Annotated in this window: 101 protein-coding genes, 1 tRNA gene and 3 pseudogenes (1 of these 105 cut by a window edge); 41 read left to right on the forward strand and 64 right to left on the reverse strand. The window is 65.2% G+C overall.

Translation table 11 applies throughout. From position 1 onward, the window contains the following. Positions 1-40: 40 nt before the first annotated feature. A complete protein-coding gene (locus ABD022_RS00780) occupies positions 41-1,099 on the reverse strand; it encodes a TRAP transporter substrate-binding protein (RefSeq protein ID WP_325125549.1) in 1,059 nt (352 codons plus the stop codon). 202 nt (positions 1,100-1,301) lie between these two features. Next, complete coding sequence (locus tag ABD022_RS00785) at positions 1,302-2,207, reverse strand: LysR family transcriptional regulator (protein WP_343819733.1); 906 nt, start codon at positions 2,205-2,207, stop codon at positions 1,302-1,304. A gap of 121 nt (positions 2,208-2,328) precedes the next feature. On the opposite strand from ABD022_RS00785, the gene ychF reads away from it, so the two are divergent. The 3 genes from ychF (at position 2,329) to ABD022_RS00800 (ending at position 5,517) form a co-directional block, all read left to right on the forward strand. Further along, positions 2,329-3,420 (forward strand): redox-regulated ATPase YchF, encoded by a 1,092-nt coding sequence (ychF, locus tag ABD022_RS00790; RefSeq protein ID WP_325125547.1) that lies wholly within the window; start codon positions 2,329-2,331, stop codon positions 3,418-3,420. A gap of 221 nt (positions 3,421-3,641) precedes the next feature. Beyond that, a complete protein-coding gene (locus ABD022_RS00795; RefSeq protein ID WP_343819556.1) occupies positions 3,642-4,838 on the forward strand; it encodes a tyrosine-type recombinase/integrase in 1,197 nt (398 codons plus the stop codon). A 4-nt stretch (positions 4,839-4,842) separates the two neighbouring features. Then, a complete protein-coding gene (locus ABD022_RS00800; RefSeq protein ID WP_343819557.1) occupies positions 4,843-5,517 on the forward strand; it encodes a hypothetical protein in 675 nt (224 codons plus the stop codon). Between the two features lie 63 nt (positions 5,518-5,580). On the opposite strand, the gene ABD022_RS00805 is transcribed toward ABD022_RS00800, so the two are convergent. From ABD022_RS00805 to amaB, 22 genes are all read right to left on the reverse strand, one after another. Then, positions 5,581-7,527, reverse strand: a complete 1,947-nt coding sequence (locus ABD022_RS00805) for a DUF3732 domain-containing protein (protein ID WP_343819559.1) — start codon at positions 7,525-7,527, stop codon at positions 5,581-5,583. Continuing rightward, complete coding sequence (locus tag ABD022_RS00810) at positions 7,524-8,039, reverse strand: three component ABC system middle component (protein WP_343819561.1); 516 nt, start codon at positions 8,037-8,039, stop codon at positions 7,524-7,526. Before ABD022_RS00810 ends, ABD022_RS00805 begins: the two co-directional genes overlap by 4 nt. After that, the gene (locus ABD022_RS00815) at positions 8,036-9,250 is read right to left on the reverse strand and encodes an ABC-three component system protein (RefSeq protein ID WP_343819563.1); all 1,215 of its coding nucleotides are present in this window, start codon (positions 9,248-9,250) and stop codon (positions 8,036-8,038) included. The genes ABD022_RS00810 and ABD022_RS00815 overlap by 4 nt, the downstream gene beginning before the upstream one ends. Further along, positions 9,247-10,812 (reverse strand): Fic family protein, encoded by a 1,566-nt coding sequence (locus ABD022_RS00820; protein ID WP_343819565.1) that lies wholly within the window; start codon positions 10,810-10,812, stop codon positions 9,247-9,249. The genes ABD022_RS00815 and ABD022_RS00820 overlap by 4 nt, the downstream gene beginning before the upstream one ends. Further along, on the reverse strand, positions 10,809-12,686 hold the full coding sequence (locus ABD022_RS00825) for an ATP-dependent nuclease (RefSeq protein WP_343819566.1): 1,878 nt from the start codon (positions 12,684-12,686) through the stop codon (positions 10,809-10,811). Before ABD022_RS00825 ends, ABD022_RS00820 begins: the two co-directional genes overlap by 4 nt. A gap of 10 nt (positions 12,687-12,696) precedes the next feature. Next, positions 12,697-14,334: a restriction endonuclease subunit S gene (locus ABD022_RS00830; RefSeq protein WP_343819568.1), complete on the reverse strand. Its 1,638-nt coding sequence runs from the start codon at positions 14,332-14,334 to the stop codon at positions 12,697-12,699. Next, a complete protein-coding gene (locus ABD022_RS00835; RefSeq protein ID WP_343819570.1) occupies positions 14,331-15,803 on the reverse strand; it encodes a type I restriction-modification system subunit M in 1,473 nt (490 codons plus the stop codon). The genes ABD022_RS00830 and ABD022_RS00835 overlap by 4 nt, the downstream gene beginning before the upstream one ends. A gap of 20 nt (positions 15,804-15,823) precedes the next feature. Next, the gene (gene hsdR / locus ABD022_RS00840) at positions 15,824-18,220 is read right to left on the reverse strand and encodes an EcoAI/FtnUII family type I restriction enzme subunit R (protein ID WP_343819572.1); all 2,397 of its coding nucleotides are present in this window, start codon (positions 18,218-18,220) and stop codon (positions 15,824-15,826) included. Between the two features lies 1 nt (position 18,221). Then, complete coding sequence (locus tag ABD022_RS00845; protein ID WP_286586557.1) at positions 18,222-18,431, reverse strand: helix-turn-helix domain-containing protein; 210 nt, start codon at positions 18,429-18,431, stop codon at positions 18,222-18,224. Between the two features lie 267 nt (positions 18,432-18,698). Further along, entirely contained in the window at positions 18,699-19,352 is a 654-nt protein-coding gene (locus tag ABD022_RS00850) for a MiaE family protein (RefSeq protein WP_343819576.1), read from the reverse strand. Positions 19,353-19,383: 31 nt separating this feature from the next. After that, positions 19,384-20,628, reverse strand: coding sequence for an MFS transporter (locus ABD022_RS00855; protein ID WP_325125512.1), 1,245 nt, complete (start codon positions 20,626-20,628; stop codon positions 19,384-19,386). A 408-nt stretch (positions 20,629-21,036) separates the two neighbouring features. Beyond that, positions 21,037-22,098 carry a Fic family protein gene (locus ABD022_RS00860; RefSeq protein ID WP_325125508.1) on the reverse strand — a complete coding sequence of 354 codons (1,062 nt, stop codon included), beginning with the start codon at positions 22,096-22,098 and terminating at the stop codon, positions 21,037-21,039. 669 nt (positions 22,099-22,767) lie between these two features. Further along, positions 22,768-23,991, reverse strand: a complete 1,224-nt coding sequence (locus tag ABD022_RS00865) for a type II toxin-antitoxin system HipA family toxin (RefSeq protein WP_343819578.1) — start codon at positions 23,989-23,991, stop codon at positions 22,768-22,770. Next, entirely contained in the window at positions 23,988-24,299 is a 312-nt protein-coding gene (locus ABD022_RS00870; RefSeq protein WP_131863221.1) for a helix-turn-helix domain-containing protein, read from the reverse strand. The genes ABD022_RS00865 and ABD022_RS00870 overlap by 4 nt, the downstream gene beginning before the upstream one ends. Before the next feature lie 143 nt (positions 24,300-24,442). Next, the gene (locus tag ABD022_RS00875) at positions 24,443-24,682 is read right to left on the reverse strand and encodes a helix-turn-helix domain-containing protein (protein ID WP_343819580.1); all 240 of its coding nucleotides are present in this window, start codon (positions 24,680-24,682) and stop codon (positions 24,443-24,445) included. A gap of 73 nt (positions 24,683-24,755) precedes the next feature. Further along, positions 24,756-25,946, reverse strand: coding sequence for a coiled-coil domain-containing protein (locus ABD022_RS00880; protein WP_343819581.1), 1,191 nt, complete (start codon positions 25,944-25,946; stop codon positions 24,756-24,758). A 35-nt stretch (positions 25,947-25,981) separates the two neighbouring features. Next, on the reverse strand, positions 25,982-26,593 hold the full coding sequence (locus ABD022_RS00885) for a LysE family translocator (RefSeq protein ID WP_325125515.1): 612 nt from the start codon (positions 26,591-26,593) through the stop codon (positions 25,982-25,984). 82 nt (positions 26,594-26,675) lie between these two features. After that, entirely contained in the window at positions 26,676-27,317 is a 642-nt protein-coding gene (locus ABD022_RS00890; RefSeq protein ID WP_325125517.1) for a trimeric intracellular cation channel family protein, read from the reverse strand. A gap of 95 nt (positions 27,318-27,412) precedes the next feature. Next, entirely contained in the window at positions 27,413-28,447 is a 1,035-nt protein-coding gene (locus tag ABD022_RS00895) for an ABC transporter ATP-binding protein (protein WP_325125519.1), read from the reverse strand. 7 nt (positions 28,448-28,454) lie between these two features. After that, positions 28,455-29,951, reverse strand: coding sequence for an ABC transporter permease (locus tag ABD022_RS00900; protein ID WP_343819583.1), 1,497 nt, complete (start codon positions 29,949-29,951; stop codon positions 28,455-28,457). A 50-nt stretch (positions 29,952-30,001) separates the two neighbouring features. Continuing rightward, positions 30,002-31,033: an extracellular solute-binding protein gene (locus ABD022_RS00905; protein ID WP_343819585.1), complete on the reverse strand. Its 1,032-nt coding sequence runs from the start codon at positions 31,031-31,033 to the stop codon at positions 30,002-30,004. A 145-nt stretch (positions 31,034-31,178) separates the two neighbouring features. Then, on the reverse strand, positions 31,179-32,675 hold the full coding sequence (amaB, locus tag ABD022_RS00910; protein WP_343819587.1) for an L-piperidine-6-carboxylate dehydrogenase: 1,497 nt from the start codon (positions 32,673-32,675) through the stop codon (positions 31,179-31,181). A gap of 210 nt (positions 32,676-32,885) precedes the next feature. Here amaB and ABD022_RS00915 point away from each other — a divergent pair, with 210 nt between their 5' ends. The 4 genes from ABD022_RS00915 to ABD022_RS00930 all read left to right on the forward strand — a co-directional run bounded on the left by ABD022_RS00915 (position 32,886) and on the right by ABD022_RS00930 (position 37,406). After that, positions 32,886-34,067: an NAD(P)/FAD-dependent oxidoreductase gene (locus tag ABD022_RS00915; protein WP_343819588.1), complete on the forward strand. Its 1,182-nt coding sequence runs from the start codon at positions 32,886-32,888 to the stop codon at positions 34,065-34,067. A 45-nt stretch (positions 34,068-34,112) separates the two neighbouring features. Then, complete coding sequence (locus ABD022_RS00920; RefSeq protein WP_325125529.1) at positions 34,113-34,727, forward strand: helix-turn-helix domain-containing protein; 615 nt, start codon at positions 34,113-34,115, stop codon at positions 34,725-34,727. A gap of 17 nt (positions 34,728-34,744) precedes the next feature. Beyond that, complete coding sequence (locus tag ABD022_RS00925) at positions 34,745-35,644, forward strand: delta(1)-pyrroline-2-carboxylate reductase family protein (RefSeq protein WP_325125531.1); 900 nt, start codon at positions 34,745-34,747, stop codon at positions 35,642-35,644. Positions 35,645-35,723: 79 nt separating this feature from the next. Beyond that, a complete protein-coding gene (locus ABD022_RS00930) occupies positions 35,724-37,406 on the forward strand; it encodes a thiamine pyrophosphate-binding protein (RefSeq protein ID WP_325125543.1) in 1,683 nt (560 codons plus the stop codon). Positions 37,407-37,440: 34 nt separating this feature from the next. Here ABD022_RS00930 and ABD022_RS00935 read toward each other — a convergent pair whose 3' ends face one another. After that, complete coding sequence (locus ABD022_RS00935) at positions 37,441-38,385, reverse strand: LysR family transcriptional regulator ArgP (RefSeq protein WP_325125533.1); 945 nt, start codon at positions 38,383-38,385, stop codon at positions 37,441-37,443. Positions 38,386-38,526: 141 nt separating this feature from the next. Between ABD022_RS00935 and ABD022_RS00940 the strand changes: the two genes are divergently transcribed. After that, on the forward strand, positions 38,527-39,156 hold the full coding sequence (locus ABD022_RS00940; RefSeq protein WP_325125535.1) for a LysE/ArgO family amino acid transporter: 630 nt from the start codon (positions 38,527-38,529) through the stop codon (positions 39,154-39,156). Here the strand turns inward: ABD022_RS00940 and ABD022_RS00945 are convergent. Further along, positions 39,153-41,174 carry a methyl-accepting chemotaxis protein gene (locus ABD022_RS00945; protein WP_343819590.1) on the reverse strand — a complete coding sequence of 674 codons (2,022 nt, stop codon included), beginning with the start codon at positions 41,172-41,174 and terminating at the stop codon, positions 39,153-39,155. The genes ABD022_RS00940 and ABD022_RS00945 overlap by 4 nt on opposite strands. Positions 41,175-41,361: 187 nt before the next feature. Between ABD022_RS00945 and ABD022_RS00950 the strand changes: the two genes are divergently transcribed. From ABD022_RS00950 to ABD022_RS00970, 5 genes are all read left to right on the forward strand, one after another. Then, positions 41,362-42,537, forward strand: a complete 1,176-nt coding sequence (locus ABD022_RS00950) for a mechanosensitive ion channel family protein (protein WP_325125539.1) — start codon at positions 41,362-41,364, stop codon at positions 42,535-42,537. A 99-nt stretch (positions 42,538-42,636) separates the two neighbouring features. Beyond that, positions 42,637-44,538 (forward strand): molecular chaperone HtpG, encoded by a 1,902-nt coding sequence (gene htpG / locus ABD022_RS00955; protein ID WP_343819592.1) that lies wholly within the window; start codon positions 42,637-42,639, stop codon positions 44,536-44,538. Between the two features lie 142 nt (positions 44,539-44,680). After that, a complete protein-coding gene (locus tag ABD022_RS00960; RefSeq protein ID WP_343819594.1) occupies positions 44,681-45,799 on the forward strand; it encodes an S-(hydroxymethyl)glutathione dehydrogenase/class III alcohol dehydrogenase in 1,119 nt (372 codons plus the stop codon). Next, the gene (fghA, locus tag ABD022_RS00965) at positions 45,786-46,625 is read left to right on the forward strand and encodes an S-formylglutathione hydrolase (RefSeq protein WP_343819596.1); all 840 of its coding nucleotides are present in this window, start codon (positions 45,786-45,788) and stop codon (positions 46,623-46,625) included. The genes ABD022_RS00960 and fghA overlap by 14 nt, the downstream gene beginning before the upstream one ends. Before the next feature lie 41 nt (positions 46,626-46,666). Beyond that, complete coding sequence (locus ABD022_RS00970; protein ID WP_325126049.1) at positions 46,667-47,296, forward strand: Fic/DOC family protein; 630 nt, start codon at positions 46,667-46,669, stop codon at positions 47,294-47,296. On the opposite strand, the gene ABD022_RS00975 is transcribed toward ABD022_RS00970, so the two are convergent. The 6 genes from ABD022_RS00975 to ABD022_RS01000 all read right to left on the reverse strand — a co-directional run bounded on the left by ABD022_RS00975 (position 47,265) and on the right by ABD022_RS01000 (position 50,585). Next, entirely contained in the window at positions 47,265-47,477 is a 213-nt protein-coding gene (locus tag ABD022_RS00975; RefSeq protein ID WP_343819600.1) for a hypothetical protein, read from the reverse strand. The two genes, ABD022_RS00970 and ABD022_RS00975, sit on opposite strands and share 32 nt — an antisense overlap. 67 nt (positions 47,478-47,544) lie before the next feature. After that, entirely contained in the window at positions 47,545-48,375 is an 831-nt protein-coding gene (locus ABD022_RS00980; RefSeq protein ID WP_343819602.1) for an isocitrate lyase/PEP mutase family protein, read from the reverse strand. Positions 48,376-48,489: 114 nt separating this feature from the next. After that, complete coding sequence (locus ABD022_RS00985; RefSeq protein ID WP_325126046.1) at positions 48,490-48,909, reverse strand: VOC family protein; 420 nt, start codon at positions 48,907-48,909, stop codon at positions 48,490-48,492. Next, positions 48,869-49,489 carry a 1,6-anhydro-N-acetylmuramyl-L-alanine amidase AmpD gene (gene ampD / locus ABD022_RS00990; protein WP_343819604.1) on the reverse strand — a complete coding sequence of 207 codons (621 nt, stop codon included), beginning with the start codon at positions 49,487-49,489 and terminating at the stop codon, positions 48,869-48,871. The genes ABD022_RS00985 and ampD overlap by 41 nt, the downstream gene beginning before the upstream one ends. Further along, entirely contained in the window at positions 49,490-49,738 is a 249-nt protein-coding gene (locus ABD022_RS00995) for a PP0621 family protein (protein ID WP_325126042.1), read from the reverse strand. Continuing rightward, positions 49,731-50,585 (reverse strand): cytochrome C assembly family protein, encoded by an 855-nt coding sequence (locus ABD022_RS01000; RefSeq protein ID WP_325126040.1) that lies wholly within the window; start codon positions 50,583-50,585, stop codon positions 49,731-49,733. The genes ABD022_RS00995 and ABD022_RS01000 overlap by 8 nt, the downstream gene beginning before the upstream one ends. A gap of 95 nt (positions 50,586-50,680) precedes the next feature. On the opposite strand from ABD022_RS01000, the gene ffh reads away from it, so the two are divergent. Beyond that, positions 50,681-52,096: a signal recognition particle protein gene (gene ffh / locus ABD022_RS01005; RefSeq protein WP_325126038.1), complete on the forward strand. Its 1,416-nt coding sequence runs from the start codon at positions 50,681-50,683 to the stop codon at positions 52,094-52,096. 91 nt (positions 52,097-52,187) lie between these two features. Here ffh and thiS read toward each other — a convergent pair whose 3' ends face one another. The 3 genes from thiS to trmB are packed head-to-tail and all read right to left on the reverse strand — an operon-like array spanning position 52,188 to position 54,068. Further along, on the reverse strand, positions 52,188-52,388 hold the full coding sequence (gene thiS / locus ABD022_RS01010; protein WP_325126059.1) for a sulfur carrier protein ThiS: 201 nt from the start codon (positions 52,386-52,388) through the stop codon (positions 52,188-52,190). Between the two features lie 19 nt (positions 52,389-52,407). Then, positions 52,408-53,349, reverse strand: coding sequence for a prolyl aminopeptidase (gene pip, locus ABD022_RS01015; RefSeq protein ID WP_343819736.1), 942 nt, complete (start codon positions 53,347-53,349; stop codon positions 52,408-52,410). Further along, positions 53,346-54,068, reverse strand: a complete 723-nt coding sequence (gene trmB, locus ABD022_RS01020) for a tRNA (guanosine(46)-N7)-methyltransferase TrmB (protein WP_325126037.1) — start codon at positions 54,066-54,068, stop codon at positions 53,346-53,348. The genes pip and trmB overlap by 4 nt, the downstream gene beginning before the upstream one ends. A gap of 115 nt (positions 54,069-54,183) precedes the next feature. Between trmB and ABD022_RS01025 the strand changes: the two genes are divergently transcribed. Next, positions 54,184-54,257: transfer RNA gene (locus ABD022_RS01025), tRNA-Gly, on the forward strand. A 239-nt stretch (positions 54,258-54,496) separates the two neighbouring features. Beyond that, positions 54,497-54,937: pseudogene (locus tag ABD022_RS01030) on the forward strand (integrase arm-type DNA-binding domain-containing protein); the annotation flags it as partial. Here ABD022_RS01030 and ABD022_RS01035 read toward each other — a convergent pair. The 3 genes and pseudogenes from ABD022_RS01035 to ABD022_RS01045 all read right to left on the reverse strand — a co-directional run. Further along, positions 54,933-55,103 (reverse strand): annotated as a pseudogene (locus ABD022_RS01035) (TIGR03745 family integrating conjugative element membrane protein); the annotation flags it as partial. The pseudogenes ABD022_RS01030 and ABD022_RS01035 overlap by 5 nt on opposite strands. 83 nt (positions 55,104-55,186) lie before the next feature. Beyond that, a complete protein-coding gene (locus ABD022_RS01040) occupies positions 55,187-55,420 on the reverse strand; it encodes a TIGR03758 family integrating conjugative element protein (RefSeq protein WP_009463356.1) in 234 nt (77 codons plus the stop codon). Next, positions 55,417-55,704, reverse strand: coding sequence for an integrative conjugative element protein, RAQPRD family (locus ABD022_RS01045; protein ID WP_486303425.1), 288 nt, complete (start codon positions 55,702-55,704; stop codon positions 55,417-55,419). The genes ABD022_RS01040 and ABD022_RS01045 overlap by 4 nt, the downstream gene beginning before the upstream one ends. 370 nt (positions 55,705-56,074) lie before the next feature. Between ABD022_RS01045 and ABD022_RS01050 the strand changes: the two genes are divergently transcribed. The 7 genes from ABD022_RS01050 (at position 56,075) to ABD022_RS01080 (ending at position 70,891) form a co-directional block, all read left to right on the forward strand. Next, positions 56,075-56,272 carry a helix-turn-helix domain-containing protein gene (locus ABD022_RS01050; RefSeq protein WP_027350527.1) on the forward strand — a complete coding sequence of 66 codons (198 nt, stop codon included), beginning with the start codon at positions 56,075-56,077 and terminating at the stop codon, positions 56,270-56,272. A 15-nt stretch (positions 56,273-56,287) separates the two neighbouring features. Beyond that, on the forward strand, positions 56,288-57,898 hold the full coding sequence (locus ABD022_RS01055) for an ATP-binding protein (RefSeq protein ID WP_052365186.1): 1,611 nt from the start codon (positions 56,288-56,290) through the stop codon (positions 57,896-57,898). Next, the gene (locus tag ABD022_RS01060) at positions 57,895-59,946 is read left to right on the forward strand and encodes a Druantia anti-phage system protein DruA (protein ID WP_343819609.1); all 2,052 of its coding nucleotides are present in this window, start codon (positions 57,895-57,897) and stop codon (positions 59,944-59,946) included. Before ABD022_RS01055 ends, ABD022_RS01060 begins: the two co-directional genes overlap by 4 nt. A gap of 164 nt (positions 59,947-60,110) precedes the next feature. Continuing rightward, positions 60,111-62,999 carry a hypothetical protein gene (locus tag ABD022_RS01065; RefSeq protein WP_343819610.1) on the forward strand — a complete coding sequence of 963 codons (2,889 nt, stop codon included), beginning with the start codon at positions 60,111-60,113 and terminating at the stop codon, positions 62,997-62,999. After that, entirely contained in the window at positions 62,996-64,078 is a 1,083-nt protein-coding gene (locus ABD022_RS01070) for a hypothetical protein (protein WP_155834333.1), read from the forward strand. Before ABD022_RS01065 ends, ABD022_RS01070 begins: the two co-directional genes overlap by 4 nt. A gap of 15 nt (positions 64,079-64,093) precedes the next feature. Beyond that, positions 64,094-69,640: a DEAD/DEAH box helicase gene (locus ABD022_RS01075; protein WP_209210491.1), complete on the forward strand. Its 5,547-nt coding sequence runs from the start codon at positions 64,094-64,096 to the stop codon at positions 69,638-69,640. 9 nt (positions 69,641-69,649) lie between these two features. Continuing rightward, positions 69,650-70,891, forward strand: a complete 1,242-nt coding sequence (locus ABD022_RS01080; protein WP_209210493.1) for a PD-(D/E)XK nuclease family protein — start codon at positions 69,650-69,652, stop codon at positions 70,889-70,891. A gap of 385 nt (positions 70,892-71,276) precedes the next feature. Here ABD022_RS01080 and ABD022_RS01085 read toward each other — a convergent pair. The 9 genes and pseudogenes from ABD022_RS01085 to ABD022_RS01125 form a co-directional block, all read right to left on the reverse strand. Further along, positions 71,277-71,567 (reverse strand): annotated as a pseudogene (locus ABD022_RS01085) (MBL fold metallo-hydrolase); the annotation flags it as partial. Between the two features lie 7 nt (positions 71,568-71,574). Continuing rightward, positions 71,575-71,784 carry a YgaP family membrane protein gene (locus tag ABD022_RS01090; protein ID WP_343819621.1) on the reverse strand — a complete coding sequence of 70 codons (210 nt, stop codon included), beginning with the start codon at positions 71,782-71,784 and terminating at the stop codon, positions 71,575-71,577. 20 nt (positions 71,785-71,804) lie between these two features. Further along, positions 71,805-73,343: an efflux transporter outer membrane subunit gene (locus ABD022_RS01095; protein WP_343819622.1), complete on the reverse strand. Its 1,539-nt coding sequence runs from the start codon at positions 73,341-73,343 to the stop codon at positions 71,805-71,807. Next, complete coding sequence (locus ABD022_RS01100) at positions 73,340-74,458, reverse strand: ABC transporter permease (protein WP_017244799.1); 1,119 nt, start codon at positions 74,456-74,458, stop codon at positions 73,340-73,342. The genes ABD022_RS01095 and ABD022_RS01100 overlap by 4 nt, the downstream gene beginning before the upstream one ends. Before the next feature lie 4 nt (positions 74,459-74,462). Beyond that, a complete protein-coding gene (locus tag ABD022_RS01105) occupies positions 74,463-75,632 on the reverse strand; it encodes an ABC transporter permease (RefSeq protein WP_161613377.1) in 1,170 nt (389 codons plus the stop codon). Then, on the reverse strand, positions 75,629-77,401 hold the full coding sequence (locus tag ABD022_RS01110) for an ATP-binding cassette domain-containing protein (protein WP_343819624.1): 1,773 nt from the start codon (positions 77,399-77,401) through the stop codon (positions 75,629-75,631). The genes ABD022_RS01105 and ABD022_RS01110 overlap by 4 nt, the downstream gene beginning before the upstream one ends. Before the next feature lies 1 nt (position 77,402). After that, positions 77,403-78,443 carry a secretion protein HlyD gene (gene hlyD, locus ABD022_RS01115; RefSeq protein ID WP_343819625.1) on the reverse strand — a complete coding sequence of 347 codons (1,041 nt, stop codon included), beginning with the start codon at positions 78,441-78,443 and terminating at the stop codon, positions 77,403-77,405. 27 nt (positions 78,444-78,470) lie between these two features. Beyond that, positions 78,471-78,890 (reverse strand): hypothetical protein, encoded by a 420-nt coding sequence (locus ABD022_RS01120; RefSeq protein ID WP_343819626.1) that lies wholly within the window; start codon positions 78,888-78,890, stop codon positions 78,471-78,473. A gap of 67 nt (positions 78,891-78,957) precedes the next feature. Continuing rightward, the gene (locus tag ABD022_RS01125) at positions 78,958-79,566 is read right to left on the reverse strand and encodes a TetR/AcrR family transcriptional regulator (protein ID WP_017244794.1); all 609 of its coding nucleotides are present in this window, start codon (positions 79,564-79,566) and stop codon (positions 78,958-78,960) included. Between the two features lie 283 nt (positions 79,567-79,849). On the opposite strand from ABD022_RS01125, the gene ABD022_RS01130 reads away from it, so the two are divergent. The 6 genes from ABD022_RS01130 (at position 79,850) to ABD022_RS01155 (ending at position 84,428) form a co-directional block, all read left to right on the forward strand. Next, positions 79,850-80,746 (forward strand): LysR family transcriptional regulator, encoded by an 897-nt coding sequence (locus ABD022_RS01130; protein ID WP_065086167.1) that lies wholly within the window; start codon positions 79,850-79,852, stop codon positions 80,744-80,746. 315 nt (positions 80,747-81,061) lie between these two features. Then, positions 81,062-81,253 carry an Arm DNA-binding domain-containing protein gene (locus ABD022_RS01135; RefSeq protein WP_343819627.1) on the forward strand — a complete coding sequence of 64 codons (192 nt, stop codon included), beginning with the start codon at positions 81,062-81,064 and terminating at the stop codon, positions 81,251-81,253. A gap of 285 nt (positions 81,254-81,538) precedes the next feature. Next, positions 81,539-81,988, forward strand: coding sequence for an Rrf2 family transcriptional regulator (locus ABD022_RS01140; RefSeq protein ID WP_343819628.1), 450 nt, complete (start codon positions 81,539-81,541; stop codon positions 81,986-81,988). After that, positions 81,985-82,908, forward strand: coding sequence for an NAD(P)/FAD-dependent oxidoreductase (locus ABD022_RS01145; protein ID WP_343819630.1), 924 nt, complete (start codon positions 81,985-81,987; stop codon positions 82,906-82,908). The genes ABD022_RS01140 and ABD022_RS01145 overlap by 4 nt, the downstream gene beginning before the upstream one ends. Positions 82,909-82,941: 33 nt before the next feature. Continuing rightward, positions 82,942-83,223: a hypothetical protein gene (locus tag ABD022_RS01150; protein ID WP_325123939.1), complete on the forward strand. Its 282-nt coding sequence runs from the start codon at positions 82,942-82,944 to the stop codon at positions 83,221-83,223. Positions 83,224-83,348: 125 nt separating this feature from the next. Beyond that, the gene (locus ABD022_RS01155) at positions 83,349-84,428 is read left to right on the forward strand and encodes a DUF72 domain-containing protein (protein WP_343819639.1); all 1,080 of its coding nucleotides are present in this window, start codon (positions 83,349-83,351) and stop codon (positions 84,426-84,428) included. 37 nt (positions 84,429-84,465) lie between these two features. On the opposite strand, the gene ABD022_RS01160 is transcribed toward ABD022_RS01155, so the two are convergent. Continuing rightward, entirely contained in the window at positions 84,466-85,329 is an 864-nt protein-coding gene (locus ABD022_RS01160) for an AraC family transcriptional regulator (RefSeq protein ID WP_343819641.1), read from the reverse strand. A gap of 109 nt (positions 85,330-85,438) precedes the next feature. Here ABD022_RS01160 and ABD022_RS01165 point away from each other — a divergent pair, with 109 nt between their 5' ends. Beyond that, positions 85,439-85,972, forward strand: coding sequence for a carboxymuconolactone decarboxylase family protein (locus tag ABD022_RS01165; protein ID WP_325123942.1), 534 nt, complete (start codon positions 85,439-85,441; stop codon positions 85,970-85,972). Positions 85,973-86,024: 52 nt separating this feature from the next. Here ABD022_RS01165 and ABD022_RS01170 read toward each other — a convergent pair whose 3' ends face one another. Then, a complete protein-coding gene (locus tag ABD022_RS01170) occupies positions 86,025-87,095 on the reverse strand; it encodes a permease (RefSeq protein ID WP_343819643.1) in 1,071 nt (356 codons plus the stop codon). Between the two features lie 221 nt (positions 87,096-87,316). On the opposite strand from ABD022_RS01170, the gene ABD022_RS01175 reads away from it, so the two are divergent. The 3 genes from ABD022_RS01175 to ABD022_RS01185 all read left to right on the forward strand — a co-directional run bounded on the left by ABD022_RS01175 (position 87,317) and on the right by ABD022_RS01185 (position 91,618). Further along, entirely contained in the window at positions 87,317-87,742 is a 426-nt protein-coding gene (locus tag ABD022_RS01175; protein WP_325123944.1) for a VOC family protein, read from the forward strand. A gap of 91 nt (positions 87,743-87,833) precedes the next feature. Continuing rightward, the gene (locus ABD022_RS01180) at positions 87,834-88,961 is read left to right on the forward strand and encodes a metallophosphoesterase family protein (RefSeq protein ID WP_343819645.1); all 1,128 of its coding nucleotides are present in this window, start codon (positions 87,834-87,836) and stop codon (positions 88,959-88,961) included. Further along, entirely contained in the window at positions 88,958-91,618 is a 2,661-nt protein-coding gene (locus tag ABD022_RS01185) for an AAA family ATPase (protein WP_343819647.1), read from the forward strand. Before ABD022_RS01180 ends, ABD022_RS01185 begins: the two co-directional genes overlap by 4 nt. On the opposite strand, the gene ABD022_RS01190 is transcribed toward ABD022_RS01185, so the two are convergent. After that, positions 91,545-92,576, reverse strand: coding sequence for a LysR family transcriptional regulator (locus tag ABD022_RS01190; protein ID WP_343819649.1), 1,032 nt, complete (start codon positions 92,574-92,576; stop codon positions 91,545-91,547). The genes ABD022_RS01185 and ABD022_RS01190 overlap by 74 nt on opposite strands. Positions 92,577-92,691: 115 nt before the next feature. On the opposite strand from ABD022_RS01190, the gene ABD022_RS01195 reads away from it, so the two are divergent. Beyond that, positions 92,692-93,306: an FMN-dependent NADH-azoreductase gene (locus ABD022_RS01195; RefSeq protein ID WP_343819650.1), complete on the forward strand. Its 615-nt coding sequence runs from the start codon at positions 92,692-92,694 to the stop codon at positions 93,304-93,306. Between the two features lie 24 nt (positions 93,307-93,330). Here ABD022_RS01195 and ABD022_RS01200 read toward each other — a convergent pair whose 3' ends face one another. The 5 genes from ABD022_RS01200 to ABD022_RS01220 all read right to left on the reverse strand — a co-directional run bounded on the left by ABD022_RS01200 (position 93,331) and on the right by ABD022_RS01220 (position 96,183). Continuing rightward, entirely contained in the window at positions 93,331-94,128 is a 798-nt protein-coding gene (locus ABD022_RS01200; protein ID WP_343819652.1) for an RES family NAD+ phosphorylase, read from the reverse strand. Further along, positions 94,128-94,499, reverse strand: a complete 372-nt coding sequence (locus ABD022_RS01205; RefSeq protein ID WP_325123950.1) for an MbcA/ParS/Xre antitoxin family protein — start codon at positions 94,497-94,499, stop codon at positions 94,128-94,130. Before ABD022_RS01205 ends, ABD022_RS01200 begins: the two co-directional genes overlap by 1 nt. 108 nt (positions 94,500-94,607) lie before the next feature. Then, a complete protein-coding gene (locus ABD022_RS01210; protein ID WP_325123951.1) occupies positions 94,608-95,090 on the reverse strand; it encodes a YajQ family cyclic di-GMP-binding protein in 483 nt (160 codons plus the stop codon). A gap of 87 nt (positions 95,091-95,177) precedes the next feature. After that, positions 95,178-95,498, reverse strand: coding sequence for a branched-chain amino acid transporter permease (locus ABD022_RS01215; RefSeq protein WP_325127158.1), 321 nt, complete (start codon positions 95,496-95,498; stop codon positions 95,178-95,180). Then, positions 95,491-96,183 (reverse strand): AzlC family ABC transporter permease, encoded by a 693-nt coding sequence (locus ABD022_RS01220; protein ID WP_343819654.1) that lies wholly within the window; start codon positions 96,181-96,183, stop codon positions 95,491-95,493. The genes ABD022_RS01215 and ABD022_RS01220 overlap by 8 nt, the downstream gene beginning before the upstream one ends. 124 nt (positions 96,184-96,307) lie before the next feature. On the opposite strand from ABD022_RS01220, the gene ABD022_RS01225 reads away from it, so the two are divergent. Then, positions 96,308-97,252, forward strand: coding sequence for a Rossmann-like and DUF2520 domain-containing protein (locus ABD022_RS01225; RefSeq protein ID WP_325127162.1), 945 nt, complete (start codon positions 96,308-96,310; stop codon positions 97,250-97,252). Positions 97,253-97,298: 46 nt separating this feature from the next. Here ABD022_RS01225 and ABD022_RS01230 read toward each other — a convergent pair whose 3' ends face one another. Together ABD022_RS01230 and ABD022_RS01235 are read right to left on the reverse strand one after the other, a co-directional pair. Then, positions 97,299-98,147 (reverse strand): EamA family transporter, encoded by an 849-nt coding sequence (locus ABD022_RS01230; RefSeq protein WP_325127164.1) that lies wholly within the window; start codon positions 98,145-98,147, stop codon positions 97,299-97,301. A gap of 18 nt (positions 98,148-98,165) precedes the next feature. Beyond that, on the reverse strand, positions 98,166-98,645 hold the full coding sequence (locus ABD022_RS01235; protein WP_325127166.1) for a YbaK/EbsC family protein: 480 nt from the start codon (positions 98,643-98,645) through the stop codon (positions 98,166-98,168). A gap of 56 nt (positions 98,646-98,701) precedes the next feature. Here ABD022_RS01235 and ABD022_RS01240 point away from each other — a divergent pair, with 56 nt between their 5' ends. Both ABD022_RS01240 and ABD022_RS01245 read left to right on the forward strand, forming a co-directional pair. Continuing rightward, entirely contained in the window at positions 98,702-99,964 is a 1,263-nt protein-coding gene (locus ABD022_RS01240) for a GGDEF domain-containing protein (protein WP_325127168.1), read from the forward strand. A gap of 3 nt (positions 99,965-99,967) precedes the next feature. Continuing rightward, positions 99,968-101,191 carry a GGDEF domain-containing protein gene (locus ABD022_RS01245; RefSeq protein WP_325127170.1) on the forward strand — a complete coding sequence of 408 codons (1,224 nt, stop codon included), beginning with the start codon at positions 99,968-99,970 and terminating at the stop codon, positions 101,189-101,191. On the opposite strand, the gene ABD022_RS01250 is transcribed toward ABD022_RS01245, so the two are convergent. Together ABD022_RS01250 and ABD022_RS01255 are read right to left on the reverse strand one after the other, a co-directional pair. Continuing rightward, positions 101,132-101,914 (reverse strand): uracil-DNA glycosylase, encoded by a 783-nt coding sequence (locus ABD022_RS01250; protein ID WP_343819657.1) that lies wholly within the window; start codon positions 101,912-101,914, stop codon positions 101,132-101,134. The genes ABD022_RS01245 and ABD022_RS01250 overlap by 60 nt on opposite strands. 67 nt (positions 101,915-101,981) lie before the next feature. Then, positions 101,982-103,385, reverse strand: coding sequence for an aminotransferase-like domain-containing protein (locus tag ABD022_RS01255; RefSeq protein WP_325127174.1), 1,404 nt, complete (start codon positions 103,383-103,385; stop codon positions 101,982-101,984). A gap of 153 nt (positions 103,386-103,538) precedes the next feature. On the opposite strand from ABD022_RS01255, the gene ABD022_RS01260 reads away from it, so the two are divergent. Then, a complete protein-coding gene (locus ABD022_RS01260; protein ID WP_325127176.1) occupies positions 103,539-104,432 on the forward strand; it encodes a DMT family transporter in 894 nt (297 codons plus the stop codon). A gap of 32 nt (positions 104,433-104,464) precedes the next feature. On the opposite strand, the gene ABD022_RS01265 is transcribed toward ABD022_RS01260, so the two are convergent. From ABD022_RS01265 to ABD022_RS01275, 3 genes are read right to left on the reverse strand one after another with little or no spacing between them, the layout of a single operon-like run. Beyond that, positions 104,465-105,220, reverse strand: a complete 756-nt coding sequence (locus ABD022_RS01265) for an amino acid ABC transporter ATP-binding protein (RefSeq protein ID WP_325127178.1) — start codon at positions 105,218-105,220, stop codon at positions 104,465-104,467. Next, positions 105,217-105,897 (reverse strand): amino acid ABC transporter permease, encoded by a 681-nt coding sequence (locus ABD022_RS01270; protein ID WP_325127179.1) that lies wholly within the window; start codon positions 105,895-105,897, stop codon positions 105,217-105,219. The genes ABD022_RS01265 and ABD022_RS01270 overlap by 4 nt, the downstream gene beginning before the upstream one ends. A 45-nt stretch (positions 105,898-105,942) precedes the next feature. Then, the gene (locus ABD022_RS01275; protein ID WP_325127181.1) at positions 105,943-106,743 is read right to left on the reverse strand and encodes an amino acid ABC transporter substrate-binding protein; all 801 of its coding nucleotides are present in this window, start codon (positions 106,741-106,743) and stop codon (positions 105,943-105,945) included. Positions 106,744-106,971: 228 nt separating this feature from the next. Between ABD022_RS01275 and ABD022_RS01280 the strand changes: the two genes are divergently transcribed. Further along, a complete protein-coding gene (locus ABD022_RS01280; protein ID WP_325127183.1) occupies positions 106,972-107,391 on the forward strand; it encodes a DUF2946 domain-containing protein in 420 nt (139 codons plus the stop codon). Between the two features lie 180 nt (positions 107,392-107,571). Beyond that, the gene (locus ABD022_RS01285; RefSeq protein ID WP_343819660.1) at positions 107,572-109,599 is read left to right on the forward strand and encodes a TonB-dependent copper receptor; all 2,028 of its coding nucleotides are present in this window, start codon (positions 107,572-107,574) and stop codon (positions 109,597-109,599) included. A 47-nt stretch (positions 109,600-109,646) separates the two neighbouring features. Here the strand turns inward: ABD022_RS01285 and ABD022_RS01290 are convergent, their stop codons facing one another. Beyond that, positions 109,647-111,095 carry an NCS1 family nucleobase:cation symporter-1 gene (locus ABD022_RS01290; protein WP_325127187.1) on the reverse strand — a complete coding sequence of 483 codons (1,449 nt, stop codon included), beginning with the start codon at positions 111,093-111,095 and terminating at the stop codon, positions 109,647-109,649. A 159-nt stretch (positions 111,096-111,254) separates the two neighbouring features. On the opposite strand from ABD022_RS01290, the gene ABD022_RS01295 reads away from it, so the two are divergent. Next, positions 111,255-111,929 carry a GntR family transcriptional regulator gene (locus tag ABD022_RS01295; RefSeq protein WP_343819661.1) on the forward strand — a complete coding sequence of 225 codons (675 nt, stop codon included), beginning with the start codon at positions 111,255-111,257 and terminating at the stop codon, positions 111,927-111,929. 96 nt (positions 111,930-112,025) lie between these two features. Here the strand turns inward: ABD022_RS01295 and ovoA are convergent, their stop codons facing one another. Beyond that, positions 112,026-113,897, reverse strand: partial view of a 5-histidylcysteine sulfoxide synthase gene (ovoA, locus tag ABD022_RS01300; RefSeq protein ID WP_325127192.1) — the 3' portion only. The gene runs 297 nt beyond the window's last position; the window shows 1,872 of its 2,169 coding nt (coding positions 298-2,169); its start codon lies beyond the right edge, outside the window; its stop codon occupies positions 112,026-112,028.

The following is a 113,897-nucleotide window of genomic DNA, read 5'->3' on the forward strand; positions in this document are numbered from 1 at the left end:
CCGGCCGCGGGGCTGGGGACGCGGCACGGGCCGCGGCCGCCTACTTGGACGCGGTGATGCCCACGATCTTGCCGATCGTGTCGTTGAAGTCCTGCACGCACTGCGCGGAGCAGCGCGCGGCCCATTTGGGCACGATGGTTTCGGACAGGACCTTCTTGAGCAGCGCCTGGTCGGCTTCGGAAGGCTGGACCAGCGTCATCTTGCCCTTGACCGGCTGCTTGCAGCTGTCGGCGCCGGTGTTGCAGTCGTAGCCCTGCTGCGTTTCGGCGGCGGCGTCGGCCCAGATCTTCTCGAACATCACATCCAGGTTCTTCTGCAGGAAATCCCGGACCTTGGGATCGAGCTTGTTCCAGTACGCCTTGTTGGCGGCGTGGATCTGCTGGTTCCAGTTGATCGGCAGGGCGTACAGGTGCGTGCTGACTTCGTACCACTTGGCCGAGTAGCCCGACATCGAGCCGGTGATGGCGCAGTCGACCACGCCGTTCTGCAGGGCAGGCACGACTTCGCCGAAGGGCAGGGTCACGCTGCTGCCGCCGAAGGCCTCGACGAACTCGGCCTGGGTGCGGCTGCTGGTGCGCACCTTCTTGCCCTTGAGATCGGCCAGGCCGTTCATGGCGCCGTTGCAGAACAGCACCTGCGCCGGGTAGGACGAGAAGCCGAGCACCTTGATGTTCTGCTTGTCGTAGAAAGCCTCGTAGGCGGGCTTGTAGGCGTCGGTCACCTGCTTGGCGATCGCGGCGGTGGGCGCCAGGCCGGCCAGGTCGATGGCCTCGTTGATGGGATTGTCGCTGGCGAAGTAGGCCAGGGTCGATGTGCCGACCGGGATCACGCCCTGGGACATCAGGCGCAGCATTTCGGGGCCCTTCAGGCCCATTTCATTGAAGCCCTTGATGGTGGCCGTGACCTGCCCGTTCGACAGCTCGGGCACGGTCTTGGTCCAGAAGGGCTGCTCGAAGTTCTGATAGAGCGTCAGGTTGCTGAGCGCGCCCGCGACCTGGATCTGGGTCTTGGGCAGGCCGTCCACCTTGTCCTGCGCGACGGCGGGGGAGGCGAGCAGGACGGCGCCTGCAGTCAGCGTGATGGTAGCCAGGTGCTTCATGGGGTCTCCTCGGGATGTCGAGTGCATTGAGTGGATGACACCCCCTGATTGCAGCGTGGCGGGCATGGTTGCGTCCAATTATCAATTGGCATGCCCGGTCATAATGAATTCTTATCGACCAGGAGAAAACCATTGTTTTATATGGGGTTGATGGCTTATTCCTAGATTCGATATGAATACCTTACAGGTAGCTGAATAAGGGTTATCCCTGATTATCGCGCGCTCCTGCCTTGCGTGCGATCTCCTGTGCCAGCCGTGCGACGGTCAGGGCCGTGTGGCTGTCGGGCGTGTCCAGCCAGCAGGCGTGGAAGTCGATGTCGGGCAGCGTGGTGTCGGTGCGCAGGATGCACAGCTTGCCCTGCGCCAGTTCCTCGGCGATCACGGCCGGCGCGATCACGCAGGGCCCCATGCCGTGGCGCGCCATGTGGACGATGGTGCTGAGCGATGCGCTGCCGTACAGGCGGGGTTCCTTGATTCCCGCGTCCTGCAGGATGCGCTTGACCGCGTGGTGCGGGACGCTGGCCGGCGGATAGGTGATGATGGGATAGGCCGCCAGTTCCCCCGCCTTGACGGTGCGGCCATGCAGGCGCAGGCTGGGGCTGGCGATCCAGGCCAGGGAATAGTCCCAGAGGTGCAGGCTGTGTTCGCGCGGATCCTGGGACGTACCCACCAGCATGGCCAGGTCGATCTGGTGCGAAAACAATTGCGAACGCAGGACGTGGCTGGTGTCCACCTGCAGCTCCACCACCAGCGCCGGGTGCCGCTGGTGAAGCCGCTCGAGCAGCTCGGGCAGCCAGGTGTGCACCAGGGTCTCGGCCACACCCAGGCGGAACAGGCCGCGGATCGGCGATGCCTGCCGGGCGGCCGTCAGCATCTCGGTGCGCATGTCGATGATGCGGCGGGCGTGGGACAGCAGCTCCTGGCCTTTTTCCGTCAGCTTGATGCCGCGCGCGCTGCGCTCGAACAGCCGCACGGACAGCGACGATTCCAGCGCCGCGATGCGCTGCGAGATCGCCGGCTGCGTGGTGTGGAGCTTTTCCGCGGCGATCCTGAAGCTCTCGACCTCGGCGACCCACACGAAGGCTTCGATATGCTTGAAATCCATGATTGGGCGAGGTGGGAAGCGTCTACCCGCAAGCGGGGGAGGATGTCAATGGGCGGGGTACAATCGCAGTTTCCCCAGGATGGGCCCCGGGCCCGCCTTCCGATACACAAGGATAATCGAATTCATGGCACTGCAATGCGGCATCGTTGGCTTGCCCAACGTCGGCAAATCCACTCTCTTCAACGCCCTGACCAAGGCCGGCATCGCGGCGGAAAACTATCCCTTCTGCACCATCGAGCCCAATGTCGGCGTGGTCGAGGTGCCGGATCCGCGTCTGGCGCAGCTGGCCACCATCGTCAAGCCTGAGCGCATCGTGCCCGCCGTGGTCGAATTCGTGGACATCGCCGGCCTGGTGGCGGGCGCGTCCAAGGGCGAAGGCCTGGGCAACCAGTTCCTGGCCAATATCCGCGAGACCGACGCCATCGTCCACGTCGTGCGCTGCTTCGAGGACGAGAACGTCGTCCACGTGGCCGGCCGCGTCGATCCCGTGTCCGACATCGAGGTCATCAACACCGAACTCGCCCTGGCCGACCTGGCCACTGCCGACAAGGCCCTGCAGAAGAACCGCAAGCTGGCCAATTCAGGCGACAAGGAAGCCATCCGACTGGTGGCCTTGCTGGAACGCATCGTGGCCGTGCTGGACCAGGGCAAGTCCGTGCGCAACCTGGGCCTGGACGAAGATGAGCAGGCCTTGATCAAGGGCTACTGCTTCATCACCGCCAAGCGCGCCATGTACGTTGCCAACGTCAAGGACGATGGCTTCACGGACAACCCGCACCTGAAGGCGGTGCAGGACTATGCGGCGGCGGAGCATGCCCCCGTGGTCGCCGTCTGCGCCGCCATCGAGGCCGAGATCGCCGACCTGGACGAAGAGGACAAGGCCGTCTTCCTGGAAGACATGGGCATGACCGAACCCGGCCTGGACCGCGTCATCCGCGCCGGCTACCAGCTGCTGGGCCTGCAGACCTACTTCACCGCGGGCGTGAAGGAAGTCCGCGCCTGGACGATTCCCGTCGGCGCCACCGCTCCCCAGGCAGCCGGCGTCATCCACACCGACTTCGAACGCGGCTTCATCCGCGCCCAGACCATCGGCTTCGAGGACTTCATCGCCTGCAAGGGCGAGCAGGGGGCGAAGGAAGCCGGAAAGATGCGGGCGGAAGGCAAGGAATACGTGGTGAAGGACGGGGACGTGATGAATTTCCTGTTCAACGTCTGAGCCAAGCAGACCATTTCTCAGGGTTTCACAAGATTGCTTTGAAGCTCTGAAACAACGCTAGAGCCCCGGTAAATCCGGGGCTTTTCGTTTCTATGGCTTGCATGCGATTACTCGACCTTGCCCGCGGAAAGTGACTACGTAGGTGTATACGAAAATTAGACCTAGCAAAATAAGGTGTATATGATCCATCCATCACCCCTTCTTGCCGACCCCGTGACACCATGCTTACAGATGCTCACTGCCGTGCTGCCAAACCGAAGGAGCAGCTCTACCGCCTGAATGACCTTCGTGGCCTTTACCTTGAAGTGAAGCCCAATGGGGTGAAGGCTTGGCGCTACCGCTTTAAGGTCAACGGCAAGGGCACTTGGTTTGCCCTCGGCGACTACCCCAGCGTCAGCCTCGCAGAAGCTAGGGATAAGTGCGAAGAGGCACGGAAGCTGGTCAAGCAGGGCATCAACCCCGTTCAGAACAGACAGGTCGAACGGATCAAGCGAGAACAGGACTCTGCCAACACGTTCGAGGCCGTGGCGAAAGAATGGCTGGCCTTAAAGGACTGGGAGGAAGTCACCAAACGCCGCAGGCTGGACATGCTGCAACGGGTGGTCTTTCCCTCTATCGGCAAGATGCCCGTGCGGCAAATCACGCCTGCACACGTCCTAGACATCCTCAGCAAGACGGCGAAGCGCGGTGCGCCGACCGTGGCCGCCGAGGCCAAGCGCACCATGTCCGGCATTTTCGAGCTGGCGGTTGCCACCTTGCGGGCAGATAACGACCCCGTCTGGCCCGTCCGCAAGGCGTTACCCGCCAACAAGACGCAACACAAGACAGCACTGACCACGGCGCAGATCGGGAAGTTGCTCACGGACTTCGACAACCACCGTTGCGGCTATCAGGTGAATTTCTGCATCCAATTGATGTGGTGGACGCTCGCTCGCCCAGGCGAGACTGCGGAGGCAGAATGGGCCGAGTTCGATCTCGATAAGGCGCTATGGTGCATCCCCGCTCGCCGCATGAAGGCTCGACGCGAACACGTGGTGCCGTTGCCACGACAAGCCGTAGAAATGCTGCGTCGATTGCACGCTATCAGCGGCGACCGGATGCATCTTTTCCCCGGCCGGGATGACCGCAACAAACCGATGTCTGCGCATTCAATCCGGCAGGCGCTCAAAGTGCTTGGCTGGAGCGGCACCTACAGCCCGCACGGCACGAGAACGACGGGCAGCACCCGCCTGAATGAAATGGGCTACCGTCCCGACGCCATTGAAGCCCAGCTTGCACACGCCGAGCCGAATTCTGTGCGCCGGACGTACAACCATGCCACCTATCTCGACGAGAGGCGCGAGATGATGCAGGCGTGGGCGGACAAACTCGAACTCTGGAAGCGGGAGAGCACAGGTGAAGTCAGTAGAACACAGTGAGTACATGCCCGACACGGAGGTAGGACGCTCCTTATTCAGGGAGCGCCTGATTGCAAAAATTCAGCAACATCGCGATTTCAAGGCGCTGCCACAAGAAATTCAGTCGAGCTTCTTTGAGGAGTTAGCTGAACTCACCCTCTTCGGCACCAACAACTGTTCGGTGGAGACACATAGCCCTAGGATACGCAAGCTCGAAAAACTGGCCGACAGTTATCGCCGGGTTGCCAATAGCATTGCACTGCTTTCGGAAATAGATGAGCTGCTGCTCGATGATGCCTTTCAACATAGCATGTCTTTGCAACAGCAAAAGAAACTGATGCGGCAACTGGTTGCTGAGGTTGATGGTCTGATAGGCGCTATGCGTCAGACGCCCTCTGGCACATCTGAGCGGTTTTCACTGCGACTGCAGGGCGCGGGCTTGCTGAAGCAATTGGGCAAGCTGGGGGTGACCTGCAAGATCAACAATGATTTTCAAAAAATCGATCAAGATGATGCAGTGCAGCGCGAGAAAAGCGAGGGCGCACAGCGCTTTCTGCCAGATCTTTCGCAGAGCATGACACTTGCCATGCTCTGCGCGATGCTGGTTCTCTTCAACAATGGTCAGGTCGTCGAATGGAGCTATTGCCGGAGGCTGCTGAAGGAAGGCAAAAAGCATCTTGATTCAGCGACAACTGAATGAACCACCTCTGTGCCAGCACCCCGTTTACGGCACTTTCCACGCGGGCAAGTCTGTTTAAATCACTCACACAGAACGCGGCCAATCCTCAGGTACGAGCTTCAGCCCATCGCGCCAGCGTTCGCGAAGCGCTGCCTGGAAACGCACATCGTCGCTGAAGTCTGGGTGATCGGTGATGAGCACTTGGAACTTGCCTCCTAGTTTCTCCACAACGTCGAAGATCAGGTTGAAGAGGCGCTTAACGGCTTGGCGATCTGCGTCGATCTTTTCCTGCGTTACGCCATTACCGGGCAACGTGTCCGGCGAGAAATGTGCCTGCGACAGCTGATCCAGTAGCAGGAATGAGGGCACCGGTCGTCCTCGGCTAGCGAACCAAGTATGCAACGCTAAGTGTGCGACGATGTGGTAGCCGACGTGATTCTCGCCGCTACCGATCTCGCGCATGGATACCCCCCGCTCAGGTGTGTCGGCCACGATGGTCAGATTGCGTGGATCGAGGCGCAGCGGTGAATCTGAGTATTCCAGGTCGATTTGCTTGGCATAGTCAGACAGGTGCCTGTTGACGTTGGACAGGCAGGACTCCAGCCTGGCTTGGATGGTCTCGGTGCTGACAACCTCATTGAGCTGAGCCTCTTGCTCCCGCAATTCGTCCAGTCGTACTTGCTGCCCACTCACGTCGGGCACCTGCGGGATATTTTCCATGTAGAGGCTAATGCGCCCCAAGACCATGGCACGCCGTGCCTCGGTGTCTGTAGCCAACTGCAGTCGCTGGTTCGAACGTTTAACAGCTGTGAGCAGGGTGCGGTTGTCGTCGAGGCGGCGCCGTACGTCGGCGAGCTTCTCTTCCACTTCCTGAATTGCTGTCGCGATGCGGGGTGTCGCTGAGTCCATTGCACCACTACGCTCGCCAATGTAGTCCTGTGCTGCGCGCAGATCGCTGACCGAAGGCACCTGCGACGCCTCAGGCAAGCCTTGCAAGCACAGCGGGCAGGCGTGTCCTGGCGCATCGTGCTCGAAAATCGTCACTGCTTGGAGTCGAGCAGCGTGCTCGCGGGCCTCAGCGGCGTAGCCTTTGGAATTGCCTTCGAAGCTACGAGCTCGCTCCAGAGTTGATTGGAGTGTGCGCTGCTCGCGCACAAGCTCACTGCGCACATCAGAGAGGCGACGGAACTCGACGTCTTCGTCAGCTTCTGAGGCTGCCGAAGGCACCGGGGTGTTCTGGATTGTGCGTAGAGCCTCGATTTTCTCCTGCCAGGGGGCACTGTCATCGAGCACAGTCAGGCCGACCGCTTTCGCTTCGGCCAGCAGCGTATCTGCGCGGCTAAGTCCTTCACCACGAATGGCGGTGGCCTCGGCAAGCCTGCGCTCGATCTGCCGAATATCTGCGCGCACGCGCTTGAGCTCCTGCTGTTTCGCCACGTAGTCTTCGGTGACAGCACCCAGGAAATACGGCAGGGTGTCCTTGATGGCTTGGGCCACGAAACGGTCGCTCGAACCGTGGAACAAGTGCTTTCGCTGCGCAATTTCGGTCTGCGACTGGAAGCAGAACGTGAGGGCGTGGCTGATCGAGGCGGCCAGCGGATCCCGGCTCTGACCTGGCGGTGGTTCGTACAGATAATCGGACATACCAACCCAGGACGCCAAAAGCGCACGCAGGCCGTCACGGTTGGTAGTCTGGCGCAGCACATTGGCTGCGGGGATCGCCACTGTGTTGTCGGTCTGAACGTAGATCGCCTCGTTGGATTTACCGTCACCATTCGGCAGTTGGCGCGCCACGAAAGCCTGGCCTCGCCCCGTTTCCAGAAGCAGACCAAACCAGGCAACGTTGCGACGCACCTTGCCTTCCGGTACATCAATCTCTTTCGCTCCTAAGCAGTAGTCGATGATGCCAAGGATGGCTGACTTGCCCGTGCGTGAGTCACCTGAGATTATGTTGACGCGCCCCGGCTCGAAGGACACCACGCGGTGCCGACCATCATGACTGTAGATGACGACTGCGCGAATCTGGATCATGTCTTTACTCCCAATAGCGCCAATACGGTCGGGGGTGCCCCCGCCTTGCACAGCCATCGGCCTACGAACGTAGCCTGGCGCATGCAATCCCTCACGTCCTCGCTCGATGCGCGGAGGTAGGCGTTCATTTTTTTCGCAGAGGTACTTCCAGCTTCGATCCGGTGGCCGTCTAGCGACAGCAGTCCCTGCTGTGCTCCGAACAGCAGTGCCTCACGCACCGTCTCACGCAGTACGACCACGCCTTTGGCAACAGCTGAACGCTCCAGAGGATGGTCGTTCACCCAGGTCGCGAGCGACGAGGTGATCGTGCGCGGCAGTTGGTCACGCGTCTGCCCGCGCAACACCAGGCTGGCGCCCACGAACGCCAGCGCAAGTGGCAAACCATCCTCGTTGCTGCCGAGTGCTGTTGCCTCAGTGCGATAGCCACGCGCAAGGTGCCACACGGCAATGGCGCAGAAAGCTGGATTGAGCAAGTTGCGCTGCTCAATGGTGCGCTCCTGCCAGGCGCTCATGTCGCGCCTCCTTCTCCGGCTTCGCCGAAGATGGCCTGTAGCCGGGCCCGGAAGTCGGGGTGCCAGCCCAAGCGCTGGTCTTCGGCCAGCATGTGCAACGAACCCCGGCAGACCCATGGAACGTTCACACCCGAACGGATCGGCACATGTGCGTCCTCGGCCCATTTCAGGATGGCGCGTCCCGCCCTGGCCATAACCTCCTCCGATGGGCTGGTGCCGAGCTCGTCGCAGGCCTGAGCGAACTGCAATTCCCACTCGGTATGCAGGCGCTGGTCGTATTTCTGCAGATCGGCGTCGAACAGCAGGTCGTCGCGGGTCCAGGCCGAGCGCTGCCGGAAGGCTTGCAGGTAGCTCGTGATCGCGTTGCGGATTCGCAGTTGGCTGCCACCAACCAGCTCCACCTGCTTATAGAAAGGTCGGTTGGCGAATTCCGGCAACTGGTCTAACGCCACCATCAACGCGTCGAGTTCGCTGTCGATTGGCAGCGAATCAGGCTTCAGCGACTCCTGGATTTCCGTGATCTGGGCATCAATCTCTGCGCGTGGGATGCCGATGCCAGGGTGGACCAGCTCGTGGAGCACGCGCCTGTACCACCAGCCTTCGAGCATCTGAACGGACTGAGCCTGATGGTGTAGTGAGACATGGTAGAGTTCGGACTGCAGCTGCGCCTCAATAGCGGCAGCATCGGGCTGGGATGGCACGACATAGACGCGCGCCAGTAGAGCCTCTCTCTCAACCTCATCCAGGCCTAGAAAAGCTTCAAAGGCGTCCTTAAGTTCGTTGTTGGTCGAACTCGTGGCGGCGTGTTTGAGCCGCTTAGCGGCTTCGGCCACATCGCGTCCCGCTTCCTCAACGCACAGCGCAGCGCAAGCACTGCCTGCGGGGGCATCCGCCGTCGAGATCAAGAAGCGCGCTGTCTCGGGTGGGATCTCTCCGCTGGCCAGACCGACGAGCCAGATCCGCAAGGTTTTCCACACCTCGGGGCTGAGGTCGGTCAGGTTGGCCGCCGCGTTGAGCGAGTGTTTGGTTTGCAGCACGGCATCTGGCTGACCACCGACTTCGAAGCTCACATCGTCTAGCGTTTCGATGCTGACAGTGAAGTCGCTGGTGCGGCTGCGGCGGATAGCCCAGAGCAAGCCCAGCCGAACTTGGTAGAGATAGCCCACCATCGAGCCTGCTGCGCCGAAGGTGGAAATACTGGGAGGATTCATGGGCATTTGCTTCCGGGATGCGCATCCAGCCAACGTTGCCCAAGGCGAGTCCGCCGGTAACGCTGCTTGCTGCTTCGGGGCGCATCAGGCAGGGTCATCTCAATCACCTTCGCGATCAGTGCTGGTTTCAAATACGCAGTGCGAAAGTGTTCTTCGCCCTTGAGGCCAAGAGCTGACTGGATTTGCTGCCGAGACATCTCGCCGTCCACGGCGCGCAACAGACGTTCAACTTCCCCTGTGACTTCCCCTGTGACTTCCCCTGTGACTTCCCCTGTGACTTCCCCCCCACCAACGGTAGGAACAAGCGACAAGGGATGGCGCGGCAGACGAATCACGAACGAGAGGCGGTCGTCGTCCGTCTCGAACAATGGCGCGGGCGAACCGTTGACTGCCATTTCCTTCAGAATTTTCGGGATGCCGGTGGAGCGCCCTTCGGTCATATCCAGTTCTTTCAGGAACTCCCCGATGCGCCGATTGCGATAGCGGCGGCTGACTGCCCGCCCAGACTGAAAGTCCTCCAGCCGGATCGACCGATCCGGGCCTGGGAAGCTCAAGATGACCAGCTCTTCGTTGCTGATGCGCACCTCGATGGGCTCGCGCTCCTCGTAAGAACGGTGATACACCGCGTTGACCAAGGCTTCCTCGATGGCTGCGTAGGGAAAGTTCCAGACCCGCGTGGCTTCGGCCCGGTCGGGATGCTTGATGACCGTCTCGCGCAAGAAGTTGCGCTGAATGTAGCTCAATGCCTCGCGCGTCATCCGCGCCAGCGGACCCTTGAAGATCTTTTCCTCGAAGCGATCCCCGCCCGCGCCTTCGGGAAACCAGACCACATCAATCTGCACGCCGGGGAAGAAGCGCTCTGGTGTTTCATTGAAAAACAGCAAGCCCACGTTCTTGGGCCACGGTGATTCGGTGGGGCCACCTGCTACGTTCATCTGCCGCGCCAAGGCTTCGACCGACAGGCCCAGCGCATCAACCGCCAGTTCGCTACCCACCTCCTGCAAGAAGGCCTGCATCAAAGGTTTGGACAAATCATCGATCCGTGCCGACTGGTTGTAGCGGTCGTCGAATGGCACCTTGGCTGCGAGGCTCAACAACTCCTGCTCGGTATCGCCCTTGGCCTCGACCGTACTGCTGTAGCGCCGGATGTAAAAGCGCCAGGTCTTCTTGTTGGCAGTGACGGCTTCCGGCGCTTTGTAGGGCCGGGTTTGCCCGCCCGGTGCCCATAGCACGATCAACTTGCGGTCTTCGACTTCCTCGATGCTCAACACCGGAAAGTACGGCGGCTGGATCAACTGGCAGTGGGCCAGCAGTTCCCGCTGGATTTTGTCGAGCTGGTTATCGGCCAGCCCCACGGGTGGAAACACTGGCTGGCCATTGGCATCGCAATCCTGCCCGATCACCACATAACCGCCGCCGAGGTTTTCGAAGTCGTTGGCAAAGGCGCACACGGTGCGGATGATTGGGTCAGGATTCCACCCGGCCTTGTACTCGATGCGCTCGCCCTCGACGGTGCGCTGGCGCAGCAGATCAGTGAGGTTGATGGGAAGCTTGGTGCTCATGCGGGGGCACCTCCAGCACACTTGGATTTGATGAATTCAAAAATCGGTCGAAAATACTCAAAGCTAGGAGCACTCAAGGTGGGAACCACCTCTTTTGCAAATTTAACTTTGTGCTTGTCGCCTTTGAATTTGATCGCGCCTGACTTGGGATCGGCACGAAACCAGTCGTCCAAGCCATGAACACCCCAAAAAATATGCTCAATACAATAGTGAGGGTTGGGCTTGATTTTCTCGATGGGATTGGCATCGTCCCACACTTGATCTCGAAGTTGGTTCTCCGGTACAGGCAGTAGGAAGGTGTATGCATTCTTTCCATCAAGTTTTCGTGTCAGCCCAAGCCCAATATCTGTAACCTGATGCACTCCGCCTAAATCACGCCAATCATCGTAAGCATCGTCAAAGTCAAAAAGTGCAAATAGCTGCTTGTCAGGGTATGCGGCAAAGACTTCGTTTCTAGCAAACAGAACCTTAATGAATCCTCGATCAAATGCATCTTGAACGAGAATTGCAATGTCTTCGTTCGGATATAGCTTTTTGTAGGCCGTATTCAATATGCTGACATCAGATGGGCCTTCGACAAAGAGAATGGGCCTAGAGGAAGATCGGATGACATTGTCAATTAGCAACCGGCTCTCATCTTCAGAGTATTGAATGAAGCTATCAGAGAGTTCGTGGATCACATCCTTTTTTGATCGCCTACAGCAGGAGACAACGGAATTTTCTATCCTAAATAGATTGATTTGCTGATCTTCAATAGGACACAAAGTCGCAGCGCTGTGGCTACTCATCAAAACGTGGCTAGTTTTTGCTGCTGCATCTGTGATGTCGAAAACTTGCCGCAGAAAATCAAACTGCCATTCTGGATGGAGGAATGCATCCGGCTCATCCAGTAAGATCAGGCAATTGCGGTCTTTGAAAAGCTCGACGATGGAGTAGATGTACACCGACTGAAACTGGCCATCGCTGAAGTGGGCAATGGTAGCGTTCAGTCCGTTGGTCAGCGTGAGCGGGATGGATATGTCCGCCAGCATGCCCAGGGTCTTCAAATTATCGAGCTGGCGGAAGATGTCGGACATCGACTGATCGGCAAAGCGCTGTTGAAGCAGTTCGATATTGACTGGAATTTTATAGCGGTCGCTATCCGCATCAAATACATTGCCGTGATTAAACTCGCCCTTGACGCAGGTGACCAACTTGTCCAGAAAATCACGCGTGATGCCGTCCGCGCCCCAATAGTGGGTGCGCGGGTCAAAGTTCTCGATGCTTTCAGCGTCAAGCGCCTTGAGGGCGCCGGTGGCAAATGATGGCCGCTGCAACACCAGTTGCAGATCAGCTCCAATATTATGTATTCCCAGTTTTTGGCACACGAACTGCCGCGCCTTGACGCGCTCTGGCTGTGTCAGCAAAACGGATAGCAGCAGTGCCTTGTATTCTGACCCAACGCCGATAAAGCGCCGACTTTCGTCGAGATTGGCGCCTTTGATGCGCTTGCGAAAGCTATCCTCATAACGCTGCACCAGATCGATCACGGTAGTGTTGTGGCCAGAATAGTAGATCAGCACATTGTCTGGCAGTGGCGTCTTACCCAACGTGGCGCGCGCCTTGCCGTCAATGGTGAGTGCACCAGCGTTCCAAGCTATTTCCGTTTTCGTCCCGTCGATTTCGTACTTGATGGTGTAGTCGAAGCCGGGGTTGCCTTTCTCTTTGTCGTACTCAAAAAGGTGACGGAAGATTTCCGTCAGAGCCTCGAATAGATTGGATTTACCGCTGCCGTTCTTGCCGACGAACACGTCGATAAAGCTGTTGCCGTCGAAGCTTAGAGAAAAGTCCCGCAGGTTTTTGTACTGGCTAATGGTGAGCGATATCAGGCGCATGATCGCTTCCTCAAACCTGCGCCATTACGGCGCGCAGTAGTTCGGTCTGCTTGTCGGTCGCGTCGCCAATCTTCTGATCCAGCGTGTCGCACAGGGCCATCAACTGGTCGATGCGGGCGACAATGCGGTGTTGTTCGGGAAGTGGGGGAAGCGGAATAGGAATGGGATATATTTTCCCGCCAGAAATCACTGGCTGTGCAGTTGATGCGGTGTCAGCTTGCAAATCGATTGTTTTCAGCAACCAAATCACCCACGCTTGGTCGAGTCTATCTTCGTCATAGATTGTGAAAAATGCGTTATCAGTAATCCAAGCTTTTGCTGGAGTCAGATGGATGCTTCCACAGTAATAGCCGACGCGCCCAATCACGATGACAGGCCGGTCTGTATTTGCGGCATTGTGATATCCGGTAATTCCATTTCCTCCAAAGACCGGTATCTCACCTGCCAGCATCTTGTCTTTTGGAAGATTTTTTCCGGAGGTGACTCGGAATAGGTCGCCCAGCCTCACCCACGCCCACCCCTCCGGCAGTTCGTAAGGGATTTCCTCTGACTTGATTGGCGGCAAAGACTTGGGCGCTTTGATCTTGCCCGCCTTCACCAGCCGCTGTTTTTCGGCGTCGATTTCCTTGAGCAGTTCGCTGGCGGGAAGGTCCTCGGGGTCTTGGGGGACGAGGCGGCCCATGACAGCGAGCTGGAGGATAGCTTTACGCAGTTCGGCGACGTTTTCCTTGACGGTGTAGAGCTCGCCGAAGTGCTGCTCAAGAAAGCCCCAAGCTGCACCGTCCTTTACTTCGAGCAGTTGCTGGATGGCGGCAGCGTGAACGGCCTGGCGCTTTTCCTTCCGCTCCTTGCGCAGCGTTTCCAACGCATCGCAGCGCGCCATCAACTGGCCGATGCGGGCGACAATGCGGTGTTGTTCGGGAAGTGGGGGAAGGGGCATCAAGTGATTGATGACTGTCGATGTATTCAACTCAATCTGATTGGTCGTCCCAGATGCTGAGCCTTCGATCTCATTTTGAACTGTAGGGCTTTGAATCCAGCGCCAGAGGAATGCCGAGCTGACATCAATTGGCCGGACAACCGTCACATGCGAGTCAGCTACTATTTCAGCGTCTTCAAGCTCTTTGGGAACGATGCAGGCCCGGCCAATGGTTCCGGTGCCAGTCGAGTTCCATAGTAAATCGCCAACTCTCAAGAAACGGATAGGCTCATACTTCTCCAAAGAGTCCGGATCAATATAACGTGCAGGCTCAAGGTCGAGTCCGTACCAACGGACACATTTCTGAGAGATCACTCGATGCGTGGACAGGTCAATGTATTTCGGTCCCTTGCCACGTTGAATATATGAGCAAATGTGCCCAAGCCTCACCCACTCCCATCCCATCGGCAATTGATACGGCACCTCGTCAGGCTTGATCGACGGCAAAGGCTTTGGCGCTTTGATCTTGCCTGCTTTCACCAGCCGCTGTTTTTCGGCGTCGATGTCTTTCAGCAGTTCCGAGGCCGGTTGATCGGTAGGGTCTTGTTCTACAAGCTTGCCTTGCATGGCTAGCGTCAAGATCAGTTCGCGCAATTTCTTGATGCCGTCGGGCGCGGCAAAGGCGGTGTCGAAATGCTGTTCGAGCAGATCGCGGGTCGCGTCAGTCATGCCTTGCCCCCGAGACACGCCATCAGCTCGGCTTTCAAGGCAGCCTGCGCCGTTTCGAGCTGGGCGACGATTCCCTGGTATTCGCGCATCAAGTCTTCTGGCTTGCCATGCTCGACTTCTACCAAGTGCGGGTTCTTGCCAACGGCATCCAGGTTGTAGTTTTTGTCGGCTATCTCTTTTGCAGAAACTTTCCATGCGTATTGCGTTGTCTTGCGACTTTTGCGGCTGGGGCCGCCCCACCAGGCCTTTTCGAGGTCGAATTCCTTGATCTCCAGTGGCTTGGAGCGTGAATAGCTCTTGTAGCCATCCGGGTACGGGTGTTCAAAGAACCAGACATCTTTCGTCGGCTCGCCCTTTTCGAAGAACAGCACATTGGTGGCGATGCTGGTGTAGGGCGCAAAAACACCCTTGGGCAGGCGCACGATGGTGTGCAGGTTGAACTCTTCGAGCAGTTCGCGTTTGAGCGTGGTCTTGGCGCCTTCACCAAACAGGAAGCCATCCGGCAGCACGACGGCGGCGCGGCCTGTGTCGTGCTTGAGCAGATGCATGATCAGCGCCATGAACAGATCGGCGGTTTCGCGGGTTTGATACTTGCGCGGAAAGTTGTTTTCGATGCCGTCTTCTTCCATGCCGCCAAAGGGCGGATTAGTGAGGATGATGTCCACACGGTCTTTCGGGCCGTAGTCTTTGAGCGGGCGGCTCAGGGTGTTGTCGTGCCGGATATTGCTGGGCACATCGATACCGTGCAGCATCAGGTTGGTCATGGCCAGCATATGGGGCAGTGGCTTTTTCTCCACGCCGTGGATACAGTCTTGCAGCGTGATGCGGTCCGCCGCTGTTTTGACCTGTGCCTTCAGGTGTTCGATGGTGCAGGTCAAGAAACCGCCCGTGCCGCAGGCCGGGTCCAACACGCTTTCGCCCAACTGCGGGTCAAGAATGTCCACCATGAACTGAGTGACGGCGCGTGGCGTGTAGTACTCGCCCGCGTTGCCCGCCGATTGCAGATCGGCCAGGATTTTTTCGTAGATGTCGTTGAACAGGTGCCGGTCGGTGGAGGAGTTGAAATCGACATCATCTTCAATGGTGTTGATGACCTGCCGCAGCAGGGTGCCGGACTTCATGTAGTTGTAGGCATCCTCGAACACCGAGCCCACCACCTTGCCGTGGGGCGTGACACCGGCAGAGGTGGCCAGCTTTTTCAGCGAGGGGAAGAGTTCGTTGTTGACGAAATCAATCAGCTCTTCGCCGGTGATGCCCTCGGCATCTTTGGCCCAATTGCTCCAGCGGAACCGGCTTTGCAGCGGTGACTTGTAGCCGGGGACGGTGAGCTGCCATTCCTGCTCCTTGTCGTCGAAGATTTTCAGGAACAAGAGCCAGACGATCTGGCTGATGCGCTGGGCGTCGCCATCCACGCCGACGTCCTTGCGCATGATGTCTTGAATGGTTTTGATCAGGGTGCCGATAGACATAAATGGATTCCGAGTGTTTGTCAGGCGCGCTGCTGCGGTGAGCCGTAGAGCGCTTGTTCGAGTTCATAAATGGCACTCTGGTAATGATCCAAGCCACCGAAAGCACGGATGATTTCCATGGGAGTGCCAATGCTGGTGAAGGGGGCGATGGTGAGGATTTGGGTTTCCTCAATCGGGCCTACGCCTTCATCTGCATATTTGTCCAGCAGGGCTTGCAGCACACGCTGCGCCTGTTCGCCATAGCGGGTGAAGTAGTCGCGCTTCTTTACCTGTTCAGCCCGCTCTTTGCGGGTGAGCGGTGGTTGATCCCAAGCAACATGGCAAACCAGATCAAAAGGATCGAATTCCTTGCCGGACTGACGGCCAATTTCTTCGGCCAGCGCTTCAAAGAACACGCCTTCGTTGGCCAATTCGTCGATGATGACCTGTTTTTTCTCAGCGTTATTCCAGCGCCGCAGAAAATCGTCGAGCGAGCTGAACTCCTTCGCCAGTGCCTTGCGGGTGTAGTCCTTGAGTGATTCGGTCATCAGTTTTCCGTTGGCATCGAAATACTGCACCCGCTCGGACGCGACTTTGACTTCTACATTGGCGACAACGTAGCGACGGATGCCGCTGCCTTCCTCGCCTGGTCGAGGTTCGGCCACACCTGTCCACGGCGATTCTTCTGCCGGTGGATAGGTGAAGCCATCCTGGGTGGATGAAGCCTCGCCCTCATCCGGCGGTACGGGCGAGTCATCGCCTTTGGGTTCATAGACCTGCACCGGGTCACCATCAAAATCAGGATCAGCGAACAGTTCGGTCGCTTTTTTGAAGTCGATGATGGTGAAGTAGTACTTGTCGTAGTCTTCGTTGATGCGCGTGCCACGGCCAATGATCTGCTTGAACTCGGTCATGGACTGGATGCGTTGATCGAGCACGATGAGCTTGCAGGTCTGCGCATCCACGCCCGTGGTCATCAGCTTTGAGGTGGTGGCAATGACCGGGTACTTGGACTCGGGGAAGATGAAGTTGTCGAGTTCTGCCTTGCCTTCTTCGTTATCGCCAGTGATGCGCATGACGTACTTGCTGCTCTGTGCCACGAGGTCGGCGTTCTCATTGACCAAGGCTTGGCGCATACGCTCGGCGTGGTCGATGTTGTCGCAAAAGACGATGGTTTTATCGAAGCGATTGGTCTGCTTCAGAAAGTCGCTGATTTTTTTGGCGACCAGCTCTGTGCGCTTTTCCAGGACAAGGTTTTTGTCGAAGTCGCGCTGGTTATAAATCCGGTCTTCGATCTCGTTGCCGTATTTATCGACCATGCCTTTATCAGGTCGCCAGCCGGTGAGGTCTTTATCCAGATCAATGCGCACGACCTTGTAGGGCGCGAGAAAGCCGTCATCGATACCTTGGCGCAGGGAGTAGGTGTAAATCGGCTCGCCGAAGTAGTCGATGTTGGAGACTTCTTTGGTTTCTTTCGGGGTGGCGGTCAAGCCAATCTGCGTGGCCGACGAGAAATACTCAAGAATCTCGCGCCAGGCCGAGTCGGCTGCCGCGCTGCCACGATGGCATTCGTCGATGACGATCAGATCGAAGAAATCACGGCTGAACTGCTTGTAGATGTTTCGTTCTTCTTCCGTGCCAGTGACGGCCTGATACAGCGACAGATAAACCTCATACGATTTGTTGGCCTGCCGCTTCTGGATCTTGGTCATAGCCGAACCGAAGGGCTTGAAGTCGTTGGTCATGGTCTGATCGACTAGGATGTTACGGTCGGCTAGGAACAAGATGCGTTTTTTAGCTCTGGACTTCCACAGGCGCCAGATAATCTGGAAGGCAGTGTAGGTTTTGCCGGTGCCGGTGGCCATGACCAGCAGCAGGCGGTTCTGGCCGCGAGCGATGGCTTCAATGGTTTTGTTGATGGCCAGCAGTTGGTAGTAGCGCGGGGTTTTGTTGCTGCCGTCGCTGTAATAGTCCTGCGAAACTAGCTCGCTTTGCGCTGTGTTCAGGCCAAGGTGTTCAGCCCACCATTGCCAAAGCAGATCCGGGCCGGGCAATTCGTGTAGCGCCAACTCACGCTCAATGACACCGTCTTTGGCAATCTTGTTGTGAAACAGGAAACCGTTGCCATTGCTGCTGAACACAAAGGGCACCTGCAGCATGTCGGCATAGCCCAGTCCTTGCTGCATACCATCGCCCAATGAGTGTTTGTTGTCCTTCGCCTCGATAACCGCGATCGGCATATTGGGTTTGTGGAACAAGACATAGTCGGCACGTTTGTTTTGAGCGCGAGTGTGCAGCTTGCCTCGGACGATGATGCGCCCCTTGGTGAGCGGAAACTCTTCTCGTACCTGAGTGGCAATGTCCCACCCCGCTTGCTCAAGCGCAGGGGTAATGAACTTGGTGCAGATGTCGCGCTCACTGAGCTGGCGCTTGTCCATATCAATCGGCCTCCTTGTTTTCGCGGCCTTGATCTTCGTCAGCCCCGCCTGCGCGCACCCACTCATCGACTTCGGAGAGCTGGAATTTCCACAGCCGTCCTACGCGGTGCGCGGGCAGACCCTTGCGCTCGCGCCAGCGGTACACGGTGTCCTTGGCCACGCCCAAGTGCTGGGCGACGTGCTCGGCGGTAACCCACGGTTCTGTACTCATGTCGTTGGCGCTCGGATTATGCGATGAAAAGTCGTCTTAAATCGTCTGAAGTCTACCATTTAGGTGCTGTGGAAGCATCCCGATTGCCTTTGACTGCGTTCGCTGTAAGTTGAATGTGGTAACAAAGGGCGCAGCACCACACTGTCACCACCATGGTGGCACACAGCCACCACAGAGCACCCACATTGCCACCATCATCCTTGCCACACTTTCAACACCTTGTTCCCATAAGGTTGACACCCTGCTGCCACCATCCAACCACACTGTTCACACAGTGGGCCCGCAGCCCGATCTGATCGCCATGCCGGCGGCCGGACAGCCGCTGTGAAAACGGAATTCCGGATCCGGCGATTCGATCAGATCCCGCTCGACCTGACGGATCCGGGCCACCGAGCGCTCCACGTCACGCGCCTCGCCGAAGCGCCGCGCAAAGCGCAGGTAGCCCTGGTAGTGGCGGCTTTCCGATTGCAGCAAGCCGGCGTAGAACACGGCCAGGTCTTCGTCCAGATGCGGCACCAGCGCGGCAAAGCGTTCGCAGGAACGCGCCTCGATGAAAGCACCCACGATCAGCGTATCGACGAGCTTTGCCGGCTCGTGGGTGCGCACCGAGGCCCGCAGGCCGGATGCATAGCGGCTGGCGGTCAGCGGCCGCAAGGCGATGCCGCGCCGCTTCAGGATGCGCAGCACCTGTTCGTGATGCACCAGTTCCTCGCGTGCCAGCTTGGACAGCGCCGCCGACAGCTCGGCATCCTGGCCATAGCGCGCGATCAGGCTCATCGCGGTCGCTGCCGCCTTCAGCTCGCAATTGCGGTGATCGAGCAGCAGCACGTCCTGCCGCTCCAGCGCGGCCCGCACCCAGGCATCGGGCGTGGGGCACGGCAGGAAATCGAGCAGTTCGGCGGGCAGATCGGGGGATTCCATCGCGTCTTTCAGGGCCTGCGGACGGGATCGATCAGGAACGAGGCGGCTCGCCCGTGCCGAGCGGTTGCGGCGGAGGGCCGGGCATGAAGCGCCAGGCGATCAGCCAGCCCAGGACCTGCACCACGAACAGCGTGGCCACGGTGCCGGGCCAGCCGCCCAGGGTGTAGGCGACGCCACACCCCCAGGCGCCCACGAAGCCGCCGCAATAATACGCCCCATAGTACAGGCCGCTGGCCAGGGAACGGCCGCTGGTGACCCTGTGGGCGATGAAGCTCATCGTCGCCGACTGCGTCACGAACACGCCGCAGGCCGTCACGGCCAGCCCGATCACGATGACCCAGACAGATGCCGCCAGCGACACCAGCACGCCGGCCGCCGATATGGCCACCGCCGCCAGCACCGTATTGCGCGAACCGACACGCGGGATCACCTGCCCCGCCAGCGGTGTGATCACCACCCCCAGCAGATAAACCGTGAAGATATTGGCCAGGTCGCCCGGGCTGAAATGGTAGGGAGCGGCCGCCAGGTGCAGGTTGACGAAAGTGAACAAGCCGACCAGTGCGAACAGCACCGTGAAGCCCAGCGCGCACGCCACCTGCAGCGAAGGATTGCGCAGCAGCCGGCCCAGCGACGCCAGGTTGTCGGCGATCCGGACATTGGCCACGAAATGGCGCGAGGGCGGCAGGCCTCGCCACACCAGCCAGGCCCCCACCAGATTGATCACCGTCATCGCGCCGAAGGCCGTGCGCCAGGCCATGAATTCGGTCAGGTGCCCCATCAGGAAGCGGCCCAGGAAGCCGCCCAGCACCGAGCCGGTGACGTATCCGGTGACCAGCCGCACCATCGCGGCGCCGCGGAATTCCTCGCCGATGTAGGCAATGGCCACCACCGACACGCCCGGCACGGCCAGCCCCTGCAGGAAACGCAGGATCAGCAGCCCATGCACCGACTGCACCTGCGTCATCAGCGCCGTGGGCACGGCCAGCGCGAACACCGACACCGTGATCAGCCACTTGCGCCCCAGGGCATCGGACAACATGCCGATGAAGGGCGAGATCAGCGCCACCGCCAGCACCGTCATCCCCACGGCATTGCCGATCTCGACCACGGTTGCGTTCAGGTCGCGCTGCAGTTCGGGCAGGATCGACTGCACCGAATACACCTGGATGAAGGCGAACACCCCCACCAGTGCCACGGTGAGCAACAGAGGAACGGTCAGGCGGTAATAGTCGTCCGAAGAAGCGGAAGATGGGGATGGCGATGGAGCAGCGGACATGATCAGGGGCCGGAAACGTGCGGGCCCAGCGGTCCGCAAGGCGTTAGCTTAACAGGTAGGCGGCGAAGCAAGCGGGTTGGAATTGAATGCGGCGCCATGACACTTTCAGTGCTCAGGGCCATGACCCGGGGCCGGCTCAAGAAACGGAAAGCCCCGGGAATTCCGGGGCTTTGCCGCTTAGCTGCAGAAATTCCCTTCTAGGAATCCGTGACCGTTGCCGGGGCACCGTCTGAAGGTTACTGCATCGACTTTCATATGCAGGAGAGAAGGCTGTGAAAATCCTACGACGCAAGGTCATCTGCGAAAAGCTCGGTGGCATCAATGACGCAACGTTCTGGCGGATCTCTCGCAACGCCCCCACATTCCCCGCATCCATCCAGATCAACAAGAGGGGAGTCGGCTGAGTACTCATTTCTCACCCGATTGATTGGTGCGAAGCCACTTCGCCCCTCGCCCCTTGCCGGTCGATTCGATCAACCCCTCTGATTTCATCGCCCGCAGTACCAGCCGCACCATGTCCCGGCTCACGCCCGGGCAGGCTTCTTCAATCTCGGAAATCGAAAACGGCCGGGTGCGCCCCAAAACTTCCGTCCTCACCCGGTCGCCTTTGCTACCACGCCCCCGCTCGATGGTGCCGACACGCTCCTCGAACTCGCGGTATGCCCGTAGCAAGGCTCCCCAGAAGTAGTCGAGCCAAGGTTTGACGTCATGCTGCCCCTGGTGCCAGCCCTGCGAGCTTGCTTCCAGCGTCTCGTAATAGCCTTCCTTGGTATCTTCGAAGATGCGCTCCAGGCTGATGTAGCGGCCCACGGCATAGTCGAAGTGGTAGAGCAGCAGCAAGGTCAGCAGGCGGGACATGCGGCCGTTGCCGTCGGGAAACGGATGGATGCACAGGAAGTCGAGCATCGCCAGTGGCACCAGCACCAGCGGGTCGGCCAAGTGCTGGTCCAGCGCGGTGGCGTAGTGCCCTGTCAGATCAGCCATGGCCATCGGCGTTAGATGCGAAGCCACCGGCTGGAAGCGCAGACGCGAAGTGCCGTCCGGGTGACGTTCGATGATGTCGTTATTGGTAGCCTTCCAGCGCCCGCCCGCCTGCGGCATATAGCGGTACAGCAGGGTGTGGAGTTGCAGCACTACGCCCTCGCTGAAGGACATGTGCGCGGCCGATTCGTGGATCAGCGCCAGGGCGTCACGGTAGCCGGCGATCTCCTGTTCGGAGCGGCTCTTTGGTGTTGCGTTGCGGATGACCAGAGACTTCAGCCGCGAAGGCGCTACGACAACACCTTCCAGCCGGTTGGACGACTCAGTGGACTCCACCACCGCGATCTGGCGCAGGCCCTTGAGGGCTTCGGGCGACTGCGCGGCGTAGAGTTGCTGCTTGCCCTGGTACTCGCCCAGTGTGCGCAACGTGGCGGCCTGGGTGCCATCGAAGCGAAGCGCGGCGAGGTACTCGGGTGTGAGCGAGTGCATGGAAATGTAAGCCCAGGCTGTGTAAATGGGGTAATCATAGCCTTTAAATGGGGTATTGTCTCTATAAATACCTCATTAAAGATGTTTGATTACCCCATTTCCTGAATGTAGGCCCGGTCGCGAGGGGCCGGCACGGCCGACCAGGAAGGACATGCATAAAAAGGGCAATAATTTCACAATTGCCCCATTTACTCCATTGTTTACCCCATTCCCAGGCCCAACTCAGGACAAAGGCAAACGGCAAGGGAACGGCACTCAAGGGACAACGGCCCTATCCTGAAAAGGAAAAGGTCGCCCGCACCTTGTTGCTTTCCACGTGGGCACCGTTGGACTCCCCAGCGGGGAGATGTACCCCCACGGTTGAACACGAGTACCCCCAACGCCACCCTCGAATTTTCCGGCCCTCGATGAACAATAGGAACGCTCAGCAGACCGTATTGTTTACGAAACCCATTGATTTCAAATGGGCCAATCCGTCCACCAAGCGCTGCTGAGTGCCACCGAGATCCAGCAAAAATCGTCAGACGTTGAACAGCGATTGTGACTGCAAGTCATTGAATGAACAGTTCACCATGCTGCTCCATTAAAAAATATACTCATGTTTGTACTCAAAAAACTCAGCATTGAGTACGTTCAACCCTGATCTGGCGCCGTTGCGCCGGCTCGGATTCAACTTTCCAGGCGCCTGCGACAGGCATCAATGGTGGATGTTATCTGCTGCGCCAACATCTGCCTAATCGGAGCACGCTCAAATCGCTCACCTAATGAGCTTGCCTGCAGCAACATCCGCTCGATGACCTCTTCCGCCCGTTTCCTTGGGACGCCACCTTCCTCCGCCAGACGCAATAAATGCCGGCGTTCGATGGCAGCACCTTCGCCGCAAACGTCCAGGTGATGCTGGCCCATCGGGCCTTCGCTGAAGGTCAGGTCGAATGCCGGAGCCAGACGCCAGCGCCGGTCAGGCCCGAGACGCCACGCGAAATTCTTGGGATGGTCGTCACGGTTGTGGAAAAGCACATTGAAGACGGCTCGTGCGTAGGCTTTCTCCACTTCGCGCTCGTCGCGCGTCAGGAAACGGGTAGCCCGCAGGAAGGCGGTATAGTCGGTGGCACCGGGCAGGCGAAAATCCACTTGCAACAATCCAGCCAGACTGTGCACCGGGACGCGTTGCCCTCCCTCCCGGTCGAAGCGCGCGACGCCGAAGGCGGCCAGTTCGGGGCCAAGGTCGAACCAACGACTTTCGGGCACATCCAGTCCGCAATCCCGAGCCAACTCGGCATAGAGCTGCTCGATGACGCAAACCTCTTTGTGTTCGTTCTGCGCCGGGAACTTGACCAGCCAGGGACAGCCAGGCGCATCCGGACGGGTGCTGACTTGTCCGGTCGCTGCGTCGTACTGCACCAAGGCCTTGGGGCGAGCCCCTTGCGGCGAGCCGCCGGTGAGCGCGAGCTCGCGCAGGGCTGCCCCCGCCTCGCCCGCGAGCGCGAGACGACTTTGTTCGGCCAGCGCCAGCAAGGACCAGTCGGGCTCCCGGGCGCCGGCGTCGCTTGCCGGAACGAAGCGTAACGCGCCCATGGCGCGCTCACCAATGAAGGCCAGCCGGTCGAGCGGCCCGGGATGGCGCAAGCCGTGCTGACGGAACAGGCGATCCATCAGCAGCAAACCCCAGCCGTCAGGCAGACTGTCGGCGATCAGGCCCGGAAGGCGATGCAAATGGGTCGGAAAACTTCCGTAGGCATCCGCACGCAGCTTGAGGTGCAAGGGCGACAGTTCCAAGCCCTGAGACAGGGCTTCGGGAGAATATTCGAAGAGCAGGGATTGACCGTCATCGGCCAGGCGTCCCAACGGCCAGTCTTCTCCCCAGCCGCAATAATGCACGGTAAGCAGCTTCATGATGTTCTCTTGCGCGGCGCACGCTGGCGGCGGCTGACAAGGTCTACTTGTTCCATCTGGGCGATGGATTGCCGTTTGAGCACAAAGAGATCGTCCAGCGCCTCCTGCAAGCCAAGCGCCTGCGCGACGCGGACCAGCGTTTCCAGCGAGCACTGGCCGTCGCTTTCGAGTTTGCGCAACGCCCCCAGGGACAGTCCGGCCATTTGTGCCAGTTCACGCTGCGTAAGCGACTGGGCAAGCCGCTGCTCGCGCAGACGAACACCCAGCGCGTGCAGGATTTCGGCGGAAGTCGAGAGATGAAAAGTCACTTATATGACCCTTAACGCCAAATAAATTGCATAAGTGCCATTATAGTGAACTTTATTTGCCATTGAAAGCACATGGCCGCGATAGCTGCCGCGAGCGACAGGCAGTGACCATCGTAACGCTACGATAACGTAACGCTACGATGTTACGGTGCAGGCTCCTGTCCGGCAGCCGGTGCCTCCAGCAGTACTGAAGCCTCCACCCCCAGCGCCTCGGCCAGCTTGAAGATGTTGAGTAAGGCGATGTTGCGTTGCCCACGCTCAACACCCCCCAGATAGCTGCGCGCCAAGCCACTTTCCAGTGCCAGGCGTTCTTGCGACCACCCTCTGGTCTTTCTGATTTCTATCAGCTTCAGGCCGAAGCGTAGTCGGGGATCAAGGGCCATATTTCTCTCTTCTTAAAGAGAAATGACTCTATGAGTACCCCCTCTATAGGGCTACGCCCGATAAGTACCCGCACTATAAGTGACAATTGAATGCAAGCGCCATAGAATGACCTCTATGAGTAACAACATGAAGGTGATGACGTATGGCAAGCGTCTGGAAGACTGCCGGGGTCGGGGCGGTCGCAGGATTGGCTGTTCCGGTGGCTGGGCTTTCAGGTCTCGCTGCCGCTGGTCTTACGCTGATTTTTGTTCTGGCGATGGTCGGCGTGGGGCCTGCGCGCCTGTCACAGACATCGCTTTGGGGGCTGTTGACCGGTGGCAGATGACCTGGCGCGAGGTCGAGAGCATGGAGATGAACGGCGGCAGCCGTCAGGTCAACGCCAGCGGCATGAGCGTGCCGACCTTCGAGCGCACGGTACGCGCCAAGGACTTCGCCGTCGAGCTGCAAACCGCCGATCCGCAACAACCACTGCTCAGCTTTCCCATGAGCCGTCGGGCGGCGGAAACCTGGTGTGCCAGGCTCAACGCCCTCTTCAACGGATACCGGCTTGGCCAGCACCTTGTTCAGCGCGTTGAGTTGTTCCGTAGATACGACGCCGGCCAGTTGCTGATAGAGGTTCTGCCCCTGGGTGCGCAACTCCTGAGCCAGCTGCGCGGATTCCCGTTCGATCCGGGCCAGCTCGCGCTCGATGGCCGCAGGCGTGCGGCTCTGGGCCTGGCCGATCCGTACCACCAGCGCATCCCGTTGTTCCTGCAGCTCGCGCCGGCGCGCTTCCAGCAGGGCGCGGTCGGGGATCAAGGCAAAACGCTGCTGCAAGGCGCGCAATTGTTCGCTTTGCTGGCGGAGCTGCTTTTGTTCCAGCTCGCATTGATTCTGCTCGCGTGCGGCCTGCATGTCCTGTTCGCGCAGGCGGGTTAGCTCGACTTCGCACTGTGCCAACTCATGCTGCAAAATTTGCTGGCAGGTCTCGTAATGCTGCTGCCACTGGCTCAGTGCCGCGTCGATCAAGGGGCGCCAGCACAGCAATTTGCCGCGCAACACCAGGCGGGCTTCCTGCTTTTGTTCCAGTTCGTTCAAGGTGGCTTGCAGCCGCACGGCGGCCAGGTACTGGCTGCGTTCGGCGTTGAGGTCGGCAAACGCCTTGTCCCATTCCGCCTTGAAGTCGATGCTGGCATCCGGCAGATCGCGCCGGAAAATCTGCAGCAGATAGTCCTTGACCTCGCTGGAGCGCAGTTTGTCCAGGCGCAGCGTGCGGGTCAGCACCCGCTGACCCTGCGCGGCCGGAGCCGATCCGGCGGCTACATGCCCGAGCTGCCGACCTTGGCCGCCAGGCCCAGCAGCACCACGCCGATGGCCCGGTCGAACCAGCGCAGGCGGGTGCGCAGCCATTGCAGCATGCGCGGGGCCGAGAACAGCGTGGCCACCAGTGCGAACCACAGCAGGGATTCCGCCACCAGCAGGGTCCAGACCACGGCCAGGTGCGCGCCGCCCAGGTCGGGGGTGACTGCCTGGGACAGGATGGAGCCGAAATACAGCATGGCCTTGGGATTGAGCAGGTTGGTGAAGAACCCGGTCACGTAGGCGCGGCGGCCGCCCAGGGCGTTGGAGCCCGCCTCGGGCATGTGGCCCTTGGACCGCAGGCACTGGATGCCCAGCCACATCAGGTAGAGCGCGCCGGCGATGGACAGGGCGCGCGACAGGCCGGGCAGGGCGGCCAGCACCAGGGTCAGGCCCAGCAGGCTGACCAGGGTGTAGACGCCGATGGCGCTGGCGACGCCAGCCGCGGCCCACAGGCCCGCGCGCCGGCCGGACACGATGGACAGGCGGGTGACGATGGCGAAGTCGGGGCCGGGCGACACCAGCGCCACGGCATGGATTGTCAGGACGAGCAGCAGGGTATGCAGGAACATGGCGACCCCGGGCACAGGAAGGAAGAGGTTTTCGATTATCGCGCAAACGCGGCGGCCGGCCTATCTGACGGCACCGGCCGTGTCAGTGCAGGTCTTTGGTGTAGACGAATTTCGGCATGCTCCAGCCGAAGCGCAGGGCAAGCAGCCGCAGCGCCAGGCCGATCGCCAGCGCGCCGCCCGTGACAGTTTCCTGGTGCAGTTCGAGCGCCAGGCCGCCGACGTACAGGGCGCCCGTGACGATGGATACCGTGGCGTAGAGTTCGGCGCGGAACAGCAGCGGGACTTCGTTGCACAGCACGTCGCGCAGCACGCCGCCCACGCAGCCCGTGATCATGCCCGAGACGATGGCGATGCTCCAGGGCAGGCCCAGGCCCAGCGCGATGTCGCAGCCGATCACGGTGAAGACCACCAGGCCGACGGCGTCCAGGAACAGGAACAGGTGCCGCAGCGGGTGGATGAAGCGGGCCAGCGCGATGGTGACCAGGGCAGCGCCGCCGGTGATCAGCAGATAGGACGGATGGGCGACCCAGGACAGGGGGTGGTGATCCAGCAGCAGGTCGCGCACCGAACCGCCGCCCAGCGCGGTGATGCAACCCAGCAGGCATACGCCCAGCCAGTCCATTTCGCGGCGTCCGGCCGCGAGCGCGGCGGTCATGGCTTCGGCGGCGATGGCCACGATGAACAGTGCGTGCAGGAGTTCGTTGGTGATCGGGCTGCTGGACAAGGGAAGACTCCAGGAGGATGGCCGCGCATGCGCGGCCGGCAGGGTGCAGCGTATCGGTTCGACGAGGCCGATGCAATGGGGTGGCGGATGCCGGGTCAGGCCGCCGGTTCCGGCCAGGCCATGCAGGCGCCCAGGATGCGGATGCTGCCGTGGGCGTCCAGCGGCGGTGCCGACAGCGAGGGCATGCGCAGATCCAGGCGCATGTCGCCCAAGGCCAGGCCGACCAGGGTATGGTCGCCCCGGAATGATCGATGGACGACCCGGGCGGGTACGCCGGGGCCGTCGGCCTGCCACTGCACCTGTTCCGGCCGCACCATGACGACGACCGCGCCGTCCGGGGGAGTGGCATTCTGGTGCAGGGGCAGCGCCCCCAGCGCACAGGATGCGGATCGCGCCCTGCACTGTCCGGGCAGGAAGATCGCCGCTCCGGTCAACCGGGCCACGGCCGGGCTGGCGGGCTGCCAGTAGACGGTTTCCGGGTGGGCACATTGCATGATGACGCCACCTTGCATGACGGCCAACTGGTCGGAGACGGCAAAGGCTTCGCCCGGGTCGTGGGTCACCAGGATCGCCGTGGTCCCCGTGCCGCGCAGCACGCCGATCACGTCTTCGCACATGCTGCGGCGCAGGTCCAGGTCCAGCGCGTTGAAGGGCTCGTCCAGCAGCACCAGGGCCGGGTCCGGCGCCAGTGCCCGGGCCAGGGCGACGCGCTGTTGCTGGCCGCCGGACAGTTCGTGCGGATAGCGCCGGCCCAGGCCGTCCAGGCCCGTCAGGGCCAGGACTTCGGCGATCCGGCGGCGCCGGTCGGCGTGGCGGGGCAGGCCGAAGCGGATGTTGCCCTCCACGGTCAGGTGGGGAAACAGGGTGCCTTCCTGGGGGACGTAGCCGATGCCCCGGCGCTCGGGCGGCACGAAGACCGTCGGCGAAGCCATGACGTGTTCGCCGAAGGCGATGCGGCCCTGCTCCAGCGGTTCGAAGCCGGCGATCAGGCGCAGCAGGGTCGTCTTGCCGCAGCCGGAAGGCCCCAGCAGGGCCAGCACGGATCCCTGGGGGATGCGCAGTTCGACGCCGCGCAGGACTTCGGTGGCGCCGTAGTGCTTGTGCAGGTCGGCGATGGTGATGTGGCTCATGGCGGATTCAGCTTCTGTGATGCAGCATGCGGCGGGTGAAGATCCAGACCGGCAGGATGGACACCAGCACCAGCAGGGCCGCGAACGGCGCGGCGGCCGCGTATTCGGCGTCGGCCGTGTAGGACCAGACCTCGGTGGCCAGCGTGACCGTGCCGGTGGGGGCGAGCATCAGCGTGGCGGTCAGTTCGCGGACGATCTCCAGCATCATCAGCGCCAGGGCTGCGCCGATGCCGGGAGCCATGGTGGGCAGCACGACCGAGACGAAGACCTGGAAGGGGCGCCGTCCCAGGCTGCGGGCGACTGCCTCGAATTGTGGCGGCACCAGTTCGGCCGAGGCGCGCAGCGACGATTGCGCCAGGGGCAGGAACAGGATCGCGTAGGCGGCCAGCAGGACGCCCAGCCCCTGGTATAGAGACGGGATCAGGCGGATGGACAGGAAGACCAGCGCCAGGGCCACGACGACGCCGGGCAGGCCGTGCACGATGTAGGGCAGTCGTTCGGCCAGCTGGGCCAGCCGGCCCCGGTGGCGCACGGACAGCAGCACCAGGGGGATGGCCAGCAGGCTGGTCAGGACCGCGCCTGAAAGAGCCAGGCCCAGGGTGCCCTGGATGGCAGGACCGATCTGCTCGTACCCGGCGCCGACGGACCGCCCCTGTGCCAGCCAGTAGGCCAGGGTGGCCAGGGGGACGCCCAGGGACAGCAGCCCCAGCAGGCCGAAAGCCGCCAGGATGGGCGTGGCGGCGCGGCCCAGCCGGACGGGCCGCGCGGCGCGTGCGCTGCCGCGGCCCGTCCGGGCGAGGCGCCGGCGTCCGCGCAGGCGCATTTCCGCCCAGGCGGCCGGAATGCATAGCAGCATCAGCACGATCGACTGCAGGGCGGCCGAGGCGCTGTCGAACTGCAGCTCGTAGGATTCGAAGATGGCGGTGGTGAAGGTCTGCACGCGCAGCAGCGCGAGCGCACCGAATTCGGCGAACATGTGCGTCAGCACCAGCAGCGATCCTCCGCCCAGGGCGGGCAGCAGCTGGGGCAGCAGGGCATGGACGAAAGTCCGCCAGGGGCCGTGGCCGAGCGACCGGGCCACGTCTTCGCAGCCCGGATCGGCGCCGCGCAGGGCCGCGGCCACGGGCAGGTAGACCAGCGGGTAGGTGGACAGGGCCAGGATGAAGATCGCGCCGCCCAGGTTCTGGAACGCAAGCCCGAGAGAGGACCAGGCATAGCTGGAGACGAAGGCGGGCACGGCCAGCGGCAATCCGGCGGCGACGCGCCACCAGTGCCGGCCGGGCAGGTCGCTGCGCTCCACGCACCAGGCCACCGCCAGTCCGATCAGGGCGGCCAGGACCATGACGCCGAACGCCAGGATCACTGTATTGGCGAGGAGTTCGGCCGTGCGGGCGCGGAACAGCTCGTCGCGAATGCCCGACAGGCCGGATTGCCAGGCCCGCACGGCCACGTACAGCAGGGGCAACGCCACCAGGGCGACGGGCGCCAATGCGGCGCCCGCCATCCAGCCGGCCCTCAGGGGCCCTCGCCGACCCGAGGTTCGGCCACGGATCGTCACGCCAGACCGGCTTCGCGGCGCAGGGCCAGGGCGTCGGCGGCGTCGCCCAGGTCGGCAGGACTGACGGGCGGCGGATTCAACGTATCGAAGGGCTTGAGGTCGAAGGGCGATTTCACGCCGGGGCGCAGCGGGTATTCGGCCACGGTGCCGGCGATGGCCTCCTGGCCCGCCTGGCTGACCATGAAGGCCAGCAGTTTCCGGGCCGCATCCCGGTTACGTGCGGTTTTCAGGATGCCTGCGGCCGAGACCGTGATCAGGCCGCCCGGGTCCCGGGGACCAGCGTAGTGCAGGCCGGATCTGATCTTGTCGGCGCCGACTTCGTTGGCCATGATGTACCAGTAGTAGTTGTTGACCAGGGCCGTCGCGATTTCGCCGCGTTCCACGGCGCGCATGGCGGCCATGTTGCCGTTGTAGATGCGGCCGTACTGCGTCAGGCCCTTGAGCCAGTTCAACGCGGCGTCGCGGCCCTTGAGCAGCTTGATGGCGATGAGCTGTTCCTGGAAAGCGCCGCTGGTGGGCACGAAGCCGACCCGGTCCTTCCAGGCGGCCGTGGCCATGTCCAGCACCGAGGCGGGCAATTCGGACTCCTGGACCATGTCCCGGTTGTAGACTGTGGCGCGGCAACGCGCGGTCACGCCGATCCAGGTGCCGTCGCCGGCCGTGTAGCCGGGGATGACCTGGCCCAGTGTGTCCTTGGACAGCGGCGCCAGCAGGCCTTTGTCGGCCAGGGCGGCGACCGGGGGGCTTTCCTCGGCATAGAACACGTCGGCGGGCGAACGGTCGCCTTCCTCGATGATCTGGTTGGCCAGCTGGGTGCTGCTGCCCTTGCGGATCTCGACCCGGATGCCGGTGGCCTGGGTGAATGCTTCCACCAGCTTTTGCGTGGTCTTGGCGTGCTGGCCGTTGTACAGGGTCAGGGTGGCGGCATCCGCCGCGTAGGCGCCGCGCAGGGCGGGAGCGCCGAGCAGCGTGCCGGCGCCCAGCAGGAACCCGTTGCGCAGGAAGCTGCGGCGAGAGGTGTTCTTCATGGAGTGTGCCTTGGAGGAATGAGCGAATCCCGTAATTTTAGGACAAACAAGAACGATTATCCTTACGGTTTGCTGAGCGGCATGGTTCTGGCGCAGTGGATGCAGGGCTTTTATTTCCGCCGCCGGGGCTGGCGACGATGCCGGTTCATCCGAAGCGGATGCCCTGCGCCAGCGGCAGTTCGCGGGAATAGTTGATGGTGTTGGTGGCGCGGCGCATGTAGGCCTTCCAGGCGTCGGACCCGGACTCGCGCCCGCCGCCGGTTTCTTTCTCGCCGCCGAAGGCCCCGCCGATCTCCGCACCTGAAGTGCCGATGTTGACGTTGGCGATGCCGCAGTCCGATCCCGTGGCGCCGAGGAAGATCTCGGCTTCGCGCAGGTCGGTGGTGAAGATCGCCGACGACAGACCCTGCGGGACGTCGTTGTGCAGCGCCAGGGCCTCGTCGAATTCGCGGTAGCGCAGGATGTACAGGATCGGGGCGAAGGTCTCGTGGCGCACGATGTCCGACTGCCCGGGCATTTCGGCCAGGGCGGGGCGGACATACCAGGCGCCGGGGTGGATGTCGGCCAGCAGGCGCTCGCCGCCCGTGATCGTGCCGCCCTGGGCGCGGGCCTGATCCAGGGCCGCCTGCATGGCCTCGTAGGCGGCCTGGTCGATCAGCGGCCCGACCAGTGTGCCGGGGTCCAGCGGATTGCCCACCGTGGCGCTTGCATAGGCGGCTCGCAGCCGCGCCAGCAGGGCGTCGGCCACCGATTCATGGACGATCAGGCGGCGCGTGGTGGTGCAGCGCTGTCCGGCCGTGCCGATGGCGCCGAACAGGATGCCGCGCGCGGCCATGTCCAGGTCGGCCGATGGCGCCACGATGATGGCGTTGTTGCCGCCCAGTTCCAGCAGGCAGCGGCCGAAGCGCCGGGCCACGCGCGGGCCGACCTCGCGGCCCATGCGCGTGGAGCCGGTGGCCGAGACCAGTGCCACCCGGGGGTCGTCGACCAGCGCCTCGCCCGGCTCGCGGGCCCCGATCAGCACGTGCAGCAGGCCATCGGGCGCATCGCCGAAGCGGTCCAGGGCACGCCGGAACAGGGCCTGGCAGGCAAGCGCCGTCAGCGGTGTCTTTTCCGAAGGCTTCCAGACGACCGGGTCGCCGCAGACCAGGGCCAGGGCCGCGTTCCAGGACCAGACCGCCACCGGGAAGTTGAAGGCCGAAATCACGCCCACCACGCCCAGGGGATGCCAGGTTTCCATCATGCGGTGGCCGGGGCGCTCGGATGCGATGGTCAGGCCGTGCAGCTGCCGCGACAGGCCGACGGCGAAGTCGCAGATGTCGATCATTTCCTGGACCTCGCCTTCGCCTTCGGCGGAGATCTTGCCGGCTTCCAGGGAGACCAGCCGGCCCAGCGACTGCTTGTGGGCGCGCAGTTCTTCGCCCAGCAGGCGCACCAGTTCGCCGCGGCGCGGCGCGGGCACCTGGCGCCAGGCCAGGAAAGCCTCGTGTGCCCTGGCGATCATGCGCCGCGCGTCGTCTGCGTCGTGCGGACGCAGGCTGGCCAGGAGGGCGCCGTCGATGGGTGAACGGACCTGAAGGCCGCCTGCCTGAAGCGTGCCGGCATCCAGTCCGAAAGAGCGCAGAAGATCCTGGGTGTCCATGATGGGGCTCCGGGCTGGGCGCGCCGACCGGGCGGCGCGCCGGGGTCAATGTCCGGGAACCGCCGGGCTGGCCGCATCCGGGGTTCCCCAGGCCAGGATATCACGCGTATTTCCGATGGGAAAATTTTTGCTTCTAGGGAAAATGCCTAGGGAAATGGGCCGGGATTGCTTCCAGAATAGTGCCGGGCAGGGGCGAGGGAGTGCCGCAGGATGTCGCAGACGCAGTTCGATGTCGTGATCGCCGGGGGCGCGGCCGTCGGCAGCGCCGTCGCCTATTTCCTGACGGCGGATCCGGATTTCAAGGGCTCGGTCGCCGTGGCCGAACCCGATCCCACCTATCAGCATTGCGCCACCGCCCTGTCGGCGGCATCGATCCGCCATCAGTTCTCGACGGAAGAAAACATCCGCATGTCGCTCTTCGGCACGGCGTTCCTGCGCGCTTTCGCCGATACCCTGGCCGTGGACGGCGTCCGGCCCGACCCGGCGTTCCACGAGGGCGGCTACCTGTTCCTGGCCACGCCCGCCGGCCTGCCCGTCTTGCGGGACAACCATGCCCTGCAGCGGCGCGAGGGCGCGGACATCGCCCTGCTGGATGCCGACGCCCTGCGGGCGCGGTTTCCCTGGCTGCGGGTGGACGACCTGGCGGCCGGGGCGCTGGGCCTCAGCGGCGAAGGCTGGCTGGATGCCTATGGCATGCTGCAGGGGCTGCGGCACAAGGCCATCGCGCAGGGCGCCGTATACCTGCCGCGGCGGGTGACGGGCATCGACCGCGCCGGCGCGCGCGTGACCGGGGTGCGGCTGGACGATGGGCAGGCGCTGGCATGCGGCGCGCTGGTCAATGCCGCCGGCGTCGGGGCGGCGGCCCTGGCGCGCCTGGCGGGCATCGACCTGCCGGTGCAGGCCCGCAAGCGCAGCGTCTTCTACGTGCAGTGCCCCGAGCAGCTGCCGGGGTGCCCGATGGTGATCGATCCCAGCGGGGCCTATTTCCGCCCCGAGGGGCAGGGGTTCATCACCGGCATCGCCCCGCCGCCGGACCAGGATCCCGAGTGCTTCGATTTCGACGTGCAGCATGCGTTGTTCGAGGACGTACTCTGGCCCCTGCTGGCGCAGCGCGTGCCGGCCTTCGAGGCCTTGCGCTGCGTGCACAGCTGGGCGGGGCATTACGACATGAACCTGATCGACCGGAACGTGATCCTGGGCCCGCACCCCGACCTGGACAACCTGTATTTCGCCAATGGCTTCAGCGGCCATGGCATGCAGCAGGCGCCGGCCGTCGGCCGGGCGCTGTCCGAATTGATCGTGCATGGCGGATACCGTACGCTGGATCTTGCCCGGCTGGGCTGGCGCCGCATCCTGGAAGGCAGGCCGATCATTGAAAAGAACGTGGTATAGGCCGGGCCCGGGCCCGGCCTCTCCCGCACCGAACAGGATGGAGAATTGATCATCGACGCAGTCAAGGAACGCCAGTCCGCCCTGGCCGAGCGCCTGAAATCGTTGCGCCTGCAGCGCGGCTGGACCCAGGGGCAGGCGGGGTGCGCCAGCGGCGTATCGGCATCGGCCTGGTCGAAGATCGAGAACGGCCTGATGTCTCCCACGTACGATGTGCTGCTGCGCCTGGCCCACGGCCTGGGCGTGGACGTGGCCGAGCTGTTCGTGCCTGCGCGCGAGCACATGGGCGCGGGGCGGCGCAGCATCGAGCGGGCCGGGCAGGGCGAGGTCCATGAAACGCCCATGTATCGCTTGCGGCTACTGTGCTCCCAGCTGTCGCACAAGCGCATGATGCCCTTCGATTCCCGCATCAAGGCCTGGGCGGTCGGGGCCGACGAAGGCTGGAGCCGCCACGAAGGGGAAGAATTCGTCTATGTCCTGGAAGGCGAGATCGAGCTGCACACCGAGTTCTACCAGCCCGAGATCCTGCGGCCCGGGGACAGCTTCTACATCGACAGCCGGATGGGCCACCGGATCATCAACAGGGGAGCATCCGAGGCGCGGGTGCTCTGGGTCAGCACCGCGCCCGGGGAATTGACCACGGTGGATCGGGAAGACCAATGACTGAAAAGGAAAAACGCATGAACGACGCGCGGTTTCGCGACGCCGCCGGGACGGCGGCACTGCTGCCGTTTCCCGAACTGATGCGGGAAATCGCCCGGGCGGCGGACGACATGGCGGCAGGCCGCCTGTGCGCGCCCGCCCGGCAGGCCGTGCCGTTTCCGCATGGCGCGGTCATGCTGTCCATGCCGGCCACGGCGGCCGACGTCGGCATCCATAAGCTGGTCAACGTCGCGCCGGACAACCGCGCGCTCGGGCTGCCGACGATCAACGGCGTGGTCTCCGTCTACGACGGCCTGACCGGCCGGCTGCGCATGCAGCTGGACGGGCCGACCGTCACGGCGCGGCGCACGGCGGCGGTATCCATGCTGGCCCTGAGCCGGCTGCTGCCCGGTGGGCCCCGCCATGCGGCCGTGTTCGGCACCGGCACCCAGGCGGCGGGGCACGTCCGCGCCTTGCTCGACCTGTACCCGGACACACGGGTGGACGTGATCGGCCACGCGCCGGGCCGGGCCGAGACATTCGCTCCGTCCTTCGGCAGCGACCGGGTCCGGCCGGCTGGCGCAGTGGATCCGGCGGCCGATGTGGTGATCACGGCCACGACCAGCGCCACGCCGGTCTACGACCAGCCCGCGGCCACCGGCCGGCTGGTGATCGGCGTGGGGGCCTACCGCCACGATCTGGCCGAGATCGGCGCACGCACCCTGGCGGGCAGCCAGCTGTTCGTCGACGATCCCGAAGGCGCCCGGCACGAGGCGGGCGACTACCTGCAGGCGGGCGTGGACTGGTCCCGCGTGCGGTCCCTGGCCGACCTCCTGGCCGCCGGGCCGCCCGAAGCCGCGGCCGTCTTCAAGTCCGTCGGCTGCGCGGCCTGGGATCTGGCCGCCGCGCGCTGCGCCCTGCATTTTGATCATTCTTGAGAAAGGAATCCGTTTCATGACCACGCGTCACAGCGCAAGCCCGGCCTTCCAGAGGCGGGCCGGACACGATCTCGTCGGCATGGCGCCGCGGGCATCCGCCCGTCCGGCGCCCCGGCTCGCCGGGCACGTCCTGGTGGATCAGCTGCGTCTCCAGGGGGTGGATCACGTCTTCTGCGTGCCCGGGGAAAGCTATCTGCCCGTGCTCGACGGCCTGGTCGATGCCGACATCCAGGTCACGGTCTGCCGCCAGGAAGGCGGGGCCGCGATCATGGCCGAAGCCTACGGCAAGCTGACCGGCCGGCCGGGAATCTGCCTGGTGACCCGGGCGCCGGGGGCCGCCAATGCCTACGCGGGGGTGCACGTGGCATCCCAGGATTCCACCCCCATGATCCTGCTGGTCGGGCAGATCGACCGGGCGATGCGAGACCGCGAGGCCTTCCAGGAAATGGATTACCGCGCCGTGTTCGGCTCGCAGGTCAAGTGGGCCGCCGAGATCGACCAGGCGGAGCGCATCCCCGAATACCTGTCGCGCGCCTTTCATGTGGCGCTGTCCGGGCGGCCCGGGCCGGTGGTGCTGGCCTTGCCGGAAGACATGCTGAGCGAAACCGTCACGGTCGCCGATGCGCGGCCCTGCCATGTGCCCGAGACCCTGCCCCCGGCCGCGCAGATCCAGGCCCTGGCCGACCGCCTGGCGGATGCGGCACGGCCCCTGGCGATCCTGGGCGGCAGCTGCTGGGACGCCCGGTCCGTGCAGGCCTTTGGCGCCTTCGCGGAACGCCACGCCCTGCCGGTGGCGGTGCAGTTCCGCCGCCAGATGCTGTGCCCGGTGGACCACCCCTGCTTCATCGGCGACCTGGGCCTGGGCGCCGATCCCCGGCTGCTGGATGCGATCCGCGAATCCGACCTGATCCTGGCCGTGGGCGGGCGCTTGTCCGAAATCCCCAGCCAAGGCTATACACTGCTGGATGTGCCGAACCCGTCCCAGACGCTGGTTCACGTGCATCCCGACGTCGGCGAGCTCAATCGTGTCTACCAGGCGGACATCGCTCTGGCATGCGCGCCCGGGACCTGGGTGCGCGCCATCGAACCCCTGGCGCCCACGGCCACGCCGGCGCGCCGCCGGCGCTGCGAGCAATTGCATGCGCAGCGCCAGGAATGGAGCGACCCGTCGCTCATCGAGCATCCGGGCGCCCTGCAGATGGGGCAAGTGATGGCGCATCTGAACGCCGTGCTGCCCGAAGACGCCATCCTGACCAACGGGGCCGGCAACTACGCCACCTGGCTGCACCGCTTCTACCGCTTCCGGGCCTACGGCACCCAGCTGGCGCCCACGTCGGGCTCGATGGGCTATGGCCTGCCCGCGGCGGTGGCCGCCCAGCGCATCTACCAGGACCGCAGGGTGGTGTGCCTGGCCGGCGACGGCTGCTTCATGATGCACGGCCAGGAATTCGCCACGGCGGTCCAGTACGGCCTGCCGATCCTGGTGATCCTGATCGACAACGGCATGTTCGGCACCATCCGGATGCACCAGGAACGGCGCTATCCCGGCCGGGTGTCGGCGACCGCGCTGCGCAATCCCGATTTCGCGGCCTATGCGCGCGCTTTCGGCGGCCATGGCGAACGCGTCGAGCAGACGGAAGACTTCGCCCCGGCCCTGCGCCGCGCCCTGGACAGCGGCCTGCCATCCATCCTGCACTGCCTGCTGGACCCGGAAGCCATCACCCCGACGACCACCCTGAGCCGCCTGCGCCAGGGCGCCTGACGGCCGCCGGATTCGGGGGCGGCCGGGGCGGGATTCAGCCCGCGGCCGGCCCGGTGGCTTCCGGCGCCGCGGGGGCCGCCGTGCGGGCCGGCCGCACCAGGGCGCGGGCGGCCTTCAGCACGGCCGATGTCAGCCGCTCCATGGTGTGCGATCCGGTGCGCCAGTGCTGCCAGTACAGCGGCACGTCCTGCCAGGCGCGTGCCCGCAGGGGCACCAGCCGGCCATCGTCCAGCGCCTCGCGGACCATGGGCAGCGGATTCATGGTCCAGCCCAGCCCGGCCAGGGTGGCCGAGACGAATGCGTGGGACGAGGGCACCCACCAGGTGGGCGGCTGCCAGGGCATGTCGCCCATCACCCCGCGCGCGAACTGCGCCTGCAGGTCGTCCTTGCGGTTGAAGACCAGGACCGGCGCGCGCGCCAGGGCTTCGGGCGTGACGCCGCGGGCGAAATGACGGGCGTGGAAAGCCGGCGTGCAGGTGGCCACGTAGCGCATGCGGCCCAGTGCATGCACCCGGCAGCCCTGCACCGGATCGCCCAGCGTGGTGACCGCCGCCAGCACGCTGCCGTTGCGCAGCAGGGCGGCGGTGTGGTCCTGGTCTTCCGAGATCAGGTCCAGCGTCGTGCGGGTCTGCTCCGCGTAGCGGGTGGCCGCCTCGATGAACCAGGTTTCCAGGCTGTCGTGGTTGACGGCGATGCGCAGGCTGGGCGCGGGGCGGTCTTCGCCCATGCCCAGGTGGTCCAGGGCCTCGTGTTCCAGCAGCGCGGCCTGTTCGGCCAGGCGCACCAGGATGCGGCCGTCGTCCGTGGGCTGCGCCGGGATGGTGCGCAGGACCAGCAGCCGGCCCATGCGCGACTCCAGCGTCTTGATGCGCTGGGATACGGCCGAGGGGGTGACGTGCAGGGCCGCGGCGGCCCGTTCGAAGCTGCCTTCGCGCACCACGGCGGCCAGGGCGCGCAGGTTGTCGTGATCCAGTTGCATGGCGGTGCGTCCGGTAGCCGGCATCCGGCGGGACACCGGATCGGTTGATTAAGTACAGCTAAATCAGATTTAAATAAATTAGCTGTATTTTATATCGACCTTTGCCGACAATGAGGCTCGTTCACCCTTCAGGAGCCCACGATGTTCGCCGCCGCCCTTCCTTCCGTTTCGCCTCTGGTCGCCGCCTGGACCAGCGGGACGCTGACGGGCCTGGGCATGTTCGCGGTGGTGGGCGCGCAAAGCACCTTCATCCTGCGCCAGGGCATCGCCCGGGCGCACCTGAGCGCGATCCTGCTGGTGTGCGCCCTGATCGACGCCTTCTTCATCTTTGGCAGCGTATCGGGGCTGCAGGCCCTGACGGCCTGGCTGCCCGGGCTGGCGGGCATCGTGCAGTGGTGCGGGGTCGTGTTCCTGACGTGGTACGGCCTGCAGTCGGCGCGCCGGGCCTGGAAACCGGCCGCCGGCCCTCGCGCCGATCAGGCCGCGGTGTCCTCGCGCCGCGCCGCCCTGCTGGGGGCGGTGGGCTTCACCCTGCTGAACCCGCATTTCTGGTTGGACATGATGGTGCTGGGCTCGATCGCCCACGGGTTCGCCGATGCCCGTTTCGGTTTTGCCGCCGGGGCGCTCACCGCCAGCGTGCTGTGGCTGACGGCGCTGGGCCTGGGATCGCGGCTGTGTGCCCCCTTGTTCCGTGATCCCCGGGCCTGGCGCTGGCTGGACGGCTCCATCGCCGCCGTGATGTTCCTGCTGGCCTGGCGCCTGCTGCCTTAGGCGGGCAGGCGCGGCACGGCCGCGTGGCCGAGCGCGGGGGGCTGGCCCGGGGCCGGGGCTTCCGTTTCGGTTTCACCGATCTGGAACACCGCCACGGTGCCGGCCAGCCGGTCGGCCTGCTCCCTCAGGGAATCGGCGGCGGCTGCCGCCTGCTCGACCAGCGCGGCATTCTGCTGCGTGACCTGATCCATCTGCGTGACCGCCTGGTTCACCTGGTCGATGCCGGTGGACTGCTCGTTGGAGGCCGAGGCAATTTCGCTCATGATGTGCGTCACCCGATCGACCGCCGCCAGCACTTCCTGCATGGTGGCGCCCGCGTCGCCCGCCTGGCGGGTGCCGGATTCGACTTCCTTGGACGAGGTTTCGATCAGCGCCTTGATCTCGCGCGCGGCCTCGGCGGATCGCTGGGCCAGGGCGCGCACCTCGCCGGCCACCACGGCGAAGCCGCGGCCTTCCTCGCCGGCGCGCGCGGCCTCGACGGCCGCGTTCAGGGCCAGGATGTTGGTCTGGAAGGCAATGCTGTCGATCACGCCGATGATGTCGGTGATGCGCGCCGAGCTTTCGGCGATGCGCTTCATCGTGTCCACCATGCCGTGGACGGCCTGTTCGCCCTGGTGGGCGGTCTGCGAGGCCCCCGCGGCCAGCGTGTCGGCCTGACGGGCATTGTCGGCGTTCTGGCGTACCGTCGAGGCCAGTTCTTCCATGCTGGCGGCCGTTTCCTGCAGCGAGGCGGCCTGCTCTTCGGTGCGGCTGGACAGGTCTGCGTTGCCCACGGCGATCTCGCGCGCGCCCGTGTGGATCTCGCCCACGCTGTGGCGCACTTCGCGGATCATGTTGCGCAGGGCCTGCCGGGTGCTGCGCAGGCTGTCCAGCAGCTGGTGCACTTCGTTGCGGCTGCCGGCCGGGCTGTCGGGGATTTCGTGGGTCAGGTCGCCGGCGCCCAGCCGCTGCATGCCCACCACCACATCGTGCACGGGCCGCAGCGTGCGCCGGGCCAGCTGGCGGATCAGCAGGGAAATCAGCAGCGTGCCCAGCAGCATCACGCCCAGCTGGATCCACATTTCGCGGGTGCTTTCGGCCAGGTAGTCGTCGACGCTGCCGAAGCCGTACATCAGCCAGCCCCAGTTGGGCACCGCCCGCCAGGCCAGGAAGATTTCCTCGCCTTTGACCGTGACGCGCGTCACCCCGTCCGGTGCCGACTGGAAGGCCTGGTCCATGGCGGCGAAATCGGCCGGCGGATTGCCGGCGCTGAGCAGGTCGCCCGGCTTGCCGAAAGTGCCGGCGACGCGGATCCAGTCCTTGCGATCGGCGGTCGGCCGCAGCACGAACAGCTGGCCGTATTCGGCCAGCTTGGTCTCGGTCAGGTCCTTCAGCACGGGGTCGATCTGGGCGCTGATGTCCAGGTAGTCGACGATCCCGCCGTAGACCTTGCCGCCGTCCTTGAGCGGGTTCACCGTGATCAGGTGCCATTTCCCCCCGACCAGGCCGGGAAAGTGCGTGATTTCACCCGATTCCAGGGCCTGGGCGATGCGCGCGTCCGGTGCCAGGACCTGGCCCGGGGCGTGGTCCTGCTGGTCCTGGTAGGCGCTGGCGATGAGCGTCCAGCCCTTGTCGGCGCGGGCGTAGACCTCGGCCGACATGCCGGTGACGCTGCGCATCAGGTCCTGGTCGCCGTTGATGGGCATGCCGGACGATTTGAAGACCGGCATGCCGTTCTCGACCTGGCCGGTGGGCTTGGGTTCGCCGCTCATGTAGCGGATCAGCACCGGGTACAGGGATTCGCTGCGCTTGCGGGCGATGTCGTAGATCAGCTGCAGGGTGCGGTCGTAGCTTTGCAGCCCGTAGCGGTTGGCGTCGCTGACATTGTCGATCGCCGTCTGCCGGCTCTGCCAGGTGATGATCGAAGCCAGGGCCGCCATCACCAGGATGGTGATCAGGGTGGCGGCGATGAACAGTTGGGTGCCGAGTGTGGCGCGTGCCATGCGGCCCGCGGCAGGGCTCGTGCGTCGTCCGGACATGGTTTGTCTCCTGCAGGAGGATGCTGGGATGTTGTTCTTTTCCTGGAGGATAACCTTAGCGGATCGCGCTCTATTCTGTGATATCTGGAAACAAATGAGGACTATTCGCGGCTTGCATGGTTTGAAGGACCGGCGGGCCGGCCGATACACTGGAAGGGTCTTTTACCGCAACACGGAGCTTCACGGCTTGATCTCTTCATTTCTCGAACAATCGTCGGCGATCTACGCAGAATGGCGGATCGCCATCCTGGTTTTTTCAGCCGTCCTGGGGGCGCTCGTGGCCGGAGCCGCCGTGCGGTTCGTGCTGGACCGCCTTGCCCGCCGCCTGCATCCGGTGCGGCATGCCTGGGGGCATGGCCTGCTGGCGGGCGCGTCCGTGCCGGCGCAGATGCTGGTCTGGGTGCTCGGCATCTCGATGGCCGGCCAGATCCTGCTGAGCCAGTCCGACCAGGCGTTCGCCAAGGATTCCCTGCTGGCGCACGGCCTGGGGCCGATCCGCGACGTCGGGGTGATCCTGGTGGTGATGTGGCTGCTGCTGCGCGCGGTCAACCGCATCCAGGACAACCTGCTGCTGCGGGCGCGCGAGCATGGGCGAGAGCTCGACCCCACGGCCGCCGATGCCATCGGCAAGCTGACCAAGGCGTCCATCGTCATCACGGCCATCCTGATGATGATGCAGGCGCTGGGCTTTTCCATCGCCGGCCTGCTGGCCTTTGGCGGCATGGGCGGCATCGCGGTGGGCTTTGCCGCGCAGAGCCTGGTGGCCAACCTGCTGGGCGGGCTCACGATCTTCGCCAGCCGACCGTTCAAGGTCGGCGAATACATCATCATCCCCGGCACCGAACTGATGGGCGGGGTGGAGCACATCGGCTGGCGCGCCACGCGCCTGATCGGCTTCGACTGCAAGCCCTTCTACGTGCCCAACGCCATGTTCAACACCCAGCCGGTCATCAACCACACCCGCATGACCAGCCGCCGCATCATGGAGGACATCCACATCCGCTATGCCGACATCGATGCCGTGCCGGCCATCGTCGCCGACGTGCGGGCCATGCTGCGCGCGCATCCCGGCGTGAAGCACGATTTCTTCGCCTTCAACTTCAGCAGCTGCGGCACCTTTTCCCTGAAGCTGTCCCTGTATGCCTTCACGGTCAGCACCGACTACAACGACTACATGGACACCCAGGAAGACGTGCTGCTGAAGATCGCCGACATCATCCGCAGCCACGGCGCGCGCATGACCGGCCCGGCCTCCACGGTCGAAATGCCGCAGCTGCGGGCTCCCGCTCATCCGGCGGGCGGGCCCGAGACGGGCGGCACCCTGCCGCCGATGCCGCCGCCGCTGCCCTCGGCCGGGTCTTGAAAACCCCCGCGGCCGGCCCCACATGATCCTGCAGTCCGCCCCGCCGGCGCGCCGCGCGGGGCGCCACGCAATCCCGAAAAACCTTCGAATCCCCGAATCATGAGCGAAACCGACACCAAGACGGCTGAAACCCTGGGTTTCCAGGCCGAAGTCAAGCAGTTGCTGCACCTGATGATCCACTCCCTGTACAGCAACAAGGAAATCTTCCTGCGCGAACTCGTGTCCAACGCCTCCGACGCCTGCGACAAGCTGCGCTTCGAGGCCATCGACCATCCGGAACTGCTCGAAGGCGATTCCGACCTGCGCATCCGCGTCGAGTTCGACAAGGCCGCCCGCACCGTCACCATCACCGACAACGGCATCGGCCTGTCGCGCGACGAGGCGATCGCCAACCTGGGCACCATCGCCCGGTCCGGCACGCGCGAATTCTTTTCCCAGCTGACCGGCGACAAGCAGAAGGACGCCCAGCTGATCGGCCAGTTCGGCGTGGGTTTCTATTCTTCCTTCATCGTTGCCGAAAAGGTCGCCGTGCGCAGCCGCCGCGCGGGCCTGCCGGCATCCGAAGGCGTGCTCTGGGAATCCGACGGCCAGGGCGAATTCTCCGTATCCGCGATCGAGCGCGAAGCGCGCGGCACATCCGTCACCCTGACCTTGCGCGCAGAAGAAGACGAGTTCCTGTCGGGCTGGAAACTGCGCGAGATCCTGCGCCGCTATTCCGACCACATCTCCCTGCCCATCCAGATGAAGAAGGAAGAGTGGGATGCGGAAAAATCCGAGCAGGTGACCACGGACGAATGGGAAACCGTCAACCAGGCCAATGCCCTGTGGACCCGCGCCAAGTCCGACATCACCGACGAGCAGTACAAAGAGTTCTACAAGCACGTCGCCCACGACTACGAAGACCCGCTGGCCTGGACGCACAACCGCGTCGAGGGCCGCAGCGAATACACCCAGCTGCTGTACGTGCCCAAGCGCGCGCCTTTCGACCTGTGGGACCGCGACGCGCGCCGGGGCGTGAAGCTGTACGTCAAGCGCGTCTTCATCATGGATGACGCCGACCAGTTGCTGCCGGCCTACCTGCGCTTCGTGCGCGGCGTGGTCGATTCTGCCGACCTGCCGCTGAACGTCTCGCGCGAGATCCTGCAGGAAAGCCGCGACGTGCGCGCCATCCGCGACGGGTCCGCCAAGCGCATCCTGGGCCTGCTGGAAGACCTGGCCAAGGACCAGCCCGAAGCCTACGCGGAATTCTGGACCCAGTTCGGCCAGGTGCTGAAGGAAGGCGTGGGCGAAGACCCCGCCAACAAGGACCGCATCGCCGGCCTGCTGCGCTTTGCGACCACCCAGTCCGACAGCCCGGCGCAGACCGTGTCGCTGGCCGACTATGTCGGCCGCATGAAGGAAGGCCAGGACAAGATCTACTACCTGAGCGCCGATTCCTACGCCGCCGCCGCGCACAGCCCGCACCTGGAAGTGTTCCGCCGCAAGGGGCTTGAAGTCCTGCTGCTGTCCGACCGCGTGGACGAATGGATGCTGTCCTACCTGCGTGAATTCGACGGCAAGCCGCTCGCCTCGGTCGCCAAGGGCGGCTTGGACCTGGACGCCCTGGCCGACGAAGAAGAAAAGAAGCAGCAGGCCGAGGCCGCCGAGGCCTTCAAGCCCACCATCGAGCGCCTGAAGACGGCCCTGGGCGAGCGCGTGAAGGAAGTGCGCGTCACCGCCCGGCTGGTGGATTCGCCGGCCTGCGTGGTCGTGGACGAGCACGAACTCAGCCCGCACCTGCTGCGCATGCTGAAGGCCGCCGGCCAGGATGCCCCCGAGGTCAAGCCGATCCTGGAAGTGAACCCGCAGCACGCCCTGGTCAAGCGCCTGGAGGCGCAGTCCGACGAGATGTTCGGCGACTGGGCCGAACTGCTGCTGGACCAGGCCATGCTGGCCGAAGGCGCCGCCCTGAAAGACCCGGCCGCCTTCGTCAAACGCATGAACGCACTGCTGCTGGGATGAGGCGGGACACAGGACAGTCCCCTGCGGACTGTCTTGTGCCAGACGAATCCGAGCGGCATGCAGGCCGGTTTGTCTTGCAGCCCGCTTCTGTCCATAATCGGCCCTGAACCCCATTGGGCCAGACCGAATTGGAGACAGAGCGATGAAATCCCGCGCCGCCGTGGCCTTCGAGGCCGGCAAACCCCTGCAGATCGTCGAGATCGACGTCGAACCGCCCCGCAAGGGCGAGGCCCTGATCCGGATCACCCATACCGGCGTCTGCCACACCGACGCCTTCACCCTGAGCGGCGATGACCCCGAAGGCGTGTTCCCCGCCGTGCTGGGGCACGAGGGCGCGGGCATCGTCGTCGAGGTCGGCGAAGGCGTCACCAGCGTGGCGCCGGGCGACCACGTCATTCCCCTGTATACCGCCGAATGCGGCGAATGCCTGTTCTGCAAGTCGGGCAAGACCAACCTGTGCGTGGCCGTGCGCGCCACCCAGGGCAAGGGCCTGATGCCCGACGGCACCTCGCGCTTTTCCTACCAGGGCAAACCCATTTATCACTACATGGGCTGCTCGACCTTCAGCGAATACACCGTCGTCGCGGAAGTCTCGCTGGCAAAGATCGACCCGCAGGCCAACCCCGAGCAGGTCTGCCTGCTGGGCTGCGGCGTGACCACCGGCATCGGGGCCGTGCGCAACACCGCCAAGGTCCAGCCCGGCGATACCGTGGCCGTCTTCGGCCTGGGCGGCATCGGCCTGGCCGTGGTGCAGGGCGCGCGCCAGGCGGGGGCGGGGCGCATCATCGCCGTGGACACCAATCCCGACAAGTTCGCGCTGGCAAAAGTCTTCGGCGCCACCGACTGTGTCAACCCCAAGGACCACGCCGAGCCCATCCAGCAAGTCATCGTCGGCATGACGGGCTGGGGCGTGGACCACAGCTTCGAGTGCATCGGCAACGTCAACGTCATGCGCGCCGCCCTGGAGTGCGCCCACCGGGGCTGGGGCCAGTCCATCATCATCGGTGTCGCGGGTGCCGGCCAGGAAATCTCCACCCGGCCGTTCCAGCTGGTCACCGGCCGCTCCTGGCGCGGCACTGCCTTCGGCGGCGTCAAGGGCCGTTCGCAGCTGCCCGGCATGGTCCAGGAAGCCATGCGCGGCGAGATCGACCTGGCGCCCTTCGTCACCCACACCATGGGCCTGGAAGACATCAACCGGGCCTTCGACCTGATGCATGCCGGGCAATCCATCCGTTCAGTGGTGCACTATGGAACGCATTGAGCAACACACCTGCTTCGGCGGCCGCCAGGAAGTCTGGCGGCATGCCTCGGCCGTGCTGGGGTGCGACATGCGCTTTGGCATCTACCTGCCCTCGGCGGCCCTGCGGGGCGAAGCGTGCCCCGTGTTGTACTGGCTGTCGGGCCTGACCTGCACGGAGCAGAATTTCATCACCAAGGCCGGCGCCCAGGCCTACGCCGAGCGCAGCGGCCTGATCCTGGTCGCCCCCGACACCAGCCCGCGCGGCGAAGGCGTGGCCGACGATCCCGCCTACGACCTGGGCCAGGGCGCGGGCTTCTACCTGAACGCCACCCAGGCGCCCTGGGCGGCCCACTACCGCATGCAGGACTACGTCGCCCAGGAACTGCCCGCCCTGATCGAGCAGCATTTCCCCGCCATGGCCGAACGCGCCATTGCAGGCCATTCCATGGGCGGCCACGGCGCGCTGGTCACCGCCCTGCGCAACCCCGGACGCTATCGCAGCGTATCCGCGTTCTCGCCCATCGTCGCGCCTTCGCAGGTGCCGTGGGGGCAGAAGGCCTTTGCCGCCTACCTGGGAGAAGACCGCCAGGCCTGGGCGCAATGGGATGCGGTGGCGCTGATCCATGCGGCTTCGCCCGCGGACCACCTGCCGATGCTGGTGGACCAGGGGCTGGACGACGAATTCCTGGAAACCCAGCTGCGGATCGAACTGCTGGAAGCGGCCTGCCTGGAAGCGGGGTACCTGTCCACCGTGCGCCGGCATGCGGAGTACGATCACAGCTATTACTTCATCGCCAGCTTCATCGGGGAACACATCGCGTTCCACGCGGGGGCATTGCGGGGATAGGGGGTGCTGCCCCCAGATCCTTCCATCCATGGGGCACGGCCATGACTGCCAACCGCTATCAAGCCACCGGCCCGCAGGCCGAATGCCAGCCCGGATCGAACGATCAGGTGCTGCGAAACCGGCAAGGCATCACCGATCCGGACGTGATGGACGACCTGGAAACGCGATTGCTGCTGCGGCTCTACGAGCGAGTGATGCGGGAGCAGTTTCCCAATCGGCGGCTGGACGTGGCCGACCTGATGGGGTGGCACCATCAGTGGCTGGGCAATCTGTACGACTGGGCCGGGCATCCGCGATCGGTGAACATGAGCAAGGACGGCTTTCATTTTGCCGCCGCCCTGCAGATTCCCCGGCTACTGGACGAGTTCGAGCAGAAATACCTGCACCGCTATACGCCGTGCCACGACCTGGACCGCGAATCGCTGGCCGATGCCATTGCCGTCTGCCACGTCGAACTGATCCTGATCCACCCGTTTCGTGAAGGCAACGGGCGTGTATCACGCCTTCTGGCGGACGTGATGGCCGTGCAGGCAGGGCATGGGCCGCTGGACTACAGCCGGTGGGATGCGGACAAGGCCGCGTATTTCACCGCGATACAGCACGGTGTGAGCAGGGATTATGAATCCATGCGTGGGTTGGTCAGCGTTGCGCTGGCTGGGCAGAGCGGCTGAGCACCGCCAGTGAAACCTGGGGAAGATGGCTATCCCCGTTGCGCAGTTTTGCTTCGATATCAGCGATGCGTTGTCCTGTTTCGATGGCCGTGGAACTGGCCACGGCACGCAAGATGGCTTCCTGGCTTGGAGGTTGATGCATGCGCTGATTTGACATGAAAATGCCTGATTTAGAAGTCATATTCCATTTTACCGCCTGCGCCCGGGCGAAGCCATCCTGTTGTGGTGCCCATCCTACGTTGTCCGCGCTATGAATCGCTGGAGCCGAGCAGGCGGGCCATGTCCGCGTAGCTGACCGCGTCTTCCCCGAACGTGAACGTGCCGCGTTCCGCCATCTCGCGGCCGGCGCGCAGGAAAGCGCCGAATGCCGCGCGGCCGAGCGCGCTGCCCACGCTGATGCGCTTGACGCCCATGCCGGATAGATCGTCCACGGTGAAATTCATGCCGGGCGAACCCATCAGCACGTTCACCGGCCGATCCACCGAACTCACCACGGCCCGGATTTCTTCTTGCGTGCGCAGCCCTGGCGCGTAGAGCACGTCGGCGCCCGCCTCCTGGTACGCCTGCAGGCGGCGGATCGTGTCTTTCAGGTCGGCACGCCCATGCAGGTGGTTTTCCGCACGCGCCGTCAGCGTGAAGGGGTAGGGCAGCGCCCGCACTGCCTGGACCGCAACCGTCACGCGGTCCACCGCCTCGGACAGGTCGAAGATCGGGTCGTCCGCCCGGCCCGTGGCGTCTTCGATGGAGGCGCCCACCGCCCCCGCCTGCGCCGTCAGCCTGTAGGTCTCCGCAATGCCTTCCAGCGTGTCGGCATAGCCGCTTTCCATGTCCGCGCTGACGGGCAGGTCCGTGGCCTCGGCCAGCTCTTTTACATGCGCCAGCATCTGATCCCGGTCGACCTGGTAGTCGGACAGGCCCCGGGTGTAGGCGTAGCCCGCGCTGGTGGTCGCCAGGGCCTGGAAACCCATGCCCACCAGCAGTTTCGCCGTGCCGATATCCCAGGGGTTGGGGATGATGAAGGCGCGGGGGGCGTGGTGGAGGGAATGGAAGAGGTGGGCTTTTTGGGGCAGGGTGGGCATTGGCGATGAGGTAGGGGCGAAAGAGTTTTAATTATGGCTTGGTGTAGGGAGGGTGTCAGGCCTTTAATCAAGTCAAACCTAATGCAATCCTCCCTCCAGCAGCCATTACCCTTCTCACTCCACCACCAACCCCGGATTCCAAACCACTTCCCACAGGTGCCCGTCCGGGTCCTGGAAATACCCCGCATATCCGCCCCAGAACGTCTCCTGCGCCGCCTTCACGATCACGGCCCCCGCCGCAGCGGCCTGCGCCATCACCGCATCCACCTCATCACGCGACGCCACGTTATGCCCCAGGCTGAATGTCGTGGCACTGGCCGGCCCTGGCGGCAAGCCTGAATCCTTCGCCAGGCTCTCGCGCGGCCACACGGCCAGCTTCAATCCCGGTTGCAGATCAAAAAAAGCGACCGCGCCGTGTTCGAATTCTTTACCGATGATGCCTTCGGTCGCCAATCCCAGGCCGTCCCGGTAGAACCGGAGCGAACGTTCCAGGTCATCGACCCCCAGGGTGATGACTGTGATGCGTGGTTTCATGGCCGCCTGCTCCCTGTTCGAATCGTTTCCAATCAAACGATGCGCCGGGGTCCGTCTTCCGTCCCGGCGCGATATGCTCGTGCCCCCGAACCGCCCGGATCGGGTGCCGGGCGCGGATTGCCGCCGCCAGGACGGCCAGCCGCGCATATTGCGCGTCCGTATAGGCCAGCGTGTCCGTGCCTTCCAGTTCGATGCCGATGGAAAAATCGTTGCAGCGCTCACGGCCTTCAAACACCGAGACGCCCGCATGCCAGGCGCGCAGCACCGTGGGCACGAATTGCACGATAGTGCCGTCGCGGCGGATCAGGAAATGGGCAGAGACCCGCATGTCGCGGATGTTCTCGAACCAGGGGTGGGATGCGATGTCCAGGCGGTTCTGGAAGAAATCGATGATGGCGTCGCCTGTGAAGACGCCGGGTGGCAGGCTGATGTTGTGGATCACCAGCAGGTAGGGATCTTCGTCGCCGGGCCGCGCGTCGTGATTGGGAGAAGGGCGGCGCAGGATGCCGGGGGCACCGGCCAGCCAGCCGTCCGTCCCGATGGACAAGAGCTGGCCTGGCTCGGGCTCGGCCGCCCGCATTTATTTTCCCAGGCCCAGCCGGGCGTGCTCGGGGCTGCACCAGGTCTTGCCCTGGCTCTGGTAGGCCTCGGACCGGGGCAGGTAGATGCGGCAGTGGGCGCAGCGCACCATGGTTTCGGATGCGGCCTTGGCGTCGTCGGCCTGCCGGCGTGCGGCGGCCTGGCGTGCCTGGGCCTTCTGGTGGCTCAGGATGCGGGAAACGAACAGGACGGCCAGGATGATGATCGTCCAGAGCAGGAATTTACCCAAGTGTGCCTCGTTGCAGGATGACTTCCAGGACGAACCGGCTGCCCGTGTAGGACAGCAGCAGGAAGGCGAAGCCGGCCAGCGTCCAGCGCAGGGCGATGCGGCCGCGCCAGCCCTGGATGTGGCGCCCTGCCAGCAGGACGCCGAATGTGGCCCAGGACAGCAGGGTGAAGACGGTCTTGTGGTCCATGGGCAGGGCGTGGCCGCCCAGGCGCAGGGACACGACGATGCCGGTCAGGACGGTCAGCGTGAGCACGCCGAAGCCGATCCAGATCAGGCGGAACAGCAGCTGTTCGAGCGTGAGCAGCGGCGGCATGGCGCCCATGGCGCGGCTGATCGCGCCCTGCTGGCCGGCGGATTCGATGGGCCGGTGCAGGTGGCGGTCCAGCACGGTCATCAGCATGGCGTGCAGGGCGGCCACGGTGATCAGGCCGTAGGCGGTCATGGCGATCAGCAGGTGCACGCGCAGCCAGTCGTTGCTGGCGTGGGGCACCAGGTAGCCGTGGGGGAACACGGCGGCCAGCAGGCTGACGACGGCGGCGGCAGGCAGCAGCAGGAGCAGCACGCTGTCCAGGCGCAGCAGGAAGTTTTCCACCCAGAATACGATCATGCCCAGCCACATGGCGGTGGACAGGGCCAGCGCCCAGCTCAGGTGCAGGCCGCTGGGCACGATGACGGCGGCGGCCAGGCCGATGCCGTGCAGGGCGATGGCGCCCAGCAGGCAGGTGCGGCCAATGGTGCCGGTGGGGCGGACATCATCGCTTGCCCGCGCGATGGGGCGCCACAGGGCGATGCCCAGTACGGCGTAGGCCAGCGCGGCGAGCAAGTGAAATACAATGCTGACTGACATAGTCCTATCGGTGTCCGGCGCGCAGGGCCGCGCCCCCAAAAGCATCCATTTTATGCGCAGGCCGACGGATCAACCAGTTTTACGGATACGGCATCATGCTCGATAACCTGACATCCCGCCTGTCGCGCGTGGTCAAGACCATGCGCGGCGAGGCCCGCCTGACCGAAGCCAACACCCAGGAAATGCTGCGCGAAGTGCGCCTGGCGTTGCTGGAGGCCGATGTGGCGCTGCCGGTGGTGCGCGATTTCGTGGCGCGGGTGAAGGAATCCGCCCTGGGCCAGGAAGTCGTCGGCAGCCTGAACCCGGGCCAGGCGCTGGTCGGGGTGGTGCACAAGGAACTGACCGCCCTGATGGGCGGCGACCTGGGCGACGAGGCGGGCGAGCTGTCCCTGGCCACCCAGCCGCCGGCCGTGATCCTGATGGCCGGCCTGCAGGGCGCGGGCAAGACCACCACCACCGGCAAGCTGGCCAAGTGGCTGTCCGAAGGCAACCACGTCCAGCATGGCCGCAAGACCGGCCGCAAAAAGGTCCTGGTGGTCAGCGCCGACGTGTATCGTCCGGCGGCCATCGACCAGTTGAAGACCGTGGCGGCGCAGGTGGGGGTCGATTTCCTGCCGACCGAGCCCACGCAGAAGCCGCAGGACATCGCCCGCGACGCCCTGGACCACGCACGGCGCCACCACTACGACGTGCTGATCGTGGATACGGCGGGGCGCCTGGGCATCGACCAGGCGATGATGGACGAGATCCGTGCCCTGCACGGTCTGCTTGCGCCGATCGAGACGCTGTTCGTAGTGGACGCCATGCAGGGCCAGGACGCGGTCAACGTGGCACGCGCCTTCTCCGAGGCGCTGCCGCTGACCGGCGTGGTCATGACCAAGCTCGACGGCGATGCGCGCGGCGGCGCGGCGCTGTCGGTGCGCCAGATCACCGGCAGGCCGCTGAAGTTCGTCGGCGTGTCCGAAAAGCTCGACGGGCTGGAGCCTTTCCATCCGGAACGCATGGCCCAGCGCATCCTGGGCATGGGCGATATCGTGTCGCTAGTCGAGCAGGCCCAGAAGAACATCGACATCGCCGAGGCGCAGAAGCTCGCCGCGCGCATGAAATCGGGCGACCGCTTCGACCTGAACGATTTTCGCGACCAGCTGCAGCAGGTGAAGAAGCTCGGCGACATGGGCTCGCTGCTGGAAAAGCTGCCGGCGCAGTTCGCGCAGGCGGCCGCGCAGGTGCAGGGCGGTCAGGCGGAAAAGCAGCTTGCCCGCACCGAAGGCATCCTGAATTCCATGACGCCGCTGGAACGCGCCAAGCCCGAGCTGATCAAGGCCTCGCGCAAGCGCCGCATCGCCGCGGGTTCGGGCGTCCCGGTGCAGGAAGTCAACCGCCTGCTCAAGCAGTTCGAGCAGATGCAGGGCATGATGAAGCAGATGAAAAAAGGCGGCATGGCCAAGATGATGCGCGCCATGGGCGGCCTGAAGGGCCTGGGTGGATTCGGCCGGGGCGGATTCCGCTGATCCGGGTTTTCCGGGCCGCTTGCGCGGCCAGCTCGCTGCGCAGTTGTCGGGTCAGGTAGGCAATGACTTCGGGTGGCCTTGCGTGGTGCGCCTAGCCCCCGCCCACCGCGACCACGATTTCGATGCGGTCGCCTTCGGCCAGCGGGGCCTGGGCATGCTGGCTGCGGGGCACGATGTCGCCGTTGCGTTCCACGGCGATGCGCTTGCCCTCGTAGCCCAGCCGGATCACCAGGTCGTGCACGGTGCGCACGTCGTCCAGGGCGGTCTCTGTGCCGTTCAGCAGGATGTTCAGGCTCATGGCGTCGGTCTCCTCAATCGCCGGCGTAGCGGTCGGTGGCGGCCAGCAGCTGCGTCAGGATGCCGGGTTCGTCGAATGCATGGCCGGCGTCCGGGACGATGTGGAATTCCGCCCGGGGCCAGGCGCGGTGCAGGTCCCAGGCCGATTTCATCGGCGTGCAGGCGTCGTACCGGCCCTGCACGATCACGCCGGGGATGTTGGCCAGCCGGTGCGCGTCGCGCAGCAGCTGGCCTTCTTCCATGAAGCCCCGGTTCACGAAGTAGTGGTTCTCGATGCGGGCGAAGGCCAGCGCCGCCTGGTCGGCGGCATGCGCCTGGTGGTGCGCCGGATTGGGCAGCAGGCTGATGGTGTGGCTTTCCCATTGGGTCCAGGCGTGTGCCGCCTGCAGCTGCGCGTGGGGATCGTCTCCGGTCAGGCGGCGGCGGTAGGCGGCCATCAGGTCGTCGCGCTCGGATTCGGGAATCGGGGCCAGGTAGCCTTCCCACAGGTCGGGAAACAGCCAGGACGCGCCTTCCTGGTAGAACCAGTGCAGTTCCGCCTGGCGCAGCAGGAAGATGCCGCGCACGATCAGGGCGTGCACGCGGTCGGGATGGGTTTCGGCGTAGGCCAGCGCCAGCGTCGAACCCCAGGAGCCGCCGAACACCACCATCTGGTCGGCATGCAGGACTTCGGTGCGCAGGCGTTCGATGTCGGCGACCAGGTCCCAGGTCGTGTTGTGCTCGATGTCGGCCGATGGTGTGGAACGGCCGCAGCCGCGCTGGTCGAACAGCAGGATGTTGTAGCGCTCGGGGTCGAACAGGCGGCGATGGGCGGGCGAGCAGCCTGCGCCGGGGCCGCCGTGCAGGAACACCACCGGCCGCCCCTGGGGGTTGCCGCACAATTCCCAGTAGACGCGATGGCCGTGGCCGGCGTCCATGAAGCCTTGTGCGTAGGGTTCGATCTCGGGGTACATCAGGTAGCCTCCGGTGCGGGCGCGGCATCCGGGGTGGCGCGCCGCGTGAAGATCAGGTCCCAGACCCCGTGGCCCAGGCGCAGGCCGCGGTTCTCGAATTTGGTCAGCGGACGGTAGTCGGGGCGCGGCGCGAAACCTTCGCAGGTATTCTGCAGCGATGGCTCGGCCGACAGGACTTCCAGCATCTGCTGGGCGTAGTGTTCCCAATCGGTGGCGCAGTGCAGGTAGGCGCCCGGCGCCATGCGGCTGCAGAGCAGCTCGATGAAAGGGGGCTGGATCAGGCGGCGCTTGTGGTGGCGCTTTTTCGGCCAGGGATCGGGGAAATAGATGTGCACGCCGGCCAGCGATCCGGGGGCGATCATGTCGCGCAGCACCTCGACCGCGTCATGCTGGATGATGCGGATGTTGTCCAGCCCGTTTTCATGGATGCGCTTGAGCAACGCGCCCACGCCGGCGTTGAAGACCTCGACTCCCAGGAAATTGTCGCCGGGCCGGGCCTGGGCGATTTTCTGGGTGGTCTCGCCCATGCCGAAGCCGATTTCCAGGATCACCGGTGCAGGCCGGCCGAAGGCGGCTGCCAGGTCGATGGGTTTGTCCTGGTAGCGGATCGACCAGCGCGGCAGCCATTCGGCGATTGCCTGTTCCTGGCTGGGCGTGATGTGGGCGCGGCGATGGACGAAGCTGCGGATGTGCGTGCTGCCCGATGGGGTCTGGGCCGTCACGATGGGCGGTGGGGATTTGGGCAGGTTCAAAATGCTGATAAAATGTCGGGCTGCAAGGGACTTGGTGAATCTCGATTTTACCAATGAATCCTTGCCGTCATCGACCTTCCTCGGTGCGGGTGTAGTTCAATGGTAGAACGGCGGCTTCCCAAGCCTCAAGCGTGGGTTCGATTCCCATCACCCGCTCCACTTCAACTTTCCATGGTGTTCCAAGGACGTCCATGGAGTGTTGTAAGTCATTGTCACGGTTCGGTTTTTCCAGAGAATCCGTTCCAGTGACGTCCAGCGAGATCCACTGACAGCCGGTCAAAACCGGTACATCAAGTGGTACATCTCAATGCGGAGCTTCCCGATTCCGCATTGTTGCTGGGGGAGCCGGGGCTCGATGGGAAACATGGCACTCAACTCGCTTTCAAGGAGTTGGGATCATGCTTTCGGACCTCACGGTTCGCCAAGCCAAGGCGACCGGCAAACCCTACACCCTGGCCGACACAGACGGCCTTTCCCTCTTTGTTTCAGCCACCGGTGCAAAGGCGTGGCACTTCCGCTTCTCGTGGGGCGGCAAGCGCGACCGCATGTCCTTCGGCACGTATCCGGCGCTCTCTCTGAAGGACGCCCGTGCGCTTCGCGATGAAGCCCGCTCGCTGCTCGCCAAGGGCGTCAATCCCCATAGCGAACGCAAGCGCAAGCGGCACGCGATCGTCCTGGCCGGCGAGCACACCTTCATGGCCGTCTACGAGCAATGGCTGACCCATCGCCGGCTCTCGCTGGAGGAAGGACGGCAGACCAGCTTGGAACAGATCGGGCGTGTCTTCAAGAAAGATGTGTTCCCCTCGCTGCGGCACCTGACCATCTACGAGATTAGGCGTGGTAGCACACACCGACGAACATCGAGGCGACTACCAGCAGCGCGACCAGCAGCACGATGTCGTAGCCGTAGTTCTGCAGCGTCTGCATGATGCCGCTGCCCTGGCCGCGCGAGGGGTCCTCGATGGTCGGCAGGCCCTGCGCCCGGGCTGCTAATGGCAAGCCCATCAGCGCCAGCGGCGCGAGGATGGTGGTGGCAACGCGATGGGGAGTCGGATGGGTCTTCATGGCGGTCGGGCCTTTCGTGGTGGTCAGGACAGGAGGAAATAGGTCAGCACCAGGTACATCGCGACGAATCGCACGACGACGCCCAGGAACTGGCGCTGGGACAGGCGCTGCTCGGCCCACCCGGTGTAGGCGGTACGCATGGCCCACACCCCCCACAGGAGCAGGACGGCGAACACCAGGCCGAGCACCACCGTGGCAACGGCGGCTGGGGCGAAGCCGCCATTGGCCTGGAAGGCACTGACCTGGGCGGCGTTCATTGGGGTGCCTCCTGGTCGGAGGGCGGGCTGGACTGGCGGTAGTCACCGGACAACTCGACCGTATCGCGCGGCTGGGCGCGCGGCGGCGTCAGGTAGTCCTGGATGCCCGCCCGAACGCGCTGGAGGTCCTCGCGCAGGCGGGCATGGTCGAAGTGGTAGCGGGAACCTTCCAGCCTCGGCAGGACTGCGCCGCGCTCGGCCAGGCGATCGAGAGAGTCGAGTTGGCGTACGAGGGCTGCAAGCCGCGCATGCTCGGAAGTGGTATCGGCTGCAAGTACAGGCACTGGGCCGGCCAACAGGCAGACCAACAGTAGGCCCGACACGCGGCATCGCTCGGCGGTAGTCGTGGAAATTGAAGTCATCACGCCAGTCCGGGGTTGGGATGGCGAAATGCTGCGGCGATAGGGCGCGAGTGACCGCAAAGAATGGGAACCGGGCCGTGACCAGATTCTTCGTTTGCTGCTCCTGGCAAATCCCGTGCACTACCGGGCGAGGGCTCCGGTGGCTCGCCGGTCCGTCAGTCGCGTAGATGCCCATTTAATCCGGGCAGATCAGAGAAAATCATGTCTAATCATGCTGGATCGTCTATGCAAAGCGGCCGATTCATGCCAACATAAATAGGTTGCCCGTACTTTGACCTCACGAAGGGAGCCCATGTCGGATCGTTGGTTGTCGGTCGAAGAGATCGCCGAGCACCTTGGAGTGAGCAAAGACACCGTCTATGCGTGGATTCGCAGGCGTGAGATGCCGGCGCATCGCATTGGGCGGCTATGGAAGTTCAAAACGGCCGAGGTCGACGAATGGGTGAAGTCGGGCGGTTCTGCTGACGAAGAGGGACGGAAAGCGAAATGAACTGCGGGGGAGCACATGATCAAAGCTGCGGCGGGTAGTGTCATGACGAAGACTGTGCACTCAGTTCGACGCGCTGATTACTCGATCATCGCGCTTGATAAGTTCATCCAAGCAACCCGAGACTCTGGATACAAAGGTACAGCGAGCGCGATCTCAGAACTCGTTGACAACTCTATCCAAGCGGGCGCCACACGCATCGCGATCTCTGTCGCTGCCAAGACCAGCGACGACGAGGAGAAGGTGATAGAGATTTCGGTACTGGACAATGGCTGTGGGATGGACCCACCGACACTGCGTCAGGCACTCCGGTTCGGCGGGAGCACTCGATTCGGAGACCGCCGAGGACTTGGGCGGTACGGCATGGGTCTACCCAATGCGTCGCTGAGCCAAGCGCGGCGTGTCGCGGTCTTTACGTGGCAGTCGCCGAAGGGTGCGCGTGGGCACGATACCCCGACCGTGTACTCGTCATACCTCGACGTCGACGAGATCGTGCGCTGCGAGATGATCGAGGTGCCCGAGCCGAAGGTGGTGAAGGTGCCGCCAAGTCGGTGCGCAGGAAACTCGGGGACCCTCGTTTGCTGGTCGCAGTGCGATAGGCTCGACAATCGCCGCGTCTCTACCATCGTGCGCAAGCTTGAGGTTGAACTCGGTCGACGTTTCAGGCACTTCATCTGGAAGGGACTGCGTATAACCATCAACGGCGATACGCTCGACGCCTTCGATCCGCTTTACCTACACCCGAAAGCAGAGATTTCTGGTGCCCAACTTTTCGGTGAGGAGATGCGCTTCGAAGTCCGCGCCGATCCGCTCGATTCGCGGAAAACTGGTTGGGTGAGTGTGCGGTTTACGGAACTGCCGGTCCACGCGTGGCACAAACTTTCAAACGACGAGAAGCGCCGAATCGGCCTCTCGAAAGGTGCTGGCGTCTCAATCGTCCGTGGAGGACGAGAGGTAGACTACGGCTGGTTCTTCATGGGTAGCAAACACCGAGAGAACTACGACGACTGGTGGCGCTGCGAGATCCAGTTCGATCCGATCCTCGACGAAGCCTTTGGCATTACGCACACGAAGCAACAGGCTCGCCCCCAGGCGCACCTCATCGAGGCACTCTCGCCGGATCTCGAGGCGACCGCGCGTGCCCTCAATGGGCGCGCACGCAAGGCTCACACAGCCGTGAAGGCGCGCGAGCGCTTCTCCGAAGCGGAGCGCATCGCCAATGAGCGGGACCACCTCCTACGCCCCCTTCCGCGCAGTGTTGATCCGACAGCGCGGGCGCTGATGCGTGAATTGGAGGAGAGTCACCCGACGCTACGGGATCGCCCTAACGAGGCGGACCGCTACAGCATCATCGAGCACTCGGTGAAAGACACGTCGTTCTTCACCCTTGCGCACGACGGGGACAAGCTTGTGCTCGTATTGAACCCTGATCACCCCTTCTACCGCGAGATCTACAAACCGCTCTCTGAGGGCGAGGTCTCTCGCGATCCGCAACTCCGCGCCAAACTCGAACTGCTCCTCCTCGCGGCGGCGCGGAGCGAAGCGGCCGCGCGCGGGAAGATCCCGGCGCTCGCAAAGCATCGGCTCGAGTGGAGTAACACCTTGGCTGCCTTCCTGAGCGACAAATGACCAAAGTGCCCGGTAACACGTGGACCACGCTGGAGCCCCCGCTCCCGAGCAAGGCGTCGCAGAACGCCTTCGTGGAGCACGCGCGCGCGCTGGCGAAGGTGTGCCGGCGGGAGCGTACCGAGGAGGCGATCGAGAAGGCGCGCGGCGCGTTCGTGGCTGAAGTCACGGCGTGTCGTCGCAGTGATCGACAGACGCTGCTCGCGGCGGGGCTCGTCATAACCGACCTCGCGACGCAGGGCTGGACGGTCCGCGTGCGCAGCGAGCGCGTCGAGGTCAAGCCGCCTGACTCCGTCACCGACCCGCTCGCCGAGAAGGCACGCATTCGTCGGCAGGAGTTGGTCAAGCGCAACGCACAACTCCGTCAGCCGTCGGTGCAGCGGTTCCTGGAGTCGATGGAGCGCCAGCGTCTTCACGATGGGAGCTACGTCTCGATCTACTCGCTCATGCGCGACGGGCGAGATCTCGCGAAGGGCCTTCGGGAGGCGCGGACGCACCTCAACAACGGCTGGGCCGACGCGCTGTCGAAGCTCGTTGATCCCTACCTCCAGTTCGTCACCGCTGAGAACGCAGCGTGCGAGTTCACCGGACTGCGCCTGATGGACGTGTGGCGCTACTTCCGCCACACGTGGACGAACCAGTACACGAGCGTGCCGGGTCGGACCATGGTCTTCCTCGTACGCGACCGCGCCGCTGCCAACCACCCAGTGATGGGTATCGGCGCGCTGAGCAGCCCGATCATGCAGATCCGCAAGCGCGATTCGTGGATCGGGTGGCACCCGGAGACATTCCTTGATCGCGTGCGGACCGCGCCGACGCGAGAACTCGCTAAGTGGCTCGTCGACACGCTCGACGCCGCCATCGACGAAATCTACGTGGCGGACCTGATCGAGGACGGCATTCTCTCGACACGCGACCTCAAGACACCCTCGTTGGCAGTGATCGAACGACTGCTGAAGGAGAGCGCCGAGGCGCGCAAGAAGCACCAGCGCTTCGCGCGCTCGCGTGACTACAAGCAGAAGCGCTCAGATTTCCAGGGCAACGAGTACTGGATCGCGAAGGCTAGGACACACCTGTTCCGCAGCAAGCGTGCGCTCGCCCTCTCAACGTACCTCCGCGCGCGCGCGGTTCTAGACGAGGCATTCGACGGCAAGCCGACGGCGGAAAAGCTTGCCACGCTCGCGAAGACGGGGTACGGCAGCGACGCGATCCGCAGGGTGCTCAAGAAGGCGAAGGCTGACCGGGTTGGCATCGCGGTCGCAGACATCTCGGTATGCGGCGCAGTGCAGCCCTACAACGCGCTCCTCGGCGGCAAGCTTACTGCCATGATGGCGGCGAGCCCAGAGGTCGTACACCAGTACCGTCGACGATACGCACAGGCGGAGAGTGAGATCGCGTCCTCGATGGCTGGGCGACCCATCGTGCGTGCTTCGAAGCTTGTGCTCCTCGGTACGACGTCGCTCTACGGCGTGGGGTCGAGCCAGTACAACCGCATCAAGATCCCGGCGGAGCGTCTCGGGGGCAATGCGGGGGACGTCATCCGATACGCTGAGTTGGGTCGATCGGAGGCGTTTGGCACGTCGCAATACTCCGAGGAGACGGTCCACGCGCTTGTCGAACTTGTGCAGCAGTCCGACGCGCAGCGTGTGAACAGCATTTTCGGTGAGGGCGTGAGCCCCAAACTGCGCAAGGTAAGACAAGCGCTCGATCTGCTGAACCTGCCGTCGGGGATGCTTCTCCGCCACCACCGTCCGCGCATCGTGTACGCGGTAAGCCTTATTAAGAACCTCGACGACTACCTCATCGGCGCCGCCAAGCGGCCCGAATACATAGTACCGGTCAACGAGGGCGTGGCGGCGACTGCGGCGATCGGCGCGTGGTGGCGCGAGCGGTGGTTACGAAATCGGATTATCTCCGATGACGTCCTCGATGAGGTTGAACGGCACACAACCGTCCGTCCGGTCACCCACGGGGCTCGTGTTCCTCTCCAGAGAGCCGCCCCCCAGCAGCCCATGTACTCCGACCTCTCTCCTGAACTTCCAGAAGGATGATGATGAGTAAGTTCAGGGACATCCGAGAGAACACCTCGCTCGCGCAGGGAGTCGCGACGCATTCCCCTGCGTACGCGATGGGGTGGTGCGCTCGGTCTCTTCACCTGACGACAACCGACGCACAGCGTGCAGTTGTGCGGCTCGGGAAGTGAACAGGTGTCCTGATGGATCTGAGGGCGTGGAACCAGCGACTCGCAGAGCACTTCGGCGCCCTCGCGCGTGACCGCAAGGATGTCCCTGTCTTCGCCTTGGAGCACGGCCTCGCGCAGGCCGAGTTGCTGGCGCTGCAGAACACGCTGCGCGCTCACATCCAGGTCTCGGCGCCCGCGCGCGACCACCAACTCGTTTGGGTCGTCTACGCGGCGGAGATCGGCTACGGCTACGCGGGGAACGAGTATTGGCAGACCTTTGAGGATAGGACGCCGGGCTGGAGGTTGAACGGTAGACGCGATTGGATTCGCGATGCCTTTGTCGCCTTTCAGCGGAAGTTCGCGGGCGCGAAGCCGTCGGGCCCCTGGGCGGAGCAGTTCTCGATCATTGCGTGGCCCATCACGCACGCGATCCTCCCGTGCGACCTGCAGCAGCAACTCGCGCGCATCCTCTACGAACTTCGGCACTCGTTTTCCGGCGAACTCTTCGATGAGCCGCAGCGCCTCGGGGACTTCATCGCGGCGCGGAGTTGGAATACGTCGGCGCGCTTCCAGAACCTCGTGCAGGCGCCGGCGCTCGTCGGCCAGATCGCCGCCGCGCTCCTTCTCCAAGGGAAAGAGGGCTTCAAGACGCTGCTCCACCCGACGACGCTGAAGCGCATCGGCGATGACGTCGACAGCGAACGCCGCGGTCGCGACTGGCTGCGCAGCGCGCGCCACGCAGCGGAGGAGCGGGCGAGGATCCGAGGACTGACCATTGGCAGGTCAACGAACACGACGTTCCAGCGGCGTGAGGAGGCCCGAGAAGAGGTCGCACGCCTGGGCATCGAGCCGCGCCTCGTGCTGCGACCCATCGAGGGGTCACGCTGGGAGGTCTCTCTCGAAATCCCAGACCTCTCGCACCTGCTCCTCCGCTTCCCGCAGGTGCGAGAGGTCCTCACCGAATCGCGATGCACCGTCGCGGGCGCGGCGGGACGCCCGCTCGCGAGGGGGCGCTGCCTACACGGCCCCCAACGCGTCCCGCTCAGCCGCTGGCCCCAGCCCGACGATGTGCTGTTGAAGTTCGAGCGCACCGACGCGCAACTCGAGTACCTCCTGCGCGCGGAGTGCATGCTCCGCCCGGGCACTTCATGGCTCTTTAAGGTCGCCAGTGATGGCCTTGCCTACGAGTCTCGCGGGATGCGCGTGCGTGCGGACTCGAAATACCTGCTCGTGAGCACCGAGCCCTTTGCCAAATCACCCGTCGCGCGTCCGGTCGAACTGGCGTGCCAAGGCGTACACGCCATGCTCCTCGACGTGCCCGCTGCGCTCACGTCGGAGTGGGAGCAGGCGCTGAAGCAGTTTCAGGTTACCCAGGCGAAATCTATCGAGGTGTGGCCCGCTGGGCTCGCTGCGGTCGCTTGGGACGGTGAGGGATATGGCGAGTGGCTCGCATCGGAGACGCCGACCCTTGCGATCCGGTCAGACCACGCGATGGACGAGTTGACCATTGCGATGGGGGATGGCCCGTCACTCTCGTTGACGCTGACCGACACGCCGCCCGGCGAGGCAGTCTTTGTCGAACTCCCGCCGTTGCCGGTAGGGCTCCACAAATTCAGTGTCGCGGCGCGCAGCGGTAGCAGCGCAGACTCCGAGGTGATCGGCGACCTCGACGTCGTCATGCGGGTCCGCGAGGCCCGCCCTTGGTCGCCTGGGTCGACCGCGCACGGCCCACTCGAAATTGAACTCGACCCCGCCGCGCCCTCGCTCGAGCAACTCTGGGAAGGAAAAGCCGCCGTCCGGGTGCGTGGTCCTGCTGGGCGCCAGGTAATGATCCGAGTGCAAATGTTCGTGAAAGCGGGTGAAGCGCCGTTGTTTGAGCGTCAACTGCCGCCGGTCACGTTACCGCTTCCAAGCGAGGAATGGGCGCGCCACTTCGAGGCATACATCAAGAATGACAAGAGCGCACAAGGTGCATACGACGACACACACGTTTGTGAGATCGAACTCACCGCCGAAGAACTCGGTGTGTTCACGTTCCGCTTCGAGCGCGAATTCACGCCGCTGCGGTGGTCTTTGCGGAAAAATTCCTCTGGGTTCATAGCGCTATTGCGAGACGACGCTGACAGCGACGCACCGGTTATCGAGCGCTATTCGTTCGAGAGTCCAGCCGTCGGAGAGAAACTTCCGAGTGGTGTGGAACACAACGTACCGCGCACTGGCGGTCTATACGTTGCAGCGAGCGGTGATTTCAAGGTGGCCATTGTTGTTCCACCTGTCGTGGAAACGCTTTCGGATCTACAGTTTGAGCCACGAATTGACGCTCGAGGTCGTACGGTTGAATCAATTGCTCAACTCTTAGCGTTGGCTAGACTTTGGAATTCGGCACGGCACTCTGGCGAACTTGTCGGGCGCGCGCGCCAGCGGCTTATCTTACGAGCTATTGCGACGCGCATTTCATCTCTAATCGGAGGAGACAATTGGAGCAGATGTGAACGGGATTTTTCTCGAGAAAAAATTGGAATAGGAATGCTGAGGCGGGCGATTCCGATGCAGCGGAATCATAAAAATAGTGATTGGCGGCCAATTACTTTTGATCAAATTTTCCCCCGAGATATATTGACGCGACTGGCGGACGCACCCTTGGCCGAGCGGGGCGCTGCATTTAAAGATTTTGCTGAAAATAGCCTAAGTCTCGAACAAGAAGGGAGTTTGCTCTGGCTTTCCGAATTTTCACTGCGGATGGCAAGCGCCCCTAGCAGCCTTGAGAATTGGGCAGGCTCCCATCTCAAAAAAGGAATCAATGCATTGCTGGGCGCGCCGTCGCTTGCTTGCACTGCACGCTTTTTGGTGCTCGCTATTGATCAGATGAGGACTGTGCCAACGGGCGCCGATGAGATATACGCGGGATGGGGGTGGTCATGAGGCGCCTTACCATCGAAGAAGTACACGCGCAGAAGATCCGAGAACTCGGGCTCGACCCAGAGGCGCTCGACCTAACGACGCCGGAAGGGCTTGCAGGCGCGCTGCGCCGGGCTGCGAGCTACCTATGTCCGTGCTCTGCGACGACGCTCGTGCGCGCCGTTGTGCGCCCGCTGCGGGGTTTGGTGCCCGACCTCGAGAAGGCGAAAGAACTCGCCGAGGAGACTCTCGAGGCGATGGTCTCGCACGGCGACATCCTCGAGCAGCCTGAGGTAGAAGATAGGACGTCGACAGCGCGTGTACTGCTCTACGCTGCGCCCGCGAGCTTCGTCGTCCGTCAGAGCGGGCTCGTGATCCTCCTCGGTGTCACCGCAGACCAACTCTCGCCACTGCCCTCGGAACTTGAACGTCGTATCGAATACCTCGGGCACGTACGCAGGCTGAGCCCGTCGCAGAAGAGCGAACACCTACGCGTCGAACTACACCAACTCGGTTTGTTCGAACTCTCGTCAGATACTTGGCTCAAGGGGCCGAAGATACGCAGTGCGTCGCAGATCCTGGCCGAGATTAATCACAGCCTAGATACTGTTCCACCGTCAAGGGACATCCCGGGACTCTTGCTCCTCGATCCAGAGAAGTCTGTCCGGTACTACCGAGGGCGCTGGACAGAGCCGAAAGCACAAACAGGGCGATTCGTCGCGCGGCGACAGCAAGCTTATGGCGCCGATCTTTGGTGCTATGTCCATTTAACGAACGGCCACCCCGCGCGGATGATCGACCTCCCACTACAGGGGAGCCGATGGCGCGGCTGCGACGAGGCGTGGCACCTCCAGATGGCGATCGATGCGCAGCGCGGCGCCCCGCAGCGCTTCCGTACCACCCCCAGTGGAGACGCTGTAGTTCTCGAATTCTTCTCGCCAGTGCCTGCGTGGGCGCGGCGACGGTGGGATGCGATTGGGGAGCCCGTCCCGAGCGCAGGATGTCTTTTCGCCTACCGAATACCCAAGACAGAGATCGATGAGGAGCGGAGATATATGCGCGAGGCTCTCTGGCTTGAAGAATTGATGACGAGTTCCTATTAGAAAAGGAAGGCGACCATGGCACTTACTATTGGCGAGACCACCCAGCAACTCCACCGCGCGCTGCGCGATTACATCGAGGCCACGTACCATGTTAGCCATCCGACGCTTGTCGATCAGCGTAGTGCGCTCCTTGATCAGATCGGTGTCATCCACCAGCGCCCGTACTTGGAGAGCACGCCACGCTATAAGCCGGGAAAAAAGTTCGCAGAACTCGACCTTCCGGCTGCGGCGCTCGACATCTTTACGTCGGTCTCGGCGCCTCAGGGCGATCTCGGGCTGTTGATCCACGACCCGCCCTACCAGCACCAAGCACTCTCGACACAGCTTTCACTTGTCGAAGGGCGTAGCCTCGTGGTGATGACCGGCACCGGCTCGGGAAAGACCGAGTGCTTCCTCTTGCCGATCCTCGGCAAACTCGCCATCGAAGCCAAGGCCAAGGGTAATGAGTTCGGCGAGACTACCGCCGTGCGCGCGATGGTGCTCTACCCGATGAACGCACTAGTCAACGATCAACTCGGACGCCTCCGGCTGCTGCTGGGCGATCCGCGCATCGTCCAGCGCTTCGTCGGCTGGTCCGGGCGCCCCGCCCGCTTCGCGCGCTACACCAGTCGCACGCTGTACCCCGGGGTTCGTGATAAGGACAAAGACCAAGACCGCCTGAAGCCGATCGGGAAGTACTACGTGAAGGCTCTTGAGGTCGCTTCGGGCCCTCCGTCTCCGGAGCAAGCAGCGGCCGCCCGCCTCGTGGACGAGTTGAAGAAACGCGGCAAGTGGCCAGCGAAGCCCGACCTCGCGGCATGGTATGGCACTGGTCGCTGGCTCGATAAGAATGGCGACTTCAAGCGCTGCGTTACGCTCCCGGAGGACCCCGAACTCGTCACCCGTCACGAGGTCCACGCGGCACCACCCGACGTCCTCGTCACGAACTACTCGATGCTCGAGTACATGCTGATGCGCCCGCTTGAGCGGCCCATCTTCGACCGCACGCGCGAGTGGTTGCAGAAGAATCCCGAAGAGCGCTTCCTCCTCGTCATCGACGAGGCTCACCTGTATCGCGGCGCGCAGGGCGCCGAGGTGGCGCTGCTTATCCGACGCCTGCGGACGCGCCTCGGCATACCCCCGGAACGCCTGCAGGTCATCTGCACGAGTGCCAGCTTCAAGGACGCGGACTACGCCGTCGAGTTCGGCGCGCAACTCTCGGGCAAGGACCCTATCGAATTTCGGGAGGTCCAGGGGGACCTCCTAGAACGCCCCGGTGCGGCGAAGGGGACGGCCGCCGACGCAGCCGCGCTGAACGCATTCGATCTCAACGACTTCTACGAGGCGGCCAGCGAGGCAGACCGTCTCAAGGTGATTGAGGGCTTCCTCAAGTACCGGAAGGTCACGGCGCCGTGGGAACTGCAGCCCTCGCTCTACAAGGCGCTTGAGTCATTTGGCCCGATGTCGAGCCTCGTCAACTCGACGATGAAGGAGGCCCAGCCCGTCGACGAGTTGGGCGCCAAGCTGTTCGAGGCGGACGTCCCTGCCGAAGTCGCTGCGCGGGCAGTCACGAATCTTATCGCGCTCGGCAGCGTGGCGCGGAGGGAGCCGACGGAGCCTGGTCTACTGCCGTGTCGAGTCCACTCCTTCTACCGTGGACTCGCGGGCCTGTGGGTCTGCATGGACCCGAACTGCACGAGCATCCCCGCCGCCCAGCGTGGCGGCCCCGCGGGCAAGCTCTACAGCCAGCCGCGCGACACGTGCGAGTGCGGCGCGCGCGTGTTGGAACTCTTCACGTGTAGGAACTGCGGCACGGCTCACGCGCGCGCGTACACCAACGACGTCAACAACCCGGATTTCCTGTGGGCGGAGCCAGGCGGCGCATTCCGGACGCTCGCCGGGTTTGTCGACGAGATCGCTCCGCTCGACCTCCTCCTCGAGAAGCCTGTCTTCAATGACTTGGCGGAGCCCGCTGAGTACGATCTGATCACTGGCCGGCTGAACCCGCAGAAGCTCGGAACACGGAATAGAACAGTCTACATCCGGGCGGGGCGGGCCCAGCCCGTGACGGACGATGAGCCGCAGGACGCGAACCCGGGCGAGTTCCGGCCGTGCGCCGTATGCGGAGGGCGCGCGGCGTTTGGGCGCACGTCCGTCCAGGATCACCAGACGAAGGGCGACCAGCCGTTCCAGGCGCTCATCGCGAAGCAAATCCAGGTGCAGCCCCCGAGCCCGGTGCCCGCGACCCGCCTCGCGCCGCTGCGTGGGCGCAAGGTCCTCATCTTCTCCGACTCGCGACAGACGGCGGCGCGCCTCGCGCCGAACCTGCAGACCTACTCGACGCAGGACGCGATCCGTCCCCTCATCGTCGCGGGCTACCAGCGGCTGTCGAGTACGGCCGCGATTGCTCCGTATCTCTCGCTCGACGACCTGTACTTCGGCGTGCTCATCGCAGCGAAGGAGTTGGGCGTAAGGCTCCGGCCAGAGCTAAAGGCGGGCGAGAGCTTCCAGGACGAACTCGACGTGGACGCCGCCATCAAGAGCGGGGCGCTGACGAACCCTGCGGCGCTGATGCCGCTCTGGGGCAAGTTGCGCGCATCGCGACCGCCGGAGTCGTTGCTGCGCGCGATAGTGAACTCGCTGGGCGACCGATACTACGGTCTCGAGGCGCTCGCGATCGCGTCGCTCCGGGAGCGCGGCGACCACACGACATGGGTAGAGGCGCTGCCGGACATCCCTGGCTTCGCGACCACGCCAGAGCAGAAGCTGGCAACCGCGCGCTCATGGATACGGTGCTGGGGCCGCGCCGGCCTGTGGATGAGCCAGATGCCGCCCGCGTGGCGCAACTCGAGCCGACAGTACCAGGCGCGCTCGGGCAAGTTCGACGAGATGGATCGGTTCATCGCGGACAAGCCCGCGCGAACGTTCTTCAATAAGGAGTGGCTACCCAAGCTGCTTCAGCGCTTCGGAGAACTGGTCGCGCCGAACAAGTTTTACCTGAAGGGCAGCGAACTCTCGCTCTACGTCGGCGGTCCATGGGCGTACTGTCAGTCGTGCAAGACGGCGCAGCGCCCGTTCCCCGGACGCACGACCTGCGTGAATTGCGGCCAGCCCACCGCGATGGTGATCGATCCGAACACCGACAAGGTCTTCGTCGCGCGTAAGGGCTACTACCGCGCGAGCACCATCGATGCCCTGAGGGTTCCGCCGTCGCCGCCGATGGCGCTCATCGCCGCGGAGCACACCGCGCAGCTCAACGCCGCGCAGGCGGACGAAGTCTTCTCGAAGGCGGAAGAGCACGAACTGCTCTTCCAAGATGTGGATCTCGGCGACGACGGGACGGGGCACGACCGGCCCGCCATCGACGTGCTGTCCTGCACGACGACGATGGAGGTCGGTATTGACATCGGATCGCTCTCCGGCGTCTCACTGCGGAACATGCCGCCCGCGCGTGCGAACTACCAGCAGCGCGCAGGTCGCGCAGGTCGCCGAGGGAACGCCGTCGCGACCGTCACCGCCTTTGGCAGCGCAGACAGCCATGACGAGCACTACTTCTCGAACCCCGACCAGATGATTCGTGGCGACGTCGACGATCCGCTCCTCACGCTCGACAACAGCGAGATCATCCGACGGCACGTTACCGCCTACCTGCTGCAACGCTACCATCAGGACAAACTCCCGACTATCAAGCCGGAGGAGCAACCGCACCTCTTCGCGGTGCTGGGCACCGTGGCCGAATTTAAGAAGTCTGCGAAGGTACTCAACCGTTGGGACCTGAAGAAGTGGCTCGAGGCAAACCAGGAGAGCCTGCGCGCTGAGGTCGATGCTTGGCTCCCGCAGCAGTTATCGGCTGCAGAACGGAAGCGCCTCCTCGACGAACTTGTGCCAAAGACGATGCAGCCGATTGACGCTGCGATCGAGTTCGAGCCTCCGGCAAGCGCGGCAGCCTCTGCGCCGGCAGCCGCAGGGGACGCGTCTACGGCTGTGAGCGCAGACACCGTGCTCGAGGCGCCTGATGAGGCGGGCGAGGAGAAGCCGGGGCGTGACCCAGCCTCCGAAAACCTGCTTGACCGGCTTCTTTACCGGGGTGTTCTCCCTCGCTACGCGTTCCCGACCGACGTCGCTACCTTCCACGTGTTCGACCCCGTCAACTCAACGATGTATCGGCCCGCCTTTCAGTTCACCCCTTCACAGGGCCTCACCATCGCACTCTCGCAGTACGCGCCCGGCAAGGAGGTCTGGATCGGCAACAAGCTCTGGACCTCCGAGGCGATCTACTCGCCGATGCGCGATGATCGATACCGCGCCTGGCTGGGACGGCGGCTCTACTACGAGTGCAGCGTGTGCCACTACGCGAAAACCACGACCTTCGAGGATGGCTCGCGTGGCGAGACCAAGGACTGCGAGGCGTGCGGTGGCGTGGGTACCTTTGGCCCTGCCACACAGTGGCTCCGCCCGCCTGGCTTCGCGCACCCTGTGGGTAAGCCGGAGGGCACCTCGCCCGACGACATGCCCGCAAAGAGCTATGCAACCCGCGCGAAGTTGACGGCGCCGACCCCCGCGGACGCCTCGAAGTGGAAGCAATTGAACGAGCGCCTCCGGGTCCACCACATGCGACAGCACCTGCTCGTAACGAACCGAGGTCCGCGGGAGGAGGGCTACACGTACTGCACCAAGTGCGGGCTTATCGAGCCGACTGCGAATCCGAAGAGCACCGTCGCGGCGGCGCACCGCAAGCCGTATCCGGACATCAAGGAGCCGATGTGCCCCGGAGGAGGCGCGACGAAGGGCTTGGTCCTCGGTACAGACTTCATCACCGACGTCTTGCTCGTCGCGATCCGCGTCGACGCGCCTATCACGCTCGTGCCCGGCGTGCTCGCGACCGACGTCGCGCTACGCACGATCTGCGAGGCGGTGACCAAGGCAGCGTGCGCGCGGCTTGAGTTGGAGGCGAATGAACTTCAGGCCGAGTACCGCCCAGCGCTCACGCCAGAGGGCCGCGCGGGGCTTGAGTCGGAGATCTACATCTACGACACACTGCCCGGCGGCGCCGGTTTCGCGAAGCGCGTTGGGGATATCGGGCTCCCGATCTTCGAGGACGCGCTTAAGCTTCTTGAGGTGTGCCCGGACAACTGTGACCGTTCTTGCTACCGCTGCCTTCGCAGCTATAGGAACAAGTTCGAGCACGATCTCCTCGACCGCCATCTCGGGGCGAGTTTGTTGCGGTTTATCCTCAATAACTCGGCCCCGACGCTGAGCCCGAATCGCGTTACGCACTCGACCAACCTCCTGTTCGAGGACCTTGATCGTCAGGACATCGAAGGGCTCACACTCGAGCGCTACAAGAAGATCTCGGTCGCGGGCCTCGGCGACGTCATTGCGCCTATCTTCGTGACGAACGCGAGCGGCGCGCAATTCGCCATTGGGTTGCATGGTCCGCTGACGCCGAACGAACCGACGGACACTGACCTCAAGGACATTATGGAGTACGCGACTTCGCTGACCGTCCACCTCGAGGATGAATTAGTCGTGCGGCGCAACCTGCCGTTCGCGACGAAAAAGCTCATCGAAAAGCTCGGCTGAGGAGTCCCGGTGAGCACGAACGAGAAGACGCATTGGCGCGTCGTCACACCGGCAACGTGGCCCGCACCACCGGCCGTGATGAGCGTGTCGACGTACGCGGAGATCGAAGAGTGCCCACGGCGCTGGGCGCTCAGCTCTGCTGAGTATCCGGAGCTTTGGGGCGGGCGAGGCTACCCGCCGAAGCTCCAAGTCGCTGCGCTGGCTGGTAGCGTCGTCCACTTGGCGCTCGAGATCATCATGAAGCAGCTTATGCGAGCGGGCGTGCCTTCGCTGAGCGACCCGAGCGCGCCGCAGGTGCTGCGGGAACTCGGCGGATACACGCGCGTCGTGGAGGAGTGCGTCGCGCGCATCCTCAAGCGTTACATCGACAACCCGCGAGCAAGCGCGTTGATGGAGCATGCACAGCGGGCCCTGCGCGGCCAAGTGCCGACGCTTCGAGTGCGCGTACAGTCGATACTGAGCCGACTTCGGTTGCCGAATAGTGCTCCTCCAGCACCTGCCGCGTCAGCGCCAAAGTCGGGCGGACCACCGCCACGGCTCCCGCTCGTGAACGGGATCTACCCCGAGGTGGAGGTCCATGCGAAGAGCATCGGGTGGAAGGGGAAGATCGATCTTCTTGTTCTCGGCGACGACGCGTGCCAGATCACCGACTTCAAGACCGGCGCGACTGACGAGGCGCACAAGTTTCAGGTCCGGACGTACGCCGTGATGTGGCGGCTCGACGACGAACTGAACCCGTCGGGGCGCGTAGTGGATCGGCTCGTGCTCGCGTACGAGAACCAGGATGTCGACGTCGCGCCGCCGATCACATCGGAGATTGATGAAATCAGTCGTGAACTCCGCGCGCGCCGACAGGCAGCGGAGGCCGCGTTGGCCGCACGCCCGCCCTCGGCACGCCCGAACACCGAGTCGTGTCGCTACTGCGGTGTACGCCAACTCTGCGACACATATTGGGCCAGCGCCACGCAGGTGGTCTCGGATGACGGACGCTACGGCGATATCGAGTTGAAGATCACCGGGCGTCACGGCCCGACGAGTTGGGACGCTGTAGTCGTACGTGCGCGTGATCTCCCGGCGAAGATGCCAGCGTTGCTGAGGGTCCAACAGCCCGGCGAGTTCAAGAAGGGCGCCCGGGTGCGCGTACTCGACGGCGCGCTTGCCCATGACTCAGAAGACGATGCTGCCCCCGCCATCGTCACGCTTGGTGTGCTCAGCGAGGCGTACTACGAACCGCTTGGCGATCGAAAATGAACTTCTGGGGTGTTGACTGAACGGGGAGGATAACGGTTGGCTCAGGAAATCCAGATCATCGATCCGAACAATTTCACGCCCTGCTGTTGGCCCGGTTGTTGGTAGAGCGGGGAGCCTCCGATAGTTCTCGGGGAAAGCTCGCATTTCCCCAGGAGGAGCCATGAATCAACAGACACAGCCATCACCAAGAGAGCATCACTTTTACGTTGCGATTGCCAAGTTTCTTTTTCACCATCCGAAGCACGGCATTGTGTCCGTGCGGGACCCGATCAAGGTCAAGGACGCAGAGCGGTACGGGATCAGCCCCCTCATACTCTATGGATTGACCGTTGCCGGGTTGCCCATTCGGTGGATGACCTTTACCCCGGTCAATCAGCCCAAGGCCTTCCGGGATGTTCTTCTGGATGCTTGGCATAACGCCAAGGGCTTGCGTGGCCCCCTTGAACCCGGCGCGCGTGAGTTTGGGCAATAGCCCACTATGGTCGATATGGGCATGGGTCAGGAGCACGAAATCAATCGACGCCGGGTCGAACGGGAATGGCTCATGGTTGCGCGCCGCCGCCGTGCGGCCGCCCTGAACCATGCCGCAATCCACCAGGAAGCGTACGTTGAGCGCTTCCACCAAGAAGCACGACCCGGTGACTTCGCGCGCAGCGCCCAGAAAATGCAGTTTCATGGGATGCTCACTCCGGTTTTTTCTTTGGTATCGGGCAAGTGCTCAGGCCAAGCAGACGGTAGCCCGGACAGCGGCCAGCCAGGCCGGTGATGAGGGGCATGATTCCGATGAGTCCCAGCCAACGCCAGGATGAATCCAGCCACAGCGGGAGGCTGAGCAGAACCAGTCCGACGACGATGCGGACAATGCGGTCGAGACTTCCAACGTTGATTTGCATGACGGTCTCCTTGTGTTGAGTCAACGGCTTGAAAACGCGACGGGGGCGGCAGCGCCCCGCAGCGGATGGGTTGCGGTCGATGCCGTCGTGGATACGTCCCAGCCGCCACCAAGGGCCTTGTACAGCGCCACCAGTTGCACGGCGGCGTTGGTATGCGCGCGTGCGGCTGCGGTTTCGGCCTCGTGCAGGCTGCGCTGGGCAGCCAGCAGTTCGACCAGCGCAATGTCGCCTGCCGCATAGCGCGCCTTGGCGTGGCCGTAGCTGGTGCGCGCGGCATCCAGTGCCATACCGCGGCGCTCCAGTGTGTCCAGCCCGCCGTGGTAGTCGCCCAGCGCGCGCTCGGCGTCGCCCAGCGCCGTCAGCACCGCCTGCTCATAGGCCAGCGCGGCCTGCCGCTCGGCCGCTTCGCGTGCCCGAATTTCGGCTCGCACACGGCCACCGTCGAACAGGCGCCAGGAAATCAGCGGCAGGATGGAAAAACGCGAGCTGGATGCATCGAACCAATCGCCCGTGCTGAGCGCTTGGAACCCGCCGCCGATACCGATGGAGAGTTTGGGGAACAGTTCGGCCGTGGCCACGCCGATGTCGGCGGAACTCGCTGCCAGGCGACGTTCCGCAGCCAGCACGTCCGGGCGCCGGCGCAGCATCTCTGCGCGCTCGCCCACCGGCAGCGCCCGCAGCGTGCTCCGCGTCAAGGGGCCATCCAGCAGTGCCAGCTCCCGCTCCGGCGGCACGCCCAGCAGCACGCCCAGGCTGAGTATCGCGGCGCGCTGACGCACCTGGATATCCGGGATGAGCGCGTTGACTGCTGTCCATTGGGCGTACGCCGCCTCCACGTCGGCGGCCGACGCGTCGCCCAGCGCATGCCGCAGGCGCACCAATTCCAAGGTGTGCTGCAGCGTATCCAGTGTGGCCTGTTGTGCGTGCAACTCGTAGCGGGCGCCGACGGCGGTGAACCAGGTGCGCGCGACCTCGGCCACGATGCGCATGCGTACTCCCTGTGCCTCGGCTTCGGTCGCCTGCAGGCGAGCGCTGGCGCCCTCCAGGGCGCGCCGCCTGGCCCCGAACAAGTCGGCCTCCCAGGCCGCGTCGAAGCCCGCGTCGTAGATGGTCTGCGTGGCGTCAAGACCGGGGATGGAGCCTACGGGCAGGGGTCCGTTCTCGCTTTGACGGCGCCGGTTGACGCTCGCGCCAGCGGCGGCGGTGGGCAATGCCTCGCCGGCCACACGATCGCGCAGGGCGCGTGCCTCATCGATGCGTGCCGCAGCCTGGCGCAGATCCAGGTTCTGTGCCAGCGCCGTGGCCATCAGGCGATCGAGGATGGGATCGTCCAGTGCAGACCACCATTGGCTCAAGTCTGCGGACTGGGATTCGCTTGCCAACGGCAAGCTCCAGCCGCTGCCGACGTCGACCGGCGGCGGCTCGCGGTAGTCGGGGCCCACGCTTGCGCAGGCGGTCAGCAGCACGCAGGACAAGGCCAGCGCGAGCGGACGCGCGCGCCCAGGGGTCAGGCCGCTGACGGTTGCGCGAAGAAAGGAAGTGCGGGGCTTGGATTTCATTGCAGGCGTCCTCGGACGAATACGGTGGCCATCGTCAGCGTGGCCAGGGCGATGACCGCCAGCGGCCACAGGCTGGCGAGAATGTCGCCGGGCGGCATGGCCTTGAGAAAGCTGCCTTCGACGATGATGAGGAAGTGGGTCAGCGGAATGGCCTGGGCCAGCCATTGCAGGACGACGGGCATGTTTTCCACAGGCGTCGCAAAGCCTGACATCAGAACCGCCGGCACGCCGATGGCGAACGCCCCCAGGATGGCCTGCTGCTGCGTCATGCTGACCGCGGAAATCATCAGACCGATGCCGACCACCGACAGGATGAACAGCACCAGACTGGCGAGCAGGAGCGCAAACGAGCCCGTAAACGGGATGCCGAACAGGAATACGCCCGCGCTGATCATGAACAGGCCCAGCGCGGTGCCAATTGCGAGTGCCGGCAGTGACTTGGAAATGATGATCTCGGGCGTCGAGGTGGGCGATACCAGCAACTGGTCGAAGGTGCCGAGTTCACGTTCGCGCGCGATCGACAGCGAGGTGATGAGCAGCGCGCTGAACAGCGCCAGGATGCCCGTCAGGCCGGGCACGATGAACCAGCGGTAGACCAGATTCGGGTTGAACCAGTGGCGCACGACCACGGGCGTCGGTGCCTGGGCGTCGGGCACGACCTCGGCGCCGACATCGGCGGCGATGGTGGACAGATAGGCCACGGTGATCTGCCCCGAGTTGCTGCGCCGACCATCGACCAGTACCTGGGCGCGGCCACTTTCGCCGGCAGCGATGGAGCGCGAGAAATCCACCGGAATGGCGAGCGCGGCGATCACCTCGCCACGGTCGATCAGCTCGTGCAGCTGCTGCTGGCTGTCGACATGCCGGACGTGGGTGATGAAGCGGGCGCTGTCCAGGCGCTGTACCAGCTCGTGCGACCAGCGGCCCGCGTCCTGGTCGTAGACGGCGATGTCGACGTTGCGCACTTCCAGCGTCGCGGCAAAGGCGAACACCAGCAACTGCAGGATCGGCGGCACGAACACCACCATACGGCTGCGCGGGTCGCGCAGGACGCTGAGCACTTCCTTGATGAACTGGGCGCGCAGGCGGGTGAACGAGAATGCGGAAGTCAACATCGCTTCACTCCAGGTTCTTGCGCGTGGCGCGCTTGGCGATCACGAAGAAAAGCGCCCCGATCGCCGCCATGGCCGCCAGGTTGGGCAGGAACACGGCCCAGATGTCGCCGGCCAGGAACACCGTCTTCAGTGAATCGACGAAGTAACGCGCCGGAACCAGCCGGGTGATGGCCCGGATTGGCGCGGGCATCGCGTCGATCTCATACAGAAAGCCCGACAGCATGAAAGCCGGCAGAAAACCCGTGAACAGCGCGATCTGCGCGGCCAGGAACTGGTTGCGTGCCAAGGAGGAAATCAGCAGACCCTGACCCAGCGCCGGCACCATGAACACCGCCGACAAGAGCAACAGGGACAGCAAGGAGCCGCGCATCGGGACGCCGAACACGAACACCGCCAGCGCCGATGCGCCCAGCGTGGACAGCATGCCGAGCGCGAAGTACGGCAGCAGCTTGCCGATCAGGATTTCGGCCACCGAGGCCGGCGTGGACAGCACTGCCTCCATGGTGCCGCGCTCCCATTCACGCGCCACCACCAGTGCAGTCAGCATGGTGCCGATGATGGTCATGACGATGGCGATGGCGCCGGGAATCAGTGCGCGTCGGCTTTCCAGTTCGGGGTTGAACCAGTAGCGCGGCTCCAGCATGATGGACTGCGCTGGTGCTCCGACGTCCAGTCCGTCACGCCAGGACTGGACCACGCCACGGGCGTAGTTCTCGACGTAGTTGGCGGTATTGGGGTAGGAGCCATCGGTGACGATCTGCACCAGCGGCTCGCTGCCACGGAGGGCCAGACGCTGCTCGAAATCCTGCGGGATCACCACGTAGCCGCGCAGGTCGCCTGAGACCAGTTGGTCGGCCACTTCGCGCCGGTCATGGGCGAAGTGCGTATTCAGGAAGCGAGTGCCCGAAAACGCTGCGGCCAGCGACTGTGCCGATGCGCTGGGCGACTCCAGGACCACGCCGACACGGACATCCTTCGCATCCAGCGACACCGCATAGGCGAACAGCAGCAGCAACACCACCGGCAGCACGAACGCGATCAGCAGCGTCGAGGGGTCGCGCAGCGCCTGGTAGCTTTCCTTGGTCACCAGGGCGATCAAGCGCCGTAGATCAAAACGGCGCAAGTCGGTCTGCAGGGAGTCACTTCCGTCTTTGTGCATTGTGGCGCCGTTCATGTGGCGGCCTCCAGCTCGCGGTCTGACGACTCCACCAGGTGGATGAAGGCGTCCTCCATCGTCGGGTCGGGCCGTTCGGGGCTGACCGCCGAACGTTTGAGCGCGTCGGGCGTATCCAGCGCGATCAGTTGCGCACGCGAGAGCATGGCCACGCGGTCGCAGTATTCGGCCTCGTCCATGAAGTGGGTGGTGACCATGATGGTCACGCCCTTGCGGGCCAGTCCGTTGATGTGGGTCCAGAATTCGCGCCGGGTGATCGGGTCCACGCCCGAAGTGGGCTCATCCAGGAACAGCACGGGCGGCCGGTGCATCAGCGAACAGGCCAAGGCTAGGCGCTGCTTATGTCCCAGCGGCAGGGAATCGGGCGTGGCGGACAGCCAGTCGCCCAGATCGAAGGTTTCGATCATCTCGGCGATGCGCTCGCGCCGGGTGTTGCCTTCCAATCCGTAGACGCCGGCCGAGAATTCCAGGTTCTGCTGCACCGAGAGGAGGCCGTAGAGCGAAAACTTCTGCGCCATGTAGCCGAGCCGGCTCTTGGCTGCGCCGGTGGCGCGGCGCAGATCATGGCCCACCACATGCGCTTCGCCAGCAGTGGGTTTCAACAGGCCGCACAACATCTTGAAGGTGGTGGACTTGCCGGCGCCGTTGGGGCCCAGCAGGCCGAAGATTTCGCCCTTTTGCACCTCGAAGCTGACGTTGTCGGTGGCGGTGAACTCGCCGAAGCGCTTGGTGAGGTTTCGACACGACACGGCAATGTCGGAACCCAGCTCAACCGGCGGCAGACGCTCGGCCAGCATCGAAGTGCCGCCGGGGCCACCACCGAGCAGATCGATGAAGGCGTCTTCGAAGCGCGCGGGCACCTGCGCCAGCTCCACTCGCGCCTGATCGGACAGGGCCTGGAGCTGCTCCGCTTGAGCGCCCTCGCGCAACACCACGCGCACGCCGGCGCCCTGGATCACGCCATCGCTCACGGTGGGCAGGTCGAGTGCCTGGGTCAGGACCGCTCGTCGCTCGGCACCGACGTCTTCCAGACGGAAACTGCGGCCTTCGAGCTGCGCGGTCAGCTCCTGCGGCGGGCCATCGAACAGGAGCTGCCCTTGGTTCAGCAGCAGCACGCTCTCGCAGCGCTCGGCTTCGTCGAGATAGGCGGTGGACCAGACCACGGCCATGCCTTCATCGGTCAGCGCCTGCACCATGCGCCACAAGTCCTGGCGGCTGACCGGGTCGACACCCACGCCCGGCTCGTCCAGCAGCAGCACCTTCGGCCGCGCCATGAGCGCACAGGCAAGGCCCAGCTTCTGCTTCATGCCGCCGGAGAGCTTGCCGGCCAGGCGTTTGGTGAAGGGTCCGAGCCGCGTGAAGTCCAGCAACTCGGCAAACAGATCGGCGTTGCGGTCCGCATCCATGCCGCGCAACTGCGCATACAGGCGCATGTTCTCCATCACCGACAGGTCTTCGTACAGTCCAAAGCGTTGCGGCATGTAGCCGCTGGCGACGTGAATGGCGTCGTTGTCCTTGACCACGTCATAGCCTGCCAAGGTGACGTGGCCGGCGTTCGGCACCAGGAGGCCGGTCAGAATCCGCATCAGCGTCGTCTTGCCAGCGCCGTCGGGGCCGACCAGACCCGTCAGCCGCCCATAGTGGATGCGCGCGCTCAAGCCCCGCAGCGCCTTTACGTCGCCGAAATGCTTGTCCACGCCCTCGATGACGACGGCAGCGTCTTCGCCCGCACCCGCAGACACGGCGGCGATGGCAGGGCTTGCCTGCATTTCAACGCTCCCCCGCCGGGATACTGGTGCCGGCTTTCGCATCGACCTCGATCGTCACCGGCATGCCCTGGCGCAAGGCACTGTCGCTGTCGGCTTCGTCGATGACGATGCGCAGGCGGTAGACCAGATCCGTGCGCAAATCCGTCGTCTCCACCGTCTTGGGGGTGAACTCGGCGCGCGGCGAGATGAAGCCGATCTGGCCGCGATAGACCTTCTCTGATGAATCGCTTTTGACGCGCACCACAGTACCGGGCGCGATGCGCCCCAAGTCCGACTCGCCCACGTAGGCGCGCACGTAAACCGGCTTGTCCAGGCTCAGGCTGTAGACCGCGCTCTGGCTTGCGACCATGCTGCCGGGCTCCCGCACTCGTGCGATGACGGTGCCGCTACTGGGCGCCATCAACTCGGTGTCCGCCAAGGCTGTCGTGGCTTGCGCTGCGGCAGCCTGTGCGGCCGCAAGGCGAGCTTCTGCCGCGGCGATGTCTTCCTTGCGAAAACCTTCGGATGCTTGCGACAGGGCCGCCTTGGCCGCTTCGACGCCAGCGGCTGCCTGGTCGCGCGCCGTGCGGGCTGCATCGACCGTGCGCTGGCTGCTGGCGCCCGATGCCAGCAGGCCACTCTGGCGCTGGAAATTGCGCTCGGTCTCGGTGGCGAGCGCCTGGGCCTGCCTGAGGGCTTCGCGCGCCTGGGTGATTTCCTGCGGTCGCAGGCCGCGGCGCAGCTTGGCCAGTTCCGCCTGCGCCACCTGCACCTGGGCCTGTGCTGCCGCAAGTGCTTCCCGATAGGGTTGCGCGTCAAGCGCCGCCAGGCGCGCGCCCGCGCTGACGGCATCGCCCTCATCGAAAGCCATTTGCATCACGCGCCCGGGCTGACGGAAGGCCAGTTGCACCTCGCGGATGTCGACGTTGCCGTAGAGGCGCAATGCATCTTGTTGTCCATGGTCGCGCGACAGCCAGAACGCCAGTGCGCCGCCAAGAGCGAGCACGACGACGGCGATCACGACCCAACGGGTTTTTCTGGAAAGGAGGTTTGGAGTTTTCATCGATGGGTTTCCGCTGGATAAAGGTGCTCAGTGCTCGCGTGCGACCGGCGCATTCGCCGCTGACCGGCGCCAGGCTATGGCCGCTATGCCAGCCCACACCAACGTGCGCAGCGTCATGGCGACCACCGTGCGCTGCTCCCAGGCGCCACCCAGAGCCACATGCACTCCGAAAGCCAGGAACACGAGTGCGGTCGCTACCGTGATGACAATCGCCAACCACGCGGCCCAGCGCCGGCGCATCCACAAGCCGACGCCGGCGACGATGTAGGCGAACCCGGCCAGAAAATTGAACCAGAGCACGAAAGGCACATAGTCGCCGGCGGCTTGGCGCGCCGCGCCGTCGACAAACAGGACTGCGCCGCCTTCCCAGATGGTCATCAGGCCAAAACCGATCGCAATCAAGGAGACCACGCGCATCCAGATCGAGCGTCCGCTGTGTGCCGTCATGTTTGTTGCTCTTGATTTGTGGAAGGGTTTGGAGGTCGCAGTCGCGCTTGCGGAGAAGACAGGTGTTTCATGTGTTGCTTTCGATGCCACGGCGATAGATGGCAAACACGGCTGGTGCCTCACGGCCGATGCGACTGACCGTGCCCGCCAACAGCGACTGCATGACAAGTCCCTGGATCGTGCCGATGAACAACACGGCGGCGGCATCCACATCCAGTCCCGCATCCAGTTCGCCCTGCGCCTTGCCGGCTTCGAGCAGGCGATGCAACCGCTCGCCGTAGTGATGAATCAAGGTCTGCACCATTCGCTTGGGCAGGGTCTCTCCAGGTCGCTGCAATTCGCCGAAGAGCATCCTCGGCACACCCGGGTGCTCGGACACGAAGTCGATATGCGTCATGAAGACCGCCTCAAGGGCTGCGACCGGAGACGTAGTGCCTTCTGCTGCCTTGTCCACCCGAGCCAGCAGGCGTTCCGTGACCCAGGACATCACCGCCTGCAGGATGGCGTCCTTGGTCGGGAAGTGACGAAACAGCGCCCCCTGGGTAAGCCCCATACGCTGTGCGATGGCTGTGGTCGTGATGTCGCTGGGGTTCTGCTCGGCGGCCAAGTCGACCACCGCCTCGACTGTGGCCGCGCGCCGCTCATCGGCCGGTAGATGCTTGGAGTGTCCACTCATTGCTTGCGCCTTCGAAAGTGAGTAATCTATTACTATCTTACCACTGCGCAGCCAGACCGCAAGAGGAGAAGCGCGAAAAAGAGGTCTCGATGAACAGCAGAACTGCTATCTCAGACGGCTGCCAACGGTCGATTTCTGGCGGGCGCATACGTCGCCCTCCGCACCTCATTGGCGGAAGGGCGCCGGCACATCGCAAGCCTGGCGGGGCGTAAGTGGACGGGATGTGGATGGAGATGCTGGCGCCCGAGAGGCCGAACCAGAAGAAGACGAACAGGAGGTGGCCTTGGATTTCAGATTGCTGCGCTACTTCGTCGCAGTTGCGGAAGAACTGCATCTGGCCCGGGCAGCCGAGCGTCTGGGCATTGAGCAATCGCCTGTGTCGCGTGCGATGCGCGACCTGGAAAGCCAGCTTGGCGTGCAGTTGTTCGACCGCAGCACACGCCTGACGCGGCTGACCTGGGCCGGCCAGGTGTTCCTCGGCGAATGCCGGCGCGTGCAGGCCACCGTGGAGCAGGCAGTCAAGAGCGCCAAGGCGGCGGCACAGGGCTACCAAGGCAATCTACGCATCGCGATCTGCGACAGCCTGGCGCAGCCCCGCATCGCCACCTTGCTGGCACGCAGCCGCGAGGATGAGCCCGAGCTGGAGATTCGCGTCTTCGAGTTGCCGTTCGCGCAGCAGCTCAAGATGCTGCACGACGATCTGCTGGACATCGGCTTTGCCTTGTCAAACGCGGTACATGATGGCCTCGTCGCCGAGCCGGTGTGGACCGATCAGCTGTCGGTGATCGTGCCCGCACGCCACCCCTTGCTGGCGCACGTGCAGGTGCCGCTGGCCGAAGCCCTGAAGTTCCCGCTGGTTCTGTGCCATCCCGAATCGGGATCGGGCTGCCGCCATCAGATTCAAGCGTTGCTGCAGGACGCAGGCACGCCCCTCAAGCTGGTCGATGAAGTGACCAGCCTGGGTGTGATGCTGACCTTGGTCGGTGCCGGCTACGGCATCGGCTTCGCCATCGCCTCGCAGGTGCAGACGCTACAGCGCCCGGACATCTCCATTCGTCCCCTGGCCGGCACCCCACCGGTGCTCTATACCTACCTGCTGCGCCGCCAGGGCGAACCCTCGGAGCCCATGAAGCGGTTCATCGAGCGGGCGAAAGGCGGGCGGGACCGCGCCTGTCGATGATGAGTCAATCCTTTGAGGACGCAGCTCACCTGTCCGTTGCGGCCTGTGGCGTGATGTGCCAGTGGACAGATAGACTTCGGTATGAAATCCGATGCTCTGGCTGTTAGTGGATGTGCTTGGCTCGCTTTGGATCACCCGCAACGGCCTGCGTTGACCAGGCCGAAGACTTGAGTCCACAATCGAGTCCATTCCGTGACGCTTGGATCGGAAAAGACGTTCGTAATAAACGAGTTAGCGACCGGGTGCTGTTCCCTTCACCCGCTCCACTTCAACAATCCGGGGATTTCCAGGGAAATCCATGGAGTGTTGCAAGTCATGGCCCGGCAGGCCAAATCCACCGGCAAGCCATACGCACTGGCCGACTCCGACGGCCTCTATCTCTGCGTTTCCGCCATCGGCACCAAGGCTTGGCTCTTCCGCTATTCGTGGTTTGACAAGCGTGAGCGCATCACCCTCAGCAACTATCCGGCGCTTTCCCTGAAGGACGCCCCTTGCGCTTCGCGATGAAGCCCGCTCGCTGCTCGCCAAGGGCGTCAATCCCCACAGCGAACGCGCGCTTTTAGCGTTGCCGTGCGCGAGGCACGGATCGCGCAGGGGCTGGGGTGCTCGGCCGCGGCACTGATGGCCGCGACCGAGGCGCAACTGTCCGAGGAAGGGAACGATACCGAATAGCCATGCCGTCATGGCGGTGAGGCGTCCACAACGTTCTTGTAGGTCAAGGCCGTGACTTGCCAGGTGTTCATTGCCGCCTCGCATTTGACACGCGGTCCTTTTCGTAACATCATTTGTTTCATGAAAAGAGACAGCCGCCTGTCGTCTGTCCTGCATGCGCTGCTGCACATGGCCGAGCAGGATGGACCCGTTACCTCAGAAACCTTGGCGCAGTGCCTGGGGACCAACCCGGTCGTCGTTCGACGCACGATGGGATACCTGCGGCAAGCGGGGATCGTCACCTCCGATCGAGGCCACTCAGGAGGATGGCGTATCCACGTCGACCTTGGCAGCGTCACCCTGCGTCAGCTGCATGAAGCCCTGGGCGAGCCGGCAACGTTTGCCATCGGCAACCGTAACGAGACACCGGAGTGTCTGGTCGAGCAGACGGTCAATGCGGCACTCCAAGGCACGTTCGCCGAAGCCGAGGCGTTGCTGCTCAAGCGGTTCTCGGAAATCACACTTGCCGACCTGGCCACTGACTTCGCACGTCGGCATGCGGTTTCACGACACTCAAGGAATCAATCATGAATCACGACGTGATCGTCGTCGGCGGAAGCTACTCAGGAATGGCCGCGACCCTGCAACTGGTGCGCGCACGCAGGTCCGTGCTGGTGATTGATGCGGGCCAGCGGCGCAACCGCTTCGCCAGCCATTCACACGGATTTCTCGGTCAGGATGGCATGCCGCCAGGTGAAATCGCTGCAAACGCACGCCGCCAGCTTCAAGCCTATCCAACGCTGACCTGGCTTGAAGATCGGGTGGAAACTGTCGCCGGGCAGACGGATGAATTCACCGTCACGACGGCTGATGGCGATTCGCACCTGGGGCGACGCATTCTGTTGGCTACGGGGGTGACCGACCAGCTTCCAGCCATCGACGGGCTCGCGCAGCGCTGGGGGAAGACGGTTTTTCACTGCCCGTACTGCCATGGCTATGAACTTGGACAAGGCCGCATTGGCATCGTCGGTGTCAGTCCGATGTCCATCCATCAGGCTGAACTGCTCACTGATTGGGGGAGTGTCACCTTGCTCGTCAACGGTGCACTGGAACTCAGTCAGGAGACCAGATCCAATTTGGAACGCCGAGGCGTGGTCATCGAAGAGGCTCGCATCGACAGGATCGAGGGGCATGCCGACGTGACGATGATTGATGGACGGCGATTGAGCTTTGCGGGCCTGTTTGTTGCAACGCGAACCGCTCCCTCCAGCACTTTGGCCGGGACAATCGGCTGTGCACTGGAAGAAACGCCCATGGGCATCCAGATCCGCACGGATGCCGAGAGCAAGACCTCGGTGCCTGGGGTCTTTGTCTGCGGCGACGCCGCACGGGCACCGCATTCGGTGTCGCTGGCCGTGGGCAACGGTGCCATGACCGGCGCCCAGATTCACCGATCACTGCTTTGGCCCGAGACCATCGAGCCAGCGCAAGCGGAAGGCCGCGCTCGATGACGTCGTTCTCCGACCCGACGGCTGTATCGGGTTATGCGGAAAGACCCGCGAGGATCGTACCGGGCCTTCCCGGGCGACCGGCGCGAGAGCAAGACCTGGCTGACCGAGGACACAGGCGTCATCGACAGCCGGGACATGCTGATGGGTGCCGCGCCGTATTTCAGGCTGGACACGGCGCAGGCCGAGGCGATCTGGGGCGAAGTGGCCCAGGCCGTGGCGGGCTGGCGTGCATTGGCCCGGGGATTGGGCCTGCGCGGCACTGACCTGCAGGATTTCGAGCCGGCCTTTGCCCAAGAGGGCGGGGCTGGTACATAATCTGGCCTGATTCCGTAGCGCCAACGGAATGAACCCTTTATCAATCAACAATTCGGGTTCGGCGTGATGTTCCCGTCACCCGCTCCACTTCAGCCCGTCCCCGCCCCGATGCCGGGACGACGCGCATGCAAGGCAATCTTTTCGAAGAACCCCTTTCCCTGCCCACGGACCCGCCGGCGGCCGTAGCGGTATCCCGTGCGGATGCGGCGCCCGCCACCCGCCGTGGTGCGGCCAGGGTGCGTCCCGCGCCGGCAGGCGAGGATTGGCGCGTGCTGGCGCAGCGGCTGCCCGCGCCGTTGCGTTTCGGGGTCTCCACCTGGTCCTACCCGGGCTGGGACAAGCTGGTCTGGGACGGGGAGTATGCCCCGGGGGTTCTGTCCCGTCATGGCCTGGAGGCCTACCACCGGCATCCGCTGCTGCGCACGGTGTGCGTGGACCGGTCCTTCTGGCGCCCGCTGACGGCGGGCCAGTATGCCGCTCATGCGGCCCAGGTCGACGACGATTTCCGCTTCGTCGTGAAATGCCCGGCCAGCGTCACCGATGCGCAGGTCCGCGGCGACGAGGGCAAGGCGCTCAGGCCGAACCCGGACTTCCTCGATCCCCTCCTGGCCGTCGAGCGCTTCGTCCAGCCCGCGCTCGCGGGCCTGGGCGCCAGGCTTGGCGTGCTGGTCTTCCAGCTGAGTCCCCTGCTGTTGGGCTGGCTAGGCCGCCCAACGGCGCTGCTGGACGGGCTGGGCCGGATGCTGGCGGCCGTCCGGCAGGCCCTGCCGGCGCATGCCCCCGTGATCGTTGCCGTGGAAGTCCGGGACCCCGAATGCCTGGGCCAGGCGCTGGTGGACACGCTCGGGGCGCATGGCGCCACGTTCTGCCTGGGCCTGCACGGCAGGATGCCGCCGATCGAAGAGCAACTGCCCATGCTGCGCGCGCTGTGGCCGGGGCCGCTGGTCTGCCGCTGGACCCTGAATCGCATCTTCGGGCCGCATGGCTATGCCGATGCGCAGAAGAAGCACGGGCCGTTCGATGCGATCGTGAGTGAAGACCTGCACACGCGCGCCGTGTTGGCACGCACCATTCGCGGCATCGCGGGCGCGGGCCAGCCGGCCTACGTGATCGTCAGCAACGACGCCGAGGGCTGCGCGCCGCTGTCCATCCAGAAGCTCGCGCTGGCGGTCGATGCCGGGCCGCAGGACGAAAGCCGCGCATAGCGGCCGGCCCGGCGGGAAGTGCGTGCGCGGGAAAGGCTCAGGCAGGTGTCTGCGCCAGCCAGTCGCGCGGCGACATCCCGACCTTTGCGGCGAATGCCCGCGACAGCGCGGATGGGTTGGCATAGCCAAGCTCTTCGGCCAGCCGCTTGATGGGATGACCTCCGCGCAGCCGGCCCTGCGCAAGCGCGATGCGCCAGTCGGCCAGGTAGTCGGCCGGCGTCTGGCCGATGACTTCCTTGAACGTGTTGGCGAACGCCGTGCGGGACATGCCGGCGCAATCGGCCATGCGCTCCAGTGTCCACGATTCGCCGGGGGCGTCGTGCATGGCGACCAGGGCGCGAGCCAGGCGCGGATCCGACAGCCCGGTGATCAGGCCGGGGTGTACGCCGGCTTCCTGAGGATGATCCAGCAGCCAGCGCAGCAGCTGCAGCACCACCACTTCGAACAGGCGGTCGGCCAGCAGGCGCTGCCCGCAGCGCACGCGATCGGTCTCGGCGAACAGCAGGTCCAGCGCCGCGTGCAGGCCCGGCACGCGGGCCAGCGGCACCGTGATCAGCGCAGGCAGGGCGCGCACCAGGGGGTGGCGCATGCCGCCGTCGAAGATCAGCCGCGCGCAGGTGAAGTTCGGGCCCTCGGCGGGCGGGTTGTGGAACCGGTGGGTCAGCGGGCGCGTGTAGAACAGCAGGGTCGGTTCGTCGAAGTGCAATGACCGGGGCACGTCTCGCGCGTCGGGGTGGCTGACCTGCAGGCAGCCGCGGCGCAGGACGTGCAGGTAGCCGTGGCCTTCGCGCGCATCGAAGACGGTGAGTCCGCACAGCGCGCCCGAATGGTGCAGCTGGGCCTGGACGCGGAAGCGTTCCAGCAGGCCCGAGAGGCGATCGATGGGAGGATTGGTCTGCATTTGAACGAAATGGTGTTTTTTGTGTACTGATTGATCCCAATAGTACAGGCAAACCCTCCATACTGCCCATACCCAATCGTTTCAGGCAGATGTTTTCAAGGAGATCGCCATGCCTCGCGTCAATATCGAGACTCAATCCGTTCCCGCCGCCAGCCAGGCTTTGCTGGCCCAGATCCAGCAGGCGTTCGGCGCCACGCCCAATATGTTCAAGGCGGTGGCCAATTCGCCCGCCGCCCTGCAGAGCATGTGGGCCGCGTTCGGCGCCCTGGGCAAGGGCACGCTGGGAGCCCGGCTGGGAGAGCAGATCGCCGTGGCGATCGCCAACCGCAACCGCTGCGAATACTGCCTGGCCGCGCATACCGTGCTGGGCCAGAATGCCGGTGCGTCCGCTGCGGAGATGGCCGCGGCTCAGGCCGGGCAGTCCGCCGACCCGCGGACCGCCGCGGCGCTGGCTTTCGCGCTGAAGGTGGTCGAACAGCGTGCGCAGATTGGCGATGCGGATGTCGCCAGTCTGCGCGAGGCCGGCTTCAGTGATGGGCAGATCGTGGAGATCATGGCCCATGTGGCCCTGAATCTCTTCACCAACTACATCAATGTGGCGCTGGACGTGCCGGTCGATTTCCCCAGGGTTGCCCTGCGCTGAGCCGTGGGGGCGTGCCGCGGGATTCGCGGCACGGGACCGCCCGGGGGCGGCCCTACCCCCCGAATCCGAGGCCGATCGCCAGGCCGCCGGCGACCACGCCCAGCACGATCACGCCCAGGGCCAGGACGGCCAGTTCCGAGCGTCGGAACGACCGGCTCACCATGGCCAGCGACGGCAGGCTGACCGGCGGCAGGGTCACGAGCAGCGCAGCCGCCGGCCCCACCCCCACGCCCAGCGCCAGCAGGGCCTGGACGATGGGCACTTCGCCGGCGGTCGGAATGACGAACAGAGTGCCCACGAGGGCGGCGCCCACGATCCACACCAGGCTGTTGTCGATGCTGAAGTCCAGCACGGGAAACAGCCAGGCGCGGGCCGCGCCCAGCAGCAGCACGAGCACCAGGTATTCCGGCAGCAGCCGCAGCGCCATGCCGGCGAAGGCCCGCGCCCAGCGCCGCAGGACCTGGCCCGGCAGGAAGAACGCGGGATCGGTGTCGGCTTCGGTTGCGCCGGTGTCGCCGGTGGGCGTGCAGTCCGTCTTGTGCATGCGGTTCAGTGCCCAGCCAACGCCCAGCACCATGACCAGGCCCAGCGCAAGACGCAGTCCGGCCCAGTGCCAGCCCAGGACGAAACCCATGAAGACCAGGGTGGCCGGATTGAGCATCGTGTTGCCCAGCCAGTAGGCGGCGGTGCCGCCCGGGGCGGCGCGGCAGTGGCGCAGCCCGTTGATCACGGGGGCGGCGCAGCAGGTGCACATCATGCTGGGAATGGACAGCAGCCCCCCGGTCACCACGCCGCCGGCATCCCGTCGGCCCAGCCAGCGTTCGATCCAGCGCGGCGGCAGCAACACCTGGATGGCGGAACCCAGCAGCAGCCCCAGCAGCAGGGCCTTCCAGATGGCCAGCCCGTAGACTTTCGCGTAGTCGAGCGCGGCATGCAGCGAGGGCGCGGGCGGGGCGTCCTGCCCGCCCGTCAGGATCGAGGCGCCGATGGAATGCGTCTGGGCGGCCACGAAGGCGCGGTCGTAGTAGGGGGCCCATTTGACGTAGAACAGGCCGGCCAGGGCGATCAGCGCCACCAGGGCGATACCCCAGGCGGGGTGGCGGGCGGGGCGGGAAGGGCTCAACGCGGCCTCCGTGAAGAAAGACGGCGGGCGGGCGATGCGGACAGGCGAATCATGGGGATGGTCGAATGGCGTGAAGCCGAAATCATAAACCCGTGGCAGCCCCTGGTGCACGGCCCGATGCGCGGCACGGCCCGGTCCGGATGGTGTATTCCCGGATCCGCTTCTACAATCTTCAAACTGCAATTATCCAAGCCCAGCCCTTTCGTTTCCCGGAGCATTCCATGAGCCTGTCCCCCTTCCATCTGGCCATCCCTGTGTACGACCTGCCTGCCGCCCGCCGCTTCTACGGCGAGGTCTTCGGCCTGGAAGAAGGCCGGTCCAGCGCGCAGTGGGTGGATTTCAACTTCTACGGCCACCAGCTCGTGATCCACGAGCATCCCCGGACGGCATCCCAGGAAAACGCCCACACCAATCCGGTGGACGGACACGACGTGCCGGTGCCGCATTTCGGCATCGTCCTGGAATGGGATCAATGGGAAGCCCTGGCGGAACGCCTGAAGTCCTTCGGTACGAAGTTCGTCATCGAGCCCTATGTGCGCTTCAAGGGCCAGGTGGGCGAGCAGGCGACCATGTTCCTGCTCGATCCCTGCGGCAATGCCCTGGAATTCAAGGCGTTCAAGGATCTGGGCCAACTGTTCGCCAAGTAAGGCCCGGCTCGTGCGTGACCCGGGCATTCGGGTCGCGCGCGGCGCCTGCGGGCTTTGACTCGGGGCCGGGTCCGGTGTCAATATCCCGGCCATGCCCAGATTCCTGCACACCGCCGATTGGCAGATCGGCCGCCAGTACGGCCGTTTCGTCCCCGAAGACGCCGCGGTCCTGGCCGAGGCCCGCTTCGGCGCGGTCGAGCGCATCGCCGCGCTGGCCGCGCGCGAGCAGGTCGATGCCGTCCTGGTGGCGGGCGATGTGTTCGATGCCCAGGCGGTGTCGGACCGCACCATCCGCCGCCTGTTCAATGCGCTGGGGGGCTACCGGGGCCCCTGGATCCTGATCCCCGGCAACCATGATGCCGCCCTGGCCGAAAGCGTCTGGACCCGCGCGCAGCGGCTGGGCGCAGTGCCCGACCATGCGCACCTGCTGCTGGAGCCGGGCGTGCGCGCGTTTCCCGATCTGGGGTTCGCCGTGCTGGCGGCGCCCCTGACCCAGCGGCAGACGCACGGCGATCTCACGGCGTGGTTCGACGCGGCGGAAACGCCCGAAGGGCTGGCGCGCATCGGGTTGGCGCACGGCAGTGTTCAGGGCATCCTGGCCGAGGACATCGATTCACCCAATCCGATTGCCCCGGACCGGGCGCGGCGCGCGCGGCTGGATTATCTGGCGCTGGGCGACTGGCATGGCTTCAAGCAGGTCGACGAACGGACCGTATACAGCGGCACGCCGGAGCCCGAGCGTTTCCGCGACAATGACCCGGGCCGGGTCGTGCGGGTGCATGTGCCGGGCCCCGGGCAGGCGCCGGTGGTGGAGCCCCTGGAGATCGGCCGGTACCACTGGTTGGCCTGGGATGCGACCTTGTCGGTCGCTTCCGACCTGGACGTGCTCGTCGAGCGCCTGGATGGCCTGCCACCCGATACCGTGCTGGACCTGACGCTGGCCGGGGCCATCGACCTGGCGGGCGAGCAGCGCCTGGAACAGGCCCTGTCCGTGGTCCAGGGGCGCTGCCGCAGCCTGCAGGTCCATAGGGCGGGCCTGCGGCTGGAGCCCACCGACGAGGACATGGCCGCCTTGCAGGCCGACGGCTACGTGGGCGACGTGATCGCGCAGTTGCGGCAGCGGCAGGACGCGGCCGCCGGCGAGCCGTCCGACACGGCGCGCGAGGCGCTGGCGATTCTGGCCCGGCTGCTGGGCGACCGGGCGGGAGAGCGCGCATGAAGCTGCTGCGCCTGCGGGTCGAACAAGTGCGCCAGTTCCGCGAGCCGGTGGAAGTCAACGGCCTGGAACCCGGGCTGAACTTGTTCGCCGGGCCCAACGAATCAGGCAAGAGCACGCTGGTGCGGGCGATCCGGGCAGCGTTCTTCGAGCGCTTCAAATCCAGCGGCGTGGGAGACCTGCAGCCCTGGGGCGATACCTCTGCCGCGCCCGGCGTGGAACTGGAATTCGAATGGCAGGGAGAGCGCTGGAAACTCAGCAAGCGCTTTCTCAGGCAGAAGCGCTGCGACCTGGAAATCGGCGGCCGGCATTTCAGCGGCGAGGCCGCCGAGGAAAAACTGGCGGAACTGCTGGGCTATCAATTTCCCGGCAAGGGCGCCAGCAAGGCCCAGCACTGGGGTGTGCCCGGCCTGCTGTGGATCGAACAGGGCGAGGGCCAGGAATTGCGCGCGCCGGTGGCCCATGCGGGCCATTACCTGAAATCCGCCCTGGGCGAAGGCCTGGGCGACATCGCCAGCAGCGCGGGGGATGCCCTGATCGCCCGGGTCGAGGCCGAGCGTGCGAAGCTGCTGACGTCCACGGGACGCCCCACCGGGGAATACGCCGAAGTCCTCCGGCAGCATGAAGACGCCGTGGCGCGCCTGGAGACTTTCGACCGGGACATCGCGGCCTATCGCCAGCAGGTGGACCGGCTGGCCGAACTGCGCCGCCTGCAGGCCGAGGACGCCGGCCGCCCCTGGGAGGCCTACCGCCGCCAGGCCGTCGAGGCCCGGGAGCGGCTGGCCGAAGTCCAGGGCTGGCGCCAGGCCCGGGAACGCGAGGCGCAGGCCCTGGCGCACTGCATCGCCAGCCAGGAGCATGGCCGGGATCGCCAGGCCGCCTTCGCGCGTCAGCGCCAGGAACTGGAGCAGCGTGCCGGGGACCGCGACCTGACCCGCCAGCGGACGGCCGAACTGCGGGCGGATTCGCCGCGGATCGAGGATCGGGTCCGGCTCGCGCGGGAAGACTACCGGCGAGCCGAGGCTCGCGTCGCACAGGCGCGCAGGCAGGCCAGGCGCGCCGCGCTGGCCGCCGAACAGGAGCGGCTGGCCGCCGAGCACGAGCGCCTGGAAGGCGACCTGGCCCGGGCGCGGGAAGTGCAGGCGCGGCTGCAGTCCCTGCGTGAGCGGCTGCGGGGCGTCCAGGTGGACGAGGCGGCGCTGAAGCAATTGCGGTCGCTGGACCGGACGCTGGCCGAGCTCGATGCCGTGCGCCAGTCGGCCGCCACCCGGCTGGCCTACGAGATACTGCCGCGGCAGCAGATCCGCGCGGGGGACGAGATCCTGTCCGGCCAGGGCGAGCGGCTGCTGCTCGAACCCGTCGAGCTGGACATCCCGGGCGTCGGACGGCTGCGCATCCGGCCCGGCGGCGAGGACGTGGCCGACCTGGCCCGCCGCCGCCAGCAGGTGCGGGACCGGTTCGATGCGCTGCTGGCGGGCCTGGGCGTGCGGGATCTGGGGCAGGCCGAGGAACGGGCCAGGCAGGCCCGGGAACTTGGCGAGGAGATTCGCCTGGATGAATCGCGGCTGGCCGGCCTGGCGCCCCAGGGGATGGAGGCCCTGTCCGGCCGCCTGGACCAGGCTGCGCAACGGCGCCGGGCCGTGTCCGAGGCGCTGGCCAGCCTGCCGCCGGAAGAAGCCGGAGCCGCTGGCGCAGCGCCTGATGAAGCGATCGACGAAGCCGGCGCGGAACGCGGCCTGGAATCCGCCCGGGAACGGCTGCAGGCTGCCGAGCTGCAGGCCATGCGCCACGAGCAGGCGCTGGGGCTGGCCGAGCAGGCCGGCCGGACGGCACAGGCCGAATGGCAAAGGCTCCAGGATGCGATCCAGGCGCCTGACCGCCAGCAGCAGGAACAGGACCTGGCGGTCCGGTTGGCCGAATTGAAGGCCCAGGAAACGGCGCTGCGGCAATCGCTGGACGAACTGGATCGGCGGATCGAAGCAGCGCGTCCCGCTGTCCTGGAACAGGATGCGCAGCGCCTGGCGCGCGCGGCCGATACGCTGGCGCAGGCCGCCGAGGCGCGCCGCGAGGAAGCCATCCGGGTGCAGAGCGGGCTCGAGGCTCTGGGCGCCCATGGGCTGGAGGAACAGCGCGCCGACCAGGCCCGGGAGGCCGAATTCATCGGCCGCCGCCTTGACGAACTGAAGCGCCGGGCCGAAGCCCTGGATCTGCTGCTGGATCTGCTGCGGGCCGGCCGCCAGGCGCTTACGTTACGCATCCAGGCGCCCCTGCAACGCCACCTGAACCACTACCTGCAGCTGCTGTTTCCGCAGGCGCGGCTGGATGTGGACGACGACCTGCTGCCCGAACGCCTGGTCCGTGCGGGGGCGGGTGGAACGCTGCACGAGGCGGTGGATGGGCTGAGCTTCGGCGCCCGCGAGCAGATGGGGCTGATCAGCCGCCTGGCCTACGCCGACCTGCTGCAGGAGGCGGGGCGGCCCACCCTGATCATCCTGGACGATGCGCTGGTGCACAGCGACCACGCGCGCCTGGATGGCATGAAGCGCGTTTTGTTCGATGCCGCGCAGCGCCACCAGGTGCTGCTGTTCACTTGCCACCCCGACCGCTGGCGCGACCTGGGCGCGCGGGTGCTGGAGATGGATTCCTTGCGGACCGCGTAGCCGGCGCCGCGTCCTTCGGGGCCGCGCTGCGCAGCGGAGACACTTCGGCCATGTCGCCGTTCGGGTTCTGCCCCAGCTTTTCCCCCAGGTAGTCCAGAAAGGAGCGCAGCGCCGGCGACATGCCGCGCCGCGACAGATAGGCGGCGTGCACGATGCCCGAAGCCAGGGACCATTCGGGCAGGATGCGTTCGAGCCGCCCCTGTGCGATGTCTTCGTGGCACATGTAGTCGGGCAGCATGCCGATGCCGACACCGCCCAGGATGGCGAAGCGCAGCGTCATCAGGTCATCCACGATGCAGGCGGGGCGGCAGGCCGCCTCGTGCCGCGCGCCCTGGGCGCCGAGCAGGCGCAGGCGCACCTTGCCCCCGGTCGCCGACATGCCGACCGCGTCGAAGCGTTCCAGCTCGGCGGGTTGGGCGGGGCGGCCGTGGCGCCGCAGCAGTTCCGGGCTGGCCACCAGCAGGCCGTGGCTCAGGCCGAGCTGCTTGATGATCGCGCTGCCGCTGTCGTCCAAGTTCTGGCGCACCCGCAGGGCCAGGTCCACGCCTTCCTCGGCCAGGTCGACCACGCGATTGCTGACCTGCATTTCCAGCCGCACCTTGGGGTGGCGCGCCAGGTAGTCGGGAATCAGGGGGCCGATGGTGCTCTGGGCCAGGGTCACGGGGCAGGAGACCCGCAGGGGGCCGCGCGGTTCGGCCAGGATCCGGGCGAGTTCGGCCTGGGCCTGCTCGGCCTGGTCGCGCACGGCGATGCAATGATGGTGGTACTGCTCGCCGGCCGCCGTCAGGGACAGCTTGCGTGTGGTGCGGTTCAGGAGCCGGACGCCCAGTTCGGCCTCGAGCCGCGCGATACGGCGCGACAGCCGGGAGGTGGGCAGGTCGAGCGCCCGGGCCGCGCCTGCGAAGCTGCCGTGGTCGACGACTTCTGCGAAATAGCGCATGTCGTTGAGATCGTGCATCGTCAATTCACATTATTAATAGAACAATCTATGGCTCTGATCGAATCTTATCAATTCTTGATGCCTAATGGAAAATGACGACTTTCGCAACTTCGTCATTCGAAAGAGGCTTCTCATGAAACTGCTGCACATCGATTCCAGCATCTCCGGCCAGAACTCCGTCACGCGCAGCCTGACGCGCAAGATCGTCGAGCAGCAAAAGGCCGCGAATCCCGGCCTGGAAGTGGAATACCTGGACCTGGCCCAAGAGGCGCCCGCGCCCCTGTCGCTGGACGCGCTGGGCTTCCGCCTGCCGCCGTCGGGCGAGGAACTGACCGACGTCCAGCGGCGCGAGAATGAGATTTCCGAAGCGCTGGTCAGCCAGCTGATCGCCGCCGATGTCGTGGTGATCGGCTCGCCGCTGTACAACTTCACCATCCCGGCCCAGCTGAAGGCCTGGCTGGATCGCGTGGCCCAGGCCGGCCGCACCTTCACGTACACCGAGAACGGCCCGGTGGGCCTGCTCGGCGGCAAGACCGTGATCCTGGCGCTCAGCCGCGGCGGCGTGTATTCCACCAGCGAGGCCGGCAATGCCATGGAACACCAGGAAAGCTACCTGAAGACGATTTTCGGCTTCATGGGCGTGACCGATATCCGCGTCGTGCGCGCCGAGGGCATGGACATGGGCCCCGAAAGCCGTGCGCGCGGCCTGGCCAAGGCGCAGGAAGACATCCTGGCCCTGGCGGCGTGATCCATTGCCGCGTGCCGGCCCGCATCAGGCCGGCATGGGCAGCCTGCCGTTCACCAGGAATGCGGTGAGCGGATAGACGTGGACGTCGCGCCCGCCGACCGGCTTGAACGCGACTTCGCGGGCATCCAGCTGGCACAGCCAGGGGCGCATGTCGCGGGGGGATTTCCCCGCCAGCGCCTGCGGGGTGAACAGGCCCACGCACAGGCCCTGGGCCGGGTCGCGCGCCGAGCGGTATTCGAACGCCTCGATGCCGGCTTCCCGCATGGCGGTGCCGAGCGCCTGGGTCGCCCGGTAATGCACGGGGTCCGTCAGCGCGGCCCGGTGGCCGTCGAAAGGCGGATCCTGCAGCCGCAGGCCACGTTCCGTGCGGTAGCCGACGGAGAACAGCGTGTGCTGGCTCTGGATGGCGCCGCCCGCTGCGGGGGCGTCCATGGAAAACCAGAAGACGAAGCGGTAGTAGGCCGATTCGGCCAGTGTCGCCCCGAGATCGCGGCCGCCGTAGAGCAGGCTGGGTTCGTCGGGCCGCCCGAAGCGCGACCCCCAGGGCAGCGGCGGGTAGCGGAACGGTGTGCGCAGCAGGTAGTGCAGGCGTTCGCCGCCGTCGGGCCAGGCCGGCTTGGCCGCGTCGAGCAGGGATTCGAGAATCGCCTGCTCTTCCAGCGTATCGACGTATCCCAGGGTGGCGATGTGCTCCTGGCTTTCGACCAGGCGGTGCAACAGGCCCTGGACCGGGCCGATGCTGTGCTCGCCCCCGCATTCGCGCCACAACCCGCCGTCTTCGGGAGCGGCCCGCCGCGGGCCGGCGCCGTTGCGGTCCGGCATCAGATCTTGCCCCGCATCGCATCCACGAAGCGCAGCACCGTCACCAGCCCCTGGATGGTGGCGATCTGCTCGGCCGGCACGCCGCCCGTGACGCGGTTCGGGGTGTGCATGAAATGCCGGATCCATTCGACGTCGCCGCCCGTGAGTGCGTAGAGGGCACGGGCCAGACGTACCAGCAGCAAGGCGAGCTCGCCCTGCTTGGAAGCCGGGTCCAGCGATTGCGCGGTCTTCATGCGGCTGACGGCGGTGCGGTGCATGCCCAGGACGTCGGCCAGCCGGGCCTGGCGCAGACCGAGCTGGTCCGCCGCCCGCAGGACGGCCTTGGCCAGCACGGCATCCGGCGAAGGCACGGTATTCGGCAGGGCGGTCATGGCAGTGTCCATCGGGTGTTCAATATGCACATATTATGGGTTATTTGTGCATTATGAACAAGCCTGGAGCCGGGATCCACGCCCGGCGGGCGGCCGGTGGCCGTGCGCTCAGTCGCGGAAATTCTGGAACTGCAGCGGCAGGTCCACGTCCGTCTTGCGCAGCAGGGCGATGACCTGCTGAAGATCGTCGCGTTTCTTGCCCGATACGCGCAGCTTGTCGCCGTTGATCTGGGTCTCGACCTTGATCTTGGACTGCTTCACGGCGGCGATGAGCTTTTTCGCCACCGCCTGCTCGATACCCTGGCGGATGGTGATCTTCTGGCGGGCGCCGCCCAGGTTTTCCAGCGGCTCGGCCGCATCCATGCAGCGCACGTCGATGCCGCGGGCCGACAGGCGCCCGCGCAGGATGTCCATCATCTGCTTGAGCTGGAAGGCACTGGGCGCCGACTGGGTGACGACATAGCCTTCCAGCTCGAAACGCGCGTCGGTGCCCTTGAAATCGAATCGGGTGGCGAGTTCGCGGTTGGCCTGGTCGACGGCGTTGGTGAGTTCGTGCTTGTCGACTTCGGACACGACGTCAAAGCTGGGCATGGGGCGGGCTCCTGGAAGAAGAGGGCGATATCCGATTGTAGGGGCTGCGGCGGCGTAGCCGCAGCCGTGGTGCAGCGGCCGGGCGGCCTACAGCGCCCGTAGCGCGACGTACAGCGCGGTCCCCGCGGCGATGCTCAGCAGGGTCTGGCGGGTGCGCCATTGCAGCAGGATCACCAGGGCCACGGCGGCCAGTTCCTGCCAGGGCAGGCCGTCGTGCGAGCGCGCCTGACCGGCCGCCGTGTCGATCAACAGCAGGACCATGATCGACAGCGGCAGCGAATCGCCGAGCTTGTGGACGATGGGATGGCGGCGCAGCCAGTGGCCGGCGATGAAGGGCAGGGCGCGCAGGAGTATGGTTACCAGTGCCATCAGGGCGATGGCGGTCAGGACGTAGCCGGTGTCAGTCATGGGCCGCCCCCGTGGCCGGTGCGGTCCGGGCAGGCCGCAGGGCGGCGGCCACCAGGCTGAGGGCGATGGCGATGGCCAGCGCCTGGGACGGCATCAGGATGCAGCCGGCGGCATAGGCGGCTGCCGCGATCCAGATCGGCAGGGGGTCGCGCCGGGCGCGCCATTGCTCGACGGCCAGCACGGCGAACAGGGACGCCAGCACGAAATCCAGCCCGGCCAGGCCGACCTGGGCCTGGGCGCCCAGCACGGCGCCCAGCGCGGTGCCGATCACCCACCAGCCCTGGTTCAGGGCGCTGATCAGGGCCATGCGCGGCGCCCGTTCCTTCGCGGGCAGCGCCGTCAGGACGGAATAGGTTTCGTCGGTCAGGGCGAAGATGCAGTACCAGCGCTGCAGGCGGCCGGCAGGCAGGGTGTTCAGCAGCGACAGGCCGTAGAACACGTGGCGCAGGTTCAGCACCAGGGTTGCCAGGACGATGGCGCTGAGCGGCAGGCCGGCGGCCAGCATCGGCACCATCATGAACTGGGCGGCGCCGGCGTAGATCAGCAGGCTGGACGCCAGGGCCAGCCAGCCCGGGCCGCCGGCCTGCACGAACAGGAAACCGAAGACCGCGCCCAGCGGCACGTAGCCCATGGCGACCGGTGCGGTCAGGCTGGGAATCGAAAGCGGATTCGAGGCGGAAGACATGTTCGGCAAGCAATGTGAAGAGCGGGCGCGCCAGGCGCGCAAGCCTACAATTATAGGGATTCCGGGCCGCACGCCACCGGCACGGCGCGGCCCACGCAAGGCGGAACAGGAACGAGGAACAGGCATGAACGAAGCGAGCGAATCCGGTCAATCGGTGCAGGGCATGCAGCCGGCGGCATGGGCGCCGCCCGAACCCGGTGGCCTGCGGGCAGGCTTCATCGGAGCGGGCCGGCTGGCGCGGGCGCTGTCGCTGGCCCTGCAGGCGGCCGGCGTTCCGGTGGTGCGGGCCGCCAGCCGCTCGGATGCCAGCGCCCGGGCGCTGGCCGCATCGCTGCCGGATTGCCGGGCGGACGATGCCGACGCCGTGGCGCGGGATTGCGACCTGGTGTTCCTGACCTCGCCCGATGCCCTGATTGCCGGCATCGCGCGTTCGGTGTCCTGGCGCGCGGACCAGGCGGTGGTGCATTGCAGCGGGGCCACCCCCGTTGCCGCGCTGCAGCCCGCCGCCGAGGCGGGCGCGCTGATCGGCGGCTTCCACCCCATGCAGGCCTTCGGTGCGGATCCGGGCGCGGCGCTCGCCAGCCTGCCTGGATGCACCGTGGCGATCGAGGCGGAGCCGCCGCTGGATGCCCTGCTGCACGATCTGGCCCTGCGCCTGGGTTGCGTCGGCCTGAGCCTGCCGCCCGGCGCGCGCGTGCGCTATCACGCATCGGGCGGCTATGCGTCCCAGCATGTGCATGCCCTGCTGGCCGAGGCGGTGCGCCTGTGGCAGTCCTGGGGAGCGACGGAACGGCAGGCGCTCGATGCCTTGCTGCCGCTCCTGCGGGGCACGGTGGAATCCCTGGCGCGCAGCGGGGTGGCGGCGGGCATGCCGGGCCCCGTGTCGCGCGGGGATGCGGGCACGGTGCGCCTGCACCGCCAGGCGCTGCAGGCGGTCGATCCCGAGATGCGCGACCTGTATGACCGCCTGTGCCGCCGGGGCGTGGCTCTGGCGCGCCAGGCCGGGCGGCTGGATGCGGCCGGCGCCGCCGGAGTCGAGCAGGTGCTGGACGCGCCCCCCGATCCCTGAGACATGGCCGGGGACGGCCCGGGGAATCATGCCCGGGGCGAACGTCTCAGGCCAGACGCAGCAGGGCGGCGCCCAGTACCAGGATGCAGGCGCCCAGGATGCGTGCCGGCCCCAGGCGCTCGCGCAGACACAGGCCGGCGATCAGGGTGCCGAACAGGATCGAGGTTTCCCGCAGGGCGGCGATGATGGCGATCGGCGCCAGTGTCATGGCCCACAGGGCGACTCCGTAGGACATCACGGATCCGAAGCCGCCTGCCAGGCAGGATCGCCAGTGGGCGCGCAGGTAGGACGGCAGGGCGCCGGGCCGGGCGCGCAGGCCCATCAGGGTCATGGCGCATCCCTGCAGCAGGAAGATCCACAGTGTGTAGCTGGCGGGCGCTCCCGACTGGCGGACCCCGGCCCCGTCAACCAGGGTATAGCTGGCGATGACGGCGGCGTTCAGCAGGGCGAGCCGCAGGCCCGAGGGCGCCGCCGGAATGCCCGTGGAGCGCCGCCCGATGCACAGGATCCCGCCGCAGATGGCGGCGATGCCGGCCAGGGCGGTGGGATTCAGGGCTTCATGGAACAGCGCGGCGGATGCCGCGGCCACCAGCAGCGGCGCGGTGCCTCGCATCACGGGATAGCTCGCGCTCATGTCCGCGACCCGGTAGATCCTGGCCAGGAGCCGCATGTAGACGATCTGCAGGATCAGGGACGAAAGGATGAAGGGCCAGCTTGCCGCTGCGGGCGCCGGCAGCCAGGGAAGGGCAGCCAGGGCGATCGCGGCGGATGCCGCCGCGATGCCGGTGGTGCTCAGCAAGGTGTCGGCGCTGCGTTTGATCAGGGCGTTCCAGCCCGCGTGCAGCAGCGCGGCCGCCAGGACGGCGCCGTAGACAAGGTCGGGACGGGCCGTCATGGCTGCGCGGTGCCGGGGTCAGGCGTTTGCCGGCGCGGCCGCCTGGCAGACGTCCACCCAGGAGGCGTCCGTCAGTCGGGCCAGGCGTTCGGGTTCGATGCGCACGGCGCTGCGGGTGGAGCCCGCAGCCGGCATGACGATGTCGAAATCGCGCAGGCTGACGTCGCAGTAGACCGGCAGCGGCCGGGCCAGGCCGAAAGGGCAGACACCGCCCACCGGATGGCCCGTCAGGTCGGCGACTTCGTCGGCCGGCAGCATCTTGACCCGGCCGCCGAAGGCCTGCTTGAGCTTGCGGTTGTCCAGCCGCGCGTCGCCGCGGGCCACGACCAGGACGACGGAGTCGCCGGTCTTCAGGGAAAGTGTCTTGGCGATCTGGCCGGGCACCACGCCGTGGGCCTCGGCCGCCAGGGCGACGGTGGCGGTGCTTTGCTCGAGTTCGAGAATGTCCAGGTCTGGAGCATGCTGGGCAAAAAACTGCCGGACGGATTCGATCGTCATCTAAAATTCCAGGGTTATTCCGTCTACCATCATAGGCATTTCAGATGTGAAATGCTTTGAAACAATCCGGGTTCACCGGACAGGAAAAAGAAGGCGATGGCCCGATGCTGAACCTGGATGCCCGCACCTTGCTGATCGTCGAAGCCTTCGTGCTGTTTCTCGTGGGCGGACTGATGCTGCTGGCCGCCCTGCAGGGGCGGCGCGACCGCACGCTGCTGTGGATGTCGGGCGCCCTGCTGTTGGGCGGGACGGGTTTCGTGGTCAGCATCGCGCGCGGCTCCCCGACCTGGCACGATCCCGCGATCGTGCTGGCCAACATGCTGCTGATCACCGGGCACGCCTGCTGCTGGGCGAGTCTGCGGGCCTACGCCGGCCGGCCGGTGTGGGTGGCGGCGCTGCTGGGGGGCGCCGCGACCTGGTTCGCGCTGTGCCTGTGGCCCGTGTTCATGGCATCGGATTTAGCCCGGCTCCTGGTCTTTTCCCTGCTGGCGATCGGCTATCTCGCAGCGGCCGGATGGGAACTGTGGCCCGAACGGCGCGACGATGCAGGCTCGGTGCTGCCCTTGCTGGCCGTCCTGTTCGCCCATGGCCTGTTCTACCTCTATCGCATGGTGTGGGCCGTCCGGATACCGGGCATGTCCTGGCTGCAGTGGCCGGATTTCACCGTGACCATACTGGAAGGCCTCCTGTTCGGCGTCAGCCTGTCCTTCTGCGTCCTGATCCTGGTGCGTGCCAGGACGGAACGGCGGTATCGCCATGCGGCCCTGCACGATGCGCTGACGCGGCTGCCCAATCGCCGCGCCCTGTTCGAGCAGGGTGCGGAAGCCCTGGCGCGGGCGCGCCGCGAGGGCCGGGACATGGCGCTGCTGATGTGCGACCTGGACTGGTTCAAGCGCATCAACGACGAGCATGGGCACGACGCGGGCGACCGGGTCCTGGTCCTGTTCGCTGAAATCCTGCGCAGCCGGGTGCGCGCGGGCGACCTGTGCGCGCGCATCGGCGGCGAGGAATTCGTGGTCCTGGCGCCGGACCTGGGGCCCCTGAGCACCCTGGACCTGGCGGACAGGATCCGCCGCACCCTGGCGGAACAGGCCTTCCCGGCGGCAGGCCGCCTGAGCGTGAGCATCGGCATCGCCTGCGCCTCGGTGGACGGCCATGATCTGGACCGCCTGCTGGCCTGCGCCGATCGGGCGCTCTACCAGGCCAAGGCCTCGGGCCGCGATTGCGTCCGCCAGTCGGTGGGCCTGGCCGCGGCCGGCCGGGCATCCACGGCGGTTGCCCGCATGGACGGAGCCGCCGCTCCTTACGCGGGAACCTGAGCCATGGACCATCTGGACGCACGCACGCTGTTGATCGCGGAAATCCCGGTCCTGCTGCTGGTGGGCGCCCTGATCCTGGCGGCGGCGCTGCTGGGTCGCCGCGAACGGACTCTGGGATGGACCGGCGCTTCGCTGATGCTCATGGGAGTCGGGTTCCTGCTGGGCGTGGCCGACCCTGCCAACGCCTGGGAACGATCGGTGACCGGCTTCGGCGCCTTGCTGATCCTGGCGCATGCCTGCGTCTGGACCGGGCTGCGGGCTTTTTCCGGAAAGCCGCCGCGATGGCCGTGGATCGTGGCCGGTCCGCTGGCCTGGTACGCGGTATGCCAGTGGCCGGAATTCGTGTTCTCGGGCGTGGCGCGTGTGACCGCGTACAGCCTGCCCACCCTGGCCTACTCGGGGGCGGCCCTGTGGGAACTGTGGGCAGCGCAGCGCGGCAAGAGCGGGGATGCAAAACTGGCGATCCTGCCCGCCGTCATCCTGGTGCTGCACGGTGTGCTGGCCTTTGCCCGCATGACGGCGACGCTGCTGTCGGGACCCGAGCCCGGGCCGTTGCGCCTGGATTTCCCGATGGCGGTGTTCGAAGGCATGCTGTTTTTCATCGGCATGTCCTTTGCCGTCCTGATGATGGTGGGAGCCCGCTCCGAGCGCCGTTACCGCCATGCGGCCCTGCACGATGCCCTGACCGACCTGGCCAATCGGCGCGCACTGTACGAGCAGGGCGGCGACATGCTGCGCGAAACCCTGGCCCAGGGGCGGAGCGTCGCGCTGCTGATGTGCGACCTGGACCGCTTCAAGCGGATCAACGACGATTGCGGGCACGAGGCCGGCGATCGGGTGCTGGCCGCTTTCGCCGGGGTGCTGCGCCGCGTCGTGCGCAAGGATGACCTGTGCGCGCGCATCGGTGGCGAGGAATTCGTGGTCCTGGCGCCGGACATGGATGCCGAGGGCGCCCTGAGCCTGGCGGAACGGATCCGCGAACAGCTGCGGCAATGCGATTGCCGGGTGTGCGAACCCCTGAGCGTGAGCATCGGCATCGTCTGCGCGCCGCAGGGTGGCGACGATCTGGGCGGGCTGCTGGCCCGGGCGGACCGGGCCATGTACCGGGCCAAGGAAGCGGGCCGCAATTGCGTCCGCCTGTGGACCGGAGATCCGCGGGATGGCGGCTCAGCCGCCGTAGCCGGGGACGGCGGCGGGCGTGCGGGCCAGCATCCAGTCGATGCCTGATTCACCGTGGGCCTGCAGCCAGTCGTTTGCCTGGCGGAAATGGCCGCAGCCGATGAAGGGGCGTGGCGGCCGCAGTGCGGACAAGGGCGATGGATGATTGGCGGCCAGGACTTCGACCGGGCCGGCCGGCGGCTGCATGTCCAGCAGCGCGCGCCGCGCCTGGGCATGCGAGCCCCAGAGCATCAGGACCTTGGGGCGGGCCTCGCGCAGCACCCGCATGATCAGCGCATCGGTGATGTGTTCCCAGCCTTTCCTGGCGTGCGAGGCCGGCTGGTGCGCCTCGACGGTGAGCGATGTGTTCAGCAGCAGCACGCCCTGGCGTGCCCAGCGCACCAGGCTGTTGCGCGGCGGCGTTTCGGGTTCGCCATATTCCAGGGTCAGTTCCTTGAACATATTGCGCAGGCTGGGCGGCGTGGGGCAGAAATCCGGCACCGAGAACGCCAGGCCCTGGGCCTGGTTCGGTCCGTGGTAGGGGTCCTGGCCGACGATCACCACCTTGACCTCGTCCGGCGGGATTTCGACCAGGGCGCGGAAGGGCCGCAGGGGAAAGATGCAGGCCCCGGCGGCCAGCCGTTCGGCCAGCATCGCGTCGAGACGGCCCAGGATGCCCTGCAGGTGGGGGGCTTCCAGCGTGGATTTCCAGGCGGGCGGCAGGGCATCGATCTGGGCCCGCAGGGAACCCTGGAATGCGTTGAGCACTTCGGTATCGGATGGAAGAGGCATCGTCGTTTGTCGGGATCGGAAGTTCGGGAAACGGGGAAGATCGCCGGGCCGTGTGGCGGGTCCGTGGTCAGCAAGGACAGGTCCGGATCAGTGTAGCCAGGCGCTCGGGCAGGCGGGGATCGTCCATCTGCGACACATTGAAGCGCATCATGTGCCCGGCCGTCTGCGCCAGGCTGAAGACGTTCCCGGGCGCCAGCATCAGGCCCTGCTGCAGGCCCGCCTGCGCCAGGCGCGCGCCATCGATGCCGTCCGGCAGCCGGCACCACAGGAACATGCCGTCCTCGGGTTCATGCCAGGGCTGCAGGCCCAGGGCGCACAGCAGCCGGATCGCGCGCGGCATGGCCTGGGCCAGGCGGCTGCGCAGCAGACGCGTGTGCTGCTGCCAGGCGCCGTCGCGCAGCAGGCGGGCGATCACCGCCTGCGTCAGGCCGGCGCCCGAGAACGTCGTGGCGGTGCGCAGGTCGGCCAGCGCGTCCAGCCAGTCCTCGCGCACGATCAGGTAGCCGCAGCGCAGGCTGGCCGACAGGGTCTTGGAAAAACTGCCGACCTGCACGACCCGGTCGCTGCGGTCTCCGGATGCGAGCCGGGCCGATGGCCTGGATTCGAGATCGCCGAAGATGTCGTCCTCGATCAGGATCAGGTCGTGGGCTTCGGCCAGCGCATGGATGCGTTCCGCCTTGGCGGCCGACAGCCGCGCGCCCGTCGGGTTGTGCGGTCCGGCGTTGCTGAGATAGAGGCGCGGGCGGTATTCCTCGAGCGCGGCCTCGAAGCGGTCCATGTCGGGGCCGTCGGGCGCGTGGGGCACCCCGATGATGCGGACGCGGTGAGCGCGCAGCAGCGCCAGGAAATTGAAATAGCAGGGGTCGTCGACCAGCACGGCATCGCCGGGTTCGATCAGGAAACGGCACAGGAGGTCCACGGCCTGGGTGCCTGAATCGGTCAGCAGGATGTGGCGCGGGTCGGCCGCCAGGCCGCGCGTGCCCAGGTGCTGGGCAATCTGGGTGCGCAGGGCCGGCAGCCCCAGGGCGGGCGCGTAGTCCGTCAGCGGCGCTTCGGGATCGCGCGCGACCTGGCGCAGTGCGCGGCGGATGGCATCCCGGGGCATCCAGTCTTCCGGCAGCCAGCCGCAGCCGGGTTTCAGCGCCTGGGCGCCCAGGTCCAGCGACTGCCGGGACACCCACAGGGGGTCGATCTGGCGGTCCAGGCGCGGCCCGATCTCGGACAGCGCCAGGGGCGCCAGCGGGCCGGCGACATAGAAGCCGGCGCCGGCGCGGGCGCGGATGACGCCTTCGGACTCCAGGCGCTCGTAGGCCTCGACGACGGTGGACTTGGAGACGCCGTGCTGCCGCGCCATGCCCCGCAGGGACGGCAGGCGCGAACCGGGCGGCCATTCGCGGGCAGCGATGCGCTGGCGCACGAATTGCATGATGCCGGCGGTGCGGCCCGGTGCGGGTGAATACGGAATGTCCATGGGTGGTGAACCGGCCCGCCGCGCAGGCGGTTGGGTCCGGATGGATCAGTACAGTTCGTTGATACTGTACTGCACTGTATCTGGATTCTGCCCTGGCGGCAAGGCATGCTGGAGGCCGTACCCATCTTCCGCACCTGACTCTAGGAAGCACGCATGAACACCACCACGCGCGGCTGGATCAACGGCATGATCGGCGTTGCGATCTTCAGCGGATCGTTGCCGGCGACCCGGCTGGCCGTCCTGGGGCTCGACCCCCTGTTCGTCACGGCGGCGCGCGCCGCCCTGGCCGGCTTGCTGGCGCTGGCTGCGCTGGTCTGGATGCGCAGCCCCCGGCCCGGCCTTGCCGACCTGCGCACCCTGCTGCTGGTGGCTTTCGGGGTGGTGCTCGGTTTTCCCCTGTTTTCCGCGCTGGCCCTGCGCACCATCACCTCGGCGCATTCCCTGGTCTTCATCGGTCTGCTGCCGCTGGCGACCGCGATCTTCGGCACCTGGCTGGGCGGCGAGCGGCCTTCCCGCGCATTCTGGATGTTCGCCGTGCTGGGCGCGGCCGCCGTGGCCGGGTTCGCGTTCAGCCGGGACGGTTCGGGCTCGCTGGGGGCCGATGCCCTGATGATGGCGGCCATCGTCACCTGCGGCTACGGCTACGCCGAAGGCGGCCGCCTGTCGCGCCGCCTGGGCGGCTGGCAGGTCATCTGCTGGGTGCTGGTGCTGTCGCTGCCGGTCAGCCTGCCGTTGTCCGTGATCCTGCGCCCGGCCGCGTGGGCCGGCATCCCCGCATCCGCCTGGGGCGGGCTGGCCTACGTGGCGGTCTTCAGCATGCTGGTGGGATTCGTCTTCTGGTACCGGGGGTTGGCGCAGGGCGGCATCGCCGCCGTCGGCCAGTTGCAGCTGCTGCAGCCGTTCATGGGCCTGATGCTGGCTGCCTGGCTGCTGGGCGAGCCCGTCACGCCGGTCATGCTGCTGGTCACTGTCTTTGTCGTGGCCTGCGTGGCGGGGGCGAAATACACCGCAGCGGCACCCGCGGCCGCCTCGCAGGCCGCACGCTGACGGGCCGCGTGCCCGCGAGCGCCGGTCGGTGTCTATTCGGCCGTGTCGGCCTTCAGGGTGGCCACGAAACGCTGTGTACGCGGATCTTGCGGATTCCGGAACAGGTCGGCGGACGAACCGGCCTCGATGACCTCGCCATCCTGCAGGAACACGGTCTGGCGGGCGATCTGCGCCGCCAGGCGCAGGTCGTGGGTGGCCATCAGCATGGTCATCCCTTCGGCGGCCAGGTTGCCCAGGACGGCAACCACTTCCGCGGCCAGGCCCGGATCCAGGGCCGATGTGGGCTCGTCGCACAGCAGCACGCGCGGTTCGGGCGCAAGCGCCCGAGCGATGGCCACGCGCTGCTGCTGGCCGCCCGACAGGCTGGACGGCCAGGCATCGGCCTTTTCGCGCAGGCCGACCTTGTCCAGCAATTCCAGGGCGCGGTTGCGGGCACGGTCCCGGTGCCAGCCCTTGACCGTCACCAGTCCTTCCATCACGTTCTGCACGGCGGTCTGGTGGGGAAACAGCTGGAAGTTCTGGAACACCATGCCGGTCTGCTGGCGGATGCGCTGCACCGCCGGCCGGGGCGGATGGCGCCCGGGCTGGAATTCCAGGGTTTCCTCGCCCAGCGTCAGCCGGCCCGTATCGGGCGCGTCCAGCAGGTTCACGCAGCGCAACAGGGTGCTCTTGCCGCTGCCAGACGGACCGATCAGGGCGGTTACCTGGCCCTCGGGGACGGCGAGGTCGACGCCGTGCAGCACCTCGTGCCCGGCAAAGGACTTGCGGATACCGCGCAGTTCGATCATCGCTGTCCCTCGGTGAAGACGGCATGCTGGCCGAAATGGCGTTCCAGGCGGGTCTGGGCCGCCGACAGGAAGGAACAGAGCACCAGGTAGATCAGGGCGGCCTCCACGTACAGGATCAGCGGTTCATAGGTCACGGAAGCGATGCGCTGCGCCGCCTGGAAGATTTCCGGCACGGTGATCACGGCGGCCAGGGATGTGTCCTTCACCAGGGAGATGAAGGAATTGGCCAGCGGCGGCACGGCCACGCGCGCGGCCTGGGGCAGCACCGTGCGCCGCAGCGCCTGGGCGCGCGTCATGCTCAGCGAATAGGCGGCGTCCCACTGGCCCTTGGGGATGGCCTCGATGGCGCTGCGGATGACCTCGGCGTTGTAGGCGCCCACGTTCAGCGAGAAGCCGATCAGGGCGGCGGGCAATGGGTCCAGCACGAAGCCGACACTGGGCAGGCCGTAGAAGATCACGAACAGCTGCACCAGCAGCGGTGTGCCGCGGATCAGCCAGACGTAGAAACGGACCAGCGCCACCAGCGGCGGCGGTCCGAACAGCCGCGCGATCGCGGTCAGGAATGCCAGCAGCAGCCCGGCCGCGAAGGACAGGAGCGCCAGTGGCACGGTGAATTTGATCCCTCCGACCAGCAGCGGCCAGAGGGAGTCCATCATCAAGCGTAGCCAGTCCGGCACGGTCGGGTCTCCTGCGGATCGTGTCGCGGGGAAAGCGGAACTGTCTTACTTGACCTGGGCGGACAGGTCTTCGCCGAAATAGCGTTCGGAGATCTGCTTGTAGGTGCCGTCGGTGCGCAGGGTGTCCAGCGCCTTGTCGATGGCGGCCTTCAGGGCCGGCTGGTTCTTGCGCATCAGCACGCCCGACTGGCCGAATTCGGCGCTGTTGTCGGTGGCGACGACCTTGACCTTGGCATTGGGCTGCTGCTTCTTGAAGTCCAGGAACGACAGCTGGTCATTGACGGTCGCATCCACGCGGCCGGAGGTCAGCAGGGCGATGGCGTCGTTGAAGCCTTGCACCGGCACGACTTCCGCACCGCTGCGCTGCGCGAGCTTGCCGAAATTGCTGGTGATGGTGTTGGCCGAACGCTTGCCCTTCAGGTCGGCGAACGAGTGGATCGTGTCGTTGTCGTCGCGCACGATCAGTGCGGCTGCCGAGGCGATGTAGGGCTTGGAGAAATCGAACTTGGCCTGGCGTTCGGCGTTGATGCCGACCTGGTTGATGACCACGTCGTAGCGATTCACATCCAGACCGGCGATCAGGCCGTCCCACTTGCCTTCCACGAATTCCGCCTTGACGCCCAGCTGCTTGGCGATCGCCCGGGCGATATCCACGTCGAAGCCGACCAGTCGGTTGTCCTTCGTGTCGTGGTAGGAAAAGGGCGCATAGGTGCCTTCGGTGCCGATGCGCAGGACGCCGGCTTTCTGGATGGCGGCGAGATCGTCGCTGGCCGCCTGGGCAGCCGGCGCAGCCGACAGCAGGGGGATCAGAGAGGCAAACAGCAGTGCGGAGAGTGTTTTCTTCATGATGGACAGGTGAGATTCAATTAATTCAAGGGGTTATATGAACGCCGCGTTTTATTGTTTTTCATTCTAATGAGATGTCCTTCAGGCCGCAAAGGTTTTCAACCTATCTGCATATCGCCTCCGGAAATATAGATTCTCACCGGACCGGTTCCGCGGCGAGGCCGGCGCCAGCAGCCGCTCGCACGGCTTGACTGGCGTCAACCATGGCAAGCGGCATGCCGCCTTAGAATGCTGTCCATGCGACATGCGGGCAAGCGTACACGCGGATGCATCTTCATCCACTGGCTTCTTGTCCTGGGGCTCTGGCTTCAGGTCGTCGGGCCCGTGTTCGCCGGCATTCCGTCGCCCGATCCCCTGCGGGGCGTGCAGGTCGTGGCCTGCACGCCGGCCGGCATGGTGGTCATGGACCTGTCGGCCGATCCGGACGATACCGACGGTTCCGGTACCTCGCGCATGCTCCGGACGGGCCATTGCCCGCTGTGCGCCACCCATCCCGTTCCTCCTGCGGTCGACATGGCCGGCACTCCCGTGCCGGTCGCGCCCCGGGTCCGCCCCGCGGCAGGGTTCGACGAAACTCCCTGCGCCGCCCGGATTGCCGGCACCTGGGAATGGCCGCCCGCGCGCTGTCCTCCTTCTCGTTCGTGCTGAAACCCTGATTTTTGCCGCCGGCCCGCCCCAAGGCAAAACGGCCCCTTGTGGGCAGCAAGCCGAAGGCGCGGCGTGGGGGCACATTCTTGTTTTCAGGGCCACCCCGGCCTGGCGTGCCGTCGGCATGCGGGTCGTGGGCGGCCCTGGATGTTCTTCAGCCTTTTCACGATCGAGACTTTGATGAAGAAGGAAACGATTTGGGTTGCCGGGATTCCGGCTGCCCTGGTGGCGCTCGGCCTGCCGCAGGCCGCGCTGTCCCAGCCCGTGCGGGCGCTGTCCCCCGTGGTCGTCACGGCGCCTGCCGCCGATGAGCCCCTGGTGGTCCGTACCGATCCCAAGGCGCCGCGCCAGCCCGTGCCTGCCCATGACGGCGCGGATTTCCTCAAGAGCATTCCCGGGTTTTCCGTGATCCGCAAGGGCGGCACGGACGGCGATCCGGTGTTGCGCGGCTTTTCGGGGTCGCGCCTGGGCATTCTCCTGGACGGCCAGGAGATCTATGGCGGTTGCGGCGGGCGCATGGACCCGCCCACCGCCTACGTCTATCCCGAATCCTACGACCGCGTCACCGTCCTCAAGGGACCGCAGAGCGTGCGGTACGGTGCGGGCCAGTCGGCCGGCGTGGTGCTGTTCGAGCGCGATGTGAAGCGCATGGAGACCTTCGGCTGGAAAGCCGACGGCAGCCTGACGCTGGGCAGCTTCGGGCGCAACGACCAGATGGCCGATGTGCTGGTCGGCAATCCGCAGGCGTATGTGCGCGCCGGCGGCACCCGTGCCCAGGCCGGCGACTACCGGGATGGCGACGGCAACCGCGTGCATTCCGAATACCTGCGCTGGAGCAGCCATGCCGCCGTCGGCCTGACGCCGGACGACAAGACGCGCATCGAACTGTCCGCCGCGCTCAGCGACGGCCGCGCGGCCTATGCCGACCGCAGCATGGACGGCTCGAAGTTCAGGCGCGAGAACGTCTCGCTGATGTTCGAGCGCAAGCGCATGGGCGGCCTGGTGGACGCCATCGAGGGGCAGGTCTACTACAACTACGTGGACCACGTGATGGACAACTACACCCTGCGCGACGTGCCGTCGGGCAAGATGAACCCGTATATGGCCGGCAATCCCGATCGCCGCACCACGGGCGGCCGGCTGAGCGCTACGCTGCGGCCGGCCGAGTCGTGGGAACTGGTCGTCGGCGCCGATGCGAAGCAGGACGTGCACCGCGGCCGGGGCAGCGGCATGCAGGCATCGGCCGATGCCGCCGACGCCGCCTTCCTGGCGGCACCCCGGGTCGAGGACATGCGCTTCGAGCAGCATGGCGTCTTCGGCGAAAGCACCTGGTTCCTGACCGGGGCGGATCGCGTGGTCGGCGGGCTGCGTGTGGACTGGGTCGAGGCGCGCGACAAGCGGGCTCCCGGCAAGTCGGCCACTGCGGGGCGCGACAACGACCGTACCCTGACCAGCGGCTTCCTGCGCTATGAGCGGGACTATGGCGACAACAGCACCTGGTATGCCGGCGTGGGCCATTCCGAGCGGTTCCCCGATTACTGGGAGCTGATGAAGGGCAGCCCGGACGGCTCCAACAGCGCCTTCCTGTCCACCAGGCCGGAAAAGCTCAACCAGCTGGATATCGGCACGAACTGGCGCAGCGGGCCCTTCGCGCTGTCGGCCTCGGCCTTCTACAGCCGGGTCGACGACTACATCCTCATCGACTGGAATCGCAGCCAGACCCGCAACGTCGACGCGGAAGTCGTGGGCGGCGAACTGGATGCCTCGTGGCAGTTCCATCCGGCCTGGCAGGGGGTGGCCAGCCTGTCGTACGTGCATGGCCGGAATCGCACGGACGACACGGCGCTGGCCCAGCAGCCGCCCCTGGAAGTTCGCCTCGGGCTGAACTATGCCCAGGGGCCTTATTCCGCGGGCATGCTGTGGCGCCTGGTGGCTGCGCAGGATCGCTACGACAAGGGCATGGGCGGCATTGCCGGCAAGGATCTCGGCCCCACCGGCGGCTTCGGCGTGCTGTCGTTCAATGCCGGCTGGCGGCCCAGCAAGACCGTGCTGCTGACCGCCGGCGTGGACAACGTCCTGAACAAGACCTACGCCGAACACCTGTCGAAGTCGGGCGCTGACATTCCCGGCAGTGCGTCGTTCCTGAACACCCGGATCAACGAACCGGGCCGGGTCTTCTGGCTGAAGGCGCAGATCGCGCTGGACTGACCGCCGTAGCCGGCGGGAAGAGCGGCCCGTACGGGCCGCTCGAATGTTCAACCGTGCGCGTGCGGGTGGCGCATGACGGGCATCCGGGACAGCGGGTAGTACAGCCCCGCGCCGATGGCCACGCCGAAGAACCAGCCGTACGTGCCCCACCAGGGCGGGAACCAGTCGGTCAGGTGCGGCAGGATGCTGCAGAACAGGCCGCCGATGATCGTGGCGATCAGCGCGGCAAGGTTCCAGCCCCTGTGGTACTGGTAGGCGCCGTCCTCGCGGTACAGATCGGCGACCTGGATCTGGCCCTTGGCGATCAGGTAGTAGTCCACCAGGATGATGCCCAGCAGCGGCCCCATGATGGCGCCGATGGCGTTCACGAAGACGGCAGCGTTGCCCTCCCAGGGCGCGAAGGGGTACAGGCACAGGGCGATCACCGCCGTGATGTAGCCGCCGCCCTTGAAGCTGATCTTGTGCGGGAAGGCATTGGAAATGTCGAAGGCCGGCGACACGAAGTTGGCGACGACATTGATGCCCAGGGTGGCCACGGCGAAGGTCAGGGCGGCCAGCAGCGCAAGGAACCAGCTGTCGAACTTGGCGGAGATCTGCTCGGGGTGCAGGAGGACTTCGCCATAGACCTGGTAGGCGGCGATCGTGGTCACGCCGGCGACCAGCGAGAACAGGATCAGGTTGACGGGCAGGCCCCAGAGATTGCCCTTGCGCACCACGGCCTTGCTGGGCGCATAGCGGGAAAAGTCGCAGAAGTTCAGGTACAGCGCGGCGAAATAAGTGATCCAGGTGGCGCCGACCGCCATCAGTGCCGAGACGGAGCCGGGTTCGCCCGACACCCCGGCATCGCGGGTCTTTTCCAGCAGCAGATCGGGCGCGATGCCATGGTCCAGGGAAAACCCGCCGGCCTTGACCACCAGGCCGATGGCCAGCACCAGCATGGCGATCCAGACGGCCGGGCCGGCCCAGTCCTGGAATTTGCGCACGGTCTCCATGCCGTTCTGGATGATCAGAAGCTGCAGCGCCCAGACGACCACGAAGCAGATGACGTCCAGCGTCGAGTGGCCCAGCATGTGCGAGGTCTGGTGGAATTCCAGCAGCGCCTCGTTGCGGGTCAGCAGTGCGACGATGGCCCACGAGGCCGCGGCTGTCTGTGCACCGTACCAGAAGCAGGCCACCACCGCGCGCACCAGGGCGGGCAGGTTGGCGCCCCAGACGCCGAACGAGGCCCGCGCCAGGACGGGATAGGGCACGCCCGTCTTCACGCCCGCGTAGCCGATCAGGTTCATGATCGCGAAGATCACCAGCGAGCTCAGGCCGATCGCGATCAGGAAGTTGGTGAAGCTGCCGCACAGCAGGAACAGGCTGGCCGCCAGGTAGTATCCCCAGAGGCTGTGGACATCGGATGTCCAGACATTGAAGATGCTGAAGGCACCCCAGGTGCGCTCCCGGGCGGGCGCCAGGTCCTCGTTGTACAGGCCGCGTGTTGCGTTTTCCATTCCCTTGTCTCCAGACGGTGGATCATCGGTCCCTGTAGTCGGTTTCGTTCCGAAGGGATTCCTTTGAGATTTCATCTGACATGTTTCGTTATATGCAAGATGATATTTTGCGTATAATAAATCGCATATGACGAGAAAAAACATAGGAATAACCCTGTCATGAGCAAGAAGTACCCAGGCGAAATGCTGTTGGCCGACCAGGCTTTCATGGCTTTGCGGGATCTGCTGCTGCGGGGCGAAGTCCGGGCCGGGCAACTGGTTTCGATCGCGGAACTGGTGGAAAAGACCGGCCTTCCGCTGGCGCCCGTGCGCGAGGCGGTGAAACACGCCGAGTCCACAGGCCTGGTGCGGATCCTGCCCAAGCGCGGGGTGCTGGTCATCGAGCCGACGCCGGACACGATCCAGTCCTGTTTCCACCTGCGTTGCATGCTTGATCAGGAAGGCGCCCGGATACTGGCCGCCCGGCTGGGAGAAGCGCCGATGCAGGCCCTGCGCGAAGAGCACGCCGCCGTCCGGGACCAGGCATCCGAAGGCATCACGCCGGAACTCCAGCAGTGGGCCATGGCGGTCGACTGGAAGCTGCACCTGGCCCTGTCCTCGGCGTTGGTCAATCCGCTGGCGGCCAGGGTCTACGCCAGCAACTACGACTGCATCACCGTGCTGCAGCAGTCGCGCCGGCTGCTGCCCGAGCGCATCATTCCCGCCATGGACGAGCATCTGCGGATCATCGATGCCGTGCTGGCGGGGCACGAGGAAGACGCCATGCGGGCGGTGCGCGCCCATCTGGCGGGCACCTTGCGCTGGTGGGGCATCGGTCTGTACGAAGAAATCTGATCCCGCCGCAGCCGCGCCGCCGGAACGGGACGCTTCCGGGCGCGGCCCCCGCCGTTGCAGCGGATGCGCGCGCCCGGGACGGGTCGCCGCCCGGGCCTAGTCGCCGAGGCGTTCCCAGATTGTCAGTTCGGACAGCGTGTGCTGGAACTTGCGCCGCGTTTCCCGGATGACGAACGGCACGTCGGCAGGGCCGTCCAGCAGGCGGAAATGCGGCGCCAGGCGGTCCTTCAGGCCATCCAGCGTGGTGTAGTTTTCCGCGTCCTTCTTGAATCCGCCCAGCCATGCCGCGCGCGGCGTGTGCTCTTCAAGCCAGGTATAGGGCGAGGCGATCACCAGCAAGCCGCCCGGGACGATGCGCTCGTGGATCTGGTCCAGGAAGCGCGCCGGGTCGTACAGGCGGTCGATCAGGTTGGCGGCCAGGACCAGGTCATAGTCCGTGAGTTGCGGCTTCAGGTTGCAGGCATCGCCCTGGAAGAATTCCACCCGGTCGATCGTGTCGAGCAGGCCCAGTTCGGCCAGCGTCCGGCTCTTGTAGGACACCAGCTCGCCTTCGTCGGCCAGGGTGTAGCGCAGCTGGCCGCTCTGGATCAGCTGCACGCCCTGGTTGATGAAGCGGGCCGAGAAATCCACCCCCGTGACGTGCTCGAAGACCCGGGCCAGCTCGAAGGTGGCCCGCCCCGATGCGCAACCCAGGTCCAGGGCGCGGCGGCGCGGGCGATCGCCCAGGGCCGCGATGGCCCGCTGCGCCAGCGTCTGCGGGAAATTGGGCACGCCGAAATACGAATCGCCGTAGTGGAATTCGGCGTATTCGGACATCAGCTTGTCGGTTTCGTAATAGGCGGCCGGCGCCTCGGCGGGCGCGTGGGACACGACGTAGCGGAAGCCCGCATGCTGGAAGAAGTGGCGCCGGAAGGCATACCGTGAGGCGCGCACGGCCTCGTTGCCGCAGGAAATCCAGGAGCCCCCCTTGATCAGGTTGTGGCGCCCGTCGAAGGTCGGCGTGGTGAAATCGTCGTAGATCGGGTGGACGTCGAAGCCGTCGAACGGATAGGTGGGCGTTTCGGTCCATTGCCAGACATTGCCCACCACGTCGTACCAGTCGCCATGGCGCCAGGTGTCCACCGGGCACGACGAGGCGCCGTGGTCCAGGTGCAGATTGGCGGCACAGGGCTGGCCGTCGGGATCGCGCAGGCCGGCGGCGTCGTACAGCCGGTACCACTCGTCTTCGGTGGGCAGGCGCACGGGCTGGCCGGTCTCGGCCGCTTTCCAGTTGCAGAAGGCCTTGGCTTCCAGGTAGTTGACCTCGACCGGCCAGGACCAGGGCATGGGGATTTCCTCGGTCATGAGGCGCAGGAACCAGCCCTGGGTCTTCTTGACCCAGAAGGTGGGGTGTTCCGCCTGGCTGTAGGCCAGCCACTGGCGGCCCTCGTCGGTCCAGTCGCGGTGGTTGCGGTAGCCGCCCGCCTCGACGAAATCCAGGAATTCCCGGTTGCTGACCAGGTAGCGTCCGGCTTCGAAGGATTCGATCTCGGCAGTGTGGGTGCCGTATTCGTTGTCCCAGCCGTATTGCGGGTCGTCGAAGGCCTTGCCCACGCGCACCGTGCCGGCAGGCACGCGCACCAGGCCGTTTTCGGGCGCATCCGTGCCGGTGCGGGAAACAACGGGTGCCCATTCGGGCACCGAACGCACGTATTTCAGCGCGTGCTGGCGGATCAGGACGGAGGACGTTTCCAGGTGGATGCGCTCGTGCTCGACGCCCATGATGATGGCCCACCAGGGATTCTGCCAGTTGATCGGCGATTGCAGCGGCGCATGGTCGATCAGGTCCAGGACCAGGGCGCGCACGCGGCCGCGGTAGGCGCGGACTTCGGCCACGGAGGGCCAGTCGTAGTGGGCGTCGTCCAGGTCGTCCCAGCTCATTTCGTCCACCCCGACGGCGAAGATCGATTCCAGCCGGTGGTCCAGGCG

It is taken from the genome of Castellaniella daejeonensis (assembly GCF_039523555.1).
Taxonomy (GTDB): Bacteria; Pseudomonadota; Gammaproteobacteria; order Burkholderiales; family Burkholderiaceae_B; genus Castellaniella; species Castellaniella daejeonensis.

Bases quoted from the DNA above. Each gene is read 5' to 3' on its own strand.
- ABD022_RS01260 (WP_325127176.1), top strand. From the start codon at position 103,539: ATGAACACCACCACGCGCGGCTGGATCAACGGCATGATCGGCGTTGCG.
- ABD022_RS01245 (WP_325127170.1), top strand. From the start codon at position 99,968: ATGGACCATCTGGACGCACGCACGCTGTTGATCGCGGAAATCCCGGTC.
- hsdR (WP_343819572.1), bottom strand. From the start codon at position 18,220: ATGGACAAGCGCCAGCTCAGTGAGCGCGACATCTGCACCAAGTTCATT.
- ABD022_RS00845 (WP_286586557.1), bottom strand. From the start codon at position 18,431: ATGAGTACAGAACCGTGGGTTACCGCCGAGCACGTCGCCCAGCACTTG.
- ABD022_RS01195 (WP_343819650.1), top strand. From the start codon at position 92,692: ATGAAACTGCTGCACATCGATTCCAGCATCTCCGGCCAGAACTCCGTC.
- ABD022_RS01205 (WP_325123950.1), bottom strand. From the start codon at position 94,499: ATGACCGCCCTGCCGAATACCGTGCCTTCGCCGGATGCCGTGCTGGCC.
- ABD022_RS01185 (WP_343819647.1), top strand. From the start codon at position 88,958: ATGAAGCTGCTGCGCCTGCGGGTCGAACAAGTGCGCCAGTTCCGCGAG.
- ABD022_RS00925 (WP_325125531.1), top strand. From the start codon at position 34,745: ATGAACGACGCGCGGTTTCGCGACGCCGCCGGGACGGCGGCACTGCTG.
- ABD022_RS00970 (WP_325126049.1), top strand. From the start codon at position 46,667: ATGACTGCCAACCGCTATCAAGCCACCGGCCCGCAGGCCGAATGCCAG.
- ABD022_RS01135 (WP_343819627.1), top strand. From the start codon at position 81,062: ATGGCCCGGCAGGCCAAATCCACCGGCAAGCCATACGCACTGGCCGAC.
- ABD022_RS01075 (WP_209210491.1), top strand. From the start codon at position 64,094: ATGGCACTTACTATTGGCGAGACCACCCAGCAACTCCACCGCGCGCTG.
- ABD022_RS01100 (WP_017244799.1), bottom strand. From the start codon at position 74,458: ATGTTGACTTCCGCATTCTCGTTCACCCGCCTGCGCGCCCAGTTCATC.
- ABD022_RS00975 (WP_343819600.1), bottom strand. From the start codon at position 47,477: ATGACTTCTAAATCAGGCATTTTCATGTCAAATCAGCGCATGCATCAA.
- ABD022_RS01160 (WP_343819641.1), bottom strand. From the start codon at position 85,329: ATGCAGACCAATCCTCCCATCGATCGCCTCTCGGGCCTGCTGGAACGC.
- ABD022_RS00800 (WP_343819557.1), top strand. From the start codon at position 4,843: ATGCCCGACACGGAGGTAGGACGCTCCTTATTCAGGGAGCGCCTGATT.
- ABD022_RS01140 (WP_343819628.1), top strand. From the start codon at position 81,539: ATGAAAAGAGACAGCCGCCTGTCGTCTGTCCTGCATGCGCTGCTGCAC.
- ABD022_RS00980 (WP_343819602.1), bottom strand. From the start codon at position 48,375: ATGCCCACCCTGCCCCAAAAAGCCCACCTCTTCCATTCCCTCCACCAC.
- fghA (WP_343819596.1), top strand. From the start codon at position 45,786: ATGGAACGCATTGAGCAACACACCTGCTTCGGCGGCCGCCAGGAAGTC.
- ABD022_RS01065 (WP_343819610.1), top strand. From the start codon at position 60,111: ATGGATCTGAGGGCGTGGAACCAGCGACTCGCAGAGCACTTCGGCGCC.
- ABD022_RS01055 (WP_052365186.1), top strand. From the start codon at position 56,288: ATGATCAAAGCTGCGGCGGGTAGTGTCATGACGAAGACTGTGCACTCA.
- ABD022_RS00810 (WP_343819561.1), bottom strand. From the start codon at position 8,039: ATGAGCGCCTGGCAGGAGCGCACCATTGAGCAGCGCAACTTGCTCAAT.
- ABD022_RS00900 (WP_343819583.1), bottom strand. From the start codon at position 29,951: ATGGCGGGCGCCGCATTGGCGCCCGTCGCCCTGGTGGCGTTGCCCCTG.
- ABD022_RS01155 (WP_343819639.1), top strand. From the start codon at position 83,349: ATGCAAGGCAATCTTTTCGAAGAACCCCTTTCCCTGCCCACGGACCCG.
- ABD022_RS01210 (WP_325123951.1), bottom strand. From the start codon at position 95,090: ATGCCCAGCTTTGACGTCGTGTCCGAAGTCGACAAGCACGAACTCACC.
- ABD022_RS01175 (WP_325123944.1), top strand. From the start codon at position 87,317: ATGAGCCTGTCCCCCTTCCATCTGGCCATCCCTGTGTACGACCTGCCT.
- ABD022_RS00930 (WP_325125543.1), top strand. From the start codon at position 35,724: ATGGCGCCGCGGGCATCCGCCCGTCCGGCGCCCCGGCTCGCCGGGCAC.
- ABD022_RS00940 (WP_325125535.1), top strand. From the start codon at position 38,527: ATGTTCGCCGCCGCCCTTCCTTCCGTTTCGCCTCTGGTCGCCGCCTGG.
- hlyD (WP_343819625.1), bottom strand. From the start codon at position 78,443: ATGAAAACTCCAAACCTCCTTTCCAGAAAAACCCGTTGGGTCGTGATC.
- ABD022_RS01235 (WP_325127166.1), bottom strand. From the start codon at position 98,645: ATGACGATCGAATCCGTCCGGCAGTTTTTTGCCCAGCATGCTCCAGAC.
- ABD022_RS00945 (WP_343819590.1), bottom strand. From the start codon at position 41,174: ATGTCCGGACGACGCACGAGCCCTGCCGCGGGCCGCATGGCACGCGCC.
- ampD (WP_343819604.1), bottom strand. From the start codon at position 49,489: ATGCGGGCGGCCGAGCCCGAGCCAGGCCAGCTCTTGTCCATCGGGACG.
- ABD022_RS00895 (WP_325125519.1), bottom strand. From the start codon at position 28,447: ATGAGCCACATCACCATCGCCGACCTGCACAAGCACTACGGCGCCACC.
- ABD022_RS01120 (WP_343819626.1), bottom strand. From the start codon at position 78,890: ATGACGGCACACAGCGGACGCTCGATCTGGATGCGCGTGGTCTCCTTG.
- ABD022_RS01040 (WP_009463356.1), bottom strand. From the start codon at position 55,420: ATGAACGCCGCCCAGGTCAGTGCCTTCCAGGCCAATGGCGGCTTCGCC.
- ABD022_RS01190 (WP_343819649.1), bottom strand. From the start codon at position 92,576: ATGCACGATCTCAACGACATGCGCTATTTCGCAGAAGTCGTCGACCAC.
- ABD022_RS01200 (WP_343819652.1), bottom strand. From the start codon at position 94,128: ATGCCGGACCGCAACGGCGCCGGCCCGCGGCGGGCCGCTCCCGAAGAC.
- ABD022_RS00795 (WP_343819556.1), top strand. From the start codon at position 3,642: ATGCTTACAGATGCTCACTGCCGTGCTGCCAAACCGAAGGAGCAGCTC.
- ABD022_RS01225 (WP_325127162.1), top strand. From the start codon at position 96,308: ATGAACGAAGCGAGCGAATCCGGTCAATCGGTGCAGGGCATGCAGCCG.
- ABD022_RS00805 (WP_343819559.1), bottom strand. From the start codon at position 7,527: ATGATCCAGATTCGCGCAGTCGTCATCTACAGTCATGATGGTCGGCAC.
- ABD022_RS00780 (WP_325125549.1), bottom strand. From the start codon at position 1,099: ATGAAGCACCTGGCTACCATCACGCTGACTGCAGGCGCCGTCCTGCTC.
- ABD022_RS00960 (WP_343819594.1), top strand. From the start codon at position 44,681: ATGAAATCCCGCGCCGCCGTGGCCTTCGAGGCCGGCAAACCCCTGCAG.
- ABD022_RS00850 (WP_343819576.1), bottom strand. From the start codon at position 19,352: ATGGAATCCCCCGATCTGCCCGCCGAACTGCTCGATTTCCTGCCGTGC.
- ABD022_RS00825 (WP_343819566.1), bottom strand. From the start codon at position 12,686: ATGCGCCTGATATCGCTCACCATTAGCCAGTACAAAAACCTGCGGGAC.
- ABD022_RS00885 (WP_325125515.1), bottom strand. From the start codon at position 26,593: ATGTTCCTGCATACCCTGCTGCTCGTCCTGACAATCCATGCCGTGGCG.
- ABD022_RS01215 (WP_325127158.1), bottom strand. From the start codon at position 95,498: ATGACTGACACCGGCTACGTCCTGACCGCCATCGCCCTGATGGCACTG.
- ABD022_RS01050 (WP_027350527.1), top strand. From the start codon at position 56,075: ATGTCGGATCGTTGGTTGTCGGTCGAAGAGATCGCCGAGCACCTTGGA.
- ABD022_RS01105 (WP_161613377.1), bottom strand. From the start codon at position 75,632: ATGAACGGCGCCACAATGCACAAAGACGGAAGTGACTCCCTGCAGACC.
- ABD022_RS01095 (WP_343819622.1), bottom strand. From the start codon at position 73,343: ATGAAATCCAAGCCCCGCACTTCCTTTCTTCGCGCAACCGTCAGCGGC.
- ABD022_RS01060 (WP_343819609.1), top strand. From the start codon at position 57,895: ATGACCAAAGTGCCCGGTAACACGTGGACCACGCTGGAGCCCCCGCTC.
- ABD022_RS01090 (WP_343819621.1), bottom strand. From the start codon at position 71,784: ATGCAAATCAACGTTGGAAGTCTCGACCGCATTGTCCGCATCGTCGTC.
- ABD022_RS01220 (WP_343819654.1), bottom strand. From the start codon at position 96,183: ATGTCTTCCGCCTCGAATCCGCTTTCGATTCCCAGCCTGACCGCACCG.
- ABD022_RS00835 (WP_343819570.1), bottom strand. From the start codon at position 15,803: ATGTCTATCGGCACCCTGATCAAAACCATTCAAGACATCATGCGCAAG.
- htpG (WP_343819592.1), top strand. From the start codon at position 42,637: ATGAGCGAAACCGACACCAAGACGGCTGAAACCCTGGGTTTCCAGGCC.
- ABD022_RS01125 (WP_017244794.1), bottom strand. From the start codon at position 79,566: ATGAGTGGACACTCCAAGCATCTACCGGCCGATGAGCGGCGCGCGGCC.
- ABD022_RS01250 (WP_343819657.1), bottom strand. From the start codon at position 101,914: ATGCCTCTTCCATCCGATACCGAAGTGCTCAACGCATTCCAGGGTTCC.
- ABD022_RS01255 (WP_325127174.1), bottom strand. From the start codon at position 103,385: ATGGACATTCCGTATTCACCCGCACCGGGCCGCACCGCCGGCATCATG.
- ABD022_RS00875 (WP_343819580.1), bottom strand. From the start codon at position 24,682: ATGGCCCTTGATCCCCGACTACGCTTCGGCCTGAAGCTGATAGAAATC.
- ABD022_RS00830 (WP_343819568.1), bottom strand. From the start codon at position 14,334: ATGACTGACGCGACCCGCGATCTGCTCGAACAGCATTTCGACACCGCC.
- ABD022_RS01165 (WP_325123942.1), top strand. From the start codon at position 85,439: ATGCCTCGCGTCAATATCGAGACTCAATCCGTTCCCGCCGCCAGCCAG.
- ABD022_RS01000 (WP_325126040.1), bottom strand. From the start codon at position 50,585: ATGTCAGTCAGCATTGTATTTCACTTGCTCGCCGCGCTGGCCTACGCC.
- ffh (WP_325126038.1), top strand. From the start codon at position 50,681: ATGCTCGATAACCTGACATCCCGCCTGTCGCGCGTGGTCAAGACCATG.
- ABD022_RS00915 (WP_343819588.1), top strand. From the start codon at position 32,886: ATGTCGCAGACGCAGTTCGATGTCGTGATCGCCGGGGGCGCGGCCGTC.
- ABD022_RS01285 (WP_343819660.1), top strand. From the start codon at position 107,572: ATGAAGAAGGAAACGATTTGGGTTGCCGGGATTCCGGCTGCCCTGGTG.
- ABD022_RS01230 (WP_325127164.1), bottom strand. From the start codon at position 98,147: ATGACGGCCCGTCCCGACCTTGTCTACGGCGCCGTCCTGGCGGCCGCG.
- ABD022_RS01110 (WP_343819624.1), bottom strand. From the start codon at position 77,401: ATGCAGGCAAGCCCTGCCATCGCCGCCGTGTCTGCGGGTGCGGGCGAA.
- ychF (WP_325125547.1), top strand. From the start codon at position 2,329: ATGGCACTGCAATGCGGCATCGTTGGCTTGCCCAACGTCGGCAAATCC.
- ABD022_RS00820 (WP_343819565.1), bottom strand. From the start codon at position 10,812: ATGAGCACCAAGCTTCCCATCAACCTCACTGATCTGCTGCGCCAGCGC.
- ABD022_RS01180 (WP_343819645.1), top strand. From the start codon at position 87,834: ATGCCCAGATTCCTGCACACCGCCGATTGGCAGATCGGCCGCCAGTAC.
- ABD022_RS01280 (WP_325127183.1), top strand. From the start codon at position 106,972: ATGCTGTCCATGCGACATGCGGGCAAGCGTACACGCGGATGCATCTTC.
- ABD022_RS01070 (WP_155834333.1), top strand. From the start codon at position 62,996: ATGAGGCGCCTTACCATCGAAGAAGTACACGCGCAGAAGATCCGAGAA.
- ABD022_RS00985 (WP_325126046.1), bottom strand. From the start codon at position 48,909: ATGAAACCACGCATCACAGTCATCACCCTGGGGGTCGATGACCTGGAA.
- ABD022_RS00860 (WP_325125508.1), bottom strand. From the start codon at position 22,098: ATGCACTCGCTCACACCCGAGTACCTCGCCGCGCTTCGCTTCGATGGC.
- ABD022_RS01145 (WP_343819630.1), top strand. From the start codon at position 81,985: ATGAATCACGACGTGATCGTCGTCGGCGGAAGCTACTCAGGAATGGCC.
- ABD022_RS00815 (WP_343819563.1), bottom strand. From the start codon at position 9,250: ATGAATCCTCCCAGTATTTCCACCTTCGGCGCAGCAGGCTCGATGGTG.
- ABD022_RS00865 (WP_343819578.1), bottom strand. From the start codon at position 23,991: ATGAAGCTGCTTACCGTGCATTATTGCGGCTGGGGAGAAGACTGGCCG.
- amaB (WP_343819587.1), bottom strand. From the start codon at position 32,675: ATGGACACCCAGGATCTTCTGCGCTCTTTCGGACTGGATGCCGGCACG.
- ABD022_RS01150 (WP_325123939.1), top strand. From the start codon at position 82,942: ATGCGGAAAGACCCGCGAGGATCGTACCGGGCCTTCCCGGGCGACCGG.
- ABD022_RS00905 (WP_343819585.1), bottom strand. From the start codon at position 31,033: ATGAAGAACACCTCTCGCCGCAGCTTCCTGCGCAACGGGTTCCTGCTG.
- ABD022_RS00855 (WP_325125512.1), bottom strand. From the start codon at position 20,628: ATGTCCGCTGCTCCATCGCCATCCCCATCTTCCGCTTCTTCGGACGAC.
- ABD022_RS01275 (WP_325127181.1), bottom strand. From the start codon at position 106,743: ATGAAGAAAACACTCTCCGCACTGCTGTTTGCCTCTCTGATCCCCCTG.
- ABD022_RS01290 (WP_325127187.1), bottom strand. From the start codon at position 111,095: ATGGAAAACGCAACACGCGGCCTGTACAACGAGGACCTGGCGCCCGCC.
- ABD022_RS01265 (WP_325127178.1), bottom strand. From the start codon at position 105,220: ATGATCGAACTGCGCGGTATCCGCAAGTCCTTTGCCGGGCACGAGGTG.
- ABD022_RS01295 (WP_343819661.1), top strand. From the start codon at position 111,255: ATGAGCAAGAAGTACCCAGGCGAAATGCTGTTGGCCGACCAGGCTTTC.
- ABD022_RS00935 (WP_325125533.1), bottom strand. From the start codon at position 38,385: ATGCAACTGGATCACGACAACCTGCGCGCCCTGGCCGCCGTGGTGCGC.